Below are 115,343 nucleotides of genomic sequence, written 5' to 3' on the forward strand. Positions count from 1 at the left end.
TGAAAGTTGCAGGGGACCAAGCGCGGAGGTTCCGCCCTGAGCAGCTGCGTCAGCTTCTCTACGAATTGGGCGAGCTGGATTATCATATGAAAACAGGTGTCGTTGACAAGGTACTGGGACTGGAGCTATTTTTGATGAAAATGGGTGCGGGGGCTTCGATCTAATTCCACTCATGTGCTGCTAATAGAGTCAACTTATGTAGCGCAGAACGCTGATGCTGTAAACGAATAAAAGTTATAAACTAAAAAAACCTGATCAGCCAAGGCTGGTCAGGTTTTTTTCATTAACGTATGAAAGTAGCTCTTGCTTACGCTTGAGCTGTAAGAGCGTTAAGTTTTTTCGCCAAGCGAGATTTCTTGCGAGCAGCTGCATTTTTGTGGATCAGACCTTTAGTTACAGCCTTGTCCAGCTTTTGGGAAGCTACTTTGAAAGCAGCAGCAGCAGTTTCAGCTTCGTTACCTACCAACGCTGTATCGGCAGCTTTTACTGCTGTACGAAGCGCGGATTTTTGGGAAGCGTTCAACGCACGGCGTTTGTCGCTAGTTTTAACGCGTTTGATAGCGGATTTGATGTTTGGCATTACATTCACCTCCTGTAAAGGCATTACTTATGAACACAAACGTTTCACAACTTAAAATATTTTAGCATGCCACACCTCAAATTGCAATAAGAAAACATTCTGAGGCGATGCGAATTACAGGATGAAAATGGATATGCATAAAGCTGTTGGGTGTCTCGCACACTATAGTCAAAGATGGTATCCAAGGAGGCTTAAAAGATGGATCTAGATTTGCAGAAGTATGCGGTACGCACGGATTTGGCATTAGAGGCAAGAGAACTGGCTGAACGGGATCAGCCTGTACCCCTGGCGGGCATAAATGAGAATGTGGAGGAAGATAACGGAATCAAAATCACACGGTTGGATGTACTGAATGAAGAAGGAGCCAACCGTATTGGGCGGGTACAAGGGCATTACGTCACACTGGAAGTACCCGGCTTGCGTGAAGGCGATACGGGGCTCCAGCAACGTGTAGCTATTGCATTTGCAAAAGAAATGGAGCATTTTATACAAAAAATAGGGATTTCTAATACGGCAAAGGTACTGGTGGTAGGTCTGGGCAACTGGAACGTCACTCCCGATTCACTGGGTCCGCTTGTCGTTGAGAATTTGATGGTGACTCGTCAATTTTTTGAACTGACACCTGATCAAATCAACCCGGGCTATCGGGATGTGAGCGCAATTGCGCCGGGCGTCCTGGGTATTACGGGGATTGAGTCCAGTGAAATCGTTCAAGGCATCGTGGATCGCACAAAGCCAGAACTGATTATTGCCATTGACGCACTGGCGTCACGTTCACTGGAGCGTGTCAATACGACCATTCAGGTGGCCGATATCGGGATACATCCGGGTTCAGGTATTGGCAACAAGCGGCGCGGTATCACCAAGGATATTATGGGTGTTCCGTGTATCGCTATCGGCGTTCCAACGGTATGCTACGCTTCGACCATTGTCAATAACGTAATTGAACTGATGAAAACACATTTTACCAAAGAAAAGGCTTCTACAAAAGCAATCCTGGGGATGCTGGACGATATTTCAGAACCTGAGAGACTTGGGCTGGTGAGAGAGGTACTGCAACCGCTGGGACATGATCTGATTGTGACTCCTAAAGAAATCGATGAATTTATTGAAGATATCGCGAACATCATTGCTACTGGATTGAACGCTGCTCTGCACGAAGCTGTGGATCCTGGCAATGTTGCCGCATATACGCATTAATCAAGGGTTGATAAAATCGTATTTCACACAAAAGTCTCTATTTAACAGGAATCTAATCTCTTTCAAAAAGGGAGGTGATATACCTGTGGTAGAGATTTTTTGTGTTCTAGTAATTGTTCTCCGTTCATAGAGTTGAAATATAAGAGATTTCCGCAGCAGATAGGAACCCTATGTTCCAAATATAAAGCGGGTTTCGACGGGACGAAGGAGGACAAGGCTCACATGAAAAAAATTCAGACCTGGAACGTCGGAAGATGGAGAAGAAAAGGTATCGAAATTTTGGCGATGGGACATACGCTTGTGCTGCTGATCATGGGCTCGGCGCTTTTATTTGTCATTTTGGGGCTAGGGGGATTGGCAGAAAATCGTCTACAAACATCTCCTGTTTCTTCGATGAAAGGATTGGCAGGCTCGGTGTCCAGCGGTTTTTTTGCGGATATGCTAGGTATGGAAGTACCTCATTTGGCACAAAAGAAGCAGCAATCTTCGTTGTCGGGTGAACAATGGTCGCCTTTTGTATTTCAGATGCTTACAGGCATTAATCCGCAGGATCCCAAAAGTCTCATTTCTCGTGAGATTCCTGGCATGTCTGCAGGAGCACCTGTCTTGCTGCGCAAGGGTTCGGGGAACATCAAGGTAGAGGGTCCTACGGATTATCAGCCCGATCAGGGAACGACGGATGCTCCTGGTGGCTCAGATGCATCTGAGAACCCACCGACTAACACGCCGAATATTCCGACAACACCGGAAACAGATCCGGTACGTGAGGATCATCCAGGTGATACGGCCAAAGGGGACAAGCGCATATTAATCTACCATTCTCATCCCAGAGAAGCATATAACCCACTACTTAGCAAAACCAGTTCCAATCCCAATTCAGGTTCTAAATCAGCGAATGTGTCAAGGGTAGGGGACTTTGTAAAGAAGAGGCTGGAAAAGCAAGGGATATCCACACTGCATATAAACAAGGATTATGCTACTACAGTTCAAAATTACAATTGGAACTATTCCTATAAATATTCACGCGAAACGGTTAAGGAAGCTTTAGCTGGAAATAAAGGTTTAACTTATTTGCTTGATATCCATCGGGATTCACAACGTCATGGAAAAACAACAGCAACCATTAATGGACTTTCTTATGCCAAGGTGTATTTTATTATCGGACATGACAACAAAAATTGGCGCGAAAATGAAGCTTTTGCTGCTCGTATTCATGAAAAGCTGGAAAAATCGTATCATGGCGTATCACGTGGTGTATGGGGGAAAGATGGTGGCAAAGGCAACAACGGTGAATACAATCAAAGCTTGTCTTCGCATAGCATTTTAATTGAAATCGGGGGTATTGATAACACCGAGGAGGAGTTGAAACGGACCTCGGACGTTTTGGCGGACATGATCGGTGAAGTGTATTGGGAAGATCAGAAAGCTCAGAAAGCGGGCACTAATGTATCGGATACAAAAAAGAGCAACAGCGATAATTAAATGAGGTAGCAGTAAGGGGGGGAAGGTAATGTCTGGACATTTTCGTAAGAAAGCACTTGGATTTGTACTGCTTATGGGGGCAGGTATTCTTCTTGGTATGCAACTGGCAGGATCTGGTCTGCGTTCAGTGTATGGGCCGGAATGGAACGGAGGGAATACGATTCAATCGGTAAATCAACAGAAAGTTGGATATGAACAGACGATTATTGAGGACACACCCGCAGCTAACACTCGTGCATATAGCGGTACGTATAGCACAAGTGGAGAAGTTAAGGTTGAGCCGAAAACGGAAGCGGGTATAAATGAAGCTGGTGGAAGGGAAGAAAATGAGGAACAGACGCAGCTCGGAGCATCCAGATGGTATTCGACGACTGCGCAACATGTCAATACTCAGGGTCTGGAGACACCGCGTGAACTGCTAGCCGTCAAGGGACAGCAAGCCTCGGTGGATACTATGGCGGACAAAACAGCTGGGTTGCTTCAAAACCTGTCGAGACAGGGCATTCGATGGGTCGTATCTGTATTTGATGGAGTAACAGAATAGAAATATTGCTGACCCCCCTTACAACTGCTATAATAAGCTGATTGACACTAGGCATTGTGTGGGGGTAAGGCATGACTGACATTTTGGCAAGACAACGTAAAATTCGGAACTTTAGTATCATTGCACATATAGACCATGGTAAATCCACGCTGGCTGACCGGATTCTAGAATATACCGGTGCACTCACTTCCCGTGAAATGCAGGAGCAAGTGCTTGACCAGATGGAGCTGGAACGGGAGCGCGGAATTACGATCAAGCTCCAGGCAGTGCGACTCACTTATAAGGCCGATGACGGCGAAGAGTACATTTTGAATTTGATTGATACACCGGGACACGTCGATTTTACGTATGAGGTATCCCGTAGTTTGGCAGCCTGTGAAGGTGCTTTGCTGGTAGTAGACGCCGCGCAGGGAATCGAGGCACAGACGTTGGCTAACGTATATTTGGCGTTGGACAACAATCTGGAGATTTTGCCTGTGCTTAACAAGATTGATTTGCCAAGTGCTGATCCTGAGCGGGTAAAGCAGGAAATCGAGGATGTTATCGGCTTGGATACGAGCGAGACCGTACATGCCTCAGCCAAAGCTGGAATCGGCATCAAAGAAATTTTGGAACAGGTGGTCAGAAGTGTGCCTGCTCCGCAAGGTAATCCGGATAATCCGCTCAAGGCACTCATTTTCGATTCGCACTATGATCCTTATAAAGGCGTTATCGTATATGTTCGCGTTGTGGATGGTAGTATCCGAGCCGGTTCGAAAATTAAAATGATGGCGACTGACAAAACGTTTGAGGTTATTGAAGTTGGTGCTTTTATGCCGCGTATGAACATCGTGGACGAGCTGAACATCGGTGATGTTGGCTTTATCGTTGCCGGTATCAAGCATGTGGGTGATACGCGTGTCGGGGATACAGTGACAGATGCAAAAAATCCAACATTAGAACCGATGCCAGGTTATCGGAAAATTAATCCGATGGTATATTGTGGCTTGTATCCAATCGAAACATCGGAGTATAACGATCTACGTGAGGCGCTTGAAAAGCTACAACTGAACGATGCTTCGCTCAGTTTTGAGCCGGAAACATCAAGCGCGTTGGGTTTTGGCTTCCGTTGCGGCTTCCTTGGTCTGCTTCATATGGACGTTATCCAGGAACGGATTGAACGTGAATTTAACATTCCGCTGATTACAACGGCACCAAGTGTTATTTACCGCATAAAGTTGACGAATGGGGAAACGATCCAGATCGACAATCCATCGAATTATCCGGAAATCGGACGGATTGAACATGTGGAAGAGCCCTATGTAAAAGCAGGCATTATCGTCCCTAATGATTACGTAGGTACGGTGATGGAGCTTTGTCAAACCAAACGTGGTGAGTACGTAAATATGGAATACCTGGATACGACACGGGTAACCATTACGTATCAAATTCCACTGTCTGAAATCGTATATGATTTCTTCGATCAGCTTAAATCAAGTACCAAAGGTTATGCTTCCTTTGATTATGAGATTTCAGGCTATCGCCAGTCCAACCTGGTGAAAATGGATATTTTGTTGAATGGCGAGCAGGTCGATGCGCTGTCGTTCATCGTGCATAGAGATCGGGCTTATCATCGCGGACGTATTATCTGTGAGAAGCTGCGCGAGCTAATTCCGCGTCAAATGTTTGAGGTGCCGATCCAGGCATCTGTAGGAACAAAGGTTGTGGCGCGTGAAACCGTTAAGGCGATGCGTAAAAACGTCTTGGCCAAATGTTATGGCGGCGATATTTCTCGTAAACGGAAGCTGCTTGAAAAGCAAAAAGAGGGCAAGAAGCGTATGAAGCAGGTCGGTAACGTAGAAGTACCTCAGGAAGCATTTATGGCGGTACTGAAAATAGATGAGTAAAGTTGTTTGAAGTATTCGTCCATTCTTTCATGGGGCATTTGCCGTGCATGGAGAATGGACGTTATTTATTTGAGCAAGCTATCCAGAGATGGAGTGTTTGTTATTTCGGTTGCAAAAATAGTATAGCAACAGTATCTTAGCGTACTTCTATAGTTGCTTTACTCTTACTGCAACACCTATATCACAAAAAAATGATCGATGGTGGTAGGCAGCAGCGGAGTGGTCCATTTGAATCTGGAGTAACAGCGATCAGAAGATCAAATGGAACACGAAGCGGTTGTCGAGACCTCGGCGCATTTTTTCACTATTCCCTGAATTGACAAGGAGGATCGGCATGACCGCATCCATACAAAAACATGAACATTCATCCGCGCCTCAAGCGGTTTACCTGCATATACCTTTTTGCACGAATAAATGCTTTTACTGTGATTTCAACTCTTATGTGCTCAAGGATCAACCTGTTATGGAATATCTGTATGCACTGGAACGGGAGATGGAACATACAGTCAAGCTTCACCCACCAGGAGAGATTAAAACCATTTTTGTCGGGGGTGGAACACCAACTACCCTAAATCCGAAAGAAATGGAATATTTCCTGAAGAGCGTCCGAACCTACTTCCCGCATTGGGCGGAAGATATTGAGTTCTCCATGGAAGCCAACCCAGGCACCACTGATTTTGAAAAACTCTCTGTGATGAAAGAAGGCGGCGTCAATCGACTCAGCTTTGGAGTACAGGCTTTTCAGAATGAGCTACTTACAGGCATAGGTCGTATTCACAGTACAGATGACGTATATCGTAGTTTGGAAAACGCACGTAAGGTTGGCTTGGACAACCTGTCGATTGACCTGATGTTCGGTTTGCCGAATCAAACGGTGGAGATGCTGCATGAAAGCGTCAGTAGAGCGCTAGAGCTGGAGCTTCCTCATTACTCTATCTACAGTTTGAAGGTTGAAGAAAACACGCTTTTCCACACGCTGTACCAGAAAAATCAGCTACCGCTTCCACATGAGGATGACGAACTGGAAATGTACTTACTCCTCATGCGTCGCATGAAAGAAGCGGGCTATGAACAGTATGAGATTAGTAATTTCGCAAAACCAGGCTTGGGGAGCAAGCACAACATGACCTATTGGCGAAATGAGAACTATTACGGTCTCGGAGCTGGGGCACATGGATATGTTGGCAGAGAGCGCCATATGAACATTAAGGGCATTAACCCTTATGTGGAGGCTAGTCGTAATGGTTTGCCACGTCTGGATAGCTTTGAGGTGCCAGTAGCGGAAGCTATGGAGGATTTTCTTATGGTCGGTTTGAGAATGCTAGAGGGCGTTTCCAAGTCTCGCTTTGAAGCTCAATTCGGTCAGGCGTTGGAGGATACGTTTACTGCTCCTCTTGGAAAAATGCTCAATGCGGGGTTAATCGAATCGATTGAGGACGGTTATCGTTTGAGTGAACGTGGCATTTTATTCGGAAATGATGTATTTGCAGAGTTTATTGGTTCAATCACGGTAAATTCATAAGTCGTAGCTTCAATACAGCGCGTTTCAACTTCGTAAGCTGGGACCATCATTTTATTACACCATTCTGTCACAGCAGGGTAAATGGAGTATTGCGATTCTATGCGTGATGTTGTATATTTATTCATTATATGCGGCAAGCGGTAGGAGGAGAGCAAGATGGCTTCAGTGTGTAAAGATGTATTGTGCAGAAGTGCGGTTCCTGAGGATGTGGAGCCTTTATATCAAATGATTAGCGGCTATGCAGAGCGGGGGATTATGCTGCCACGTTCGAGGGAAGTGCTAACGCGCCAACTGGAGCTGTTTATTGTTGCAGAGGTGGACGGCGAAGTTGTTGGTTGTGGTTCTTTATGCAAATTGGGCGCTGACCTGGTAGAGATTCGCTCCCTTGGCATCTCTGAGGGACATAAAGGCATGGGTATTGGCTCCAAGCTCGTGGAGGGCCTTATGATAGAAGCACGGCGGCAACGTATTCCTAAAATTATGGCATTGACCTACGAGGTCTCCTTTTTTATAAAAAACGGTTTTGATGTAGTAAGCAAAGAGATTTTCCCTGAAAAGGTATGGACCGACTGCATTCACTGTAGTAAACAAAACAATTGTGATGAAATCGCAGTGTTGAAAGTACTGAACTGACCTGTCAATAATGAGGTCAGTTCTTTTTTCATCAGGACCTAATCATGCGTATATTATACAGCCTACATTGTTTAATCCGGGTTTATTTCTCATATGTTTTGAGCAACCACCAAATGAATTGATGATGAGGCTCTAGTTCGGAAGGTATTCCATTCAGGCTTCTTATGGGATGGTCCTTATGATAATCAGTATCATTATAAAAGTATGCAGTGCCGTCTAATGGAACTCGGTGTTTATATTTATACAAGGCGGCTAGGTTGCGGCGATTAGTTCTCAAATTTAATTCCTCCTCAAGGACAAAGAAGTTATAATGGTATGGAGACATAGTCTCGAATTTTTCTATTTTCTGTGTCACTATACATAAATACGGTTTTTATACGCTGGATATTGAGGTTTTTCGTGAAAAAGTGTAAACGTTCTGGATTCATTCCAGTAAACTAAACTGTTGTGATAAATCTTGTTTATTGAAAATACTGATCTGACTTGACAATGATCAGGTCGGTTTGGTATTTTTGTATTATCGGTTAGCACTCAACGCGAACGAGTGCTAATGATTCCATTTAACAATCATGCTATTATGGATAAACAACAAGGGGGGATTCGCTTGTTAACCGAACGTCAGAGACTCATTCTGAATGCGATTATTGATGACTACATTCGTTCGGCTGAGCCAGTGGGTTCCCGCAGCATATCCAAAAGGCAGGATGTCGGATTCAGCCCGGCCACGATCCGTAATGAAATGTCGGATTTGGAGGAACAGGGCTATCTGGAGCAACCCCATACTTCTGCGGGACGCATCCCGTCTCATAAAGGCTATCGTTATTATGTGGACCATCTGGTACCACTGAATACACTGAAGCCTATGGAAATGCGGGAACTGAAAGCCTTTTATGCCGAAAAGCTGAATGTAATGGAGCAAGTGATCCAGCATGCGTCAGGCATTTTGTCCCATATGACCAATTATACTTCCATCCTGCTTGGGCCGGAGGTTTTTCATACTTCATTGCGTCATTTTCAGCTACTGCCGCTCAACGAAACGACGGCTGTGGCGATAATCGTGACCAATACCGGTCAGGTGGAGAATAAAACGGTAGATATTCCACCGGGAATTTCGATTTCCGAGATGGAGAAGGTTGTGAATTTACTGAACAGCAAGCTGGTCGGTGTGCCGATTTATCAGCTTAAATCACGCCTTTACACCGCACTTGGTCAGGAGATGGAGAAGCATGTGTCTCATTTTGAGGACGCTATGAAGGTGCTGGATAAAGCACTGGATAATGAATCGGATCAGCGCTTGTATTTGAGCGGTGCGACAAACATGCTTAATCAACCTGAATTTAAAGATGTAGAAAAGGTTAAACATATTCTCGATCTGCTGGAGGAAACACCAACGCTGCTTAAACTAATGACACCTGTTGTCGGGGCACCTGAAATTCAAGTCCGCATCGGCACTGAAAATGATCATGAGGCGTTTGCCAATTGCAGCCTGATTACTGCTACGTATGCAGTAGACGGAGAAGCGTTGGGCACTATAGGCATACTGGGTCCGACACGGATGGAATATGCGAGAGTTATTAATATTTTGGGTATCCTGTCTAAGGATTTGACCGCAATGCTAACGCAGCGGTTTAAATAGAACAAAGCCGCATAGGTTGCGGTACTACATGTTCCGCGTCGGGATACGGCTCGTATCCTGCGCGGGTGCATTGTTGCGTGTTTTTGTAAAGGTAGTTATGACTTGAAGGAGGTGAAACATTTTGAAGGAAGAACAAGCGTTCCAAGAAGAAAAACAACAAAATGTAAGCACAGAGGAAGCCGCCGAAGCGAGCCAGCAGGAAGAGCCGGTTAATGAAGCGGCGGCACTGGAAGACCAAGAAAGCGAAACAGAGCTGAATAAGCTTCGCGCTCAGGCGGAAGAGCATCAGCAACGGTTTTTACGCGCTCAGGCGGATTTTGATAATTTTCGCCGTCGTACGCTGAAAGAAAAAGAAGACCTTGCCAAATATGCATCTATGAAGCTGGTTACCGAGTTAGTGCCTGTTTTGGATAACTTCGAGCGTGCGCTGGCAACAGCACCGCAAGGAGCGGAGTCTGAGTCATTCAGCAAAGGCGTGGAAATGATTTTCCGCCAGTTTGAGAGTGTGCTTCAGGCAGAGGGAGTAACGGCCATGAATTCGGTGGGACAACCGTTTAATCCTGACTTCCATCAGGCTATTATGCAGGTGGAGAGCGAAGAGCATGAGGAAGGCATTGTTGTTGAAGAGGTACAAAAAGGGTACATGCTGAAGGACAAGGTGCTTCGTCCAGCGATGGTAAAAGTGAGCATGTAGCTTTTTCAATATACATGAGGATTTTGCAAAAATCCCATAAGCGACTTTCAATGAACAATATTGCACTTTGGAGCGACTGGAATCGAATTTTGCAAAATTCTGACATTAGAAATACATCATTTTGATTCAACCATTCTGGCCTGCGGGCCTCGTATATACAGAAGGAGGAATTGTCCGATGAGCAAAGTAATCGGTATTGACTTAGGTACAACCAACTCTTGTGTGGCTGTTATGGAGGGCGGCGAAGCAGTCGTTATTCCAAATCCGGAAGGCGCACGCACAACCCCTTCCGTTGTTGGTTTCAAAAAAGATGGAGAACGTACTGTAGGGGAAACAGCAAAACGCCAAGCAATTACAAACCCGGATCGTACAATCATGTCCATCAAGCGTCACATGGGTACAAATCATAAAGAAAGCATCGACGGCAAAGAATATTCCGCACAGGAAATTTCCGCTATGATTTTGCAAAAGCTGAAATCCGATGCTGAAGCTTACCTGGGACAAACCGTTTCTCAAGCTGTTATCACTGTTCCAGCTTACTTCAATGACGGTCAACGTCAAGCAACCAAGGATGCAGGTAAAATTGCCGGTCTGGAAGTTCTGCGGATTGTCAATGAGCCAACAGCAGCTGCATTGGCATATGGTATGGAAAAATCCGAAGACCAAACGATCCTGGTATATGACCTGGGTGGCGGTACATTCGACGTATCCATTCTGGAACTGGGCGACGGTTTCTTCGAAGTTAAAGCAACAAGCGGCGATAACAAGCTGGGTGGCGATGACTTTGACCAAGTGATTATTGATTACCTCGTAAATGAGTTCAAAAAAGATCAAGGCATCGACCTGAGCAAAGATAAAGCTGCTGTACAACGTCTGAAAGACGCAGCGGAAAAAGCGAAAAAAGAACTGTCTGGCGTACTGACAACGACGATTTCTTTGCCGTTTATCACAGTAGCTGATGGCGTTCCACAGCATTTGGAGTTAAACCTGACTCGTGCGAAATTTGAAGAATTGTCTGAAGGTCTGGTAGAACGTACTTTGGGACCTACTCGTCAAGCGATGAAAGATGCAGGCATGAGTGCTAGCGACATCGACAAAATCGTTCTGGTCGGCGGTTCCACACGTATTCCGGCTGTACAAGAAGCAATCAAAAAGCTGACAGGTAAAGAGCCTCACAAAGGCGTAAACCCTGATGAAGTGGTAGCTTTGGGCGCGGCAGTTCAAGCGGGTGTACTGACTGGTGATGTGAAAGACGTTGTACTCCTTGACGTAACTCCACTGTCCCTCGGTATTGAAACTGCAGGCGGCGTATTTACTAAAATGATTGATCGTAACACGACGATCCCTACGAGCAAATCGCAGGTATTCTCGACATATGCCGACAATCAGCCTAGCGTAGAAATTCACGTGTTGCAAGGTGAACGTGAAATGGCAGCAGGCAACAAAACATTGGGTCGTTTCCAATTGGGAGATATCCCTCCAGCACCACGTGGTGTACCACAAATCGAAGTTACCTTTGATCTGGATGCGAACGGTATCGTGAACGTATCCGCTACAGATAAAGGCACAGGCAAAAGCCAAAAAATTACGATCACATCTTCCAGCGGCTTGAGCGACGAGGAAGTAGAACGTATGATGAAGGATGCCGAGTTGCATGCGGAAGAAGATAAAAAACGCAAAGATTTGGTAGAAGCGAAAAACGCTGCGGATCAACTGATCTACTCCGTAGACAAAACGATTAAAGATCTGGGCGAAAAAGCGGATGCAGGCGAAGTCGAAAAAGCAAATGCAGCTAAAGAAAATCTGCAAAAAACGCTGGAAACCGACAACCTGGAAGATATCAAAAAAGCTACTGAAGAACTGACTGAAATCGTTCAGCAATTGTCTGTAAAGCTGTATGAGCAAGCTGCTCAAGAAGCACAGGCTCAACAAGGCCAAGACGGCGCAGCAGACAGCAAAGGCCGTGACAATGTGGTTGACGCGGACTATGAAGTTGTTGACGAAGACCAGAAGAAAGACTAAGTTACGGATCGGGTAGTGGTAGCTTTACGGTACACCGATGCGTTATGATATACTGAATAGTAATTGCAGCGTAGCTGCCTTGATAAATAACAATTAGCCGAAGGGTAACAGTTATTTCCAAGATAAATAAGCATATTACGGGTTGTACTGCCTTGAAATGATGGGAAGGTCAAAGCCGGGTCATCCCGTGCCTTTGGCTTTCCTTTTATATGTAGTGCAGACACGTTGTAGGCATGGGGGTGGAACATTGGCTGATAAGCGTGATTATTATGAGGTGCTGGGCGTCGCGAAGGGCGCTTCGGATGATGAAGTCAAAAAGGCTTACCGTAAGCTTGCGCGTCAGTATCATCCGGACGTGAACAAGGCTGCGGACGCGGAAACTAAATTTAAAGAAGTCAAAGAAGCTTACGATGTTCTCAGCGATGGTCAGAAGCGGGCAAGATATGACCAGTACGGTCATGTAGACCCGAACCAGGGCATGGGAGGCGGCTTCGGTGGTGGTGCCGACTTCGGTGGCGGATTTGGCGATATTTTTGATATGTTCTTTGGTGGCGGCGGCAATGGTCGACGTGATCCGAATGCACCACAGCGTGGGAACGATCTTCAATATACGATGACGATTGAGTTCAAGGAAGCGGTGTTCGGTAAAGAAACCGACATTCATATTGAACGTACGGAAACATGTGATACGTGTCACGGTACGGGAGCCAAAGCGGGTACTCAACCACAAACCTGCTCCGTCTGCCACGGCAGCGGACAGGAAGAAGTGGTGCAGAATACACCGTTTGGTCGTATGGTTAATCGACGCGCCTGCTCTAATTGCGGCGGTTCCGGCAAAATCATTAAAGAAAAATGTACGACTTGTAGCGGTTCGGGTCGGGTACGCAAGCAACGTAAAATTCATATTCGCATTCCAGCGGGTGTGGATGACGGCGCACAAATGCGTATTAACGGTGAAGGCGAAGGCGGTGTCAACGGAGGACCGGCAGGTGACTTGTACGTCGTGTTCCGTGTGAAATCGCACGACTTCTTTGAGCGTGAGGGAGACGATATCTACTGCGAAATTCCGCTGACGTTCTCACAGGCAGCATTGGGAGATGAAGTCGAGATCCCGACGTTGACCGAGAAAGTGAAGTTGAAAGTTCCAGCAGGTACGCAAACAGGTACTTACTTCCGTCTTAAAGGAAAAGGTGTGCCAAAACTGCGTGGCGTTGGTCAGGGTGACCAGCATATTAAGGTAGTTGTGATAACGCCTAGCAAGCTGAGTGAGGAACAAAAGGATTTGCTGCGTCAGTTCTCTTCGCTTAGCGGAGAACAGACGCATGAGAATGAGCAGTCTTTTTTTGACCGTGTGAAGCGCGCCTTCCGAGGCGACTAAGCCCAATTAGAAATCGCGGAGCTTCAACCATGAATCAAAGGAAACTATTCCGCAATTGCGGGGTAGTTCCTTTTTTTATATTCAGGTAAACACATACATAACCATTTTTGTATAGGCATGTTGAACTATCGAGACTTAATATCAAGTAGAAAGGGGTGAGTTCCATCGGAAATGTACAGCTCAAGCTGCGTCGGGGTAAACCATTATTAAAGCTCAGAGGCCTAATTACACTGCTAGTATGTCTAGTTATGGCACTTGTGCTTCTGCCTGTAACCCTGTTATTTGCGGAGAGAGTGGAGCAGGAAACTGAGAAGGGACTGGAAGAAAAGGCAATGTCCATCGCGCGTACACTCGCCCATACGCCGCTTATTGTCGAGCAATTGCAAGGGACGGGTTCGTCTCTTTCCATGCAGGAGTATGTGAAGAGGGTCTCAGCAGCAAATCACATCCAGTTCATCGTGGCTATGGATATGAAGGGAATTCGTAAAACGCACCCGGATGCTAGGATGATCGGCAAAGCCTTTGTCGGCGGAGACGAGTATACTGCACTTCATGGCCATGAGAGCGTGTCCGTTGCGAAGGGTACATTGGGCTTGTCCATGAGAGCCTTTTCCCCCGTGTTCAGTCCAACGGGGAAGCAGGTAGGGGCGATTGTTGTTGGTATATCCATGCAAGATGTACAGATGGCTCAGGAAGGCAACAACCGTCTTATTGCTATCGCCCTTGGCATCGGAATATTGATCGGCACTGGAGGTGCGGTAGTGCTGGCTCGTAAAATCAAAAATATGCTAGTCGGTCTGGAGCCGCCGGAAATCGCACGCTTGCTGGAGGAACGCAGCGCTATGTTGCAATCCATCAAGGAAGGAGTTATTGCGGTAGATGAATTCGGTCACGTCATGCTGATGAATGCAGAAGCGATTCGTCTACTTAGACAAGCGGGGATTGAAGATTTCTCATTCTCCGGACAGGAAATTACCGTTTATCTATCCGCTTTTCGATTGCAAGAGGTCCTGGAAGCGAGTACTCCACAAATGGATGAGGAAATGGAGCTGGGTGGAATAACTTTGCTGACTACCAGTGTTCCGATACGGGTCAAAGGGGAAATTGTGGGAGCAATTGTAACCTTTCGAGATAAAACCGAAATGAACCAGCTGGCAGAACGTTTGACAGGAGTGTCCCTGTACACGGAAGCACTACGTGCGCAGGCTCATGAATTTATGAACAAGCTGCATGTCATTATGGGAATGGTGCACTTGCAAATGTATGATAAACTGGAGCATTACATTATGGATGCCGTCGAGCATCATCAAGTGGAAATTGGCTCTATCACCCGGCAGATTAGGGACCCGGTTATGGCAGGGTTTGTGTTGGGAAAATTAAGCCGGGCCAGAGAGGTAGCGGTAAGTTTTGAACTGACTCCAGGTAGTTACTTGCCCGAATCCAGTCAAACTCAAACGACGCATGAACTGATTACTATTCTTGGCAATCTGTTTGATAATGCGGTGGAGGCGATGGAATCTTTCGAGCACAAGCGGATTACCCTTTCACTTTATTATGAAGAAAGCCAGAAGAACGGTTATCTGACCTGTATCATGTGCGACAATGGTCCAGGTATACCGGAAGGGCTTGTGAAGGCTATATTTGAAAAAGGTTTTTCGACCAAGGGAGAGTCACGAGGGATGGGTCTTTATCTGGTGACGCAAAGCGTGAAAAGATTACAGGGAAGTATAAAGTTGATCCCAGCCGAGCAAGGGTGCTGTTTTCAGATTACGATTCCATACATTATAGCGGGGAATGATGAACATGATTAATGTCCTGATTGTAGAAGATGATCCGATGGTTGCGGAATTTAACCGCAAATATATGGAGCAGGTAGAAGGTTTCCGATGTGGGGGTTGGGCTTCTTCTGTGGAAGAGGCTAAGAAATATATAGCTGAACAAGCCATTGATCTGATATTGCTAGATGTGTATATGCAGGAAAGCAATGGCCTCGATTTACTGTCATTCATACGGGAGACAGGTGTAAATATAGATGTCATTGTCATCTCGGCTGCAAGTGACATGAACAGTGTCAAAAAAGCAATGAACTTCGGCGCGGTGGATTACTTAATTAAGCCGTTCCACTTTAACCGTTTTTTGGAGGCCCTCACGGGGTACCGAGAGCACATTAGCATCGTGCGTGAGCGCAGTCTACTTTCTCAGGAGGAGTTGGACCGACTGATTTATCATAAAAGCTTGACTAAAGACTTAGCACGATTGCCCAAAGGCATAACTAAATCCACGCTGGCTATGATATGGAATTGTATTCAGCGGCATAACAAGGTGCTATTTTCCACCGAGGATATTGCGGAGAGTGCAGGAATATCCAGGGTGTCTATGCGCAAGTACCTGGCTTTTATGACAGAGATTGAGGCTCTTTCCATGGAAACCATATACGGAACCATAGGACGCCCTGTTTACCAATACCGAATATTGCCACAGGCAGAAGACATCATGAATAGTTTTATTTAAGCCTTTTTTCCGATTACTTTAATTACAAAAGTGAATGATTAGTTTTAAAACCAAATAAAGCGTTTTCCAAGGTGTAGAATGGAAACATGATCATCATTCTTCACTTTATGGAGGGAGATTTATGGAAAATGCTACGAACCAGCCTGTCATTCAAAAGGGGCAAAGATGGAGCAAAAATCTTGTAGATGGCATTAGAATGCTGGGCAGGGTAAAGGTGGGGGTTATTCCTCTTCCGCTCTATGCCGTGATCGCGCTGATTGTTTATGCAGCTGCAATCACTGAAAGACTTCCGAACGATCTGTTAGGCGGGTTTGCCGTCATCATGATTTTAGGTATACTGCTCAGTGATTTAGGGGCCAAACTTCCTTTGCTTAAGCATATTGGCGGGCCGGCCATTTTATCTCTTATGGTTCCATCGTTAATGGTATTTTGGAATATGTTCAGTCCATCTGCGATGGGTGCTGTACACACGCTTATGAAAACCTCGAATTTTCTTTACTTCTACATCGCATGTCTAGTAACGGGTAGTATTCTTGGTATGGATCGGAAAATGCTGATGAACGGAATTGTCAAGATTTTCGCCCCCATTATTATAGGATCTATTGCAGCAGTTGCCGTGGGGATGATAGTGGGTATGGCTTTTGGCTATAGCGCCTATCATACATTTTTTTTCATCATCATTCCGATTATCTCCGGTGGGATTGGGGAAGGCATTTTACCGTTGTCCATTTCGTATGGATTGGTGCTGGGCAAGGATTCGGCAATATTCGTGTCTCAATTTATCCCCGCTGCAATTATCGGGAACATTGTTGCAATCATAGGTGCGGGTATTCTGAAGAGATTAGCGGAGAAAAATCCAAAAACTTCAGGTAACGGGAGGTTATTGAAACTAGAAAAACATGCAGAAAAGCTAGCCCCGGCAAGTCTGGAACAATCGATTTCTTTTCCATTGATGGGAGGAGGTCTGCTGTTAGCTTGCACTTTCTTTATTGTGGGTAAGTTGCTGGAGCCGTATCTCCATATTCCAGGTCCGATCCTCATGATTCTGGCGGCGGCGTTAATTAAGTGCATTCAGATTATGCCGAACACATTGGAGCAGGGAGCTTTTCACTTATACAAATGTATAACGGCAAGTCTGACATGGCCCTTGATGGTGGGATTGGGTATTTTGTATGTACCTTTGGATAGTGTGGTTGGGATCTTAACGGTTCCTTATGCCATCACCTGCGCATCTGTTGTAGTTGCATTGATTGTTACCGGATACTTCACAGGAAAATGGATTCACATGTATCCTGTAGAAGCTGCTTTGGTGACTAGCTGTCGCGGTGGATTAGGGGGCACGGGAGATGTAGCCATTCTGTCTGCGTCCAATCGGATGGAACTGATGCCTTTTGCGCAAATTGCAACACGTATTGGTGGGGCAGGCACGGTCATTTTAGCAACTTTGTTACTCCAATTATGGAGCTGATGAGTTTTATACACAGGACTGAGATTCATATCCAAAAAGAGACATGAAAGGACGGAGAAAAATATGAGCAGTTTAATAGATGAAATTAGAGAATTACACGCAGGTGGCAAAATGGAGACCTTACCAAAGAAGCCAATTGAAACGATGGAAGGGTTGTCCAAAGTGTATACGCCGGGTGTAGCTGAAATTTGTATGGAAATCGCCAATGACCCAGCCAAAGCGTATCAATTAACGATCAAAAAGAATACAGTAGCAGTCGTTTCAGACGGAACCGCGGTACTTGGATTAGGAGATATCGGACCGGAGGCCGCTATGCCTGTAATGGAGGGTAAAGCAGTGTTGTTCAAACAATTTGCAGGTGTCGACGCCTTTCCGATTTGTCTCAACACGAAGGACGCTGATGAAATTGTTCAAATTGTTAAAATGATTGCTCCTGCTTTTGGCGGCATTAATTTGGAGGATATATCTTCGCCACGCTGTTTTGAAATCGAGAGACGGTTGAAGCAGGAACTGGACATTCCAGTATTTCATGATGATCAACATGGTACGGCAGTCGTTGTGTTAGCGGGTCTGGTCAATGCATTAAAGGTATGTGGCAAAAAAATGGAGGATGTCAAAGTCGTATTTGCAGGAATCGGTGCAGCGGGTATGGCCTGCTCCCGTATGCTGCTTAAGGCAGGTGTGCGCAATCTGATTGGCGTTGATCGACAGGGAGCTATTCACCGTGATGTGGAGTACAGTAATCCGCATTGGACAGAGTATGCGAACATGACTAATCCGCACAATTTAAGTGGGAGTTTATCCGAGGTGATTGTGGGAGCTGATGTATTCATCGGTGTGTCAGGCCCGAACATACTGACTGTAGAGGATATACAGAGCATGGCAACTGATCCTATTGTGTTCGCCATGGCGAATCCGATTCCGGAAATCGATCCGGCTGTAGCTGCACCTTATGTACGTGTGCTCGCTACTGGCCGCTCCGATTTTCCAAATCAGATTAACAATGTGCTGTGCTTCCCGGGAATTTTCCGGGGTGCTCTAGATTGCCATGCTACGACGATTAATGAGGAAATGAAACTAGCTGCCGGACTTGCCATCGCTGATGCGATCTGTCCTGAGGAGCTAAGTGAAACTTATATCATACCGAATGTCTTTAATCCGAAGGTGGTTCAAAAGGTACGGGATGCAGTTATTCGCGCTGCTTGGGAGACAGGAGTAGCTAAGTCAGGTGAAGCTCCAGCAGCTGTTTTACACCCGTAAAAGTTATGCTCTTCACAAACTCTGGTTCACTGTCTTGGCCTACTGTTCTTGATATCGTCTGCATCCGTCGGAATATAAAATCGTGCCAATGAGCAGGATATAACAAAGCGTAACGCTCTATGCTCTTGAAGAGCAGTTGCGCTCAATACTACACAGGGAGATTTTGAGATGGGCGAAAAAAATATTTTGGCGTATTTCAAAAGTCCTGAGGAAGCACAGGGAGCTGCTAGAAAACTGGAAGCTCTCCGGGCAGCCGATGTGTCGATAGACCGATTTAGCCGGTATCCGCGGCAGTCTACTGGCAACGCCGGATTGCCTGTATTTTCAGGACAGATTAGCAGCTTGTCCTCATTGACACAGGGCGTGGACTTTACAGATGCAACTCCAGCAATACTGGCTGCGGCTGATCCGTCCGCCAGTGGCATGAGTGATGGAGGACAGGGCGGACCGACAGGCCGCGATATTTTGTTGACTGCTGTGGTGGATGAATCCATTCATCATCAGGCAATGTCCATCGTGGAACAAGCGGGTGGAATGCTGTGAAAAGTTTGGAAGGGGCAGTGACCGATGTCTAAAAACAAACGGTTTGATAAAGTGCTAACCAAAACAGAGAAAATCAAACGCATGCAATCTGCTAAAAATGAAGATGTTGAGTTCTCAGCAGATCAGGCAGATGCTGAGGATCTGGAAGCGATCCGACGTAGCGAAGTAGCTGACCGTCGTCAGCAGCGTATCATAAACGACAATGAGTAGAATTTAATAAGACGGGTTATCTCCATCAATAGGATGATTTGTGGGATAGCCCGTTTTATTTGTGTTCTTTCCTTTTTCTATTCATTATCCGCTGTATGCTGTTGCACTAAAAACAAGAGGACCGGCGACGAAAGCAGTAGTCGCAGGCGTTTGATTTTCAATAATTAGTTGGTAGTTTTGCACGCCCAGAGGCGCAACGTCTACCGTTTCGACATTAAGAATAATATTGTTATCGAAGACATTGGATTCCAGTCCGTAATAAATTTCCTTGCCGGCTCTCCATATACGTACAAGTACTCTAATGTTGCCGACACCGACGAAACGTAGTCCAATCGAGGCTTTTAACTCTACACGGTTGTTGACAGCACCAGAAATAGCAGGATCAATAAATACAGATGTCGTAGCAATTCCAAGTCCGGCTGGAGAAATCGGAAAAGGACGATTACCAGCTTTTTTGAACTCCTGTGCATGTATATAGTACAATGTAATGTATGCATGTGAAATGAGGAGGAAATGAAAACCATGTTGTGGAATGAAATTACAATACATACAACCGAAGAAGCCATCGAAATGATTTCGAATTTTCTGCACGAAGCAGGTGCAGGAGGGGTTTCCATTGAAGAATCCGGTTCGCTCAACAAGCCGCGGGATACGTCCTATGGACAGTGGTATGATCGACCTTTGAACGACATACCTGAAGGACAAGCGATCATCAAAGGCTATTTTGCCGAAGAAGTGGACATGGATAGTATTCGTTCGCAAATTGAGCCGCGCGTCAAAGAATTGAGAACTTTCGATATTGACCCTGGTGAGGTTCAGTATGAACTGAAAACAGTTGATGAGGATGACTGGGCAAATGCTTGGAAGCAATATTTCAAGCCTTTGCGTGTGTCGGACCGTCTGACGATTAAACCTACTTGGGAGGACTATGAGCCTGCGAGTGAAGAGGAAAAAATCATTGAGCTGGACCCTGGTATGGCCTTCGGGACTGGAACGCATCCTACGACATCCCTTTGTCTGAGAACGCTGGAATCTGTGATTAAGGGCGGGGAAGAAGTCATTGATGTCGGTACGGGTTCCGGTATTTTGGCCATTGGAGCTGTAAAGCTGGGGGCGAAGCATGTACTTGCCTTGGATCTGGATCCGGTGGCAGTATCCAGTGCGCGGGAAAATACGCGTCTGAACGGGCTGGAGGAACGCATTACCATTAAAGAAAGTGATTTGCTATCGGTGCTTAATGCAAGCGATCCAACGCTGGGTATCCAGTTACCGGTCAAGCTGGTGGTAGCTAATATTTTAGCAGAGATTATTTTGCTGTTCATTGACGATGTATATAAAGCCCTGGAACCAGGTGGTATTTATATTGCTTCAGGGATTTGGAAGAACAAAGAAGAGGTTGTCGAAACTGCGTTGAAGGCAGCTGGCTTTGAGATTGCCGAAATAAGCCGGGATGAAGATTGGCTGGCGTTTGTGGCGAGAAAGAGGTAAGTATGGATTTTTTACAAAATATTTTTCGTGTAAATTTAAATGTTCTTCCATTTTATTTGCTGGCCGTGATCATATCGTTCACGGTTCATGAGTTTGCACATGCATTTTATGCCAATAAATTTGGTGACCCTACAGCCAAGCTACTTGGGCGCGTGACTTTAAATCCGGCAGTGCATATTGACCTGCTGGGTACGCTACTGCTGCTGATCGGAGGCTTTGGCTGGGCCAAGCCAGTTCCGGTTAATCGTGATAACTTTAGTCGTCCGCGCCTCATGGGCATTATTGTATCGGCTGCGGGTCCGCTCAGCAATCTGCTGCTTGCATTTGTTACTACTTTAATCTATGCCGTGCTCCTTCATTTTCAAGTATTGCCGGGGATGGAGAACCAACGGGTAGCTCAAGCAATCTATTTGTTTATCAATGCTTTGATCAATTTAAATCTGTTTTTGTTTATCTTTAATTTGATCCCACTGCCTCCACTGGATGGATACCGGATTGTGGAAGATGTGGCCCCCACTCCTGTACGTCGCAAACTCCAGCAGTTTGAACAGTGGTCGATCTTTATTTTTCTGCTTATCCTGGTCATTCCGCATGTTCGAGCTGTAACGATTGAACCTCTTTACACGCTGGCCCAGATGATTTATATACAGTTTTTGCAGTTCTCTTTTTATATCACTGGATTATTCGGAGCCTAAGGGCTCCTTTTTTTACGAGAATGGTAGGTATACCTTGAATAGAAGAGTGAACAGACTGGTCATACAGGCGCAAAAGATGATATGATGTTGCTTGGTGATTTATTCGGATTTTGTACGGAACGTTAGTGGATAACTGTTATTTTTAGAATGAGGATTTTTGCAAAATCCAGGAATAGGTGTGAGAGAGAATGCAGCGTTATTTTATTCCGGCAGAGCAATTTCTAGAAGATCACGTGATTGTTGCGGGTGAGGACGCGCGGCATATCGCTAAAGTCATGCGGGGCCGTAGTGGTGACAAAATTATAGTCAGTGACGGGGTATCTAGGGAAGCACTGGCTGCATTGGATACGATAGAGCAGGATCATGTTACGGCGACGATTATTGAGCCGCTGAAGATGACCTCTGAACCGCATGTGCAGGTCACCATCGCTCAGAGTCTTCCTAAAGGAGACAAGATGGAGACGGTGATGCAAAAATGTACAGAAATCGGAGCAACCGGGTTTGTACCGTTTTTGTCCGAGCGTACGGTCGTGCAGTATGATGCCAAAAAAGAAGGCAAGCGACTGGAGCGTTGGCGCAAGATTGTGAAGGAAGCGGCTGAACAAAGCCACCGTAACCGGATTCCAGAAATTAGTGCGCCAATGACGTGGAAAGAACTTCTGGCTTCTTTTGCTGGGTATGATTTGATATGTTATTGTTATGAAAAAGAGCAGGGTCAGCAGCTACGGGATGTAATCCAGCCATTGGTAGGACAATGGGCGTCGACGGACATGCCGCGTGTTCTGCTGGTGGTAGGCCCGGAAGGCGGCTTTACTGAAGCGGAAAGCCTGGAGGCCGAGCAGGCTGGGGCCCAGTCTACAGGACTGGGAAGACGTATTTTGCGTGCTGAGACCGCAGGAATGGCTGCATTGGCTTGCATTTTATATGAGACAGGAGAAATGGGAGGGGTTTAATATGCCGTCAGTGGCATTTTACACATTGGGCTGTAAGGTAAACTTTTATGATACAGAAGCGATCTGGCAGCTGTTTAAAAATGAAGGTTATGAACAGGTGGACTTTGATGAGCAGACCGCGGATGTCTATCTTATTAATACATGTACCGTTACGAATACCGGTGATAAAAAGAGTCGTCAGATCATTCGCCGCGCGATTCGCCGGAATCCAGATGCCATTGTTGCAGTGACGGGCTGTTATGCCCAAACTTCTCCTGCCGAAATTATGGATATTCCTGGCGTTGATCTCGTTATCGGGACTCAAGATCGGGACAAAATCATTCCGTTTGTGCAGGAAATTCAAGGGACGCGTCAACCAGTGAACGCCGTGCGCAATATTATGAAAACGCGTGTATTTGAGGAAATGGATGTGCCTGATTTTGCTAATCATACTCGGGCCTTTTTGAAAATTCAGGATGGGTGCAATAACTTCTGTACCTTCTGCATCATTCCATGGTCGCGGGGGCTATCCCGCAGTCGTGACGCTGCGAGCATTATTGCACAGGCGCGTCAACTGGTACACGCAGGCTACAAGGAAATAGTACTCACTGGTATCCATACTGGCGGTTATGGTGACGACATGGATAATTATGACCTATCTGATCTGCTGTGGGATCTGGAGAAGGTGGAAGGGCTGGAGCGTATCCGCATCAGTTCGATTGAAGCCAGCCAGATTGATGAAAAAATGCTTGATGTACTGAACCGTTCCACCAAGCTGGTTCGTCATTTTCACATACCGCTTCAGGCGGGGGACGACACTGTATTGAAACGGATGCGTCGTAAGTACACCACAGAAGAGTTTTATAACAAAATGCTTATGATTCGCAAAGCAATGCCCGATGTTGCGATTACAACGGACGTAATTGTCGGCTTCCCTGGGGAGACGGATGAAATGTTCCGCAATGGCTATGAGCTGATGAAAAAAATCGGTTTTTCGGAAATGCATGTGTTTCCGTACTCCAAGCGTAGTGGAACTCCTGCGGCGCGTATGGAGGATCAGGTGGACGAAGACGTGAAAAATGCACGAGTGCATGAGCTGATACAACTGTCAGAGCAAATGCAACTGGCGTATGCTGAGAAGTTTGTAGGTCAGGTGCTGGAGGTCATTCCGGAAGTTGCGCCGAAAGGGACCGAAGATAGCGGCATACTCCATGGATATAGTGACAATTATATTCAACTGGCGTTTGAAGGTACTGAGGATCTGGTTGGCAAGGTATGCCGCGTGAAGCTAACGAAGGCAGGCATTAATGAAAGTGAAGGCCAATTGGTTCGCGTACTGGAGAATGGGCTGCAAACAGCTCTGTAAGAACAAAAAAAGCCTGAAAAGGCAATAGAGATGGCAAACAAGGATTTCGCCTTTCCTTACAGAGAGGACGGAATCCTTGTTGCGCAAGGAAGGGAGATTACAGGATGGCAGCAAAAAAGGAAATTTCCGCAGGCGGTGTTGTGTTTCGCAAACAGGAGGAGCAGCTTGAAATTCAGCTCATTACTGACCGATATGGCAAGGTATCCTTGGCTAAAGGAAAAATGGAGTTGGGAGAAACAATCGAACAGACGGCTTTACGTGAAATTCGCGAGGAAACAGGGTTGAACGGGCGGATTATCCAGCATGTAGATATGATTGCTTATACGTATCAGCATCCGGAATTTGGGGAAGTGGATAAAGAAGTACACTATTATCTTGTAGAGGCACTAGATGGGGATTTACAGGCACAAATCGAAGAAATTAAGGGAGTTGCATGGCATAAGCCTGAGGAAGCATGGCTTCTCCAGCGCCAGGGCGGATATGACAATAATGATGTCATTTTGAGCAAGGCGCTGTCCATGCTAGGAATTAACGTTTGATTCTGTGGGGAGATATACGATCCTCTAAACGAGTCCATCCAGGTAGGTAGCACAGAGGCAAGACCAGTAGAGAGCTAATGACGTTAAATAGGGTTTGGGCATGGGCTACCTTGGCTCCGGGCTCGGTAGATATCCAGACGGCGGCCATTTCTAGCCCAGGGATCAACGGCATAAAGAGCAAGGCTCCGCCTACGTTCAGCAGCACATGGGACCAGGCTACAAATTTGCCGGACACGCTGCCGCCAACAGCGGCAATCAGGGCGGTCACGCAGGTGCCTACATTGGAGCCGATGACGATGGCGATCCCTACATCGGCTGGCAAGGCACCCGCAGCGGCAAGGCTGATCGCCATGCCAATAACGGCTGCGCTACTGTGAACCAGTGCGGTCAGGCAGGCACCCGCAGCGAAGGCCCACCACATGTTGGCCGCAGCGTGATCAAGAAACCAGCGGAATAGTCCGGCCTGCTCAATCCATGGGCCGACCGTTTGCATTACGCGGATACCCGCCAGAATCAGCGAAAATCCAGCAAATACGAGGCTGATATATTGTGCAGCCTGCGGACGGCTAAGCCCATTGGAGCCGGGTGAAATTCCGGCAGACGCGTACTGGCGAACGGAGACGGATTCTCCCCACAGTACGGCGGCGCTCCAGCAGAGCAGTGAGCCGCAGAGCAGCGGAACAGCCAGCTTGCCAAGCTGGAGCCCCATCAGCTCGGTGGTGAGACAGGTACCGATATTGGTGCCGAGAATGATGCCGAGCGTGCGGCCATAGGTCAACAGCCCGGCGTTGACCAGTCCGATCGTCAGCACCGTTACAGCGGTGCTGCTTTGCAACAGGGCGGTAATGCCTGAACTGAACAGCATACCCCGCCAAGGGGAAACGGTGGCGCGGTTCAGCCAATGGGTGAGGAAGGGGCCGGCCAAATGCCGGAGGGCTGCTTCCATCAGCTTCATCCCGCCCAAAAAAATAAACAGTCCGCCGCACAGCGGGAGTATAACATGTATAAGCACGGGCATAGCCCCCTTTTCTAGGTGAAAATACTTATGTAACAGCCTATGATCTGTCGAGGACAGCCATGACAAGCATGGCTAAGCTCTTTTTAGGAAAACGATAATTTTTGTAGTATCTTCACAAGCTTTAAAAGCGTGACGCCGATATACAGGCGGGCAGTAGCGAAGCGGATCATTTGAATCTGGAGAAGCGAGAGCGTTCGCCTGAAAGCTTTCCAAAGGAAAGCTGCTTCGGAAGTATAAACCTAGGGGGATTCTTACCATTAAAATCATTTATAAAATCCAAAGAATCCCCGTGCAACAGCGATCGTAAGATCAAATGATCCGCGGAGCCGCGCCCCATCGAACACCGCACTTTTAAGGACTTTGAGTAACTTAAGAATAGGAGTGAAGGATTTTGCCTTCAGTAATATTAGAACGCAGCCGTAAAAAAAGGCTGGAGCACGCACACCCTTGGGTGTTTAAAAACGAAATAGCCAAGATCGAAGGGGAGCCAGAGGCAGGCGATTTGGTCAGTATCGTTAACCATCAGGGGCGTTATTTGGCGTCAGGCTACTATAATCCAGCTTCACAAATTACAGTGCGTGTGATGTCCTACGAGCCGCTAGAAGCAATGGATCAAAACTTTTTTGCCCAACGCTTTCGCAAATGCCTGGAGCACCGCGAACGTTTTGTGACCGGGGGAGACGCTTATCGGTTGGTGTACGGTGAGGCTGATTTTTTGCCTGGACTGATTGTAGACCGTTTTGGTGATGTGTTGGTTGTGCAGCTGTTAACGCTTGGCATGGATCGGCGCAGGGAAGAAATCAGGGATGCGCTCGTTGAAGTATTGGGTCCTGTTGGTATATATGAGCGCAGTGATGTATCCATCCGAGAGCTGGAAGGATTGAAACAAACGAAGGGTCCTTTGTACGGTGATTGCCCGCGTCATGTAGTGGTGACGGAAAATGGCCTGCACATCAAGGTTGATATCGTAGAGGGCCAGAAGACGGGTTATTTCTTTGACCAGCGTGAAAATCGTGCGGCCATAGCACCGTTGATGACAGGTTGGGGAGCACGTAGTGGAATTACGCTACAAGAAGTTGCTACAGACTCAGGGGACGCTACCACAACGGTCATGAAGCCAGTGAATAAAAGTGGTAAGGTTGTTGAATTCCCATTCTGGGACGGCGCAACCGTATTGGAATGTTTTTCACATACGGGAAGCTTTACGCTCAATGCCTGTAAATATGGTGCTAAAAAAGTAACTTGTCTTGATATTTCTGAGCATGCGATTGAAAGTGCGCGGGACAATGTCAAGCTGAACGGTTTTGAGGAACGCGTCGAGTTTGTCGTCGACGATGCTTTTCAATATTTGCGTAATCAGGTGAAAGGTGTAGAGGAACGCAATGCACGAGCCGGGGGCAAAGGAGATACGTCTAAGCCGCTGACAGCGGGTGGCGGACGCACCTTTGACGTGGTCATTCTTGATCCGCCAGCCTTTGCCAAAACGAAGAACGCTGTCAAAGGGGCTACACGTGGATATAAAGATATCAACCTGCACGGGATGAAGCTCGTTAATGAGGGCGGCTATCTGGTGACAGCGAGTTGCTCGTTCCACATGCGGCCGGAGTTGTTTTTGGACACCATTAAGGAAGCAGCGGCAGATGCCGGCAAAATCCTTCGTCTGGTAGACTGGAGAGCAGCTGGTAAGGACCATCCTCAAATTTTGGGTGTGGAGGAAGGCCATTACTTGAAATTCGCCATCTTTGAGGTGCGCAGCCGGACACAGTTGTAGTTTCATACAAAGTCAAAGTCAATCGCCCTTTTGGTGATTAAATAGGTAAAATAAACTCGTTTTAGGTATAAATCAGTCCTGTAGAGAAGGCGTGCACCAAGCCATTCTGCGGGACTGATTTATTTTTTAGAGGGAGAAAGAATTGCTACAACATGGCAAACGTACGTTCTTTTCTCTCTTGCCTGATATGCTATACTGTTTAATAGAATGTTGTTCGTTGGAAAGGAGGCGCATCATGTCGGTCCGTTTGTTGATTGGCCGCTCTGGGAGTGGTAAAAGTACGTTAATCCGCAATGAAATGACGTCTATGTTACGCGAGGAGCCGCTAGGTAAGCCTATGCTGTTACTTGTACCGGAGCAATCGTCATTTGCTTCTGAGCATGCGTTACTTACAGAAGCCGGAAACGGTATTCAGGGGTCGGTGCGCGCCCAAGTGATGGGATTTCACCGTCTTGCCTATTTAGTTATGCAGGAAACTGGGGGTTCAGCGCTGGTGCCTGTAACGGAAGAAGGCAAGAAGATGCTTTTATATAAAATTATTCGTCGTCGCAAGGATGAACTGAATTTGTTTAAGGATTCGGGAGACCAGCTCGGCTTTGTGGATCGGTTGAATACATTGTTTACGGAGCTAAAGCAGTATGGAAATGATACTCGGTCTGTACCCGAGCAACTGGAGCGAATGAACGCTGCAGGAGAGTCAACTCCGATTTTGCGCGGCAAGCTCAAAGATATCAGTCTAATCTATGAGGATTTTGAACGAGAGCTGACGCTTAAATATATCGATGGTGAAGATACGCTGCGCATGCTGGCAGAACAGATTGCTGAGTCTTCCCTTGTGCGTGGGGCAGATATTTGGATGGATGGCTACCGTAGGTTTACACCACATGAATATAAGGTTGTGGAGCAGCTTATGCTGCATGCCTCTTCATTGACGGTGGCGCTGACTTGCAACCGCAGCTACGAGAACGGACAGCTTCCGCATGAGCTGGATTTGTTTCATCCTTCGGCGGCTACGTATGTAAAGCTCAAAGGAATGGCAGACGAGCTGATGATAGAGACGCAGACACAATTACTTCGCCCTGATCCGCCGCCGAGATTTAAGGAGCGTCCGGCGTTGGCGTATTTGGAGGCTAACTTTGAATATCGTACAGGGTTACGGAATCAGGAACAACGGATGCGGCTGCAGCAGCTACGAGAGCAGTGGACAGAAGAACAGCCGGAAGGCATAAAACTGTATGCTGCGGCGAATCGCCGCGCTGAGTTGGAAGGTGCTGTACGCGAAATGCGTCGTTTAGCCCGAGATGAGGGCGCGCGTTATCGGGAGATGGCCCTGTTTGTGCGTCATATTGAAGATTATGAGTCATGGGTGGAACCGATATTCAAACAATATGAGGTTCCAGTATTTCTGGATCAGCGGAGAAGTGTATTGCATCATCCCTTAGTGGAATTGATTCTGGCTTCACTGGATATCGTGCAGCGACGCTGGCGATATGAGGATGTATTCCGTGCGGTCAAAACAGATCTTCTCCTGCCGCTGGATGGTCGGGTGAGCCGCGAGGAGATGGATCGTCTGGAAAACTATGTACTGGCCTGCGGAATACAAGGTAGCCGTTGGACAGACGGTCGCCCGTGGCAGGCTGTGCCCAGCTTGTCACTGGAGCTGGAGGAGCAGGAACGGAACCGTAGGCGGGATGAAACGTTGGATTTGATGGAGCTGTGTCGGGATGTAATCGTGACGCCTTTACGTGCGTTTGAGAAACGTGTGGGCAAGGCACGAACTGCACTTGAGAAGTGTGAAGCGGTATATCTGTTACTGGAGGATGCAGAAATTGGCCACAAGCTGGACGCCTTCATTCATCAGGCAGAGGAAGCAGGAAATCCTGAGCAGGCCAAGGAGCATCGTCAGGTATGGGATGCAGTGCTTGAACTACTGGATCAAATCGTCGAAATGATGGGTGACGAGAGGCTGGATACCTCTTTGTTTGCGGGTGTGCTGGAAACGGGATTGGCTGAATTCCGTATGGGACTTGTTCCGCCAGCTCTGGATCAGGTTCTAGTCGGAAACACGGATCGTACACGTGTGACCGGTATTCAACATGCTTTTGTGCTAGGTATGAACGAAGGTGTGATGCCGGCTGTGTTCCATGAGGACGGTGTGCTGAATGAGCAGGAGCGTACGGCATTAAACGAACGAGGCGTAGAGCTGGCGCCGGATATGACAAGACGTCTGCTGGACGAACGTTTTCTCGCTTATACGGCCCTTACTTCAGCCGGTAGAAGCCTGTGGATGAGCTATGCCGTGACTGATGAAGAAGGCAAGTCATTGTTGCCGTCTGAGTTAGTACGACATGTGCGGCAATTGTTTCCTAGTCTGGACGAACGCCCACTGGCTGGATACCCTTTGCCTGGGGATGCTTGGACGACGCAATGGGAGTATGCTTCTCATCCGTCCGAGGCTTTGCCGCAGCTTATTGCGCAATTACGACAATGGCGACGTGGCGGTGACATTTTATCTCCTTGGTGGGAGGTATATAACTGGTATGCCAGCCAGCAAGGGCGTGAGAAGGACAAGCTGCGTCAGCTGTTGACCTCACTTTTTTACGAGAACCATGCCGAAATGCAGAAGGAAACGAGCCGTCGTCTGTACGGCAGCAAGCTGCGTACCAGCGTATCTCGTATGGAACGTTTTGTGGCATGTCCATTTTCGCACTTTGCCTCTCATGGTCTTCGTTTGAAGGAACGTCAAATGTATCGCCTGAAGGCCCCGGATATCGGACAATTATTCCATGCAGCGCTTGGAGAGATGGCGATCAATCTGCGTAATCGCAATGTCAGCTGGGGCAGTCTCAGCACGGAGGAATGCCGCCAAGAGGCGGAAAGTACAGTGGAGCGTTTGGCTCCTCGTCTGCAAGGCGAGATTCTAATGAGCTCCAAGCGGTATGGGTACATTTTGCGCAAATTGAAAGATATCGTGAGCCGTGCTTCGTTGATTTTAGGTGAACATGCGCGAAGAGGTAGTTTTGAGCCGATTGGGCTGGAGTTGGACTTTGGGCCGGGTCAGCAGCTTCCTCCGTTAAGCTTCCGGTTAGATAACGGTGTTGTGATGGAAATTGTCGGACGGATCGACCGTGTAGATGTGGCAGAGGGAGAAAAAGGTTTACTTTTGCGTGTCATCGATTACAAGTCCAGCCAAAAGGATCTCAAGCTGCATGAAGTGTACTATGGCTTGTCCTTGCAAATGCTCACGTACCTGGATGTGCTGCTGAATGCGGCGGAGGAATGGTTGGGCGAGACTGCTTATCCGGCGGGTACGCTGTATTTTCACGTCCACAATCCGATGTTACAGTCGCCTAACGGTCTTAGCGAAGAACAGGCCCGTCAGGAGCTTTTGAAACGTTTTAAGATGAAAGGATTATTGCTTGCGGATCGGGATGTAGTTGGGCAGATGGATACATCATTGGACAAGGGATATTCTTCTATTTTACCTGTTGCGGTGAAAGCAGACGGTAGTTTTTATAGCAGTGCCTCGGTTGCTTCGCCGGAACAGTGGGACAGCCTGCTAGCTTCGGTGCGTAATAATATTCGGACGATTGGTACACGGATGACAGAGGGCGATGTGGCCATTGAACCGTATCGTATCCAGCAAGAGACGGCATGTACCTTCTGCTCTTTTAAGCCTGTTTGTCAATTTGACGACAGTCTGGAGGGCAGTGGCTACAATCAATGGGGTAAACCCGGTAAGGATCAGATTTGGAATCTGCTGGGTCATACACAGGAAGGGAAAGGAGGAATGGACCAATGATAGGCATGTCAAACATTAAGGGTTTACCGAAGCCGGAAGGCAGTATGTGGAGCGATGACCAGTGGCGTGCCATTTCGGAATCTGGTAACAACATGCTGGTTGCGGCAGCGGCGGGGTCTGGTAAAACAGCGGTGCTTGTAGAGCGTATTATTCGTAAAATTGTCGATCCACAGCTTGGCTTCAGTGTGGATCGGTTACTGGTAGCGACCTTTACGAAGGCAGCCGCCGCCGAAATGCGTCAACGGATACGCGAAGCGTTGGAACGTGTATTGGAGCAGGAACCGGAAAGTGAACATGTACGCCGTCAGCTATCGTTGCTGAATCAGGCCTCGATTACGACGCTTCACTCATTTTGTATGGAGGTCATCCGCAGGCATTATCAGGCCATTCCCCTTGATCCTGGTTTTCGGATTATGAATGAGCATGAGACAGAATTGCTGCGCCAGGAGCTTCTAGAAGAACTGTTTGAGGAGAAATATGAGGCTCATGATGAAGGCAGTACATTCCGCAGACTAGTCGACTGGTTTAGTGGAGAACGCACCGATGATGCGATGTATGTGCTTGTTCAGCGGCTGTATGATTTTTCTCAAAGTCATCCTTGGCCGGAGCATTGGCTGCGGGAGACAGCAACTGCATTTCGTGTGCAGGATGTAGCGGCTCTCGGAGAGACGCCTTGGGTTCGCAGCATTTTGGCGGATGCTGCACTTTCATTGCGCGGAGCAGCGAGCTTGCTGGAACAGGCGCATGAAACTGCTATGCAGCCCGGCGGTCCTGCACCTTATGCATTGACGCTGCAAGAGGATACGGCGATGGTGAAGGGATTGCTGCAGGAATTGGAGACGCAGCCGTGGGCATCTCTATATGATCATTTTCAGGCAGCTGCCTTCGGTAAGCTCAAGCCGGTCAAAAAAGATCAGACTGAGCCTGCATTGCAGGAACGGGTTAAGACGCTGCGCGAAGCAGCCAAAAAAATGATTACAGATATGAAGGCTTCCCTGTTTGGCAGGAGAGCAGAAGCCTATTGGGAGGAGCTACACGCCGCAGCTCCGTTGATGGACGAATTGGTAGAAACCGTGATTGTATTCGGGGAACGTTTTCAACAGCACAAGCAGTCAAAAGGGTTGGTGGATTTCGGGGATTTGGAACATTATTGTCTGAAAATATTACGACATCCCGATTCTACTCCGTACAAGCTACTACCTTCCGACGCTGCGCTCGAATACAAGGCGCAATTCGACGAGGTGCTGTTAGATGAGTATCAGGATACGAATACCGTACAGGAAGATATCGTTAGGCTGGTATCACGGGAGGAACCAGGTAACCGTTTTATGGTGGGCGACGTGAAACAGAGTATTTATCGGTTTCGGCTGGCGGAGCCGGGTCTGTTTTTGAATAAGTATCAACGGTACGGCATGCAGGAGCAGGAAGATGGATTTTTAATTGATTTGGCGCGTAATTTCCGCAGTCGGGAGGAAGTTGTCGATGCGGTCAATTTGGTGTTCCGCCAGATTATGAGTGTGGATGTGGCGGAAATTGAGTACGATGAACGAGCGTGGCTGGTACACGGCGCATCCTATCCCGACCCGTCGGATCAAGACACCGCATCTGTATACGCACCTGAGCTGCTGTTAGTAGATAAGGGTGGCCATGGTCTTTCCGAGGCTTCGGAGCTGTCCGAAACGGAGGACGAATCTGTTTTTCAGGAAAGTGAGCTGGCTGAGCTTGTGGAACTGGAAACGGCACAGTTAGAGGCTCGTGCGATTGCGCAACGGATTAAAGAACTGACCGGAGATACCGGACAACCACTGTTGATTTACGACAGAGGATTAAAAGCGATGCGCCCGGCAATCTACGGCGATATCGTCATTTTGCTTCGTTCGGCAAGCGTGTGGGCCCCCCTAATTGTAGAGGAACTGCGGCTTGAGGGCATTCCGGCCTCCGGGGAGCAGACGACAGGCTTTTTTAAAGCAACGGAAGTTGAGGTGATGTTGTCTCTGCTGCACATTATTGATAATCCGCAGCAGGACATCCCGCTTGCATCCGTGCTTCGTTCGCCGATTGTCGGCTTGACCGAAGATGAACTGGCACAAATTCGGTTGGAAAAGCCGGATGGATTGTTTTATGGCGCATTGCTGGCGGCGGCAGAGGCGGACCCACTGAAGGAGAGCGAAAAAGGGACCACTGCTGACATCATGGAGTTGGATCTTTTCCCTGAGGACTCTTTATCTTCATCTGACTTTGGTAATAGAAATAACGGGAATACGTTGTCTGCCCGACTACGTTCATTTTTGCATAATTTGGAAGCCTGGCGGCAGGAAGCCCGACAAGGTAGCTTAAGTGCATTGATTTGGAATGTGCTGGAGGAAACAGGGTATCTGGATTGGGTCGGTGGACTGCCTGGCGGCTCACAGCGTCAAAGCAATTTGCGGGCGCTATATGACCGAGCGAGACAGTATGAGACTTCAACGTCCAACCGAGGATTGTTCCGATTTCTGACCTTCATTTCCCGTCTACGGGAGCGAGGCGGTGATTTAGGATCCATTAGCGGGGGGACCGAACCCGATCAAGCTGTCCGCATTATGACCATTCATAAAAGTAAAGGACTTGAATTCCCTATCGTGTTTATAGCCGGGACGGCAAAAATGTTCAATCAACAGGATCTCAATGCGCCGTTTCTTATGCACAAGGAGTTGGGGTTTGGTCCTAAATATGTGGAGGAACAAAATCGTGTCAGCTACCCTACGCTGCCCAATTTAGCGATCCGCCGACGCTCACAGCTGGAGCTATTGGCTGAGGAAATGCGGGTGTTATACGTGGCGCTTACACGGCCGCGTGAAAAGCTGATTATGACCGGAACCGTGAAGGATCTAGCTTCACGCGCAGCGGGTTGGGCACGTGCCAAAGAGCATACGGAAACGGTCTTACCAGACTATATGCTGGCGGCAGGCCGCAGCTATCTAGACTGGGTAGGTCCCGCTTTGATTCGGCATCCTTCTGCTACTTTGTTGAGGGAAGCGGCAGGTGATCAAGATGGGTACTATCACAAATTGGAACATATGTCGGGAACAGACTGGTTATTTAAAATTGTGGCCTCGGAAACATTATCCGGCTCTCGTGTGAACTCAGATCATGAGGAAGAGGTGTCGGGCGAAGAGCGCCAAAAGAAGACAGAAGCACTGAGAAATGCGGAGCTAATTGACTTGAACGAAGAGAGTGAAACGGACATTGAAGCTGCTCTTTCCTGGACCTATCCATATGAGCGGGCCGGCAAGACGGCAGCCAATACATCAGTTACTGAGATGAAAAGATGGCTAGAAATGCAGGAGATGGGATCGGACGACTGGTTGAATCTATCTACCTCCGTACTAGCAGAGTTACCGGAGGATCGGGAGGATTCTCACACTGGGGGCAGTCAATTACACTTGCGCAGACCTAAGTTTATGGGGAATCAGCGACTGACTCCAACGGAACGAGGAACGGTCTATCATACGTTGATGCTGCATTTGCCACTAGATGGGGGGATGTGCGCCGAAGTTATTGAGGAAACAAAGGCTCGTTTGCTCAATCAGCGTATGTTACTGAATGTCCATGCAAAGGCGCTAGATACGAATAAAATATTACGCTTTTTCACTAGTGAGCTGGGTAGCAGAATGTTGGGGGCATCGCATGTTCAAAGAGAGCTTCCGTTTACTTATACCATGCGGGCAAACGATTACTGGAACCACAGCTTACCATCGATGTCACCAGGACAAGAAACAGATTCGGAAGGTGGACAGGACGGAGATAAAGTGCTGATGAACGGCATTATTGACTGTCTATTTGAAACTCCCGAAGGACTCGTGCTGGTGGATTATAAAACAGATCGGATATCTGAGTATCGTACACTGTTCCATTTAACAGACCAATATCGTTTTCAATTGGAGCTGTATGCCCGTGTGATCGAAGAAATTACAGGCAAAAAGGTTGCTGAGAAGTGGCTGTATTTTTTAGAAGCTGGAGAGAGTGTACAGCTGTAGTTATATAGCTAGGGAGAGGAGGAATAACATGCGGATTTTGCATACAGGTGATTGGCATTTGGGTCGCACGTTGGAAGGACGCAGCCGTTTGAAGGAGCAGGAGGCGTTTTTGGAAGAACTAGCGAAAATGGCTGACGATCAGCAGGCCGATTTGATAATGATGGCTGGAGACGTATACGACTCAGTCAATCCTTCGGCCGCAGCCGAGCAATTGTTTTATGAAACGTCTGCCCGTCTTACGGCTGGAGGAAGACCTCTAGTCGTCATTGCGGGCAATCATGATCAGCCGGAAAGGGTATCCTCGGTCACACCACTGGTGAGCGGGCGCGGAATTACATTGCTGGGATTGCCCCATGGGGAAGCGGTACGCGTTCGTACACCACGAACGGGTGAAATGGCATGCATTGCAGCCTTGCCATATCCCTCCGAGTCTCGTCTGAACGAGCTATTGTCTGAAGACGGAGATGAAACAGTCTTGCGCGAGGCATACAGTCGCCGTGTGGGCTTGCTGATGTCACAGCTGGGTACAGCATTTCGGCCTGACACCGTCAATTTGTCAATGAGCCATATTTATGTGCTCGGCGGGCTGGAGTCGGACTCGGAACGCCCGATTCAGGTCGGGGGGGCGTATACCGTAGATCCGTCTGCTTTGAGCATTGGGGCACAGTATACGGCTCTAGGACATTTGCATCGTCCCCAATATGTAAAAGGAGACGGGCTGATGCGTTACAGTGGCTCGCCGCTGGCTTATAGCTTTTCCGAAGCCGGACAAGCCAAATCGGTTACGTTAATTGACGTGGTTGCTGGCAAGCCTGCTCAGGTCGAGGAACTGTATATTACCAGTGGACGCCCATTAGTGAGGTGGCACGCACGGGGAGGTCTGGAGGAAGTATATCGCTGGCTGGACGAAGGACTAGATGCCGATGCCTTTATTGATCTGGAAATTACGCTGGATGAAGCAATGTCAATGGGAGATATTCAGCGGCTGCGCAAAAGCCGTGAAGGTATCATTCATATTCGCCCCATGTATCCAGAAATGGCTGCCGCACAGCTGGAGCACCAACGATCAGAACTGCCAGTGCATGAGCTGTTCCGGGCATTCTATCAGCGGCAGACAGGCGGAGCACAGCCAGATGACGGATTAGTGCAGTTGTTTCTGGAGCTGGTGGAACAGGATGATGCAAGAGATCACGCTGAGGAGGAGGACGCATGAAACCAATCCTTCTAAAACTGGCGGGGTTGCAAAGCTACCGGGAGTCGCAGGAAATTCGCTTTGACGATTTGACCGAAACTGGGTTGTTCGGAATTTTTGGCCCAACGGGTAGTGGAAAATCAACGCTGCTGGATGCCATTACGTTGGCTATGTACGGTAAAGTGGAGCGGGCAGTGAATGGTACACAAGGCATTATGAATCATGCCGAGGATACGTTGTCTGTTGCATTTACGTTTGAATTAATGTCAGCTCAAGGACCTCGTCGTTACCGTGTAGAACGACGTTTCAAACGTGCTGGAGGCGTATCGGTTAATAATACGCTTAGCCGTTTTATTGCGTTAACAGAGGATGGCGAGGAAGTGCTTGCCGATAAGGTGCAGGATGTGACGCGCTGTGTGGAGGAGTATATCGGCCTGAAAATGGACGATTTTACACGAGCTGTCGTATTGCCGCAGGGAAAGTTTGCGGAATTCTTGTCCTTAAAGGGCAGTGAACGCAGACAGATGCTACAGCGTTTGTTCCATCTGGAGAAGTACGGAGATCAACTTGCACAGAAGCTAAGCCGTCGTGTGAAAGATAACGATATCGCACTGAAAGCATTAGAGGCGGAGCAGCAAGGGCTGGGGGATGCGAGTGCTGAAGCACTTGAACATGTAGAGTTGCGTCTCAAAGAGGCGATTGCCAATGCAGAAGCTTCGCGTCACGAGCTAGAGCGTGTCTCACGTGAATCGGAGGCGCTAAACAAAACCCGTGAGCTGGTCATCGAGCTCAGCCAAAGATTGAACGAGCTGGAGCAGTTGGCAGCACAGGAGCCGGGCATTGCTTTACTGGAGCGTAAGCTTCGACAAGCAACTTCAGCCGAGGCATTGCTGCCTGCACTGACGGATTGGAAGGAAGCCATTGCTGAAGCGGAAAAACGGCATAAGACTGCCGAAGAAGTGGCAGTCCTGGCCGCTACCGCGCAGGAGGCTGCGCTTGTCTCTGCGCAAGCAGATGAGCAGGCCCGGCAAGCACTCAGTGCCGAAGAACCAAAGCTATTGCTTCGGATCGACCAACTAGAACAGGCGCTTCAACTGGAGCGTGATACGGAAGCGTTGCGGACCGAACGGGACCGTCTGGCGGCCGAGCTTGTGCATAGCGAACAAATCCTTACTGAACATGCAGAAGGACTCGCAAAGGAACAAGAGCTACAGACGCGAGGCTTGAAGCGACAGCAGGAGCTTCAACAAGAGCTAAAGCAAAATGAAGTGCGGGCAGATGAGCGGCGTATGCTGCAAGAGGCTGTGCAACGATTGCAACAGCTGGAAATCGCGAATGAGCAATTGCGTGAAGCTGAACTGGAGTACACCGCTCAGGAGAAACGGCTTGCGCAAGCTGACGAACGTCTAAAGCTGACGGACCAGGAGACACAGGAGACGGAGGCACGGCGTTCTGCCCTTGCTGCACAGGCAGCTGATGGCATTGAGGCATTGCTGACGTTGGAGGCAGAAATCACCGCCGATATGTCGTCACTGGCTGCCGAGGAGGAGCAGCTGCGCCACGAGCTCCGTGCCGAGGAGCTGGGGCGTCTCGCTCAGCATCTCGCTGCCGAGTTGCGCGAAGGCGAGCCGTGCGCAGTGTGCGGCTCGCTGCATCACCCCGCGCCTGCCGTTGCCGCGGCGCATAGCGCGGATGCCGCTGCGCCGGATGAGCTGCAACGCCTGCGTCTCGGTTTGCAGGAGCTGCGCCTCACACTGCGCCAGCAGTTGCACGAGCAACGCAGCTTTCTGGCGCAGCCCGCCACCGCAAACAGTGGCGCTGCCGCCACGGGCGAGCCTTTCACGCCTGCGGCAGCGCCAGCAGAGCCGCGTGGTGCCGCAGCATGGGCGGAGCGCTGCGCGGCGCTGGAACGTGCTGCAGCCGAGCTAGCCGCACGTGCGCATGCGCTGCCTGCCGAGGCACAGGCGCTGCGCGAAGCAGACGCCTCTGGACAGCAGCGGCGTATCCGTGCCGCCGCCGAGCAGGAGGCAGCAGCTGTAGCGCTGACGCAGGCACAGAGCAAGCGCGAGGCATGCACCACGCGCAGCGAGGGGCTGCGCGCCGAATGGGCGGCGCAGCTAACGGATGTCGCTCCGGACGAAGCCGCGGAGCGTTACCGCGCCATGCAGGAGCGCGATGGGCGCGCGGAAGAGCTGCGGTCCCGGCTGGAGACGAGTGTGACCTTCCTCGAAGAAAAGGCGGCGCGTGTTCAACAGATACAGCAGAGTATCATCGAGGAAGACAAAATCATTATTGCCCGTCGTACAGGGCTCCAAAGCAAAGATGATTCGCTTCGCGAAAAGCTGGCCCAGCTCCGAAAGTGGGTTGGAGATGGCCAAGCGGCTTCATTGCTGGAAGAAGCGACCTCGCGACTGTTGGGGCTGAAAAACGGAGCCGAAGTCGCGGCACGACAACGTACTGAAGCGGAAGAACGCAAGCAGCAAGCCGTTCATGCTTCACTGATTGCCCGGCAGGCCTCCGACTCGGCAGAAGAAAGACGTCAGATGGCAGAGTCCCGTTGGGGCAGTCGTCTGGAAGCCTCCTCTTTTGCTACGGAAGCAGAGGTTATGGAATGCTGCCTGGGACCGGAAGAAGCCGCACGCTATGAGCGTGAAGTGAGTTTACATCGAGAACGGGAAAAGGAGATGTCTTCCCGCTTAAAGCATGTCGAAGAGCAGCTGAATGGAGCAACGGTAACAGAGGAACAGTGGGAAGCGGCCACTGCACAGCTACGTGATTGCCGTGCACGCGATGAAGAGGCGCTTCAAAATCGCGCCAAGGCTGAGCGTGATTTAGAGGACTTGCAGCGTCGGCACGTCCGCTGGATGGAGCTGGAGTCCAATCGTGTACATTTGCGTAGTGAAGCGGAAAAAATGTCCAAGCTCCAGACTGTTTTTCGCGGCAATGCCTTTGTTGAATATATTGCTGAGGAGCAGCTCATGCAGGTCAGTCAATCGGCTTCACGCCGCCTGCGTTTTCTGACCAAGCAGCGATACGCGCTAGAGGTAGATTCCAGCGGTGGTTTTGTCATTAGTGACGATGCCAACGGTGGGGTCAAACGTCCGGTATCGACCTTGTCCGGTGGCGAAACGTTCCTGACCTCCTTGTCGCTTGCGCTTGCGCTGTCGGCTCAAATTCAATTGCGGGGCCAGTACCCTCTGCAATTTTTCTTTCTGGATGAAGGCTTTGGAACGTTGGACCCTGAGCTGCTTGACACGGTGATCACCTCACTGGAAAAGCTGCACCACGATCAATTGTCTGTTGGTGTGATTAGTCATGTGCCTGAACTACGGGCCCGTCTTCCGCGCAAGTTGGTTGTTCTTCCAGCAGAGCAGGCTGGAGGCGGATCACGTGTGGTTATGGAAACTTTTTGAAGTAATGTGATACAGGTCACAGATACAGTTTCAAACTATTGTTATAATACAGCCAAGCCGACAAGTTAATCATACAGCACCCCGGCGGACGTATGCTGCGGAAGAAATCTTCCCATCATACGTCCGTTCAGAGGGGCTCTGCCAAGAGCTCCCGGGGTGCTTCTTTTTTTTGCAAGCCGGAATTCGCCCAATTTGATGTAGCAAATGGCCCGTTTTTGAATAACATACGGTATACATGCAGAGCCTAGGAGGAAACAACCATGGAAAAAAGCATGACAACCGAAAAAGTTACAGCACCGGAACAGACGGATGCTAAAACACTATGTCAAAAGCATATGCATCGTTATGTATGCGTATGGGTGAAGGACGGGACAATGTATGATGGCATTGTAGAGCATGTGGATGATGAAAAGATATACTTAGCCGTTCCTATGGGTGGAGACGAGATGGAGAATGTCAATGTTAATCTCCCGTATCCGCCTAACAATTGTGGCTGCGGTTCCCGTGCTTATGGTGGCTATGCATCTTATCCTCCGTATCCGTATCCGTACCCGTATCCAGTACCTGCTTATGCATATGGGTTCCCCTACGGACGCCGTCGCTTTAATCGTTTGATTCTGCCACTTGCAGCGTTGACAGCGATCAGCTTGCTGCCTTATTACTAATCCTAATTTCTTAGTCGCCAGATATAGTGAATTCTCTGCTCTCTCCCGCCTACAGCTCTTGTACAGTACAAGTGACTTTAAGGCGCATCCATACATCATCACCATGCAAGGCTGTTTCTTCCTTTATGAAGAAACAGCCTCTTTTTCACGTAAACCATCCCAAATATGATCCAATAATTGAAACTGTATCAGTACAGTTCAATGAAATAAGGTATCCTGTTTATCCATAAACCATGGTAACATCTAGCGTGAAAGAAACATAAGACGGAATAAGCATGTAATGAAATGAGCATTTAATGAGTATGTAAAGAGCAGGTGGGTGGATATTGTGAAAAAATATGTATCAATTTTATTGGATATAGAGCTTAAAATTCGCGAGGGACAATATAAATCAGGTTACAAGCTGCCGTCGGTCCGTGAGGCTTCTGAATTATACAGGTGCAGCAAAAGCACGATTTTGCGGGCATACGCTGAACTTGAAAAGAAACACGCCATCTATTCCATACCGCAAAGTGGATACTATGTAGTGGAAAATTCGGGCGATTTACACCATAGCCATATGCAAGACTTCGTTGATTTTGCTTCGGCCTCCCCGGATTTAAATGTATTCCCTTATCTGGATTTCCAACATTGTTTGAATCAGGCTATTGACACCTACAAATATCATCTGTTCACTTATGGCGATTCGCAAGGACTGGAAACACTGCGTCATACGTTGGTTTCCCATTTAGCTGATACTCAGGTGTTTGCAAAAGTGGATCGGATTATCGTTACTTCGGGTGTTCAGCAGGCATTGGAGATACTCGCTAAAATGCCATTTCCCAATGGCAAAGAAAAGGTTTTGGTCGAGCAGCCAAGTTACGATATATATTTGCGTTTTCTGGAGGAAGAGAACATACCCGTCAGTACCATCGTCCGGACAGCGGAAGGTATGGATTTTCACGAATTGGAGAATCAATTTAAGAACGAGAGCATCAAGTTTTTTTATACCATGTCAAGATATCATAATCCATTAGGAGTCTCTTACAACACAGAGGAGCGAAAAGCGATAGCTGCCTTAGCCGCCAAATATGATGTGTACATCGTAGAAGATGACTATATGGCAGATTTGGGGGCCGATCATCTGTTTGATCCCATTTATGCATACGACCAGACGGACCAGGTTATTTATTTGAAAAGCTTCTCGAAAATCATTTTCCCCGGCTTGCGATTAGGAGTTGCGGTATTGCCAGAAGCCCTATTGAAGACGTTTAATACCTATAAAAGATATGTCGACACGTCTATTTTGTCTCAGGCGGCGCTTGATATTTATATTAAAAATGGAATGTATGAGCGCCACAAGCACACGATATGCAAACTGTATTCGGAGCGCGTTCGTGCTCTTAATAAGGCTGTGGAACGATACAATCAGGCCGGATACGTTCAGACTTCAGCTGTAACTTCAGGAGTTTATATGCAGTTTAAACTGCCTCGGACGGTGAATTTGGAACGCTTGGTACAGTGTCTTTCCGCGAGGAACATCCAGGTTGTAGCTGGCAAGGGCTTTTATTTATCAGGCTATAGGGAACAAGAGAAGTTTTTGCGCATAAGTATTTCGCGCGCGCAGCTGGATCAAATTGATGGAGGGGTGAAAGCCATTATAGAGGAAGTTAGTAAGGGAAACTGGTATTAAGACCCTTTTTCCGTTATGATACATATAGAAACATAAGTATAACCAAACATGGCTGTATATGTTTCTATTCAGTGTGGGAAATACATAACTTTGAATGCCGAGAGCAAGGGCTGTTTATGCCTATTTACTTATGATCGGCTCACTGCCAAAGGAGGGTTTTGAATGGACGATCTGTTTTTGAAAATTGTGGATGGAACCATCCCCAGCAAAAAGGTGTTGGAAACCGACAATGTGCTCGCATTTCATGACATCCAGCCTGCGGCGCCAGTACACGTGCTCATTATTCCCAAAAAATATATTCCTTCGATGAACGCTGTGACGGAGGAGGATCTTCCACTTATCGCGGAGATTCATCGTGTTGCGGTTGAGGTTGCGAAAAAGTTAGGAATCGCCGAGTCTGGTTATCGGTTGATTAACAACTGTGGCCCGGATAGTGGACAAGCGGTGGGGCATCTGCATTATCACTTACTGGGCGGCGCCAAATTGGGTGCCTTGACAGGTATTTCGGACTCACATTCTTAAAAAATGACAGAGCTTGTCTTTTCAGTAATACGGATGTGAATGGAGAAAAGTGGCCCTTTATGTATTCATTTTTTCTTATAGGTTGACACCTGGTTTCCGTTTCACCTATAATAAAATTTGATGAACCGTGTTATTGCTCTTGGACGGTCTGGTCGGAGGGAGGGAAAACTGGTGTCTGAAACTAAAGTTCGCAAAAACGAGACAATTGATGCTGCACTTCGTCGCTTTAAACGTTCCATTGCTAAGGATGGCGTATTGGCTGAGGTGAAGAAACGCAAGCATTATGAAAAGCCAAGCGTAAAGCGCAAGAAAAAGTCCGAGGCTGCTCGTAAGAGAAAGTTCTAGGAGGATCTAAGCAATCATGAATTTGAGCGAACGATTGAACGAAGATATGAAGCAAGCAATGAAGAGTAAGGACAAGTTCAAACTCTCCACCATTCGAATGGTTCGTTCTACGATTAAAAATCTTGAAATAGATTTGAAACGGGATTTGGACGACAACGAAGTGCTTGATATTCTGAGTCGTGAGATCAAACAGCGAAAAGATGCCCTCCATGAATTTGAAAAAGCCGGTCGTGATGAACTTGCGACAAGCACTAAAGCAGAAATAGAGATCATCGCTCAGTACCTTCCCGAACAACTTTCTGAGGAAGAAATTAAAGTTATTGTACAGCAGACCATCCAGGAAACCGGTGCTTCTTCGAAAGCCGAGATGGGGAAAGTAATGACGGCCTTGATGCCTAAGGTAAAAGGCCGCGCTGACGGTAAGCTCGTGAACCAAGCGGTTCAGCAATTTCTGCAATAAACCTGCGACAAACAGGAAAACACAACACCCTCTGTTTACAGAGGGTGTTATTTCTATATATGTGTTGCCTACCATAGAATGTAATGATGAGAAGATACTTTTATGTAAGCGCTATTGTTAATTGTGTGAAACGTGATGTTTGTTGGGTGCGTAAAGTATTTGGCAGCCGTCAGGATTAGCAATATACCCAATAATTTCACATTACATCCTGAAAACTGTATAGTTGTCTAACAAAGTTTGGTATGCTGTAACATAGAAAGATCGAAAGGGGGGAGAGAAATGCATAGAGAACATCACCACTCCTGTCGCAAATGGACCCTTTTAACGTTGTGGATTATGGTATCCGTTTTGCTGTTGCCCTTAGTTCATTCCGAATCAGCGGCGGCCCAAACGAAAGGTGGAGCTGTGTTTGTTATACCAGTCGATCAGGAAATTGAGCATGGCCTGGGCAAATTTATGGAACGTGGATTTGCAGAAGCAGCAGATTCCAAAGCAGGTCTGATTTTACTGGATATTAACACTCCCGGTGGACGGGTAGATACAGCGGAGAAGCTGGGCAAACTGATTAAAGACAGTCCAATTCCGACCGTAGCCTATATAAGGGGCGAAGCGGCCTCAGCGGGTAGCTATATTGCGTTGAGCGCAAACAAGATTGTTATGAAACCGGGGAGTATCATCGGAGCAGCAGCGTTAGTAGACGGCGGGGGGCAGGCTATCACAGATCCAAAAACGATAGCCTGGTGGAAGAGTAGCATGGCATCTGCCGCAGAAGCTGGCGGACGTAATCCGGATATTGCCAGAGGTATGGTTGACTCTAAAACGACCATATCTATTCCTGAGATGAACTTTAACAAGGAAAATGGTCAGATCATTTCTTTAACCAGTGAGGAAGCGCTAAAGTTGGGTTATGCGGATCACATCGCGTCTTCCGAACAAGAGGTTATCCAGTGGATGGGCTACAGCACGGATGATGTCATTCACGTGGAGCGAACATGGGCTGAAAAAGCAGCCGAGATATTGACCAACCCAATTGTACAGACGTTGCTTTTATTTATCGGTATCGCAGGTATTGTTATTGAGTTGATCGTACCCGGTTTTGGTGTACCGGGAATTTTGGGCATACTCGGATTTGGTTTGTATTTTTTCGGCAATTATATCGCTGGTTTTGCAGGTTCGGAGACGTGGTTGTTGTTTATTATCGGTCTGGCTCTGCTTATACTTGAAATGTTCATCCCGAGTTTTGGTATTTTGGGCATTTTGGGTTCCGTCAGCCTTGTCGCCGGAGTTGTTCGTGCAGCATACAACATGCAGCATGCGTTTATATCTTTGGGCATTGCCTTTGCAGCTGCGGTTGCCGTGGTAGCGATCATCGCGGTTGTATTCAAGGACCGAGGGATATGGAACCGTTTTATACTTAAAGAAAGTTTAACGGCTGAACAAGGTTTTTCTTCAGTTGTGAACCGGGAAATGCTATTAGGTCAAAGGGGTGTCAGTCTGACTCCACTTCGTCCAGCCGGAACGGTGCTGATCGCTGATGAGCGAGTCGATGTTGTAACGAACGGCGAGTTTATTGCTACAGATATGCCGATTATAGTATCCAAAGTAGAAGGCGGGCGAATTGTGGTCAAGGCAGACACTAGCGTCTAAACAAGCAAATAACAAAGAATTAGATTAATGGAGGATGATGCGAGTGTTCGAATCGGGTATTGTCAGCGTTTTGCTGATTGCCGTTGTAGTGATTATTGTATTGAGCGTATTTTTTAGTTTCTTCCCGGTGATGCTGTGGATTTCAGCATTGGCTTCGGGTGTGCGCATTGGCATCATTACGCTGGTAGCTATGCGCTTACGGCGCGTCACGCCAAGCCGAATTGTCAATCCGCTCATTAAGGCAACCAAGGCGGGTCTGGGCTTGAACATCAACCAGCTGGAAAGCCACTTTCTCGCAGGAGGGAATGTAGACCGAGTGATCAATGCGTTGATTGCTGCGCAGCGTGCTAACATTCCGCTTGAGTTTGAACGTGCGGCAGCGATTGATCTTGCTGGACGGGATGTTCTGCAAGCGGTCCAAATGAGCGTTAATCCGCGTGTTATTGAGACACCTATTGTTGCTGCGGTCGCCAAGGATGGTATTGAAGTGAAGGTTAAAGCTCGTGTTACGGTGCGTGCCAACATTGATCGACTTGTTGGGGGTGCTGGAGAAGAAACGATTATTGCACGGGTCGGTGAAGGTATTGTTACGACCGTAGGTTCCAGTAACTCGCATAAGGACGTGCTGGAGAACCCGGATTCAATTTCAAGAACCGTATTGTCCAAAGGTTTGGATGCCGGGACAGCATTTGAAATCCTGTCCATTGATATTGCGGACGTTGATGTAGGTAAAAATATTGGTGCTTTTCTGCAAACAGAGCAGGCGGAAGCCGACAAACGTATTGCGCAGGCAAAAGCGGAAGAGCGGCGTGCGATGGCTGTAGCGCAGGAGCAGGAAATGAAGGCACGTGTTGTAGAAATGAGAGCACGCGTGGTGGAATCCGAATCCGAAGTACCGCTGGCAATGGCTGAAGCGCTACGCGGCGGGAAGCTTGGTGTCATGGACTATATGAATTTGAAAAATATTGAGGCGGATACGCAAATGCGTGGCTCCTTAGGCAAACCGAATGAGAACTCGGGGAATGACAACAAAAACCGGGATTAATAACGGGACATAGCCGATGAATTACGGCAGCTAGGTGGTGAGTAATGAACTTTATCAGCTGGATCTTTGAACATTTGTATATCCTGATCGTGATTGGCTTTGCTTTGGTGTCCTTTTTGGGGAAAAGCATCCAAGGTACAGGGCGGAAATCACCGCCGCGAAAAGGTATGCCTACCTTTGGTGGTGATCATGGTTCTCGTGGACCCTCGACGTCATCCAGACCCTTCACAATGGAACATGGGCAAGAGCAACGTCAGCAGGATATTGCTGGAGAGTTGCAACGTCAATTTCCTAATGAACGACGGACGGTTATGGAAGCTCGTCGCATAGAAGAAATGGGCGATCGGTCGGAAACCGAAGAACGGATGGACCGGGATTTATTAGATAATGGTTCGACTCTAGAGGACCGGATCCGTGCTATGGAAGAAGAACGAAAAATGGTTTTAGCCCGTCTCGATCGTATATCCAATGCGAGGGAGTCAGGGGAAATTACAGATGCGCCAGAGATAGCTTCGCAAGACCGTAATACGGTGGATACGGCTGATCTGCGCAGAGGTGTGATTTGGGCAGAAATATTAGGTCCTCCACGTTCCAAGCGCTACATGGGTGGAGGAAGACGTTAAAATGATAGTGGATCCGTCACGGCTTTGGCTGTGGCGGATCTTTTTTTGTGATGCTTTAGGAATACATAACCATGCTCGGAATAAAAAGTGAATTAACGACAAATGCTCTAATTACCTGACAACGAATGTGATAATCCCTTGTGTGCTCTAGCTTTCTCACATTTGTTGTCATCTAAAATGGTGGCATTTTGTCTAATTTAGCGCCTCATTTATGAAAATATATTCCTGAAAAATGATCAAATGTAACAATATGAATGGAGCTTTCCGAAAGCAGTTTTCATTTTTTCTTTTTTATATATAATGTTCTCAATGATAGATACTTATGAAATTCACTCCAATTTTACCTAAAATTTTATTTATATCGAGGTGATACAACAAGGTTATAAAAATGGAAAAATTAATTTTTAGGAGGATGGGATCGATGGGAAATAGCTTGTTTAGAAAGAAAAGCATTGATCAGTTGATTGCCGCTACGCGAGGGGAAAAAGCACTCAAAAGGGAGCTGGGTGCGTTTGATTTAACGATGCTTGGAATTGGAGCCATTATCGGAACGGGAATTTTTGTGTTGACAGGTACAGGAGCAGTTACGGCTGGTCCAGGCTTGGTTCTTTCTTTTGTGATTGCGGGACTCGCGTGTTTATTCGCAGCATTGGCTTATGCGGAGTTTGCATCCACCGTTCCAGTATCCGGTTCTGTTTACACCTTTACATATGCTACGATGGGGGAGCTATTGGCCTTTATTATTGGATGGGATTTAATTTTGGAATACATGCTGGCAGCCAGCGCCGTTTCCGCAGGTTGGTCGGGTTACTTTGTATCATTTTTGAACGGAATTGGCCTTCACATTCCGCTTGAATTCACTGCCGCACCGGGGGCTTTGAAAGACCAAACTACTTATTTTAATCTCCCAGCTTTTTTAATTTTGATGGGTATCACGTTCTTGCTTTATTTAGGGATAAAAGAATCAAAACGGATAAACAACATCATGGTAATCATAAAAATTGTTGTTATTTTATTATTTATCATTGTTGCTTTTAGATATGTGAAGCCGGATAATTGGACACCGTTTATGCCGTTTGGGTTCAGTGGGGTGTTTGGAGCCGCAGCTCTTGTGTTTTTTTCTTTTATTGGTTTTGATGCTGTTTCATCAGCGGCTGAAGAAACTAAAAATCCCACTACTAATTTACCGCGAGGCATTATTTTCTCTCTCATTATTTGTACGTTTTTGTATGTCATTGTTAGCGCGATTATGACTGGTATAGTACCGTTTATGCAATTTGAAGGTATCTCTCACCCCGTGTCATTGGTATTGCAGGTTGCAGGCCAGAACTGGGTTGCAGGTATTGTAGATATAGGAGCCATCTTAGGGATGACAACGGTCATGCTGGTAATGCTCTATGGTCAAACTCGTATTATGTTTGCTATGTCACGTGACGGCTTAGTCCCCAAAGTATTATCCAAGGTTCATTCCAAATACAAAACGCCCTACATTAACACGTTGTTTTTCGGCACTTTATCTGCATTAATGGGTGGACTGATTCCGCTGGATGAGTTAGCAAGTTTGGTGAACATTGGAACCTTGTCAGCATTTATTCTGATTTCGGTCGCCGTTATCGTTATGAGAAAAACACAACCTGACTTGCCAAGGGCCTTCCGATGTCCTGGAGTTCCGTATATCCCGATCCTGGCTATCGTTTCATGTGGGGTGCTCATTCTTAATTTGAATGGCCAGACATTTATTCGCTTTATTATTTGGCTTGTCATTGGTATGGCTGTTTACTTCTTATACTCTAGAAAAAACTCTCTTTTAAATCGAGATAGCGAAAAATAACCGTGTCATTTAATGAAATTCAAAAGAAGACAACCTTTGTTTTCAATATGAAAATGAGGTTGTCTTTTTTGTTGTGAATTTTGAAAGGACACATCTTTTTCCTCTGCAATATAGTAGCTACTACGAATTGTAAGTTTAGCCTCATAAATGCCGCGACTGGATCATAAAATGTACAGTACAGATATCTGTGGCGCTGGTGTAATGGTGTTCACTGATAATAAGAATATAAGATGGAAAGCCAGCAGCGTAGCTGCCTTGAAACATCTATGGGTACCGGATGGCAATAACAGAAGATGAAAAAATAGCAGCGTGCTGTCATCAAAACAACTCTAAGCCGTTGGATAACAAATATTTTGATGACAGGAAGGGAGATTTCGCCGTATGAGCAGGATGAGCCGCAAACTGCGAAAGTGGGCCAGCGAGACGCTGGAGCTTCCGCAGGACATTCTATTTGACCTGCCGCGGTTAACCCTCATCGGCAGCCGTCAGCTTTATGTGGAGAATCACCGGGGCGTGGTGGATTTCACGCCGGATCAGCTCGTACTTGCACTTGCGCAAGGCAGGCTGAGGGTGTCCGGCCATGATCTAGTCATTACGTCTATTCTGCCAGAGCAGGTAAGTGTGGAGGGACATATAACGGATATCCAAATGGAAGGAACGGAGGAAGGCTCGTGAAACATCCTGCTTTAGCAAAGCTGCGTGGTACGGTTACCCTTGCTATCAAGGGCGAAAGTGTGGAAGCTTTCATTAATTTACTCACCGATCACCATTTACCTGTGTGGAACGTGCGGCCGATGGGTACTAGACATGCAGAAATGAACCTTCTACTGCCGCACGTCTTCCTCCTACGCCCGCTTTTGAGAAGGACAGGCTGTAAAATGCATGTTCTGAAGCGGCAAGGGCTTCCCTTTACTGCTGCACGACTTGCCAAACGTAAGTTTTTCCTGGCTGGATTGGCTTTGTTCTGGATAGGTCTCCTGCTGATGTCTTCACTTATCTGGGACATTGAAGTAAAGGGGAATGATAAACTATCGACGGAATCCGTTCTCAAAGCCGCTCGACAGGAGGGTCTGTATCCATTTCAATGGAGCTTTCGTCTATCCAGTCAAGACAAGCTTTCACGTGCGCTCATGCAGAAGCTTCCAGAAGCATCCTGGATCGGTGTGGAAAAGCAGGGTACTTTGGTGACGATTCAGGTTGTTGAAGCTTCACAGCCTACCCCTGCGCCGCTCTACAGCCCTCGTCATATCATTAGTAAGGCAGATGCGGTAGTTACTGAAATTTTTGCCGAGCAGGGTCGTCCTGTCGTGCATAAAAATACGCGTGTCAAAAAAGGAGCCATCCTCATCTCTGGAACGCTTGGAGATGAGGAGAACCAACAGCAGGTCGTAGCCAAAGGAGAGGTTAAGGGTCTTGTATGGCATGAATACGAAATTAGCAGTCCCATGGTGCAACGCAGCAGCACGTATACAGGTACCAGTCACGACCGCTTATATCTGGTATTAGGCAACCGTGCGATACAATTATGGGGATATGGGAAAATACCTTATTCTACACATAAAACAACAGTTGAACATGATCCGCTAACATGGCGTTCCTACAAACTTCCGGTGGGTTGGATGACCGAAAGTGTGAGAGAGACAAAGATACAGGAGCAGAAGCTTACGGAAACAGAAGCGAAAATGTCAGGTTTAGAAGGCGCGCGAGCTGATATTTTAGCTAAATACGGCAAAGGAACGAAAATAATGAGCCAAAAAATTTTGCATGAGAAGAGAGAGAATGGTAAAGTTTATATGAAAGTGCTTTTTGAAGTGGAGCAGGATATTGCGGAAGAACTTCCGTTAGTTCATAACCAAGGAGAATGAGGCTATTTGGCAGAACAACAACGCAGCATACAAATTGCATTGAACAATGCGGGAGAAGGACAGGCGTTATTTGGCCCGCAGGATTCCTTTTTGAAATTAATCGAAGCAGCTATTCCCGCAAAAATAGCATCTCGTGAGGCAGAAGTTAATGTTTTTGGTAATGCTCACGAGGTGGAAGTGCTCGAACAATTGTTCGACGTATTACTCCAGTTAATTCGCAATGGGTATATACTGACCGAAAGGGATGTCCATTATGCGATTGAACTGGCAAAAGATTTGCGCGCTGATCAGCTGCTCGATTTGTTCAAGGGTGAAATTACGACGACGTTCCGGGGTAAACCGATTCGCGTCAAAACGATTGGACAAAAGCACTATGTAACCACGATTAAGAAACGCGATATTGTATTTGGAATTGGCCCGGCGGGTACTGGTAAAACCTATCTGGCTGTAGTGCTGGCCGTAGCTGCCCTGAAGGAAGGTTCAGTCAAGCGCATTGTACTGACTCGTCCTGCGGTGGAAGCAGGTGAAAATTTAGGTTTTTTACCAGGGGATTTACAGGAAAAGGTTGATCCGTATTTACGCCCATTGTATGATGCCCTATACGATGTGATGGGCCCAGAGCAGACTGCAAAGGCACTGGAGCGCGGATTAATAGAAATTGCACCTTTGGCTTATATGCGGGGACGTACGCTGGATGACTCTTTTATTATTTTGGACGAAGCGCAAAACACTACACCCGAGCAAATGAAAATGTTTTTGACTCGACTTGGCTTCGGCTCCAAAATGGTCATTACCGGCGATGTCACGCAAATTGATTTGCCTCGTGGCAAAAAATCCGGTCTGATTGAAGCAAATGCGATTTTACAAGGGATTGAGGAAATAGGCTTTGTCCAGTTTGCAGAAGAGGATGTTGTCCGTCATTCCCTGGTTCAAAAAATTATTGTTGCTTATGACCGAGTTGCCGAAAATCAAGGATAGTCATTCAATCACGAGTATGTCGTGTACGACCAGAAAAAGTATAAAATGAGCAGTGTAGCTGCCTTGAAAAAGATGATGGAGAGGGATTGTTTTAGATGATCTCGAAGGAATTATCTAAAGGGAAAACGTTCCAGCATAGAATGAATGGATGGAAGTATAGCGTGGCGACACGCTATCTTCTGTTTTTATTTTTGGTGGTTCTTTTTTATGTAGGCTTTGCGTCCAAGCTGCTTCCCGAGCGTTATGATATTCGGGTAAATCAACCGAGTGAAAAGGAAATTGTCGCCCCGATGCAGCTTCCTAACAGTAAGGCGACTTTGAAGGCTCAAGAGGAATCAGCTGAACGTGTGCAGCCCATGTATACCATTGTGCCCGTTCGCAACGATAACCTGATTACTGGTATTTTGGATCGAATTGAACGGCTCAATCAGGATGACCAGGTCTCCAGAGCAGATAAGATTTCGATTTATAAGGATGAGATTCCGCAACGTGCACGGGAATTTGTACAAAATTTTGTGAATAACAGCCGTAATGCGGATGCCTACCCAGATAAGTTGCTGGATGAAGTGCTGGAAAAAACGAAAGAGCAAACGTACCGAATTCCAGAGGAGACATTCATTAAAATTCCGCGCCTTACATCTGAGGATATTGCTGAAATGCGGCCTGTTGCCCGTGAGATTGTGACAGGGTTGATGAATGATCAAATTACGGATGCTCAGACAGCCCGAGCGAAAGTAGCTGAGCGGGTTAGTACAAGCTCGCTTACTAAGCGTACTTCACGGGAGGTTGTTCAGGAACTTGCAAGGCTTGTGATTACCGCCAACAAGTTTTATGATGATACAGCTACGAAGGACGCAAAGGTACAGGCTCGTGAAGATACACCGACAGTTTACATTAAACAGGGTGAAGTACTCGTCAAGAAGGGTGAGATTATTACCCAGGAAATCTATACACTGCTTGATGAAAATGAATTGCTCAAGGATAAAATCAATTATTGGCCACAATTTGGACTGCTGATGTTGTCTATGATGCTGGCATTGGGCCTGTTTATGTATATTCGTCAATTTCAATCACGAACACGAAACTTCAAGTATAATAATGCGCAGTTGCTCATGCTAGTATTAATCTTTGTGATAACAGTTGGAGCAATGATGTTAATTTCCATACTGCAGAACAATGAACGTTCCTATCTCGGCTATCTGGCGCCTATCGCGCTTGGAGCTATGCTCGTAACGCTGTTGCTTGATATGTCGTTGGCTTTCGTATGTGCCGTTATATTCAGTATATTGGCAAGTGTTATTTTGAATGTCCGTCAGGGACAAATTTTCGACTTTAATTTTGGATTTTTTGCTATTGTGGTCTGTCTGGCAGCGATTTTCTCTACTCATCGAGCCAGCCAGCGTTCAACACTGTTCAAAGGGGCGATTATGGTATGCCTGTTCGGTGCCCTGTCTGTTTTTTCTCTGGCACTGATTGACCAAGGGAATTGGACTCAAACGACGACGCTCTATGGGGTAGCTTTTGCTTTTGCAGGTGGTCTGATAACAGCAATACTTGTTATTGGGCTAATGCCATTTTTTGAGTCTACCTTTGGTATCTTGTCGGCACTGAAGCTTGTTGAGCTGTCAAATCCCAATCATCCATTGCTCCGCAAGCTGCTTACGGAGACACCGGGAACGTATCATCATAGTGTAATGGTGGGTAATCTGTCAGAGGCCGCAGCGGAGGCTATAGGGGCAAACGGCTTGTTGTGCCGGGTTGGTTCGTATTATCATGATATTGGTAAAACCAAGAGGCCTTCGTACTTCATTGAAAATCAAAATGGGTTGGAAAATCCACATGATACAATAGAGCCCAAGCTGAGCAAATCCATCATTATCGCCCATGCTCGTGACGGCGTGGAAATGCAATTGGATTACAAGCTACCCAAGCCCATTCGCGACATTGCCGAGCAGCACCACGGAACGACATTCTTACACTATTTTTATCACAAGGCGTTGCGCGAAGCTGAAGAGCGGGGGGTGGAGCCTGACTTCACGGAGGATGATTTCCGTTATCCGGGACCGAAGGCTCAGTCTAAAGAGTCTGCTGTGGTGGGAATTGCTGATAGCGTGGAGGCAGCAGTTCGTTCCTTACGGAAGCCGACAGTGGAACAAGTGGAATCCATGATTGAGAAAATTATTAAGAGCCGTCTTGATGATCACCAATTCAACGACTGCGAGCTGACCATGCGGGAGCTTGATATCGTGGCTCAAACCCTCAAGGAAACAGTAATGGGGATTTTTCATTCCCGTATTGAGTATCCGGAGGAAAGGCCCAAGTCTGAAAACGGAAAAGCTTAATATAACTTGTGCATGAAGTACGGTTAGAGCACTAGAATTAAAAGGAGCGGTTGGCATGGGCCTTCAATTAGCTTGGAATAATGAACAAAACGATATGGTAATTAACGAATCCTTGATTACGCTGCTGAACACCTTATTAGAGGAGGCAGGCAAAGTGGAAGGAGTCACTGACGGTGAGGTAGCCCTTACCTTCGTTAATGATGAGCAAATTCATGAGTTGAACAGGGACTATCGGGGAATTGATCGTCCCACCGATGTGTTGTCTTTTGCTATGAAGGAAACACTGGATGAAGAGCTTGAAATTATTTACGAACCGAATGATGAAAATTCATTGAATGATGTACCTGATGTTTTGGGGGATATTATAATCTCTGTACAAACAGCGCAAGCTCAGAGTGAAGAATACGGACATTCGATTGAGCGTGAAATCGGTTTTTTGTTTGTTCACGGCTTTCTTCATCTGTTAGGCTATGATCATCAGGATGATGTGAGTGAAGCTGAAATGATGGGCAAACAGGAAGCTGTACTGGCTCAAGCGGGGTTGACAAGGTAATGAGACGTCAGCCTTGGAGAATGACTTTTCGCTATGCGGCAGAAGGCGTGATGTACGCTCTGCGTACGCAAGTAAATATGCGGATACATGTGGCCGTGGCGCTCCTTGTCATTGTAGCAGGCTTAACTCTGCACATCTCCCGGCTCGACTGGTTATTCGTCTGCGTGGCTATCGCTATAGTCATTGTAGCCGAACTGTTCAACACCGCTGTTGAAGCAGCGGTGGATCTCATCTCACCTGATATTCATCCGCTGGCCAAAGCGGCTAAAGACACCGCCGCCGGAGCCGTGCTCCTGGCAGCGGTTTTTGCTGTAATTATTGGTATATTTGTGTTTTATAGGCCTATGTTGACGTTAATTAGTTCGCTGTTTTAATGGAAAAACCCAAATAAAATAGGTGCTTAATCGCGCTGGAGGAAATGAAATGGCTAAGAAACACTTTAAATCAGGCTTTGTCGCAATTGTTGGCAGACCTAATGTCGGAAAATCAACACTGATGAACCACGTCATTGGGCAGAAGATCGCCATTATGTCAGACAAGCCACAAACTACACGCAACAAAATTCACGGCGTATTTACTACAGAGGACACGCAAATTGTATTTTTGGATACACCCGGGATTCATAAGCGTCAGTCAAAATTAGGCGATTACATGAATCAGACTGCTTTTAATACGTTGGGTGAAGTAGAAGCGGTACTTTTTCTTATTGACGCTGCTGAAGGTCTAGGCGGTGGCGACCGTTTTATTGCGGAACAGCTTAAACAAGTAAAAACGCCAGTTATTTTGGTGCTGAATAAAATTGATCGTATTGAGCCAGAAGCATTGTTACCCCTGATTGAGCAGTATCGCAAGTTGTACGACTTTGCAGAAATCGTACCCATCTCGGCCAAAATGGGCAACAATGTAAACACCCTGCTGGAGCAGGTGCAAAAATACTTACCAGAAGGTCCGCAATATTATCCGGATGATCAAATTACCGATCATCCAGAACAGTTTGTCATTGCCGAGCTGGTGCGTGAAAAAATTCTGCATATGACACGTGAGGAAGTACCCCATTCTATTGCGGTTATGATTGAAGATATGAAAGTGCAGGATAATGGTGTAGTGCATATTATGGCTGTTATTTTTGTAGAACGTGACTCCCAGAAGGGGATTATTATCGGCAAACAGGGAGCCATGCTCAAAGAAGTGGGCAAACAGGCACGCCAGGATATCCAAAACCTGTTAGGCTCCAAGATTTTTCTGGAACTTTGGGTTAAGGTCAAAAAAGACTGGCGCAACCAGGAACGCGTCCTTCGTGACCTTGGCTTTCATCGCGACGCTTAAAAACAGAACTCGATTCTACGTCACTTTAGTTCAAGGGTTTATTGAGGTTAAAAATTGATATTAAATAAATATGTATAGTTGTAGTAAGCATCATAAAAAAGCCGTCCCGATCTCTTGGCTGAGATAGTAATAGTCTCCTGATCATTTAAAGCGCCGCGTATGTGCGGCGCTTAACTTCTTGCTCTTTTTATCCTTTTCTTCCAGCGATGAAATAGGTGTGCTTTAAAAAAGGCCTTGTATGCACGATGTAGCGGAGCGAAGGATTTGAATCTGAAGAAGCGATAGCGTTCGCCTTTACCCCCGAATTTAACCCTTTGTATGTTTTACATTCAAATAAATTCGGGGGTAACAGCGATCGTAAGATCAAATCATTTGCGAAGCGTATTCCATTCTACATACAGCAGCCTTTTTTAACGCAATCCATTTATTTCATCGCATACTTCCCTTCTCTTCGCATCATCCTAATTTTGAGATGCAAACGTCATTTCCGAAGAGAGGATGAATACGATTGCGAGATTTTTCGTGGAAGTATTTTGCGATGACTGGAGATGTCGGTGCGTATCTGTTATACCGGGAGAGCGCCATGACAAGGGAGCAAGATACGGATGAAGGAGAGTCGGACGAGCATGAAGAAGCCCGTGAATAGTACAAGCCACTGGCTTCTTCGCGAATGTTTGGGGGAAGAGGCATGCTTTACAGGGTGGAAGGAATCGTCATCCGCAGCATGGATTACGGTGAGGGGAACAAAATTATTACGCTTTGCACCGAAAGCGGAGGTAAAGCAGGCGTGCTGGTCAGAGGTGCAAAAAAGTCCAAAAGCCGTCACGCTGCTTTAACGCAGCCGTTTACGTACGGTGAATTCGTTTTTTTTCGAAACACAGGCTTAGGCACGTTGAATGCCGGTGAAATCATCCAATCCCACCATACATTACGCGAGGATATTACTAAGGCTGCTTACGCTTCTTATGCTTGTGAATTACTCGATCGGGTGTTACAGGATGAGGAAACAGGTGCGTTCTGGTTTAAGCAGCTAAAAGCATGTTTGGAGGCGCTGGAGAGTGGCAAAGATCCGCTGATCGTCATGAGTATTTATGAATTTAAAATATTGCAGGCGGCCGGATATGCTCCTCAGCTTGATGCATGTATTTCAAGTGGTCAACAATGTGCTGATGAGGATATGTTCGTCAGTCCGAGGCTGGGCGGAGTTTTGTGTCGGAGCTACAAGCATTTTGATCCAGCTGCATTAAGCGTGACTCCACGTACACTGAAGTTGCTGCGCTTGTTCGCCAGAATGGATTTGAATCGGCTCGGCAACATTGACGTGAAGGACTCCACTAAGCTGGAGATCAAACATGTCATGCGTCAGTTCATGGATATGCAGTTGGAGGTCAAGCTAAAATCCCGCAATTTTTTGGATCAGCTCGACAAGTACGATATGTGAAACGCCCTATTCTCTTGACTGTATTGCTGAAACCGTGTAATATCCTACTATATATCTCCTTCGGGAGCAGATGCATTGAACGAGAAAGTAGCGGGATGTATTCTCTGTTATTAGCGAGTTGGGGACGGTGTAAGCCCAGCGGGAATTCTTCGTGAACAAGGCACTCGGGAGCGTCTGATTGGACACGGAAAAGAGGATTACGATCTGATTGGTGATATAGGATCGCAATCAAGTAGGGTGGAACCGCGGGAGTCAGCTCTCGTCCCTACGTCTGTACAGGCGTAGAGGCGGGGGCTTTTTGCTGTCTCTAACAAGGCTCTTGAGATAAAATAGCCCTGTACATACGAGCTTAAATGAGAAGAAATCACCAACATTTGAGGGAATTGGAAAGGGAGCGTGTACCAATGAATTTTCAGCAGATGATTTTAACACTGCAACAATTTTGGGCTGAACACAACTGTATTATTGTACAGCCGTATGACACGGAAAAAGGGGCAGGCACGATGAACCCGATGACGTATTTACGTTCGATCGGACCTGAGCCGTGGAATGTAGCTTATGTTGAGCCTTCTCGTCGTCCGTCAGACGGACGTTATGGTGAGAACCCAAATCGCCTGTATCAGCATCATCAGTTCCAAGTAGTTTTGAAGCCTTCGCCGGATAACATTCAGGAATTGTATTTGGAGAGTTTGAGCCGTTTAGGCATTAACCCTCTGGAGCATGATATTCGTTTCGTTGAAGACAACTGGGAAGCACCGACGTTGGGAGCGTGGGGCTTAGGTTGGGAAGTATGGCTGGACGGTATGGAAATTACCCAGTTTACCTATTTCCAGCAAGTGGGCGGTATTGATGCCAGTCCGGTTGCCGTAGAAATCACGTACGGTATGGAGCGTCTTGCTTCCTACATCCAGGACAAGGAGAATGTGTTCGATTTGGAGTGGGTCAACGGAATCACGTACGGTGATGTCTTCCACCAGCCTGAATTTGAGCATTCCAAGTATACGTTCGAAGTATCTGACGTCAAAATGCTCTTTACTCTTTTCAATATGTACGAAGAAGAGGCAAATAAAGCGATGGCGCAGCATCTTGTATTTCCAGCCTATGATTATGTGCTGAAATGTTCTCATGCGTTCAACTTGCTGGACGCTCGCGGAGCGATCAGTGTGACGGAACGGACTGGGTTTATTATACGAGTGCGTAATTTGGCGCGTCAGGTGGCTGCGACCTATCTGGAGGAGCGCGAGAAGCTGGGCTTCCCGCTGTTGAAGAAAGGAGGTGCGGCAAATGTCTAAGGATTTATTGTTTGAGATCGGATTGGAAGAAGTCCCTGCACGTTTTATCCCGAATGCGATTCAGCAGTTGAAGCAGCGTATGACGGCGTGGCTTGACAGCTCGCGTATTGCTTATGGTGCTGTAGAGGCTTATGCTACACCTCGCCGTTTGGCGGTACTTGTGAAGGAAGTAGCGGAGAAGCAAGAAGATATTAACGAAGAGGTTAAAGGTCCTTCCCGCAAAATCGCACTAGACGAAGCTGGTAACTGGAGCAAGGCTGCACTGGGCTTTGCTCGCAGCCAAGGTGTTGATCCTGAACAGTTCACGTTCAAGGAGCTTGGAGGCGTGGAATATATTTACGCAACTAAGAGCAGCATAGGTGTTCCAACGGCGGATGTACTGTCCGAAGGTTTATTGCACATTTTACATGCCATGACATTCCCAAAATTTATGCGCTGGGCGAGTTATGACTTTAAATTTGTTCGTCCGATCCGCTGGTTGATTGCCTTGTTTGGTAACGATATTGTTAATTTGGAGATTGCCGGCGTGCAGTCAGGAAATGTGACAAGAGGGCATCGTTTCCTGGGACAGGATGCCGTAGTAGAAAGTCCAGCCGACTATGTTGAAGTGCTTCGCAAGCAGCATGTCATTGTGGACATTGAGGAACGTCAATCGCTTATCGTGAAGCAGATTGAAGCGCTGGCTGCCGAAAAAGATTGGACGATTGCGGTAAAAGATGATTTGCTGGAAGAAGTGCTGTATTTGGTGGAAACCCCAACAGTACTGTTCGGAGGTTTTGATCCTGCGTTCCTGAACATTCCGAAGGATGTACTCATTACTTCCATGCGTGAACATCAACGCTATTTTCCAGTGCTGGATCGCACAGGAGAGCTACTGCCATATTTTGTTACGGTACGTAACGGAGGAAGTCAATCGCTGGAAGTCATTGCTAAAGGGAATGAAAAAGTATTGCGTGCGCGGCTGTCTGATGCCAAATTCTTTTATGAAGAAGATCAGAAGCTGGAAATTAAGGATGCACTCTCCAAACTGGAAAGTATCATCTTCCACGAAGAGCTGGGAACGGTTGGAGACAAAGTGCGCCGGATCCGCCGTATTGCTGATGCTCTGGCAGAGAAGCTTCGCGTTTCTCCAGATACACAGGAATCGGTTAGTCGAGCAGCGGATATTTGTAAATTTGACCTGGTAACACAAATGGTATATGAGTTCCCGGAACTGCAAGGTGTGATGGGTGAGGATTATGCTCGTAAGGCTGGAGAGAAGGAAGAAGTGGCAAGAGCGGTGTTTGAGCATTACCAGCCGCGTTATGCAGGAGAAACGGTTCCTTCAACGAATGCTGGAGCGATTGTAAGTATCGCAGACAAGATAGATACTATTACAGGCTGCTTCTCCATCGGTATTATTCCAACAGGTTCACAGGACCCTTACGCGCTTCGTCGCCAGGCAGCAGGTATTGTGCAGATTTTGTTGGATCGTAAGCTTTCAGCTACGTTGTCTGATGTGTTCAATATCGCGCTCGATGTGCACGGCAATCTTGGAAATATGAAACGTTCCGCGGATGAAATACGTAAAGAATTACATGAGTTTTTTGGATTACGCGTGAAGAAACTATTGTCTGAGACACTTCGTTATGACGTTGTGGATGCTGTGCTTGCAGCTGGATATGACGACGTTGCTTCCGTTGTTAACCGTGGAGCTGCGTTAATGACTGCCGTACAAACAGGTGAGGTATTCAAAGCAACAGTTGAGTCCTTTAATCGTGTAGGTAATCTGGCTGCTAAAGCAGTGCATAAATCAGTTAATACGGGTGAGTTTACGGAACAAGGCGAAAAAACGCTTTACGAAGCATGGTATAGCGCTTATGAATCTTACAGCGTAGCTTTACAGGAAGGTGATGCGACACGGGCGTTAGCGCTAGCTTCATCCATTACCCCTGCGGTAACGGCGTTCTTTGATTCCGTTATGGTTATGGCTGAGGATGACGCTGTTCGTAATAATCGTTTGGCATTGCTGGCTGTTATTGACTCAGAACTGAAGTGTTTTGCCGATTTTTCCAAGCTTGTAGTTTAAACGTCAGTTGTGGTAGTATGAACAACTTGAAAAAATGGGTATAAATATACGGAACGGTGTAAGAGTAATCTTGCAGCCGTTCCGTATTTTACTCGAATGCGGATGGGGGATGCTTATGGGGGGAACCGGAACTTTACTGGGTGTGAGGATCGTTGTTGACGGGGACGCTTGTCCTGTTAAAAGTGAAATTGCGGAGATAGCTTCCCGTTTTCATATTGAGGTTATTATGGTATCTTCATATGATCATCTCATTCAGGGCAGCAAAGGTGTAAGCGTCGTTAAAGTAGACCGAAGCGACCAAAGTGCCGATCTCTATATTGCCAATCATATCCGCCGCGGAGATATTGTAACCACCAATGATTATGGTCTTGCTGCACTTGCCTTGGCAAAAGGTTGTGAAGTGATGTCTTTTCGCGGAGCTATGTATCGAAACGATTCGATAGATTTCATGCTTGACCGACGTCATACTTCTGCCAAAGAACGGAAAAAAGGACGTTATGGAAAAGGCCCTAAACCGTTTTCATTAGAGGATCGTGAAGTTTTTCAACATAAACTGACAAAACTTTTACTTCGCTTGCAGGAGAATGAGTAACGGTATCGAATTATATTTACGTGCTAAAGAGATGAAGGTGGTTAATATGAGTGCCGGACAAGGTAACATACCGGACGATATCATTGAGTCAGTTTTACAACATCATGATATTGTAGATACGGTAAGCAAGTACGTGCATTTGACCAAGCAGGGGAAATATATGAAAGGCCTCTGTCCTTTTCATTCCGAAAAAACCCCTTCATTCACCGTGACACCGGATCGTCAGATTTTTTACTGCTACGGCTGCGGCGCGGGAGGCAATGCCATCAAGTTTATGATGGAAATCGAAGGACTATCCTTTCCCGAAGCTGTCAGGACAATGGCAGAAGAAAGTCATATCCCGCTCGGCGAATGGCAGGGACGTGATTCATCGCATCAGCATCCTGAGTTGGACAGGCTGTTGCAAGCGTATGAGTTAACTTCTAAGATGTACCATTTTTTGCTTAAAAATACGGAGCACGGCAAACCAGCTATGGAATACTTGCGCTCACGAGGATTCAGTGACAAGATCATTGATCAATTTCAAATTGGCTATGCACCCAACCGATGGGATACGATCGTTCAGTTTCTGGATAAGCGTTCTTTTGATCCCGTGGAGATGGAAAAGGGAGGGCTTATTTCTCCCCGGCATGAGGGTGATGGATATGTGGATCGATTCAGAGATCGTATCATGTTTCCCATTTGGAATCGCAACGGAAAAGTTATTGCCTTTGCAGGCCGTATACTTGGTGAGGGACAGCCGAAGTATTTGAATTCACCGGAGACCAAGCTATTCAATAAGAGCCGAACGCTGTACAATCTCCATCATGCTAAAACCTCAATTCGCAAGCTTCGCCAAAGTGTTCTTTTTGAAGGCTACGGTGATGTCATCTCGGCATGGGAAGCTGGCGTACAAAATGGGGTGGCCGCCATGGGCACTGCTCTAACAGAGCACCATGCTACGATGTTAAAAGGACTGTGCGACGAGGTCATTATTTGTTATGATGGTGACCGGGCAGGACAAGCTGCTGCGCTTAAAAATTTTCCGCTGTTGGAAAATGCGGGGCTTCACGTGAAAGTAGCGCTGGTCAGTGACGGTATGGACCCGGATGATTTTATCCGGCAATACGGCGGCGAACGATTCCAGCGCCAAATTATCGAAAGTGCTGTTTCAACGGTGAAATTTAAGCTTATATATCTGAAAAAAAACCATATACTGCAAGAGGAAGAAGGAAGAATCGCGTATTCCCGCGAAGCATTAAATGTCATTGCACCTCTGTCATCCCCGACCGAGCGGGAAGTGTATCTGCGCGAAGTGTCAGCCGAAGTCAAGGTGGATTTTGAAACCTTGAAGCAAGAATGCAATTTACTGCGTCAATCCCTGCAAAAAAAACAGAACTTTGGGGATAATAACGAAAATGGGTGGAATAATGGTAGGCATAAAAAAGGGCAGGTCTCCACACCTAATCTGTTGCCGGCTTACCATGTGGCTGAACGCAGACTGCTTCACTGGATGATGCAGGATTTAGAAGCTGCAGAGTATGTAGAAAAGCATCTGGGCGACGCCTTTAATATTGAGGATCATGCAGCAATTGCTGCTTATCTATATGCCTATTACGCGCAAGGGAAGTTACCGGATACAAGCCGTTTTATTTCATCTTTGCAAGACGACCGACTGGAGAAGAACGTAAGTTCGATCATGATGATGGATGCTCCAGGCGTATGGGCACCGCACATTTTGGATGATTATATTCATCAAGTGCGAAAATTTCCATTGCAGGAGCAACTGGATTTGAAGAGGGAAGAAATGAGAGCCGCTGAGCGCTTAGGTGACTTTCTGCGCGCAGCACAAATTGCAAGTGAGATTATAGCCCTAGAGAGACAATGAACACACAGAGGTCGGATGTTTCTAGGGAGGAGGGAGTCGAAAGATGGCGAATGATCAGCATACTGAACTGGAGACGGAACTAACACTGGATCAGGTTAAAGATCAACTGATTGAGTTGGGTAAAAAAAGTTCTTCTCTGAACTACAAAGATATCATGGAAAAACTATCGCCGTTTGATCAGGACCCCGAGCAAATGGATGAGTTTTATGAGCAGCTGGGTGACTTGGGGATTGAGGTTGTGAATGACAACGACGAAGAAGTTACCAGATTGCGTCAAAATGACGACCCGGAAAACAATGATGGGGATGATTTTAATTTCGATGACGATCTGAGCCTGCCTCCCGGTATTAAAATTAATGACCCAGTCCGGATGTACTTGAAAGAAATCGGTCGTGTACCGTTGCTTTCTGCTGATGATGAGGTGGAGCTTGCCAAACGGATCAATAACGGCGATGAAGAAGCTAAGCGCCGGTTGGCAGAAGCGAACTTGCGTCTGGTTGTAAGTATTGCCAAACGTTATGTTGGTCGCGGAATGCTTTTCCTGGATCTGATTCAGGAAGGTAATATGGGTTTGATTAAGGCAGTAGAAAAATTTGATTACGAAAAAGGCTTTAAATTCAGTACCTATGCAACCTGGTGGATTCGTCAGGCCATTACGCGCGCGATAGCCGATCAGGCGAGAACGATCCGTATTCCGGTGCATATGGTGGAAACGATCAACAAGCTGATTCGCGTATCGCGTCAACTGTTGCAAGAGCTGGGGCGCGAACCTACGCCCGAGGAAGTGGCTGCCGAAATGGAGCTGAGCGTGGAAAAAGTACGGGAAATTATGAAAATTGCCCAAGAACCGGTTTCATTGGAAACACCAATTGGTGAAGAGGATGACTCACATCTGGGGGATTTCATTGAGGATCAAGAAGCGTTGGCGCCTGCAGATGCGGCTGCCTATGAACTTCTAAAGGAACAGCTCGAGGATGTACTGGATACGTTAACCGAACGGGAAGAGAATGTTTTGCGTCTCCGCTTTGGTTTGGACGACGGAAGAACCAGAACCCTTGAAGAAGTGGGTAAAGTGTTTGGTGTTACACGTGAACGTATTCGTCAGATTGAGGCCAAAGCGCTACGTAAGTTGCGCCATCCAAGCCGCAGTAAGCGACTGAAGGATTTCCTCGAATAGAAGCGTTACATTGCGGACCTTCTGCGGCTTGAAGCGCGCAGGAGGTCTTTTTTTATCTCATGGCAGTCTTGGTGGAGGGGAAGAAGCTTGGACCAGGAGAAAAAGCGGGCAATACTGTTACATGAAATTGAGCATTGGCGGCGAAGTCGGCTGCTCCCTGAGCAATATTGCGATTTTTTGTCTAACCTGTATCGGGAGGACGAAGATCCGTCGCAGAGCCAGAACCGTAACAACACCGGGCTGCTTACATATCTTAGACACGGGCATGGGATCGCCTGGCTTCTTGGTTTTGTCATTATTTCCTGCATTTGTTTGATCGGTTTTTATTTTACCGCTTTTCCGTTGGCAATGCAAATATTCTCGGCGAGTGCAGTTACTACGATTTGCTATGGAGTGGCCGCATTTTGGCGGTCTTCTGAAAAGAGTATGAGCGCGATGTTGAGCACTTTAGGCAGTGCGATTATGTTGGGTTCGGGTGTATGGATCATTCAGCTCCATCAAGGTGAAGCTAAGGTTTGGTTTCTTTTGCTCGTAGGCCTATGCGGTGTGGTATGGTGTCTTGTGGGATTAACTTTGCGCAACAGCTTACTTCATTACTGTGGCATTGCTGGGCTACTTTTAGTGTACGCGATCCTTATAGGCCGCTTCTGGCCTACAGCAACTTTAGTGATGCTTGAGGCATTTTGGATTTTGCACGCAGTATTGTTGATCTGGTTAAGCTGGTGGGTACATCGCCGCTTTCCGCGTCTCGCTTTGGTTTATTTCGCTATAGGCATGACACTAGCATTCATGGCTGAAGCAGACACGTTTATCCTGCGCCATCAAGCGGCGGGAGATGTGGTGTTTTACAGCATACTGAAGTTGGCATTTGTTGTTGGAATTTTATTTTGGACTCGAAAAAAATGGATTACGTGGGTGACGTTATGAAACTTTCTCAACGATTACAATATATTATGGAACAAATACCTGCCGGGAGCAGACTTGCGGATATTGGCTCGGATCATGGACTACTCCCCGTGGCCGCAGTGCGTAGTGGCAGAGTACCGCAAGCTGTGGCGGGTGAAGTCAATGATGGACCGTTGCGTGCGGCTCAAAAGCAGGTGGCCGAAGCAGGTCTCACGGATCGCATTGCGGTTAGAAAGGGAGATGGCTTGGCTGTAATTAAGGTCGATGAAGTTGATGTTATTACGATAGCCGGGATGGGTGGTGCCTTGATCGCTACCATTTTAGAGCAAGGGAAAGACAAGCTTGTTTCAGTGAAACAACTTGTTCTACAGCCTAACGTAGGAGAGGATATCTTACGCCGTTGGCTCATCGAACATCAATGGGTACTAACAAGTGAACATATTATGGAAGAAGACGGGAAAATATATGAGATTCTGACGGCAGTACCTGATTCGGTAAGCCCACTGAAACAGGATGCGCTGTATCAACCATGGAAAATTCCCGATAGTTCGCTGGTACTGACACCGGATTTGTTGATGCAACTCGGACCACTATTGGTCAAAGCACCGAATGAAATCTTTTTTTATAAATGGAAATTGGAGATTCGCAAGCTTGAGGATGTGCTGGCACAAGTGGCACGATCAGATCAGGAATCCGCACAGCATAAGCGGGAGCAATTGCGCAAGCAAATTGAACAGCTAGAGGAGGTACTTGCATGTTTGCCAAAGGACAGACAGTAATTAGCTATATGGAGCAGCTGGCTCCGAAATACTTGGCAGTTCCGGACGATAGAATCGGGCTTCAGCTGGGTAGTCTGCAAAAGGAAATCAAAAGCATATTAGTAGCCCTAGATGTTAATGATGAGGTTGTCGAAGAGGCACTCCGCATAAAAGCTGACCTCATTATTGCGCATCATGCGATTATATTCCGCCCACTTAAAGCTTTGAACACAGATCAGCCTGCGGGTAGATTGTATGAAAAACTGATCAAGAATGATATTGCTGTCTACATCAGTCATACGAATCTGGATACAGCTGAGGACGGCATGAATGACTGGATGGCAGAAGCACTGGGTATTCAAAGTGAAGGTACGCTTGAGGATGTTCACACCGAGCAATTATTCAAGCTTGTTGTTTTCGTACCCAAAACACATCATCAACGGGTACTGGATGCCATACTGGGGGCGGGAGCTGGACATATCGGCAACTACAGCCATTGCAGCTTTAACATTGACGGCTATGGAACTTTTGTGCCGGGTGAAGGCACACAGCCGTTTTTGGGTGAGCAGGGTAAAATGGAACGTAGTGAAGAGGTTCGTATTGAGACCATTGTACCGCAGGGTGTACGCAATAAAGTTGTTCAAGCGATGCTGAAGGCTCATCCTTATGAAGAGGTGGCTTATGACCTGTATCACATGGATTTGCAGGGCCGTTCCTTTGGTTTGGGACGGGTGGGCAAGCTTAAGGAAACTCGCACGCTACGGGAGTTTGTCGATGTTGTGAAAAATGGCCTCAACGTGGAGCATGTACGTGTGGTGGGCGACTTGGACCGTATGATCAAAAAGGCAGCCGTGCTTGGGGGCTCAGGCAGCCGCTATGTGAATAAGTCGCTTTTCAAAGGTGCTGATGTATTGGTCACAGGGGATATTGACTATCACACGGCTCACGATGCCCTGATGGCGGGGATTGCTATTATTGACCCTGGACATAATGCTGAAAAGATTATGAAGCCTAAAACCGCAGAATGGATGCGCAAACGCTTGGTAGAAGGTCGTTATTCAACGGAAGTACATGTATCTCAGGTAGAAACCGAACCTTTTCAATTTTTGTAAAATATCAACATCTATGAGAAAATGAAGATGCTCTATTATTTTTTTCGTAGGGAGAGGTTCTATGCGGACGCTGATAGCTGATTCTGCAATTCATGCCTATCCAGGCATGGTCGCTGTTGTTACTTCCCGCTATGAGGGGGAAAATAATGTAATGGCCTCAGGCTGGCATACCTATATCGGATCATCACCGGGCATGTATGGCATTTCACTGAGGAAGGAAACATATTCTCACGGACTGATCGAGAAAAGCGGAGGCTTTGGTATTCAGTTTCTGCCTGCGCACAGATCGGAATGGATTCAGGCTGTAGGTACCTTTAGTGGTAAAGATGTAGATAAGTTTCAGCAGTTTGGCATTGCATATGAGGATGGAATTTCAGTCAATGTGCCTATATTGCTGGAGGCTTATCTTGCTTATGAGTGTAAAGTCGTGGATATTCATACCTATGGAGATCATGATTGGATCGTCGGTGAAATACAGCAGACCTACCGAGATGATGAACTGTTCCTAGATGAGGACGTTCCTGATTTTAGTAAGCTTTCTATCCCGCTATACGTGGGAAGGTCTGCTTATTATGTGGCGGATGATTCATTGCAGAGAAAGGTACATCCGTTTTATTTGGGCAAGTAAACAGAGATCTATACGTTTTACAATATTTTCAGGGTTGTATCATGCGCGCGTTCCCTGTATACTATGTAATGTTGTTCGGAAAGTTTGACAGACAATCGCTGGTGGCGTAAGCCGCGAGAGGAAAGTCCGGGCTCCATAGGGCAGGATGCTGGATAACGTCCAGTCAGCGCGAGTTGAAGGATAGTGCCACAGAAATGGACCGCCGATGGCCGCTTGCGGCACAGGCAAGGATGGAACCGAGGTGTAAGAGACCCCGAGGAACGCTGGTGACTTCGTTCCTGGTAAACCCCATCTGGAGCAAGACCTAATGGGACACAGCTTCTTCGCGAAGCAGCCTTAGCCCGAGGCGTGTCTAGGTTGGTCGCTGGAGCTGGATAGCAATGTTCGGCCTAGATAGATGATTGTCGCTTGTAGTGGGAGGGTAGTTCCCGTCTGTACCACGAATAGCACAGAACCCGGCTTACGGAAAACTTTCCCCACTGCAACACCTTAAAAAGTATGAATTTAACTTTTGTAAATGACCTGTTTGCATGAAAGCCTTTAATCCAAATGTATTTATTGAATTAAAAAGGGTGTGTCATATTCCTGTGGGAATGATGGCACACCCTTTTTAACATACCGTATTTATGCAGAAATAGTGCATTTTTATAGTGCTAAATTTACTTTTGTTTGTTCTTTGCCAAAGCAGAATGAAGCCCCCAATATCATGTTGGGAGCTTCATTCGTTTTTCCATCTACTCATTCCCTTTACCATAAAAACGTGTGGGGATGAGGCACGCAGTTAGCGCAGCGGAGCATTTGAATCTGGAGAAGCGAAGCGTTCGCCTTTGCCCCCGGATTCCGACCTTTGTCGGAACTTATATAATTAGGAATCCGGGGGCAACAGCGATCGTAAGATCAAATGATTCGCGAAGCGGCCTCACTGTGTCAACTCCATCAGCGCACGCTTTTTACCACACTTTCCTCTGTGTACATCTTCAGTGCCCGATCCAATCGGTCAACTGCTTTTGGAAGCAAGGAAGGATCCGTATGCGTGAAGTTGATTCGCATATGGTTGCTGCCACTTAGGTCAGCATAGAAGACTTGTCCAGGCACAAATGCCACTCCTTCCTGAATTGCGAGTTGCAACAACCGATCAGAACGGAATCCCTCGGGTAAAGTAACCCACATAAACATACCGCCAAGTGCATCATTCCAGGTGATTCCTTCCCATTGGCGTTCTTTCATCAGCGACGTGAGACGTAGCATACGAGTATGGTACTCAGCAGACACAGTACGAATATGTCCGTCCAAGTCAAAAAAGTCCAATAACTCATTCAAAGCACGTTGATCAATACTGCTGGAGTGCAGATCGGCAGATTGTTTGGCATTGGCGACTTTAACGACAATCGCTTGATTAGCTACCAGCCAACCAGATCGAACACCAGGAGCGACGGTTTTGGAGAATGTAGAAGTGTACATCACATGACCGTCTCCACCTAGCTGTTGATCGATTGAGAAAAGGGATGGAAAGTTAAGGTTTTCGTCAAATTTAAGACGTCCGTAAGGATCATCTTCAAAAATCAAAGTGCCGTATTTACGGCATATTTCAACAACGCCTGTTCTTCGTTCCATACTCCAAACACTTCCTGCCGGGTTGGAGAAGGTTGGGATGACATACACGAATTTAGGCTGATGTTTTTTGATCTTGGCTTCAAGATCTTCTAATCGCATACCGTTAGAGTCTGTATCTACACTTACAATGTTGGCACCATAGGAATTAAATACCTGAAGAGCTGCCAAATAAGTAGGGGACTCCACCAATACAGTATCCTGCGGATCGAGCAATACACGCGAAACCAGATCAATGGTCTGCTGTGAGCCCGTCGTCATGATGATGTTATCTCTGGTGACGGAGATGCCTTGGGATGACATGATTGCTGCAAGACGTTCCCGTAGAGGAATGTAGCCCTCGGTTAGGCCGTATTGAAGAGCGGTAGTACCGCCGAGGCGAAATACCTGCTCATAGGCTTTAGCAACAGCTTCGATGGGGAAAAAGGCATCGGCAGGAAGGCCGCCTGCCAGAGATAACACATCTGTTCCCTGTGTCAGCTTTAAAATGTCCCTTACCATGGACGAGCCCTGAGTACGAGCCATACCCGAAAATTTGTGTTCCAATCCAATCATCTCCTGTGTTCTATACTGTACTATGAAATTTGTTGTATTATATCGATAATGAAGTATAACAGTAAACGTCTAAATGTAACAGTTGATTTTTGGAGGGGACGGTTCCGATGCATATTGATCTCAGCCGCAATAGCAGTGTTAAATTATATTCACAGATTGCCAAAACATTAGCAGATCGCATCCAGTCTGGACTGTTGCCTCAGGGCACAAAGCTTCCCTCTGTCCGTCATTTGTCCAGTTTGCTTGCGGTAAGTCCCGTAACTGTAAGCAAGGCGTATGCTGAGCTGGAGTCTATTAATCTGGTTACCTGTACACAGGGAAAAGGTTGCTATGTAGCAGAGCCTTCGGTAGCTGTTCAACGTGAGGGAGCGCAGGATTTGTCATGGCAAATGTCGCTGATCGATTATTTGCCACGCGCACAGTTATGGAGAAACTTTAACCATAGCAGACAGGTTCCCTATTCTTTTCATATAGCAGCAATTCAACCGGAGCTTCTTCCTACACGCGAAATCATCGCTGATACTCAACGTCTATCCTCTGGAAATCCTGATGCAATGGCAGCATACGGTACTTTTGAAGGTGATTTAGCGCTGAGGGAAGTGTTTGTAGATCACCTGAACGAACGTGGCCTATGCACTGTTGCAGAACAGCTGCTCGTGACCAGTGGTGCCCAACAGGGCATTGACCTGGTGGCACGTACTTTTGTTGGTTCTGGAGATGTTGTCTACATGGAGGCTCCTACATATACGGGGGCCATTGATGTATTTACCAGTCGTGGTGCCAAAGTAATTATGATTCCGATGGATGAGCAGGGCATGCGGATCGATATCCTCACGCGTCTTTGTGATACTCATCCCCCAAAACTGATCTACACGATACCCACCTTTCATAATCCTACCGGAGTAACTTTAACGACGGCCAGACGCACACAATTATTGGATCTAGCTCAAAGTTATCATTGCCTCATTGTTGAGGATGATCCATTTTCTGACCTCTACTATAAAACAAAGCCGCCACTCTCTATCAAGGCACATGATCAATCCGGACATGTGATATATATCAAAAGCTTTAGCAAAACCGTTGCTCCCGGCTGCCGTATAGCTTGTGTAGCGGCCACTGGCAGTGTAATGGATCGTTTGGTGGCTGCCAAGTCTACTACGGATTTGGGGAGCCCTCTATTAACGCAAAAAGCGCTATTGCCCTTTATCAGGAACCGTCTTGATCGACATCTTGTCTGGTTGCGGGAACAAATGCGGGATCGGTTGACAGTCGCATTGTATACGCTCCAGCGCTATGCTCCGCCAGAGGTTAGCTGGTATGCTCCCGAAGGCGGCTTAAATGTGTGGATTAAGCTTCCTCCTAATGTTGATATTCCAGAATTGGAGCGGCTGGCTGACCGAGAAGGCGTTTCCTTTTTACCTGGTGCAGTGTGCTATGCAGGTGGTATGGACAGTAATCATATCCGTATTTCTTTTTCGTATGCGGACAAGGAAACACTTAAAACAGGTCTTCACAAACTGTGCCGTTTGTTGGGCGAACTGCTTGATCATTCGGTCATTGTTGAACGGAAGCCTATTTTATAAGGGATATTTGTATTAGGGGGTAAACATCCAAGCACAGCACATGCCTTCTTAATATGCTGTACTAATTCACCGAAAGGAGTTGCACATTATGAGTCATTGCCCTTACGAACCGATCGTGTGCCCGCCGATCCAATTTGTAAATCATCAATTTTTCCCACAAGTCGTGCCTGTGGTTCATCCAATTGAAATTGTTAATCAGCCGCACATTGTACCTGTACCACATCACGTATTTCCGGTGAGTATAAAGGATCCTGGAGAACCTTGCTGTCATACTCGCAGTCATAGCAAGCGTCCTGTTCGCAGCAGTTCCAAGCGTTAATAAAGCCCAAAAAAGCAGCCATGGAGCAACATGGCTGCTTTTTTCCAATAAGGAATCTTACGTTTCCAGTTTCTTTAAAATAGATTTTAACTTGTCACTTAAATGCTGTGGATAGAATTGCAAAGGAACATATGGACGTTGTGCTGCTTTCAACGCTTTATACACATCAATTTGACCATACCCGAAATATTTGTCATGCCCTGGTGTGCCCAAGTCAATTACGCTGCTTCTCATTAAATCCATAACCTCTTTGTTGGTCAGATCGGGGTTAACGGATCGAATCAGGGCAGCAAGTGCTGATACATGGGGACTGGCCATTGAAGTGCCCGACAGTGCAGCATATTGATTCCCTGGGTACGTACTGGCAATACTTGCACCTGGAGCCATGACGTCTACATAATCTCCATAGTTAGAAAAGGATGCACGGTGCATAGAAGAATCTGTAGCGGAAACGGCAAATACTTCAGGATATGCTGCTGGATAGCCAGGCCGTTCCGTATTGTCATTGCCTGTGGCTGCAATTAATACGACATCTTTATCATAGGCGTATTTGATCGCATCATGCAAAAATTCAGCTTGTGCGTAATTGCCCAGACTTAAATTGATAACCTGGGCACCGTGATCAGCTGCCCAGATAATACCTTCTGCAACCGAGTAAGTCGTGCCGGAGCCGGATTGGTCAAGTACCTTGATCGGCATGACTTTGTTGTACCATGTCATGCCAGCGACCCCCTCACCATTATTCACGAGGGCAGAAATGATGCCGGCGACGTGCGTTCCATGACCGACGTCATCATAAGGCTTTTCAGACGGGTTTACCACGTTATGACCTGAAAGGATTTGACCTTTTAGGTCGGGGTGATCCAAATCTACTCCCGTATCTACGACAGCGACAATTACGTCCTTGCTGCCTTTGCTTAATTTCCAACCTCGGTTGGTTTCAGTTGCCGGCAGATTCCATTGATAGCGGGAAAAGAGCAAATCATTGGGAATAGAGCTGTCCGCTTTGATAGGTGTGCTCTCATTGGTTAGATACATATAGTGAGGTTCCGTATAAAGCGGGTTCCACTTTCTTGAAAAATATTGCTTTAGCTCCTTAAAGTTCATCTTATCCGAATGAAATACATAGGTATAACCAAGCTTGCGGCCTGGCGCACAGTGTAAATCTGCTGCAATTTCCTGCAGTTGATGTGAATCAGGATTATGACGGAAGCGAACGACAATTTCATTTTCAAAATAATGGCTTGCATTTTCGTTGTCGTGGCCCGTCTTGACAGTAATATCGTGCAATGTGTCGGGATGTACGGATTCGATTTTGTAGCTGCCTTCTTTTGGGTAGGGAATCAAACGCAAATTTTTCCGCTGATGCTTCTCCACGTCACGCAATACTTGCTGACTGACCAAAGCAGCAACGCCGCATGTTCCGTCAGCCGATGGTTCTGCCATGACAAAATATTTACCGCCTTCAGCCTGAAATGCAGCAGATTCGTAGGATTTATTTTGCATGACGGAACGGCGAGCCGCAGCCAAGCTGCTTTTAATTTGGGGATGACTGAGCAGACGAGTTTGTGCTTTGCTGCCCGTATAGGTGTTCGTATTCCCGTCGCTTGTGTGAATCCACTGTAACGTATGAAGATGACTGTGCGATTGCTGTAGCGTGCGGGTAAATTGCCTTTTCTGATCAGCAGTTTTACCATCAAGTTCCCGCATCACGTACTGAATATCCTGCCTTGCATCCATGCGTGTGAGGGTATCCGTAGCGGACAGGTCCAAAGCCAACATTCCTTTTTTGAGCTGCTTCTCTTGCTGTGGCACCATCTTGGCCGTATATTCGGGCTGCGGTGTATGGCGGTGATCACGGGAAGGCAGCATCAGTGTGATGAGAAGCACCCCGGCAGCTGCTCCTAGCAGGGGTTTTAACCATTTTCGCCGAGACATGGGACCGTCCTCCTTGAGTATTCATAAATTTATGGTTTAGCGTGAGGAGGTTGGCATGTTTTTATACCTTTCAATGCTTATTTGTGGTAGGATAAATACTGAAAATTACAGCTCTTTCGGTTAGAAGGGACTATTTTCGGGTAACCAAATTGATGAACAAGCAACAAATAAGGGGGAGCTGCCTTGATGTCAGCAGTCAACGTACAAAAATTATGTGAGTCGGCGCAGGAGAGACTGAAAACTGCCGTGAAACGGGTGGAAACATTCCTCAATGAGCATGCTCTGCCGCAACTGGCTGCAGATGGCAATGAGGAGTCCGTGCTCTTTTACAAAGGCTTTTTGTCGGATCTCCGTCATGTCCTTGTTTTTTCCGAAGTATCTTATGAAAAGTTGGGTGTGGCTTTACGCCGTGCCAATTTTGACGTCGATTTTGCGGAAAAGGCATTGTATAACGTTTACCATGACTGCGTGAACAGCTTTTTTTATCCCAAAAATGAATCTTACGCAGAGGATGGACGTTATGCGTATACGGGGCAAGATGCTATCCGCTTCCGTAAAACGCCAGTGCCAGCCGCTCGCGAAGTGATCATGGACATTACGAAAAATTTTGAAGAATTGCGTGATGATCTGACTTATTATGAAAGTGACTATTTGACTCAGCGCCGGATGCAGACTCGCCGTACTCATGCATAAAGCATTCAACGGGGAAGATCATTTCTAATCAAAAACTAAAACAAGACAAGCAAGCCGTTTTCTACTTGCTTCCTGCCATTTTGGAGGAGGTGAAGGAAGCGGCTTTTTTCGTATGTCACCAACTGCCATATACCATAAACGCATAGGTGCGGGATAGCGGGGGGACAATGAATCCGAGGTGATGATCATGAGCCAAGAGGCCAAGCCAATCGTTAAGTGTAGCGTAGCCAATTGTCATTATTGGGGAGAAAACAACTTGTGCAAGGCAGATTTGATCATGATTGAAGTTGATGGTCATGCCGGAAAGAAATTTAAAGAAGAATATGCGGGGGAAAGCTTCAGTTCAGAAGAACGTGATAAGGCCGACACGTCAGCCGCAACCTGTTGCCACACTTTTAAACCGAAGTCCGTGTAAATTTTATTACGCGATTCATTTTGCATTTGGAGGTGCAGTTTATTATGGAAGATCATGAAAACGACAAGCATCAGAATGAAGAGCATGTTAGCCGCAAACGTGTAGATTACCCCCGTCACATTCATGAACGATCTGCCAAGCGCCGTAATGATCGTGAGGAATATGCAGCAGAGGTTGCTCCCGGCTCAGTTGTGACTCGACATGAGGTCAAGGGTGAAGAGCAAGTTATAAACAATAGTGGTCGTATTTCTGGCTATGTTGGTCTGGCTGCGGGAATTGCCTCATTGTTTATGTGGTCCATTGTACTGGGGCCTATTGCTGCAGTTTTAGGCTTTTTTGCTTATGTGAATGGCAGCAAAACGACCGGCATTTGGTCGATTGGTCTTGGGGCGCTGGCGACATTGAGTTATTTTGCTTTTATCCCGTTCGTTCGCTGACCTTGCTGGAGGAAAAAGTACAGTTTTCTTTTGTATATCCGAGAAAAATCATCTTAGTTATATAATTACATTTAAGCTGATCTATAAAGCTCCGCTGTCTTTTCGACAGAAACGGAGCTTTTTTTCATTAAAAGGTATGGAAGTACATAGTAAAAAGTTGTATCATAGCAGTAACGACAAGCTATTTGGGATATAACAACTATAGAAAGTTGGGAACACCACATGCAAATTGATCCGCGCGTGTCCAAGTCCATGTTAGACATGCAGCTGTTAAATAATATGAGTGTTACAACCCAGACGGGAACAACGGACGCTTTTTCCGGATTACTGGAACAAGTAGGTCAGTTGGAAACAGATGGTGCTGTGACTCGAGAAAATTCAAGTGATGTTACCAGAGACGAAAATGGTTTGCTTTGGCTTCAATTGGGACCTTCGAGGGGAACGGCTTCGTCATTGTATCCCGCTCCTTCCAGCACAGCAACAGACGGACCTACAACACCTACGGCATATGATGATTTGATTAACGAGGCTAGTCAGAAATACGGCGTTCCAGTAGCGTTGATTAAAGCAGTTATTGATACGGAATCTTCATTCAATCCGTCGGTCACTTCTTCGGCCGGGGCCAAAGGGCTTATGCAACTTATGGATGCTACGGCTCAAGGTCTGGGAGTCAGTGACCCGTATGATCCTGGACAAAATATTGATGCTGGAGTTCGTTATTTGTCTTATCAGATTAAACGTTTTAACGGACAAGAAAATATGGCGCTGGCTGCATATAATGCAGGTCCCGGACGGGTGCAGCGGCTTGGTGTAAGTAGTGATGAACAGTTAATGTCTGTACTGGATAAGCTTCCGCTGGAAACGCAAAGATATATTAACAAGATTCAAAATGCACGTGAAAAATATACGATCTAAGCCCTATAGCTTATAACGAAAAAAGTGCGTAATTTCAATTAGATTAGGTCCGCAGAACAGGGTCAATATGGGGAAAGGGTGTCGCTATAATGTAGCGGCCTTTCCCTGTTTTGGTCTTTTTTTGTTGCAGCAGTTGTAGGGCAGAAAGGGGAGTTTAATGAAATATTTTGATTATGCCGCGACAACTCCGCCTTTTGAAGAGGTGATTACAACCGTTGCCGAGATCATGAGACGACACTATGGCAATCCATCTTCGATGCATCGGTATGGAGAGGATGCGGATAAGTTGCTTAAGCGTTCGCGCGAAGTATGTGCTGCGGCTTTGGGAGTGTATCCATCAGAGATTGTCTTCACATCTGGGGCAACGGAAAGCAACAATCTTGCTATTAAGGGAGTAGCTTTGCAGTATCAGACCAGAGGCAAGCATATTGTTACTGTATCGACAGAACACCCGTCTGTGTATGAAGCTTGCAGACAACTGACAAATCTGGGTTTTGAGGTTACATTTTTACCTGTCGATGCAGAAGGGCATGTGAGCGCCGAACAGGTTTGTGCCGCTGTCCGTAAAGATACGATTTTAGTCAGTATTATGCATGTCAATAATGAGACGGGAAGGGTGCAACCGGTGCATGATATCGGAGCTGCGCTGAAGAAACAGTTCCCCCGTATTCTATTTCATATTGACGGTGTACAAGGGTTTGGAAAGCTGCCGGTTGATATCCGGGGCTGGCAGGCTGATCTGTACAGCCTCTCTGCGCATAAGCTGCGTGGACCTAAAGGTGCTGGACTACTATTCGTTCGGGAAGGTGTAGAGGTTTTCCCACTGCATAGTGGCGGCTCTCAGGAGCAGGGTTTTCGTGCAGGTACGGAAAATGTGCCACTGCTTGTTGGTATGTCCAAAGCGGTACGACTAGCGGGCGAACGACAAGCAGAAACAGCACGACGTATGACCGAGTGGAGAGAACGGGTGGTCGCAGAAGTGCAGACAATCCCTCAACTGCGGCTAAACAGCGGGGAGGAAGCACCGCATATTGTCCACTTTTCGTATCCGGGTATGAAGGCCGAGGTGCTGCTGCATACGCTGGAGCAACTAGGTGTGGCCGTATCCACCAAATCGGCTTGTTCTTCGAAGTTGGCCGAGCCCAGCCGGGTGCTGCAGGCGATGGGCCGCAATGAGGCAGAAGCATCTGGCGGCATTCGTATCAGCTTCGGTGACGAGCATACGGAACAGGATATTGACGAGCTTATACTTGCACTGCAACAGGCTGTAGCCAAGCTGGAATCCCTTGAAAGGTGGAAACGTTAAAATGCACTATGATATGCTGTTACTTCGCTTCGGTGAATTTACATTAAAAGGGAAGAATCGGACTCGTTTTGAAAAGGCAGTATTGAATCACGTGAAGCTGCTGCTCAAGCCGTTTCCCGGCGCTTCTTTGCGGAAGGAATTTGGACGGATTTATGTGGTACTCGGAGGAGAGCCTTATGAACAGATCATTCAAGTGTTACAAAAAGTGTTTGGCATCACGACAATAAGTCCTGTCAAAATGGCTCCTGTCGAGCTGGGTGCTATAATTGAGACCGCTGTAGCTTTGATGCGTGAGCTGAATGTGGCCGAGGGAACGACTTTCAAGGTAAATGCCCGCAGAGTGTGGAAGGAGTTTGCTCATTCCTCACAAGAGATGAACCATTTAATTGGTTCTCCTATTTTGCGAGAGTTTCAAGCGTTGAGGGTCGATGTGCATCAACCAGATATTGAGTTGCGTGTGGAAGTCAGAGAGCAGGCGGCCTATATATTCAGCGATGTTATTATGGCTGTAGGGGGCTTTCCGTTAGGAACGAACGGTAAAGCTATGCTGCTGCTGTCTGGTGGAATCGACAGCCCGGTAGCAGGATGGTCTTCCATGCGTAGGGGACTGGAAATTGAATGTGTACATTTTTATAGCTATCCGTTTACAAGTGAGCGTGCGAAAGAAAAGGTCATTGAATTGGCAAGGGTATTAGCAGGCTATGCAGGGCGGATCAAAATCCACCTTGTACCGTTTACAGAGGTGCAGACGGCCTTTACGCGCACTGGACAGGACAATCTGATTATAACGCTAATGAGACGGTCTATGCTGCGAATTGCAACGATGCTGGCTGAGCGTGAAGGAGCGCTGGCACTCGTGACGGGTGACAGTCTGGGTCAAGTTGCTAGTCAAACGTTATCCAGCATGAATGTGATTGGCCGTTCAACAGAATTACCATTGCTGCGACCTCTCGTCATGATGGATAAGCAGGAGATCACGGAAATCGCTAAGCAAATTGGCACCTACGATTTATCCATCCTTCCATATGAGGATTGCTGCACATTGTTTGTTCCTAAATCCCCAACGACCAATCCAAATTTGTGGGTTGTTCAAAAGATTGAAGCCTCTATTCGGGATTTAAATGCCTTGATTGAACAGGCTGTGGCTGCAACGGAAACGCTTGTCCTGGAGGCAGGCGGAGCTATAGAGGGGCGTAATGAGGAAGTTATACAGGAAGATTGGTTTTAAACAAAAAGGCAGACCCACTGTTATTATGGGGTCTGCCTTTTTTGATTTTAGTTAAAACAGTTTTTGAATCATTTTAAACCGCTTTTTCTCGACTGGATACTGTTTTGCGATTTTGAAGATATCCCGTGAGCAAAATACCAGCCATAACTGTAGCAATAAACAAGATACGCAGCGCAGGGTGCTCGGTAAAGTAAGGTTCCAGCTTACGTTCTTCAGTAATCATATTAGAGGCCGTATAACCAAGTACAGCCGATCCCAAATAGATAATCCAGGGGAATTTATTGATCAGTTTGATAAAAAGAGTGCTTCCCCATACCACGATTGGCACGCTGATTAACAGGCCCAGCACTACAAGTAGCAAATGCTGCTGGGCAGCGCCAGCAACAGCAATCACATTGTCCAGACCCATAGCCGCATCGGCTACAACAATCGTGCGGATAGCACCCCATAATGTTGTTCCCGCTTTGACTTCGGTATGGTCCTCCTGGTCTACGAGCAACTTATACGCAATCCAGACTAACATAATCCCCCCGATGAGTAACAACCACGGTACTTGAAGCAGCCAGAGTACCACAATGGTGGCTGCTATGCGAATAAGCAGGGCACCACCGGTGCCGTACAGAATCGCTTTTTTTTGCGTTGCAAGAGGCAGCTTTCTGGCGGCAAGTCCAATTACAATCGCATTATCCCCTGCGAGCAGAAGATCAATAAATATCACATTAAGCAGTAGCCAAAAGAACTGAAGTCCGGACATATCAATCGTTCTCATCTCCCTGATTAAACATCCTAAAATCGTTGTATGTGTTTATTTTAATACCCGTTTTCCGGAAATACGATTCATTATATGGCTGTTTGTTATTGATTTCAAGGTCTTTACTCAACGAATTTGACATCATTTTTTAATAAATGATGACTTATTTGACAAAGCTTATAAGCATAGCCTCGTCCTATTTCGCATACAAGTAGGATGGGGGTGTTTGTACACATGGAGCATATCATTTTGCTGTTGAAAATATTAATGATTAATTTGGTGTTAAGCGGTGATAATGCGGTTGTTATAGCCATGGCGAGCAAAAATTTGCCTGCAAGGCAGCGGAGTCAAGCTATATGGTGGGGGGCAGTCGGTGCAGTCCTCCTGCGCTGTGTTTTGACTTTTGTAGCTGTCATTTTGCTGGGCATACCCTTTATTCAGGCGGCAGGCGGTCTACTTCTGTTATGGATTGCGTTTAAGCTGCTTTATGAGAGTGAGGATCATGTAGGAGTCAGAGCAGAAACAACCATATGGAAGGCTATACAGGTGATTCTGGTAGCGGACTTTGTGATGAGTCTAGATAACGTATTAGCTATTGCAGCACTAGCAGATGGGGATATCGCCATTATTGTCATTGGTATTGCAATTAGCATTCCGATAGTTGTCTGGGGCAGCAACGTAATTGCGATCTGGCTTCACCGGTTCCCTGTACTTGTTTTGCTCGGATCTGCAATCCTGGCTTTTACGGCAGGAGAAATGCTACTGCGTGATCCCCGATTGGGTGTATGGTTAGCAGGTACGGGAGAGCTTATACATGCATGGTTACCAGGACTCTTAGCCTCAGCAGTTGTGATTGCAGGAATATATCGTCAGCTACGTGCTCATCATATTTGAACGTAGTTTTTTTGGAAAACATCGGCTAAAATATACTTAAAAACAATCACATTAAGCGACCTAAAAACAAATTCAGCAAACAAAGGAGACCACGATGAATTCCGGAAAAGAGCGTATGATCGGAGTGGGCATTGTTGCCGTAGGACTGATTATTTTGTTGGGGAAACTGGGGACGTTCTCCTTCTTGGGACGAAACTTTTGGCCTTTGCTGTTTTTAATACCTGGAATCGTACTGCATGCAATGTACATGAAGCGTAAAGTTTCACCCTTTATGTTGCTGCCAGCAGGGATTTTATCGGTTTATGGCTTCTTATTTTTGCTCTGCAATATTTGGGGCTGGAATTTAATGGCCTATTTATGGCCTTTGTTACTTCTAGGTGTGGCGGTTGGATTATGGGAGTACGCCATTAATGATATTTCGCTTTCTCGTAATGTATATACGGGGGGCGTGATATTGGGCTTGGTATCGGTGTTTTTATTGGTCATTACCCTGTTAAGAACGGGTATCATATATGTTATTGCAGTTTTACTGATCGGCGCTGGAATCTGGTTGGTCGTAAACAACCGTGGCAAACGCAAATGGTAAACGACAAGCAATGAGATTTTATGGCGGTAAATTACGGAACAGGCAATAATGTCTTGCTTTATGACATATTTCAACTATAATATAATGGATATGATAAGAGCGTCGGAATGATTTCTGACGCTTATTTTAAGGTTTTCACGCGAATCGGAGAGAGAAGCTGTCTGTACAAAGCCTGAAACATATAGAAGGCTGGCAGGGAGTGGGCCTAAAGAACGATTGTTAGCCTTGAATCAGCACTGCTTCAGGATAGAGACACTATTTTGATATACGGAAAGGATATGGATACAAACCATGCATGCTAGAGAAAACATTCGCAATATTGCGATTATTGCCCACGTCGACCACGGAAAAACGACGCTTGTCGACAAGCTGCTTCAACAGTCCGGAACATTTAGAGAACACGAGGCTGTTCAGGAGCGCGCCATGGACTCCAACGATCTGGAGCGTGAACGCGGTATTACGATTTTGGCTAAAAATACAGCTATCACTTACAAAGATTATCTGATTAACATTGTAGATACACCAGGACACGCCGACTTTGGTGGCGAAGTGGAACGGATTATGAAAATGGTTGACGGTGTTTTGCTTGTCGTAGATGCTTACGAAGGTTGCATGCCGCAAACGAAATTCGTACTGCGTAAAGCGCTGGAACAAAATCTGACGCCTATCGTTGTAGTGAACAAAATTGACCGTCCGGCGGCTCGTCCGGCAGAAGTTATTGACGAAGTACTGGATCTGTTCATCGAGCTGGGTGCGAATGATGAGCAACTGGAATTCCCTGTTGTGTACGCTTCGGCGCTGAACGGAACATCCAGCATGGATGCTGAAAAGCAAGACGATAACATGCAAGCATTGTACGAAACAGTTGTAGAGCATATTCCGGCTCCAACTGAGAATGTAGATGAGCCTCTTCAATTCCTCGTAACACTGATGGATTATAACGAATACCTTGGCCGAATTGCAGTAGGTCGTGTAAACCGCGGTATCATCAAGCAGGGGCAAGCAGTCACAGTTATGCAACGTGATGGTAGTAGTAAATCGGCGCGTATTGAGAAGCTGTTCGGCTTCCAAGGCCTGAAACGTATTGAAACGGATCAAGCGGGCGCTGGTGACATTGTAGCGATTGCGGGAATTAAAGATATCAACATTGGTGAAACCATTGCTGATCCAAACCATCCTGAAGCGCTGCCTGTACTGAAGATTGATGAGCCGACACTGCAAATGACCTTCTTGGTTAACAACAGCCCATTCGCAGGTCGCGATGGTAAGTGGGTAACATCCCGTAAATTGCGTGAGCGTCTTCTGAAAGAACTCGAAACGGACGTCAGCTTACGTGTTGATGAAACGGATAGCCCGGACGCCTTTATTGTATCCGGACGTGGTGAGTTGCATCTGGGTATCTTGATTGAAAACATGCGTCGTGAAGGTTACGAACTGCAAGTGTCCAAACCGGAAGTTATCGTCAAGGAAATTGATGGTAAGAAAATGGAGCCAATCGAACGTCTCCTTATTGATATTCCGGAAGAAAGCATGGGCGCAGTTATGGAAAGTTTGGGCTCCCGTAAAGCCGAAATGGTTAACATGATTAATAACGGCACCGGACAAGTTCGCTTGGAATTCCTGATCCCTGCACGTGGTCTGATCGGCTACACTACAAACTTCCTGACTTTGACTCGTGGTTATGGCGTAATGAACCATGCGTTTGACAGCTATGGACCATTTGTTGGCGGTCAAGTAGGTGGACGTCATCAGGGTGTACTCGTGTCAACAGAAAACGGCAGCTCTACATTTTATGGTATGCTGGGCGTAGAAGATCGCGGTATTTTGTTCCTAGAGCCAGGTACTGAAATCTATGAGGGTATGATCGTTGGAGAGCACACACGTGATAACGACATCGTCGTTAACATTTGTAAAGAAAAACAACTGACAAACGTTCGTTCAGCAACAAAAGACGATACAGTTAAACTGAAAACACCTGTAATCTTCTCTTTGGAGCAAGCGCTCGAATACCTGAATGATGACGAGTATTGCGAAATTACACCTAATGCCATCCGTTTGCGTAAAAAGATTTTGAACAAAGGTGAACGCGAGCGTGCAGAGAAGCAACGTAAAACAGCACAAGCAAATATGTAATTGATTGGATTGGTCTTTGGCCACAGCGGCGACGCCCGGGAACGGGATGCGCCGCTGTGTGTGTTTTAGGATTGTAAACTTGGAGAAAGCTATATTTCTCAAAACGCAGGAAAAGGTGTTGAAGCATGAGTAATCTTTCGAACGGATTGCCTCCCCGGACACAAACTGGGAAAAAATCCGCCAAACCGAAAAAAACGAAAAAGAAAAAAAGCTTTTTCAGATCGTTTATGAAGTTTGTCTTGTTTCTGCTCATTATAGGTATTTTAGCAGCAGGTGGTTATACCTACTATCTTTACAATCAGGTAGAGGAAGTTTTGGATACGGGGATCAACAAGGAAGTACCCAAAACACAATTGGCAGAAACTAAGCCTTTGACTATCTTATTGCTAGGAACCGATTACCGCCCTGATCATCCGACTTATTTGTCCGACGTTATTATGGTAGCTACATTGAACCCCAATACTAAATCGTCTACCATCGTGTCCCTACCGCGCGATACGCGTCTAGAAATGGATGGATATAAACCTCGCAAGTTGAATGAGTATTATCCGGTGTTTAAGGCTAGAGAAAAAGAATCTGGTGAAGTTGCTGAAGAACAGATGAAGAAGATGATCGGCAAATATTTAAACATTGATATCGATTATGTGACGGTTATTAACTTCCAGGGCTTTAGAGATGTAGTAGATAATTTGGGTGGCGTAGATGTGACGGTTGATAAAAACATGTGTTATCGTGACCGTGCAGATGGTACCGATATTAATCTGACAGCTGGAGCCAAGCATTTGAACGGTGACCAGGCTCTTGATTTTGTTCGCTACCGCAAATCGAATTGTCGTCCGAGAACAGCTGAATCTGACGATTTTGATCGCAATCGTCGACAAAATCAGGTGCTTCATTCTCTAATTGACCAAATGCAATCCTTTAACGCTTTGACCAAGTTTAGTGCAATTATTAAATCGGTTGATAAGAATATGATGACAGATATTGAGTCACAGCAAATGAAGAATATCGTACAAACCTATTGGAATATTTCCAAGCAAAATGTGAAATACAATCCGGTAGCGGGAACATGGCGTAGCCCGTATGTGTACATTGATGAGCAACAGCTCGATTTGGCCAAACAAGCGCTACAAGAGGAGTTAGCTAAAAAAGTAAGCGACAATACCGCAGCTTCTTCCAATTCCTGAGTATGTATATTTCTTCCCGCTTATGTTATACTCGCAGCGAGTAAAGCTCTTATATAACATAAGGGGGTTGAGGTATGTCTAAAGTTATAGTGAACCAAGTCTAGGTCCAGTGAGCAATCACTGGGCCTTTTGTGTCTAAATTCAAAAATGGACAGGCTCAGAGGCTATCTTCACTTACAACTTTTCGTTGTTTTATGCTGCTTTGGGGTTCTTTTTTCAGGGAATCAGCAAGTATTAGGTACCCGGTGAATAGGTATAGGTATGAAACACGAGATTGTCCACGCCGCTTTGGAGGGGATTTAATGAAGAAAATTTTTGTGCTGGATACGAATGTGCTGCTGCATGATCCGAAAGCCATTTTTACCTTCAAAGAACATGAAGTTGTTATTCCAGCTGTAGTTCTGGAAGAAATCGACTCCAAAAAACGCAACGCGGATGAGATTGGACGGAATGCCCGCAATGTATCGCGATTGTTGGACGGGTTGAGAGAAGTGGGCCATCTGCATAGTGGCGTTCCACTTCCCCAAGGTGGAAGGCTTAAGGTTGAGTTGAACCACCGAAGTTTTTTGAAAGTTCAGGAGATGTTCGGGGAGGTTTCGAACGATAACCGGATTTTGGCGGTCGCCTTGAATTATCATCTGGAAGAGCAGGAGCAGCCTGAGCCGCGTTCGGTCGTTTTGGTCAGTAAAGACGTGCTGGTCAGGATCAAAGCAGATGTATTGGGACTGCTGACTGAAGACTACCTCTCCGATAGAACAGGCGATTTAAGTGAGCTATACCCCGGATACTCGGCAATACAGGTGCACCCGTCCATCATAGATGAATTTTACTCTAACCGGTTTTTACTAATCAAGTCACTGGAACTACCTTATACACTGTATCCACATGAATTTGTCATTCTGAAAGATGAAATGGGAACTGGAAAATCAGCATTACTGAAAGTTAACCAGGAGGCAGAGCGATTAGAGCCGCTGTACTTAAGTAACGAATCAGTATGGGGAATCAGCGCGCGCAATGCTCAACAGAGGATGGCATTGGAGCTTTTGCTTAATGATGATATCCCTCTCGTGACCATTACAGGAAAAGCGGGTACGGGCAAAACGTTGCTGGCGCTGGCGGCAGGTTTGCTTAAAGTAGAGGATGAGCATCGCTTCAAGAAACTGCTGATTGCTCGACCTGTTGTTCCTATGGGCAAGGATATTGGTTATTTACCAGGAGAAAAGGATGAAAAGCTTCGTCCATGGATGCAACCAATCTACGACAATCTGGAATATCTGTTTGATGCCAAAAAATCAGGTGATATCGACAAAATTTTGATGGGCTTGGGCAGTATTCAGGTGGAGGCACTTACTTATATTCGCGGACGTTCGATACCTGGGCAATTTATTATAGTCGATGAGGCGCAGAATTTATCCCGACATGAGATTAAAACGATTGTGTCTCGGGTGGGTGAGGGAAGCAAGATCATTTTGATGGGAGACCCGGAGCAGATTGATCACCCTTATCTGGATGCAGCCAGCAACGGTTTAACCTATGTGGTGGAGCGGTTTAAGCAAGAAGGGATTAGCGGGCATATTATGTTGGAAAAAGGAGAACGCTCCAAGCTCGCGCAGTTGGCAGCTGATTTGCTATAAAGTCCTATCGTTATTACAATAATAAAGACCTCGGGAATATCCCGGGGTCTCTTGTTTTGTACACGTAAAAGTTCAGAACAATGAAAGTGGGCAAAAGCTTATTTAAAGTTTAATTCGAGCTTAACTTCAAGCATTCCTGCTAAAGTGCGTACTTCTGTGGCTTTGACATAGGAAATAAGCTGCTGTGGGTAGAAACCCAGATCAAAATCCCTTTCCAGCTTGTTGCGGGTCGTATCAGGTAGTTCCAGACCATTAAATACTAATCGATCCACATGAAATAAAATTGCATTTTTCGGTTCATTCTCTACCGTGTAGTGACCTTCTACCCTTAATTTCATCGTTCCTTGTTGGCCTTCTACCATAATTTGATCCTGCGCAAATGTAAAGTTGAAGTGATTAAACAATTCATTTTCTGACTTTAAAAAACGGTTAAAGTCCTCTTCACGAATGCTTATCGTAATGACTTTTCCATTTGTAACCATGGCACCTTGTTGTTGTTGAATGAATTGCGGTAAATCCTGCATAGCTTGAGCTAATGCTTTAAAGTGTTTATTTACCTCGTAGACACCTACATTTTCCCAATAAGCTGTCATTTCGCCAATTAGCTTGCGTAGGGTATCCGGGTCATTACTGGCGCTAACGCCGTCATTTACACGCGACTGAAGCAGGACAATGCGTTTGCGTTGAGCCAGTAAGTTTGTTTTGACTGTCTCCAATTCCATTGACGCTTGGATGACTTGTTGTTCTGTTTTTCGCATAGATTGATAATTGGATTCGTATTCTTGAAGCACATCCTGATCGTGACTAATCAATAACAAGTAGTAATCGTACAGAGAGAGAAGTTGCCTTATACTTTTTGCCCCTAGCACCACACTTAACAGCTTGTCCCTTTCCCCCATATAATAAGATCGCAGCACAGAGCCTGCACGCTTCCGTTGTATGGTCATTTGCTCTTGCTGAACGGTGAGGTTACTTCGCAGTTCCTGCTGGCGCTGCAAAAGAGTCTGTTGCTCCTGACTGATTCGCTCAATTTCATGGTCTATCTCTACAATCGACAGACTATCTTGTAAAATCTGACTTTCTTCTTGGGAGGGAGCGGCTAGAGTAGGACGTACATATATGAAAGTTAGCAACATAATGGTGCTCAGCAGGGTGCTGATTGTGATTTTTATTCGTTTGTTCATTTGGTTTCCCCTTTTATGTATTCCCGAAAAAAACTCATGGTAATGTATATGATCCTTTCTGTTTCTTTAACCATTCATTTTATTGTACAGCAGTCTGAGCATGCTTGAAACCCGAAACTGTTTACGTTCACGTATGAGTTCTTGCAGAAATGGAAATACAATTTAGTATCAAATAGATTCTATGAACTCTACGAGAGGCATAGGAATGAATAAACAGCTTTTATACCCTATTCAAATACCGGCAGGATCGGTTCATGAAGACGGTTATTTCAGGATGTTGTTAGGAGGGCTAGAGGCATGACTGCAATAAGACAAGATGCATGGAGTGTGGAAGATGACTTGATATTGGCGGAGGTGACATTGCGGCATATCCGTGAAGGTGGAACGCAGCTTGCTGCGTTTGAGGAGGTTGGACAAAAGATAGGAAGAACCTCTGCAGCATGCGGCTTTCGTTGGAACAGTTGCGTGCGCAAACGTTACGATGAAGCAATTAGCATTGCCAAAGCACAGCGCCAGAAGCGCAGTTATATCCGCAAGCAGAACCCGGTAGGTGTATCACAGGTTGCGGCTTTTGCCTCGCTTGATACAGTCGAAGGTGGGTACAGAACGGATGGTACGAGTGAGGATACATTATCTATTGATGCAGTAATTCGTTTCTTGCGTCAATGGAAGGGATCCGTCCAGGAAACGAATCGGCAGATTAAGATGCTGGAGAAAGATTTACGGGAAAAGGAAGAAGAATTGAGTCAGCTTCGCTCCATTAATGACCGGCTGTCCAAAGAAGTGAATGAGGTGCAAACCGACTATCGTGTTGTGAATGATGATTATAAAGCTCTGATTCAGATTATGGACCGGGCTCGGCGCTTGGCTCTAATTACTGAAGATGAGGAAGAGCTTAAATCCAGATTCAAAATGGATGCCAATGGGAATCTGGAGCGCATTGAGTAACAAGATTACTTCTGCAATTCTGAAATAAAACGTCAACTAGCGCTTTGCCGTAGTTGGCGTTTTTTGTATTTCTTTAGAGTGCATATGATATAGTAGAAAAAAAGATGGAAGCGAGACGATACAAAGGTGATTGATATTATTGGAGCGGGTTCGCTGGGATTGTTGTTTGCCGGGAGGTTATCTGCCTCGGGTACAAAAGTAAGGCTGTGGACACGTACACTTGAGCAGGCACGCGTCATTACTCATGAAGGAATCACTGTGTTTGATAAGGAGGGGCAGGTGGCAGTACATATGTCTGGAGATAAATTGAAGGTAGCGCCATTGGCGGATTGGCAACGGTTAAATTCACAGGCTCCGGCACGATGGATAATGCTTATGACCAAACAGGGGGCGATTGAGGAAGTATTAGAACAGATCCAGCCTGCAGCTCAAATGGACAGAGATATAGGAATCGTTTGCTTGCAGAATGGAATCGGTCATATAGAACGCATTAGAAAGGCTTGGCCTAAAGCTGTGGTATACCCTGCTGTGACGACTGAAGGAGCCAAGAGGCAGGGAGTCGCATCTATTATACATGCAGGATCGGGTGTTACTGAAATAGGTTGTTCGGAGGAAGGGGAGGAGTCGAAGAACAATAATTTTAACCAATGTGTGCTAAATCGGCTGCTTGCAGCAGGATTTGACGCTTGCTTGTCGAAAGAAATCGAGAACGGTATGTATCGCAAGTTGTTGATCAATGCTGTAATCAATCCGCTGACGGCGGTATGGCGAGTTCGTAATGGCGAGCTGCTTTCGCCCCCTATTCGAATACATATGATGCGCAGGTTGTACGATGAAGGCATTCAAGTGTATGAAGCTCATGGTATCCACTGGGAAAACGCATGGTGGGAGCAAATTATAAATGTATGCCGGTCAACGGCAGAAAATCACTCGTCCATGCTAGCTGATGTACTTGCACAGTCCATGACAGAAGTTGCTTCAATTAACGGACAACTGGTGCAGATGGCAGATCAGGCTGGGGTTACTGCACCAACTCATGAGGTATTGTGGCAATTAATTGAAGGTATGCGGCTAAAAGAGGGGTGATCAGTTGAGTCTTATACAAGGTACCATTATCACTTTCAGTATTCTTCCCTTTTTTCCGTTTTTGATCGTGTTTGCGGTTTGTCGCTACATTCTTAAAATGGAAAAAAAGAAATCGTTACTTACTTCTATGGATATTACCACGTTTTTTCTGATATTTTCCGTCGCAGCACTCTTTAACGTCATTTTTACATCTCGATTCGGTTTTTATTTGATTCTACTGCTCCTATTACTGGCCTTGGGTTTAATTGGAGGAGCTCAAAATCGAATAAAAGGAAAGGTTGATGGTAAAAGATTATGTAGAGCGGTCTGGAGATTAACTTTTATAGCAATGACATTGGCGTATATTTTGTTGACTGTTGTTGGTATATTTAAGAATATATTCAACATCATGTGATATAACATGACATGAAACGGTGAGAAAATATGAATTAATCATGTTTTTTTGAAAAAAAAGCTCAATTTGAAGAAATGTAATGTAGATTTTTTTGACCGCTGGTTGTATAATCTATAAACATATACCACTTTAGAACTAGGGGGAAAACGCTAGATGAAAAGGAAAAGCTTTTTAGTCCTTTTGACACTCATTCTTGCAGTTGGCGCATTGCTCGCAGGTTGCGGCTCCAGCAAGAACGATACCAATGGTAAGGGCGCACAAGAAAACACCTCGACTACGCCGGCTCCGGCCGACAAGCAAATTTTGCGCATTAACCTTGCATCCGAGCCGCCAACGTTCGATCCGGCACAGGCTCAAGATACTCAAGCAAACACTGTTTTAAAAACAATGTATGAAGGTCTTGTTCGCATGGGCCCTGATGGTAAAGAAATTCCTGGCGTAGCTGAATCTTGGAAAATTTCCGATGACGGCAAAACCTATACGTTTAAGCTTCGCGATACTGCAAAATGGAGTAATGGCGACCCAGTCAAAGCAAGCGACTTCGTATTTGCTTGGCAACGGGTATTGGATCCTTCCACGGCTCCTGCACCTCCATATGCTTACCAATTGTACTATATCAAAAATGCTGAGGGTTACAACCTGAGCACTTCCAAATCTTTTAAAGGTACTAAAGTTACGGACTTCAAAGATGTAGGTGTCAAAGCAGTTGACGACCATACATTACAGGTAGAACTGGAACATGCAACACCTTACTTCCTGGGATTGACTTCTTTCTACACCTATTATCCGGTGCATCCGTCTGTTAAAGGTAATGATAAATGGGCGACTAAAAAAGAAAGCATGATCACTAACGGGCCTTTCACATTGTCGACTTGGGAGACAGGTCAAAAGATTGAGGTTTCCAAAAGCGAGAATTATTGGGGTAAGGACGAAATTAAACTGAAGAAAATTACAATGTCCCTTGTAAACAGCGGTGCAACAGAACTCGCTTCTTACAGAAGTGGACAACTTGATTATGCAGGTAAACCAAATGGTGAAATTCCTGCAGACCAAATGATGGCTGTGAAAAATGAAATGCCTAATGAATTCCAGGCTAAAGGTATAGCAAGCACCTATTACTATTTGTTTAACGTCACCGAAAAACCGTTCAATAATCTTAAAATTCGTAAAGCATTTGCAATGTCGATTCAACGTCAGCCGATTGTTGATAGAGTAACGATGGGTGGAGAGATTCCTGCTTACGGCTTTGTACCTCCGGGTATTAAAGGTTTATCTCAGGAATACCGTAATGAGCATAAAGATGATTATTTCAAAGAAGATGTAGCTGAAGCGAAGAAATTGCTTCAAGAAGGTATGAAGGAAGAAGGAGTAACTTCACTCCCTCCAATCACTCTACTCTACAATTCTACTGAAGGACACCAAAAAATTGCTTTGGCAGTTGCAGATATGTGGAAGAAAAGCCTGGGAATCGATGTGAAAACGCAAAACCAGGAGTGGGGCGTATTTATCCAAACACGTAACAAGTTGAATTTCCAAATTGCTCGTGGTGGATGGTCTGCTGACTTTAATGATCCGATGACATTCTTGGATATCTGGACAACTGGTAATGGCAACAATAATTCTGGATATTCTAATCCTGAATATGATGGTTTGATTAAAGCGGCTAAAACAGAAACTGATCCAGGAAAACGCATGGAAATATTTGCGAAAGCAGAGAAGCTTCTTGTTCAGGATGATATGGTTTTACTGCCGATTTATTACTACTCTAATACTTCTTTGACGAAACCAAATGTAAAAGGCGTTGCCTTGGATTTTAGTGGTGCAATTGATTTTACAAGAGCTTATATAACACAGTAAGTAGCTGATACTTGATTCTGAAGTTGAAGAGTTACTTCGGGATATATATGTGGGTACTGCCATATATATCCCGTTTTTTTTGTGTGTGAGGGTTCTTCTTAATATGATTAAATTAACCATGCATATAAGTAGATTGGACAACCCAACTCTATTTCTATAGAATCGAATGGTGTCGAAAAAATATGGGGGGTGTAAACGGGCGATGGCGCGTTATTTGATCAGTAAATTTATATTTATGCTTATTTCTTTGCTCATTCTGATCTCTGCGACGTTCTTTCTGATGAAGGCAATTCCAGGTAACCCTTTTATGAGCGAAAGAGCGACGTCTCCTGAGATTCAAGCCCGATTAATGGAACAGTATGGGTTGGATAAGCCTGTATATGTACAATATTTTAAATACTTAGGTGATATTGTTACGGGTGATTTTGGTATTTCTATGAAAAAATTGAATCAAGATGTGAGCGACATTATTGGACAGACCTTTATGGTATCATTAAAATTAGGTCTGGTAGCAATTATTGTCTCCATTATTGTCGGTATTTTACTAGGCATGCTGGCGGCTTTGTACCATCGTAGACTCATTGATACCGTAGCGATGATATTGGCAATTCTAGGTATTGCGGTTCCCAGCTTCGTTTTGGCATCATTAATCCAGTTCTTTTTTGCCCAAAAGTTGGAATTGTTTAATGTTATGGGTTTTGAGGGCCCAATGGACTACGTTCTGCCTGTTGCGGCTTTGTCCGCTCAACCAATTGCGTTTATTGCACGATTGACGCGTTCCAGTATGATAGAAGTACTGCATGCAGATTATATCAAAACGGCCAAAGCTAAAGGCTTGAAATCCATTACGATCATGTTCAAGCACGTTGTGCGGAATGCTATTTTGCCAGTTGTTACCTACGTAGGTCCAATGACAGCGAATATTATTACCGGATCTGTGGTTATTGAACGGATTTTCGGGATTGGCGGTATTGGTAAAGTGTTTGTGGAAAGTATCACAAGCCGTGATTACACTATGATTATGGGGATAACGATTTTTTACGGTGTTTTGCTTATGTTAGCGCGTTTTATTACAGATGTCGCGTATGGGTTTATTGATCCTCGGATTAAGCTGTCCGGCGGGAAGGAGGGGTAACTTTATGTCTGTGAAAGACAATGCTGTGAATTTGGATAAACTTCAGGTGAAACCGGAAGATTTCCAAAAAATAGGTGTCGATGAAAAGCAGTCTGAAGTTATTCAGCGAGAAAGCTTATCTGCTTGGCGCGATGCCTGGGAACGACTTCGTAAAAACAAGGTTGCAATGACTAGCTTGATTGTTTTAGTTCTGATTGTGCTTTTTTCTTTAATCGGCCCGATATTGTCACCCTATAATTATTACTCTAATGATTTACTCAGCACGAATCTGCCACCTTCCGCGGAGCATTGGTTCGGTACGGATGATCTTGGACGTGATATGTTTGTCCGTACATGGATGGGAGCACGGATTTCCTTGACGATAGGTCTGGCTGCAGCTTTGATTGATTTGCTGATTGGTGTTATTTATGGTGGAATTATGGGTTACTTTGGTGGCCGCGTTGATGAAATCATGAATAAATTTTCTGAAATCTTGTACTCCATTCCTTACTTGCTTGTTACGATCCTGTTGCTGGTTGTACTGGAGCCAAGTATCACTACAATCATTATTGCGCTTTGTGTGACCGGGTGGATTAACATGTCGTGGATTGTACGTGGTGAAATGATGCAACTCAAAAACAGAGAGTTTGTACTTGCTTCCCGTTCCATGGGTGCTGGAGCAGGTCGTTTGCTTTTCCGCCACCTCTTGCCTAATGCAGTAGGTCCGATCATCGTTACATTGACGTTGAGCGTTCCGACCGCTATTTTTTCCGAAGCTTTCCTGAGCTTCCTCGGGTTAGGGGTACCGAATCCGGAGGCATCGCTGGGTTCAATGATTGAATCAGCTCTGACCGGGTGGATGTATTACCCGTGGCGGATGCTTTTCCCGGCAGGTTTGATCAGTTTGATTATGCTTGCGTTCAACCTTTTTGGCGACGGCTTGCGTGATGCGCTTGATCCGAAGTTGAAGAAATAGGAGGTGAGATCATGGTGAGTAGCAACAATTTAATTGAGGTTGAAGGTCTTAAAAAGTATTTTAATGTTGGCAAAAACCGTGTGCTCAAAGCGGTGGACAACCTGAATTTCTATATTCGTGAGGGTGAAACGCTGGGTATGGTTGGCGAATCCGGCTGTGGTAAGTCTACAGCGGGTCGTACGATTTTGCGCTTGTATGAACCTACAGCAGGAAGCGTACGTTTTAACGGGACGGATATTTACAAATTATCACCGAGTAAAATGAAAGCCATGCGCCGTGATATGCAGATGATCTTTCAAGATCCGTATGCATCATTGAACCCGCGTTTTACTGTTTCTGATATTATTGGTGAGGCGCTGGATATTCACAATATGGCGGGTAGCCGTGCAGAACGTAAGAAACGGATTGAAGAGTTACTTGATCTGGTTGGTTTGAACCCTGACCATGCAACACGCTATCCGCATGAGTTTTCTGGTGGTCAACGTCAGCGGATCGGTATTGCACGCGCACTAGCGGTTAATCCTAAATTCATCATTTGTGATGAGCCGATTTCAGCTCTTGACGTATCTATCCAGGCTCAGGTTGTCAACCTGCTAAAAGAGCTTCAAGAACGTTTGGGTCTGACATATCTGTTCATTGCGCATGATCTGTCGATGGTTAAGCACATCAGTGATCGGGTAGCTGTAATGTATATGGGTAGAATGGTCGAGCTTGCAGAAAGCGCTGAGTTGTATGCAAATCCGATCCATCCTTATACGAAAATGCTTTTGTCGGCGATCCCACTTCCTGATCCAGAAGTAGAAGCTAACAAAAAACGGATTATTATGCCAGGCGACCAAGCAGGCCCGATTCATGATGCATCTGGCAATAAGACAGGGGCTTATAACCTGGAAAATGCCACGCTTATCGAAGTGTCTAAAGGACATTTTGTAGCTGAGCCTTACGCCTGATCTTGTTTTATGCAACAACCGCCGAGTTATTCGGCGGTTTTTTTTGTAGGAAGCTTTGACGTGGACATGGGCTTTCGGTACAATCAAGCAGTAAGGTTTTGGTGGAGACAGGAGGCAGACCCATGAAAATAATTCCGGAAACGCTTCGCGGAGGGTCGGCTTTGGCAGAAGATTATATACAGGGTACGGGACGCGCAAGCGATTTGTATGAGTATAATGTGCTGCACGCCGATGCTTATGCCCAACGGGCGAAGTGGCTGGATAAGACGGGGCATCTGCGATTAAACCGTAAGGATGTCGTAGCATGTCTTCGTATATACAATGAGAAATACAATTCGCATGAGGCGGTTCGTGCTTCATTGGACCGTCTGGATAGTCCAGATGCCTTAGTAGTAGCTGGCGGACAGCAAAGCGGACTGTTCACAGGTCCGATGCTGGTCATTTACAAAGCCGCTACAATTATTAAGGCAGCGAGAGAAGCTGAGGAACGGCTTGGACGTCCGGTTATCCCCGTCTTCTGGATTGCTGGCGAAGATCATGACTGGGATGAGGTCAATCATACATACGTAATGGCAAATGACCCACAAGCCGTCAAAATCAAGCTGAATAAGCAACTAGAACGCCGTTCTTCGGTTAGTGCGATTAAAGTTGATACTGTTGAGTGGAAGCAAGCGATAGCGGATATAGAGCAAAGCTTGCCAGATTCAGAACATAAGGCTGATATAATGCGCATGATTGAGAACGGATTAACGGACTCATATGGACTGAGTGAAGCCTTTGCCAAGTTGCTGGGCCTTTTGTTCGGCAGCTATGGATTAGTACTTTTGGATTCAGCAGATCCTTCGCTACGCAAGCTGGAAGCATCCGTTTTTAAGCGGCTGGTTCAGCACAATGATGAGTTGGAGCAGGCTTACCGGACGACTGCCACGCGGATCGTAGATTATGGCTATCATTTACAAGCGGATGTGCATGAAGGCGGCGCGAATCTCTTTTATATCCATGAAGATGAACGTTTGCTGCTTTTCAAAAAAGCTGGGCTATTCACAGATCGACACGGTCTGGTGGTGTTTACTGTGGATGAACTGCTTGAAGAGATAGATAGACATCCCGAACGTTTTAGTAATAATGTGCTAACTCGTCCTCTAATGCAGGATTCAATGTTTCCGGTGCTGGCATCTGTGCTGGGTCTAGGAGAGATTGCTTACTGGGCGATTACACGGGATGCTTTCGGGGTGTTGGAGATGCAGATGCCGATACTGCTGCCACGGATGTCTTTTACGTTGGTAGAGTCAGGTGTGGAGAAGCATATGCTTAAGTATGAATTAAGTTTTGGTCAAGTTCGAGACGGACTTGAGGAACGGAAAAAGCAATGGATTGCCACTCAAGACCAGCTTGGAATGCAGGATCAGTTTTCCGGGGCAAAGGAAGCTTTTGTCCGCATGTACGAACCGCTTGTGCAGCAGACAGGTTTGATTGAAAAAGGTTTGCTACGGCTTGGAGAAACCAACCGCGATAAGATTCTGTCACAGATCGCCTATCTGGAGGCAAAAGTTCAGGAAGCGTTGCTTCGACAAAATGAAACAGCACTTCGCCAGTGGGATCGTATTGAATGGTCGCTTTTCCCATTTGGACAGCCGCAGGAGCGGGCGTATACGATCTATCATTTTCTGAATCGTTATGGTCTCAGTCTGATGGATACGATTATGAATGTACCATTGGATTTGACGGGGACGCATCGTGTTATTTATGTATAATTTGTTGTTTTATATAGGATTTATCATGGAATAAAATTTAACCAATTTGAAGGAGGAAACAAAGTATGACTTCCCATTCTCTGCAAAATAGCATAGTTCACGATCTTAAATTGGCTCCTGAAGGTCATTTGAAAATTGATTGGGTAGAAGCACATATGCCGGTATTGAACCGTATACGTCAACAATTCGAGCAAGAACAGCCTTTTGCTGGTTTGAAGGTAACCATCTGTCTACATCTGGAGGCCAAAACGGCTTATTTGGCTAAAGTGGTACAAGCAGGTGGAGCGCAGGTAACTATTACGGGTAGTAATCCATTGTCCACACAAGATGATGTTTGCGCCGCATTAGTTGAAGATGGCGTTACAGTATTAGCTAAATACAATCCGGACCCAGAAGAATTCAAAAATTTGCAAATCAAGGCACTGGAAACAAAGCCGGATCTCATTATAGATGATGGTGGTGACTTGGTTACTCTGTTGCAATCCGAACGGCCTGATCTGATTTCTACGATCCGTGGGGGAGCAGAGGAGACAACTACTGGCATTATTCGTTTGAAGGCATTGGAAAAAGAAGGGCAACTTCACTTTCCGATGGTGGCTGTTAATGATGCTTACTGCAAATATTTGTTTGACAACCGCTATGGTACAGGACAGTCAGCTTTCGACGGCATTATTCGTACGACTAATCTGGTTGTAGCCGGAAGTACAGTGGTTGTGGTAGGTTATGGCTGGTGTGGCAAAGGGGTTGCAATGCGTGCGAAAGGGTTGGGAGCCAACGTTGTTGTAACCGAGGTTGATCCAATCAAGGCTGTAGAAGCCCATATGGATGGTTTCCATGTGTTACCAATGGTAGAGGCTGCCAAACTGGGTGATTTCTTTATTACAGTAACTGGTAACAAGGCTGTAATTACAGGGGAACACTTTGATGTGATGAAGGATGGGGCTGTGCTGTGTAACGCAGGGCATTTTGATGTGGAGGTTAGTAAGCCTGAGCTTGCTAAACGTTCCGAATCCATTCGTACGGTGCGTCGTAATATTGAGGAATATCGCTTTAAAGATGGACGTAAAATGTATTTGCTGGCAGAAGGACGCCTTGTGAATCTAGCTGCCGCCGATGGTCATCCAGCAGAAATTATGGATACGACATTTGCGCTTCAGGCGCTTGGCTTGAAATACGTGAATGATCGTTATAATGAGCTTGGTAAGGCCGTTATCAATGTACCTTATGAAATTGATGAGCAGGTAGCTCGATTCAAGCTTGATAGTCTGGGAATTCAAATTGACACGTTAACTGAAGACCAAAAGATCTATTTGGACAGCTGGAACGCGTAAGCGGATTTTTCGTCACGATTTTCGCTGCAAAAGTGTTGTGTTTTTAATGCAAGTGTTTGTTTAGGTTGACATAATGGACAGAGAGTAAGCCCTTTATTCCGTGTGGTTTCGAAACCTGATGCATATTGTCGGGTGCCGGCTTCATAGGATAAGGGGCTTTTTTGTATCTTATGACGCAGGGCTACAATAACAGACATAATGCTATGGATCCAGCTTCTATCACTTTTTGGTAATGAAAAAGAGGTCTTTGATTTTTTAAAGCGAATCTATTATGCTTAGGTGGTGGAAAGTGGGCCAAAGTGGGAGAATGGGGTAAGGGGTGACGAAACCAATGTTTATGGGGGAGTTCCAACATAGCATTGATGAGAAGGGTCGGCTTACTGTACCGGCCAAGTTTCGTGAACTTCTCGGTGCCTCGTTCGTGGTTACCCGCGGGCTGGACCAATGCCTCTTCGTGTATCCTATGGATGAGTGGGCTGTCATGGAGAAAAAACTTAAAGCACTGCCTCTGATGAAGGCCGATGCGCGGGCGTTTACCCGTTTTTTTTTCTCGGGGGCGACTGAATGCGAATTGGACAAACAGGGCAGGGTAAATTTACCGGGGAATTTGTGCGAATACGCCAAGCTTACTAAAGAGTGCGTCGTATTGGGAGTGTCCACCCGTGTAGAGATTTGGAGTAAGCACACTTGGGAGCAATATTTCAACCAATCAGAGGAAGCATTTAATGACATTGCTGAGAAATTGGTTGATTTCAACTTTGAATTGTAATTTAGGAGGTCAGCCGTTTGTTTCACCACATTACCGTACTCAAAGAAGAAGCAACACAGGCACTAAACATCAGGCAGGACGGGATTTATGTGGACTGCACGTTGGGAGGGGCAGGACACAGTTCCGTCATTGCATCACAGCTTGGCCCTGAGGGAAGGCTTATTGCCTTTGATCAGGACGACTGGGCATTGAACAATGCGCGAGAGAAGCTGTCAGCCTATGAAGGAAAGATTTCATTAGTGAAATCTAACTTCCGCCACTTGCAGGACAAGCTGACTGAATTGGGATTGCCCGAAAAAGACGGCGTCCCGCAGGTCCAGGGTATTTTGTTCGATCTGGGTGTGTCCTCGCCCCAGTTCGATGAGGGGGAACGGGGATTTAGTTACAATCATGATGCGCCGCTTGATATGCGGATGGATCAGAGTAGCTCGCTTACGGCTTACGAAATTGTCAATGAATGGTCGGAAGCAGAGATTGCGCGTATTTTGTTTCATTACGGAGAAGAGAAGTTTTCACGGCGGATCGCAAAGATCATGATTGAACGTCGATTGAACAAGCCTATTCACACAACAGGGGAACTTGTCGATATTATCAAAGAAGGAATTCCGGCTGCGGCACGCAGAACCGGGGGACATCCGGCTAAACGCAGTTTCCAGGCTTTGCGGATTGCTGTAAATGATGAGTTGGGTGCACTGGAAGATACTTTGCATCAGGCAATAAGATGTCTGGCTCCAGGAGGTAGAATTTCGGTCATTACATTCCATTCTCTGGAGGATCGGATATGCAAGCATATTTTCAAGGAGTATTTGGCGAAAAGCATCTATCCATCTGATCTGCCTATTTTGGAGGACAAAATGATAGGCGATCTGAAGCTGGTGAACCGTAAGCCGATTGTGGCGTCAGAGCAGGAATTGGAGCTTAATCCACGGTCCCGGTCAGCGAAGCTGAGAGTTGCCGAAAAATTGTAAATTTAATGGAGAAGGAGAGGCGACATGGCTTATACACGCGGTAATTTGGCTGTAAAAGAAAGAGCCCGTCAGGAACAGGTTCAGCAACAACGGTATCGTGAGACCACCAAAGTCGTTACACGCCGCAGAGAGCTGCCGATTCGAGAAAAGCTGCTGTATCTATTGACACTTGTAGCGTGCATTGTCATTGCTGGTATGTTGATTGGCAGGTACGCTCACATTTATCAAATCAATTATTCGATTAATACGGCAAGCAAGGACATTTCCAAATTACAGACCAATATCGCCCAACTGAAGATTCAAAAGGAGCGTCTGGAAAATCAGATCGTGCCGACTGCAAAGGAACAGGGATATATCGAACCAACAAGAGAGCCCATTCGTGTGGAAAAGCAGGCTGCCAAATAGTTAAGGGCATAGCATCAAGCTATGCTCTGACGTACATTTTTTTGCAGAGAGGTTTGAGCTATGGTCAAAAGAATAAAGCTTCGTACACTGCTGATAGGGGGATGTATTACCCTCTTTTTTCTTGTTCTGCTACTTAAGGTATTTTGGATTCAAGTTGTGAGCGGGGAGTACTGGCATAACCTGGTAGTTACTCAAGTGGAAAAAGATCAGGTGATTCAGCCCAAGCGTGGAACCATTACGGACCGTAAAGGAAACGTATTGGCTACGGATGCACCGGCTTATACGGTAGTTGTCAATCCTACCATCATTCAGGAGTATGATTTGGAGAATGAGGTTGTAGCTAAGCTACACCAATTACTCAAAACACCTGAGGATGAGCTGAGAAGGCATCTTTCTGCAAAGGATAAAGCGGGGAACTACTTAAAAAACCGCGAGATCCGCAATGGAGGCTGGAAGGTAGATCCTGAGGTCAAGGCACAAGTGGATACGTTCAAAGAGTATTTGAAGGATAAGTATCAAGTAATTGGAGCTGTGGACACTGTTCAAGGATCCAAACGCTATTATCCAGAAAATAAGCTGGCTTCCCATGTTCTTGGCTATCAAAGAAAAGATGGCACAGCAGGTATGGGGTTGGAAGCTTATTATAATAAAGAGCTCTCGGGGACGGCTGGAAAGCTTCTGTATCAGCGGGATCGGAAGGGAGTTCCTCTTCAAGGATCGGGAAGTGTCTATAAGCCGGCACAAAATGGTAAAAATTTAAAGCTGACGATTGACGATACGATTCAGTATTATATAGAGGATGCCATGCAGGAAGCTATTGCAAAATACAATCCGAAAACGATGACTGTGGTAGCGGCTGATCCCAAAACGATGGATGTTCTCGGTATGGCGACCTACCCGAATTTTAATCCCAATACATATGGGAGTACACCTTTGGAAAATTTCCGTAATAATGCTACTCAGTCCATCTACGAGCCGGGCTCCACGTTTAAGATTGTGACCTTGGCTGCCGCGGTTCAAGAAAAGGTATTCAATCCGAATGAATCCTACCAATCTGGTATGATTCGGGTCGGAGGTTGGGATATTCGTGACGTAAGCCGTAACTGGGGAACGTTAACTTATCTTCAGGGAGTCAAGCGTTCAAGTAACGTCGGCTTTGTCCATCTGGGGCTGGATAAGTTGGGTGGCGAAAGGCTGAAGAAATATATTAATAACTTTGGTTTCGGGGTGAAAACGGGTATTGATCTTCCGAGTGAGTCTACCGGAGCTATCACATTCCATACCCAGTACAAATCCGAGGTCGCAACAGCTTCATATGGACACGGACGTGTCCAGGTGACGCCAATCCAGCAGGTAGCTGCCATCTCGGCAATTGCTAACGGGGGGAAGCTGATGCAGCCTCATCTGGTAAAGGAAATTATAAACCCAGATACAGGCGAAGTGCAGACGATTCAGCCAAAGGAAATCCGCCAAGTGATTACTCAGGAATCTGCAGCTCAGACAAGTAGCTATCTGGAGCAGGTTGTGTCTGACCAGGAAATTGGTACGGGACGCCTTGCTTATATCGACGGATATCGTGTAGCTGGTAAAACAGGTACAGCGACGAAGGTCGTTGGAAAAGTATATGACCATTCGAAGGATGTCGTGTCCTTTATAGGTTTTGCACCGGTAAATGATCCGAAAATGGCTGTTTTGGTTGTTATGGACGAACCTAACAAATCGGTAGGCGGCGGTACAGCAGCAGCGCCTGTATTTAAAAAAATCGTATCCCAATCGTTGCAATATATGGGTGTTCCAAAAACGGGAACTAAAACGAATAAATCAGGTGGCGCTGTTGTAAAAACATTGAATTTGCCAACGGTACCACAATTAACGGGTCAGGTGAAGAAGGATGCGCAAAACGCATTGCTCAAACAGGGGATTGCCTATGAAACGGTAGGCAAAGGCTCCAAAATTGTTCGCCAGTATCCTGAAGCAGGCGTCAAAATGAAACCCGGACAACGCATTTACTTGCTGACTGAGGATAGTGCCAACATGACTATTCCTGATTTTACAGGTGTTTCGTTGCGTGACACACTTCAAGTTCTAACCCTTATGAGGGTTGGTGTGCAGGTAAGCGGCGAAGGTTATGTCGTCTCTCAAAAGGCGCAAATGGTAAATGGAAAGCGAATCGTCAGTGTGATGCTTCAGCCGGCCAAAGAAACGGTGACCGGAGTGAAACCGGAGGATACACAGGACTCGACCAATGGGGTTGCAGCTAACCAGATTGGGAGCGCAACAAAAACGGAGGCCGATAATAAAAACGAATCCGGTACTACTGCCGAAGCTGGAACAGATGCGGGAGCTCCTAAGAGAGGAATATCGGCTGTTGCAGATGAGAAAAGTGCTGCTGAGATTAAAGGCGAGGATAACTGATAGCTTGTTCTTAATGTTCGTTCTTTTGAATATTCATGAGGTAAGACATGTCATGAGTATTTGAGGAACGGAGGGAGCGCGTTTGAAAAAATCTAACGTGACCATGCGGCGAAGGCTGGTATGGGGGCTAATGGGATTATTTGTACTGTTTGCGGCCTTGTCGATCCGGCTCGCCTATGTTCAATTGGGTAAAGGAGGCGAGCTCTCGGCCAAGGCTGAGGATTCGTGGCGCCGCAATATTCCATTTGCCGCCAAGCGTGGTGAAATTTTGGATCGGCAGGGTACGGCGCTGACCTACAATGTCAGTTCGCCCACAGTCATGGCGATACCAGTACAGATTAAGAAGCCGGAAGAAACGGCACGCAGGCTGGCGCCCTTGCTGGATATGAGTGAGGATAAAGTGCTCAAGCTGATTACCAAACGAACAGCAAGCCAAAAACTTCAGCCCGGCGGACGAAAAATTACGATGGAGAAAGCGCAGCAAATTCGTGATTTGAAGCTGCCGGGTATCGTTGTTGCTGAAGACAACAAACGTTATTATCCTTATGGTGATCTAGCCGCTCATATTCTTGGGTTTACAGGAATTGATAATCAAGGGCTGACAGGCGTAGAGAAGCAGCAAAACAGTAAGCTTCGGGGAATTGACGGAAGTATTGCATATTTATCAGATGCAGGTGGTCGTCTGATGCCAGGTTCTTCCGAAAAATACATTGAACCGAAGGATGGACTGAATTTACAATTAACCATTGATAAGTCTGTGCAGTCCATTATGGAGCGGGAGCTTGACCAAGCCATGGTCAAATTTCAGGCGAAGTCCGCGTTGTCTATAGCTATGAACCCCAAGACGGGTGAAATATTAGGCATGGCTGGACGACCAAGCTATGAGCCAGCGCTATACAAGCAATATGCGCCTGAAATCTACAATCGAAATCTGCCTATCTGGATGACATATGAACCTGGGTCTACTTTTAAAATTATTACATTGGCGGCTGCCTTGGAAGAAAAGAAGGTCAATCTCAAAAATGACCGTTTTTTTGATCCGGGATATATTGAAGTCGGTGGAGCACGCCTGCGTTGCTGGAAGAAAGGCGGACATGGGAGCCAAACTTTCCTTCAAGTGGTGGAGAATTCTTGCAACCCTGGTTTTGTAACATTGGGGCAGCGGTTAGGCAAAGAAACACTGTTCAAGTACATTCGCAATTTCGGCTTCGGCAGCAAAACGGGGATCGACATGATTGGTGAGGGCAATGGCATTTTGTTCAAGCTACCTCAGGTCGGTCCTGTAGAACTGGCGACGACCGCTTTTGGTCAAGGGGTGTCTGTCACCCCGATCCAGCAGGTTACGGCTGTATCAGCGGCAATCAATGGCGGTAATCTTTACAAGCCTCACATTACAAAAGGTTGGGTTCAGCCGGGAACCGGAAAAGTGCTGGAAAAAGTAGAACCAGAACTGGTACGTAGGGTCATTTCAGAGGACACCTCCCGACAGGTAAGGGAAGCGCTGGAAAGTGTCGTTGCTAAAGGTACAGGTCGTCCTGCTTTTATTGAAGGCTACCGGGTGGGAGGTAAAACGGGGACAGCACAAAAGGTGATTAACGGGCGTTATTCTTCCTCGGAGCATATTGTATCCTTTATTGGTTTTGCACCGGCAGATGATCCGCAAATCGTCGTCTATACCGCTGTCGATAACCCGAAGGGCATTCAATTCGGCGGGGTTGTTGCTGCGCCAATCGTGCAAAATATTTTAAAGGACGCGCTGATTGCCTTAAAAATACCACCTCGCACCAATCAAATTGCCAAAGAGTACAAGTATGGAGAAAATCCGATCGAAACGGTACCTGATCTGGTAGGTGCTACTGCAGCTGATTTGTACGAAGATATGAATATGAACTTTATGCTCGTAAAATCCGGGTCAGGCAAGACGGTCGTGAGTCAGGCGCCGAAGCCGGGCTCCAGATTGGAGCGGGGATCAACGATCCGTATTTACATGGGGGATTGATAGGTTCATTTTATACCATACTATGAATAACGAGAGAGCAATGGAGGAATGAAAGATGCAGCTTCAACAATTGGCTTCACTGCTGGCCGTCTCCCGTGTCGTGGGTGACGGTACAGTGGATTGCCGAGGAATCGGGGCGGATTCACGTCGAGTGCAACCGGGAGATTTATTTCTGTGTCTGCCAGGTTTTACAGTGGACGGACATGACTATGCTGAGCAGGCAATTGCGTCCGGAGCGGCAGCTTTGGTCGTTGAACGCGAACTGGATGTACCTGTTCCGCAGCTTGTAGTTAAGGATGCACGACATGCCATGGCGGTTTTGGCGGATTATATGTTTGATTCACCGAGCCGACGCATGCGCATGATCGGCATAACCGGAACCAACGGTAAAACAACGATAACTTATCTGATTGAAAAGATCATGAAGGACGCCGGGGTGAACACCGGACTGATTGGTACGATTCAAATGCGTTACGGTGGTCAGTCTTATCCAATGTCTGGCACTACGCCCGAAGCGGTGGAACTTCAACGTTATCTGGGAAATATGGCAGAGCAGGGGGTTCAATGCTGTGTCATGGAAGTATCCTCACATGCGTTGGAGCAGGGTCGCGTCAAGGGAACTGATTTTCGCACAGCTATATTTACAAACCTGACGCAGGACCACCTGGACTACCACAACACAATGGAGGAGTACCGTGCTGCAAAAGGACTTTTGTTCTCTAGGTTGGGAAATGCTTTCTCGCGCGATGCATCAGATAGCAAATATGCTGTTCTGAATGCAGACGATCCGGCTTCTTCCTATTTGCAGGCTCAAACTGCGGCCCAAGTGATTACATACGGCGTGGAAAAGGAATCTGATGTGCAGGCATCTCGTATCACTATTGGTGCCAAGGGAACCTTCTTCCATGTGTCCACTTTTAAAGGAGATACCGATATTGAGCTTCGAATGGTGGGCAAGTTCAATGTGTACAACGCACTGGCGGCCATTACCGCAGCTCTGCTGGAGGGGATTTCGCTGGCGGATATCAAGAGGAGTCTAGAGTCTATCGCAGGCGTAGATGGGCGGGTAGAGCCTGTAGATGCGGGTCAGCCCTTTGCTGTTATTGTAGACTATGCCCATACACCGGACGGATTGGAAAATGTCCTCCGCACCGTAAAGGAATTTGCGGTCGGTAAAGTATGGTGTGTATTTGGATGCGGGGGTGACCGGGATCGTACGAAACGTCCGTTGATGGGGAAAATTGCTGCGCGTTACAGTGATCATTCGTTTATTACTTCCGACAATCCGCGGACAGAGGACCCGAAAGTGATTTTGAAAGACATCGAACAAGGGCTGATTGACGAAGGTATACCCGCAGAACGATACGAATTGATCGTGGATCGCAGAACTGCAATTCATAAAGCTGTTGAAATGGCAAGCCCTGACGATGTAGTATTGATTGCGGGAAAAGGTCATGAGACTTACCAGTTGATCGGAAAAACGGTGCATGAATTCGATGACCGCATCGTAGCCAAAGAAGCGATAAGGGGTTTATCCAAGTGATGAAAAGAACAATCGGTCAGATTGCATCTATGTGTGAAGGAACACTTCACGGAGAAGCGGACGCCGAACAGATAGTCGAAGGCGTTTTTACAGATTCTCGCAGGCCGCAGGGCCAAGGGTTGTTTGTTCCACTCGTGGGCGAACGATTTGATGGGCATAATTATGTGCAGCAGATCGTAAGTGAGGCAGGTGCAGCTGCATTTTTATGGCAAAAGGATCATGGCGTACCTCCGGCTGAGAACGCTATTGAGGTAGAGGATACGTTAGAAGCCCTTCAGCATCTAGCAGCTGCATACTTACGCGAAACTGGCGTTTCTGTCGTTGGGATCACGGGAAGCAACGGCAAGACGACAACGAAAGACATCGTAAACGCTCTGCTGGGCACGACTTTTAAAGTACACAAAACCGAAGGAAATTATAACAATCATATCGGTTTGCCTTTAACGGTACTGTCCATGCCGCAGGATACAGATATTCTCATTCTGGAGATGGGCATGAGTGGACGTGGAGAGATTCGTCTGCTGGCTAATATTGCCCAACCAGATGTAGCTATCATAACGAACATAGGCGAATCGCACTTGCTGCAGCTTGGTTCTCGTGCGGAAATCGCTCGTGCAAAGTTGGAAATCACAAGTGGCCTTAAGCCCGGTGGTTTGCTGATCTACAACGGGGATGAACCACTGCTTTCACAAGTGTTGGCGGAGTCTGAAACGGTCAAGCCTGAAGGTTTAAAATTATTTACGTTCGGGCTAGCTGCAGGCAACGATGACTATCCAACGGAAATCACTTCGGATGGAGAAGGTAGCTTATTCATAACAGACCAATCTGGGAAAGAGGCTTTCCGACTTCCCTTGCTTGGACAGCACAATGTTGTAAATGGTTTGGCAGCACTGGCGGTAGCGCGTCATTTCAATGTCGATGCAGACCATATACGTAAAGGGTTGTCGTCTTTAAAACTGACGGGCATGCGTATTGAGGTCGTGAACTGTCCTAATGGACTTACTGTGCTAAACGACGCTTATAATGCCAGTCCGGCTTCAATGAAGGCTGCAATTCAGACGTTGTCTGCGTATAAAACGGATGGACGTAAAGTCGCCGTACTTGGTGACATGCTGGAGCTGGGACCTGAGGAAAAGCAATTCCATGAGGAAATTGGAATTTTCGCGGCAAAGCACGACGTAGAGGTACTGTTTACCTACGGTGCGTTAGGCACTTCGATTGCACATGGCGCGCAAGGGTTGATGCCAGCTGTTAACGTGCACGCTTATACAGATAAGCAAGAGTTGATCCAGCATTTGCGGGTTCATCTCCATGCCAATGATATTGTGCTGGTTAAGGCATCCAGAGGGATGCGACTAGAAGAAATTGTGGATGCGCTGAAAAACGGTCCGCTACAGAACTGATGTTGACGAGAGGGAGACTCCCATGGATATTCAATTATTACTGCTGACGATCGTCGTATCGTTTATACTGGCGGTCATTGCCGCTCCACTGCTCATTCCGCTGCTGCGGCGAATGAAATTTGGCCAGCAGGTCCGGGATGACGGGCCACAAAGCCATCTTAAAAAGATAGGTACGCCTACAATGGGCGGTATCGTGATTCTGGTGGCTTTTACGCTGACCTTTCTTAAGTTTTCAGCTATCAAAAATACGGACTTTTACGTTCTGCTGGTTGCTACACTCGGTTTTGGGCTGATCGGCTTTTTGGATGACTATATCAAAATTGTATTCAAACGCTCGTTAGGCCTGACGGCGCGTCAAAAGCTGTTTGGACAATTATTGTTTGGCGCGATCATGTGCTGGCTTCTGCTTAGCAATGATCATAGTACTGCGATCGGCATCCCTGGAACGTCATGGTCATTTGATTGGGGCGGCTGGTTCTATTATCCGTTCATTATTATCATGATGCTGGCAATTAGCAACGCTGTCAATTTCACGGATGGGCTGGACGGGCTGCTGTCCGGTACAAGTGCCATTGCCTTTGCTGCTTATGCCATTGTCGCGATTCAGGCAACCTCGCTTCCGGCAGCAGTATGCTCAGCAGCTATGATCGGCGCTGTACTAGGATTTCTTGTATATAATGCTCATCCTGCCAAGGTGTTTATGGGTGACACAGGCTCGCTGGGAATCGGCGGCGCCATAGGTGCCATTGCCATCGTTACGAAAAGCGAAATTTTGTTTCTCATTATCGGCGGTGTATTCGTAATTGAAATGCTGTCCGTGGTCTTGCAGGTAGCTTCCTTTAAAACACGTGGCAAGCGTATTTTCAAAATGAGCCCTATTCATCATCATTTCGAGCTGTCCGGCTGGTCCGAATGGCGCGTAGTTATTACATTCTGGGCTGTAGGACTGCTGTTGGCAGGACTCGGACTTTATCTCAACAAGGGGTTGTAGACTAATGAATCATCCAGACGCATACAGAGATCAGGAAGTCGTCATTATCGGTCTGGCCAAAAGCGGTGTGCAAGTTGCCAAGGTGCTGCACCAGGCCGGAGCGAAGCTGACAGTCAATGATAAAAAAGATAGGGAACAATGTCCCGAAGCTTCTGAATTAGAGGCTTTGGGAATTTCCGTTTTATGCGGGGGTCACCCAGAGGGGTTGATTCATCCTGGAGTGAAGCTGGTTGTCAAAAATCCAGGCATTCCTTATACGGCCCTTCCCGTACAGAAAGCTGTCGAGCTCGGCATTGAGGTTGTGACCGAGGTTGAGGTCGCCTACCATCTATGTAAAGCTCCGATCATCGGAATTACTGGCTCCAACGGAAAGACGACCACGACCACTTGGGTAGGCAAGCTGTTGGAGGCATCCGGCATGAATCCAATCGTGGCTGGTAATATCGGTACGCCCTTATGTGAGGCGGCTGTGGACGCCAAGTCGGATGAGTGGATGGTTGTGGAGCTGAGCAGCTTTCAGTTAAAAGGAACAAAGGATTTCAAGCCCGCTGTGGCCTGCCTGCTCAATGTAGCAGAGACCCATTTGGACTACCACGGAGGCATGGAGGACTACGTTGCATCCAAGGCGCGTCTATTTGCCAATCAAACGGCGGCGGATACTGCGGTGGTGAACTGGGACGACCCCGTCTGCCGGGAGCTGGTACCCTATATAAAAGCGAAGCTGCTTCCGTTCTCTACGACAGAACGTTTGCAGGAAGGGTTGTTCGCTGATCCGCCATACATACCGGATGTGACGGACGATATTGAACGTTGTATCGTATACCGCGATGGAAATGGTGTGCTGCATCCCATTATAGGCATAGCTGAGATTGGACTTCCGGGTCGTTTTAACGTAGAAAATGCTCTTGCTGCCTGCGCAATCGCCATTGCTGCAGGCGCAGAACCAGCAAATTTGGCGGAACCATTAAGTACTTTTCGCGGCGTAGAACATCGGCTTGAATATGTTTTAGAACACGCTGGTGTAGCTTATTACAATAATTCCAAAGCAACCAATTCGAAAGCAACGATGATGGCCTTATCTTCCTTTAAGCAGCCTATTGTACTCATAGCCGGAGGGTTGGATCGTGGCTCTGATTATACAGAGCTCGTACCTTCTTTACAGGAAGGTGTGAAAGCCGTTGTGCTCCTGGGTGAGACACGGCATAAGCTGGCTGAGCGGGCCAAGCAGGCCGGAATAGAGCATGTCAAGGTCGTCGATAATGGGGAGGGTGCCGCCGCTACGCTCGTGGAGGCTGTGAACAAGGCTGCTGAATTTGCTGAGACGGGAGATGTGGTATTACTCTCACCCGCCTGTGCAAGCTGGGATATGTTCCGATCCTATGAAGAGCGTGGACGTATTTTTAAAGAGGCGGCGCATAAATTGTAAGTAGGGGGGTTGGATAAGCCCCTACTTTTATGCAAGGGGTGGCCTCCTGATGAAGCAGTCTCGTCCAGCGCCGGATCTATGGCTTTTCGTTTGTATTGTAAGCTTATTAGCCATCGGCATGGTTATGGTATATAGTGCGGGCGCCGTCCTCGCTTTTCACGAGTACGGGGACTCCTACTATTTTGTTAAGCGACAATTGCTGTTTGCGGGGCTCGGCCTAGTAGCGATGTACTTTACTGCCAGAACGGACTACCGGGTCTGGCAGAAATATGCCAAGGTCGTATTGTTGATCTGTCTAGCGCTGCTGGTTGCCGTATTAATTCCCGGCATTGGTGTAGTAAGAGGCGGGGCACGAAGCTGGCTCGGTATTAGCTCTTTCGGCATTCAGCCTTCCGAGTTTATGAAGCTGGGTATGATTCTTTTTCTCGCTCGTTGGCTCAGTCGTCCTGATTATGATATTAGCTCTTTTACGCGTGGCCTGTTGCCGCCGCTTGGACTCATGGGACTGGCTTTTGGGCTTATTATGCTCCAGCCCGATTTGGGCACAGGTACGGTAATGATGGGAGCGTCCATGCTCATCGTATTTACGGCAGGCGCGCGTATGAAGCATCTCGGTCTGCTGGCTCTGTCGGGAGCAGCGGGGTTTGCTGCACTGATTGCAGCTGCGCCTTATCGACTCCAGCGCATCACAGCTTTTCTGGACCCTTGGTCCGATCCGCTTGGCGCAGGCTATCAAATTATTCAATCGCTATATGCGATTGGTCCTGGCGGGCTGGCGGGCTTGGGACTCGGCATGAGTCGACAAAAATATAGCTACGTTCCTGAGCCGCAGACTGATTTTATTTTTTCCATTTTGGCGGAGGAGCTTGGCTTTATCGGTGGAATGACAGTGCTGGGGCTCTTTTTGGTTCTCGTGTGGAGAGGAATGCGTGTCGCTATAACCATTCCGGATACCTATGGTAGTTTGCTTGCGGTGGGTATTGTCGCAATGGTCGCCGTACAGGTCGTCATTAATATTGGTGTCGTTATCGGTTTAATGCCGGTGACAGGAATAACACTGCCCTTAATCAGCTATGGAGGTTCTTCTCTGACCTTAATGCTAACTGCTCTGGGCATTTTACTAAATTTATCACGTTATGCGAGGTGAACGTTTATGCGCGTCGTGTTGAGCGGCGGCGGCACCGGAGGGCATATTTATCCGGCGTTGGCCGTAGCCAGACAGTGCGAAGAGATTGATCCAGACGCTGAATTTTTATACATTGGCGGTCAACGAGGACTCGAAAGTAAGTTGGTTCCTCAGGAAAAAATTCCATTTGAGGCTATTGATATCACAGGATTTCGTCGCAGCTTGTCTGTGGAAAATATAAAAACGATCATGCGTTTTTTCAAAGGGGTTCGCAGATCCAAAGCATTATTAAAGAAATTTAAGCCAGATGTCGTTATTGGAACTGGGGGATATGTATGTGGCCCCGTCGTTTATGCAGCTTCCAAGTTGGGAATTCCCAGCATTATTCATGAGCAAAATGCAATTCCAGGGCTGACTAATACATTTCTGAGTCGCTATGTGGATACAGTGGCTGTTAGCTTTGAAGGCTCAGAAGGAGCTTTTCCCAAAGCTAAAAATGTACTTTACACCGGGAACCCGCGTGCTACAACAGTTCGTTTGGCTAACCGGGATCGGGGATTTGCTACGATTGGGGTTCCGATGGACAGCTCAGTTGTCCTTGTGGTCGGTGGCAGCAGGGGAGCGAAGGCCATTAATGACGCCATGATTGCAATGGCTCCGCAACTTTCGCAACTGAAAGACGTCCATTTTGTATATGTAACCGGTGAATCTTATTACGAGCAAACGCTGGATAGCATACGGAATCAGATCGGCTCATTGCCCAATCATCTACATGTACTTCCCTATATTCACAATATGCCAGAGGTGCTGGCCTGTACTTCTTTAATTGTTAATCGCGCAGGTGCGTCCTTCTTGGCAGAGATTACATCGCTCGGCATTCCGTCCATTCTGATCCCATCACCTAATGTGACGAATAACCATCAGGAGGCTAATGCTCGTACCCTTGAAAAGGCAGGCGCATCCGTCATGATTGTAGAAAAAGAACTGAGTGGCCCTGCCCTGTTTCAATCTATAGCGGGAATTATGAAGGATACGGCATGGCGGAGTCGCATGGCGGAGTCGGCGTCTGCGCTTGGCAAGCCTGACTCAGCGGATATTTTAGTAAAAGAAATGGAACGTCTTGCCCGTAAAAGGTAGTTTGCAGCGTAGAATTGGGCGGTTGTCACACACCGGATGGTATTTACATAGGATACCCTATAGATTGTGACCATCACTCAGGCTGCCGGTTGTCAGGTGAGAGCCTTATAACCATGCGGGGCAAGCAACAAGGAGGTTTCAGTACAATGCAGCAATGGATGCCATTATTAGCGGAGCATGATATCGGAAAAGTGCTGGAGCATGAGCCGCTGTCCAAATATACGACATGGAAGATTGGAGGCCCTGCGGATGCACTTGTCATCCCGGATACCAAAGAGCAGCTGGCAAGAGTTTTGAAGCTGGCTAGCGAGCACGGAATTCCCTGGATGCAGTTGGGGCGGGGCTCCAACATGCTCGTCTCTGACAAAGGGATACGGGGACTTGTGATCAAGCTGGGACCAGGATTTGATTATGTTCATTTTGAAGATGAACAGATCGTTGCTGGAGGAGGCGTTTCACTGGTCAAACTGTGCGTTATGGCCAGCAAACAGGGCCTATCCGGTCTTGAATTTGCTGGTGGTATCCCAGGATCGGTCGGTGGGGCTGTCTACATGAACGCCGGCGCCCATGGGTCTGATGTGTCACAAATATTCCAGTCCGCTGAGATTGTGCTGGATACAGGGGAATTGGCTGTGTATGATGCCGAGAATATGCATTTCAGCTATCGTCACTCCGTGTTGCATGAGCAACGTGGAATGGTGACAGAGGCAGTGTTTCGGATGAAGCGGGGCGACCGCGAGGAAATTTCAGCAGCGCTTGCGGCTTTTAAAGACCGCCGTCGGCTGACTCAGCCGCTACAGTTAGCTTGTGCAGGAAGCGTGTTCCGCAATCCTCCAGGAGACTATGCTGCCCGTCTTATTGAGAGCGCAGGTCTCAAGGGCTTGAAGGCGGGAGGCGCAGAGGTATCTGTACAGCATGCCAATTTCATTGTAAATACCGGTCAAGCGACAGCAGAGGACGTGCTTACCCTAATGAAGCATATTCAAAGTACAATATCATCTCAAACCGGCATCAAGCTAGTTCCGGAGGTTTTCGTAGTGGGTGAGCGGTAAACTCGGAGGTGATACATTGGACAAATTGGTGATTGAGGGAGGCCGTCCCCTGTCAGGCACCATACGTATCCATGGGGCAAAAAATGCGGCACTACCTATTCTTGCAGCGAGCTTACTTGCACAAGGTAAGGTAGAAATTCGGAATGTGCCCCATCTTTTAGACATTAAGGTCATGCTGCACATCCTTGAAAGACTCGGCTGTACATGCCGACATGAAGAGGAAACGGTATACGTGGATACGTCGTCCGTCCGAACGTTCCAAATTCCGGAAGATTTGATGAAGCAAATGCGCTCATCTATCTTTCTGATGGGACCGCTGCTCGCCAGATATGGAGAAGTTTCTATTTACCAGCCCGGAGGCTGTGCCATAGGCGAGCGCAAAATTGATCTTCACCTAGAGGGCTTAAAAGCTCTTGGCGCAGAGATAGAGGAAAAAGACGAGCAAATTACGTTTCGAGCCCACAAGCTGATCGGCTCGGACATCCACATGGATTTCCCGAGTGTAGGTGCAACGGAAAATATTATGATGGCCGCTGTGTTGGCTGAAGGACGAACAACGATCACCAATGCAGCGAGGGAACCGGAGATTCAGGATTTACAAAACTTCTTGAATGCCATGGGAGCCCGCATTATCGGTGCTGGAACCGACACGATTACAATTACGGGGGTCAGTTGCCTCAATCCGTGTACGTATGAGGTCATTCCTGACCGCATAGTTGCTGGAACGGTTATGATCGCAGCTGCAGCTACACGAGGAAGTGTGTCGTTGACACACTGCAATCCATCCCACTTGTCTGCTCTGATTCATGTCCTCAGGCGGGCTGGTGTTCAAGTCGGCATCTTGAATGATATAATGACCGTAAGTTGTATGAGTCGTCCCAAAGCAGTGGAGAGGATCGTTACCTCCCCTTACCCGTCTTTTCCGACGGATTTGCAATCTCAGGTCATGGTTCTGCTTTCTTTGGCGGACGGATTCAGTGTCATGAAAGAGACCGTCTTCGAAAGCCGATTCAAACATGTGGATGAACTAAATGTAATGGGTGCTGATATTACGGTTGATGCAAATGCTGCCTTTATAAGAGGAGTTTCACGTCTGTACGGGGCTACGGTAGAGGCTACCGATCTGCGGGCAGGGGCTGCGCTGGTCATAGCGGGTCTAGCGGCTCAAGGACGTACCGTTGTCGAGCAGGTTCATCATATTGACAGAGGGTATGACCGGATCGAGCGTCTTTTTCAGGGACTGGGTGCCCGAATGAGCCGTCAGTCTCCGGTGCCGGAGCAACTGGATTTCGTAAATTAATGCCTGTAATGTCCCTCCATTAACGGGGGGACAAGAGGCTTTTGTGGAGAGAAGCTATGCCAAATGCTCAAATACCTGTTCTTAAAAAGAACAGAACGAAAAAAAGAACAAGCCGAAAGATTGCTATTCTTCTCATTTTGTTGTTTATCGTATTGCTCGCTGTTCTCTTTTTCCGTTCTTCGTTGAGTCGGGTTTCTGAAATTCGTTTTGATGGTAATGTATTTTCGACCCGAGACCAGCTTCTTAACCGAAGCGGTCTGGCTGTTGGAGATCAGTATTTCGGAGTCAGTTCATCTGACATCTCTGAGAAGTTGCGGGAAATTCAATCGATACAGCAAGTCACAGTGGACAAGCAGTTTCCGGGTATTATTGCTATTCACATTAAAGAGTTTGCTACGGTCGCTTACGAGTTGCAGAGTGACGGGAGCCTTCGTGCTATTCTAGCGAATGGGACAAGCGTGAGCGTGGGGAGTAGCGGAATAGCCGTTGAGAAGCCTATTTTGACCAAATGGAAATCTGATGATCCGTACAAAGCGAAGCTGTGTGATGCTTTATCACGCATTCCGGGGGAATGGACTGCCGATATTTCGGAAATCATTCCTGCGCCGATTCCTTCTTTTCCGGACCGCATCAAAATGTATACACGTTCCCAGTTTGAGGTTATAACAACCGTTTCTCTACTGAATTCTAAAATCAGCTATTTGAATCAGGTGCTAGAAACAGAAGATCCAGGTTTGATCACCATGTTGGAGGCGGATTCCTACGTTCCGTTCAAACCAGATACGAGTGAAGAGAGCCAAGAAAAAGATACTACTCAGTGATGTGAAAAAATGCTAGAATTGATTTTATGGGTAATAGACTTGCCTCCTTCTTTTTTCTTCAAATTTTTATGTGACTGCAACCATAAATTGGCTTCTAAAAAATTTGTAGAAAAAAGAGGGAAAGCATGGAGTTTGTTGAATATGTACAGAGTGTGTTTAAAGAACGAAATTCATTTTGGAGTCAGGAGGTGCCACAGACTTGAGCAACAATGACATCATTGTTAGTTTGGACATCGGTACATCCAAAGTTCGGGCTATTATTGGGGAAATGAATAATGGAACCTTTAATATTATTGGAGTTGGATCTGCCGACTCGGAAGGGATTCGCAAAGGTGCAATTGTAGACATTGATCAAACCGTGCAATCAATCCGTAACGCCGTGGATCACGCAGAACGCATGGTTGGTATTCAAATAACAGAAGTGTATGTGGGGATTTCAGGCAATCATATTGGCCTGCAAAATAGTCATGGCGTAGTAGCCGTGTCCAACGAGGACCGTGAAATCGGTGAGGAGGACATTGAGCGTGTACTGAAGGCAGCTGAAGTTATTGCCGTACCACCGGAGAGAGAAATTATTGACGTGGTAGCCAAGCAGTACGTCGTTGATGGCCTTGAAGGCATTCAGGACCCTCGCGGTATGATTGGAGTTCGTCTCGAAGTAGAGGCTACGATTGTTACTGGAGGCAAGACCCC

At 46.6% G+C, this 115,343-nt stretch carries 98 protein-coding genes and 1 other RNA gene (2 of these 99 cut by a window edge); 92 read left to right on the plus strand and 7 right to left on the minus strand.

Going from position 1 to position 115,343, the window contains the following annotated elements:
• Positions 1-164: the end of a DNA polymerase III subunit delta gene (gene holA / locus G9G53_RS15940; RefSeq protein WP_029515366.1), read on the plus strand. Its footprint begins 868 nt before the window's first position; only the last 164 of its 1,032 coding nucleotides appear in the window; its start codon lies off the left edge, out of view; it ends in the stop codon at positions 162-164.
• Between the two features lie 143 nt (positions 165-307).
• Here holA and rpsT read toward each other — a convergent pair whose 3' ends face one another.
• A complete protein-coding gene (rpsT, locus tag G9G53_RS15945; RefSeq protein ID WP_013311181.1) occupies positions 308-580 on the minus strand; it encodes a 30S ribosomal protein S20 in 273 nt (90 codons plus the stop codon).
• A 198-nt stretch (positions 581-778) separates the two neighbouring features.
• Here rpsT and gpr point away from each other — a divergent pair, with 198 nt between their 5' ends.
• The 16 genes from gpr to G9G53_RS16025 all read left to right on the plus strand — a co-directional run bounded on the left by gpr (position 779) and on the right by G9G53_RS16025 (position 19,569).
• On the plus strand, positions 779-1,780 hold the full coding sequence (gene gpr, locus G9G53_RS15950) for a GPR endopeptidase (protein ID WP_165148982.1): 1,002 nt from the start codon (positions 779-781) through the stop codon (positions 1,778-1,780).
• A 222-nt stretch (positions 1,781-2,002) separates the two neighbouring features.
• Positions 2,003-3,262 carry a stage II sporulation protein P gene (locus G9G53_RS15955; protein WP_069010456.1) on the plus strand — a complete coding sequence of 420 codons (1,260 nt, stop codon included), beginning with the start codon at positions 2,003-2,005 and terminating at the stop codon, positions 3,260-3,262.
• Positions 3,263-3,290: 28 nt separating this feature from the next.
• Positions 3,291-3,806, plus strand: a complete 516-nt coding sequence (locus G9G53_RS15960; RefSeq protein ID WP_029515363.1) for a hypothetical protein — start codon at positions 3,291-3,293, stop codon at positions 3,804-3,806.
• Positions 3,807-3,877: 71 nt separating this feature from the next.
• Positions 3,878-5,692 carry a translation elongation factor 4 gene (gene lepA, locus G9G53_RS15965; protein ID WP_029515362.1) on the plus strand — a complete coding sequence of 605 codons (1,815 nt, stop codon included), beginning with the start codon at positions 3,878-3,880 and terminating at the stop codon, positions 5,690-5,692.
• 334 nt (positions 5,693-6,026) lie between these two features.
• On the plus strand, positions 6,027-7,214 hold the full coding sequence (gene hemW / locus G9G53_RS15970; RefSeq protein WP_165148985.1) for a radical SAM family heme chaperone HemW: 1,188 nt from the start codon (positions 6,027-6,029) through the stop codon (positions 7,212-7,214).
• Positions 7,215-7,370: 156 nt separating this feature from the next.
• The gene (locus G9G53_RS15975) at positions 7,371-7,847 is read left to right on the plus strand and encodes an N-acetyltransferase (RefSeq protein WP_029515360.1); all 477 of its coding nucleotides are present in this window, start codon (positions 7,371-7,373) and stop codon (positions 7,845-7,847) included.
• 604 nt (positions 7,848-8,451) lie between these two features.
• The gene (hrcA, locus tag G9G53_RS15980) at positions 8,452-9,483 is read left to right on the plus strand and encodes a heat-inducible transcriptional repressor HrcA (protein WP_029515358.1); all 1,032 of its coding nucleotides are present in this window, start codon (positions 8,452-8,454) and stop codon (positions 9,481-9,483) included.
• 121 nt (positions 9,484-9,604) lie between these two features.
• On the plus strand, positions 9,605-10,177 hold the full coding sequence (gene grpE, locus G9G53_RS15985; protein WP_029515357.1) for a nucleotide exchange factor GrpE: 573 nt from the start codon (positions 9,605-9,607) through the stop codon (positions 10,175-10,177).
• Between the two features lie 177 nt (positions 10,178-10,354).
• A complete protein-coding gene (gene dnaK, locus G9G53_RS15990; RefSeq protein ID WP_029515356.1) occupies positions 10,355-12,199 on the plus strand; it encodes a molecular chaperone DnaK in 1,845 nt (614 codons plus the stop codon).
• A 247-nt stretch (positions 12,200-12,446) separates the two neighbouring features.
• Positions 12,447-13,577 carry a molecular chaperone DnaJ gene (gene dnaJ, locus G9G53_RS15995; RefSeq protein ID WP_029515355.1) on the plus strand — a complete coding sequence of 377 codons (1,131 nt, stop codon included), beginning with the start codon at positions 12,447-12,449 and terminating at the stop codon, positions 13,575-13,577.
• Between the two features lie 155 nt (positions 13,578-13,732).
• Entirely contained in the window at positions 13,733-15,388 is a 1,656-nt protein-coding gene (dcuS, locus tag G9G53_RS16000) for a DcuS/MalK family sensor histidine kinase (protein ID WP_165148988.1), read from the plus strand.
• Positions 15,381-16,088, plus strand: coding sequence for a two-component system response regulator DcuR (gene dcuR, locus G9G53_RS16005; RefSeq protein WP_165148991.1), 708 nt, complete (start codon positions 15,381-15,383; stop codon positions 16,086-16,088). Before dcuS ends, dcuR begins: the two co-directional genes overlap by 8 nt.
• 121 nt (positions 16,089-16,209) lie before the next feature.
• Complete coding sequence (locus G9G53_RS16010; RefSeq protein ID WP_165148994.1) at positions 16,210-17,556, plus strand: 2-hydroxycarboxylate transporter family protein; 1,347 nt, start codon at positions 16,210-16,212, stop codon at positions 17,554-17,556.
• Positions 17,557-17,619: 63 nt separating this feature from the next.
• Positions 17,620-18,816 (plus strand): NAD(P)-dependent malic enzyme, encoded by a 1,197-nt coding sequence (locus G9G53_RS16015; RefSeq protein WP_029515351.1) that lies wholly within the window; start codon positions 17,620-17,622, stop codon positions 18,814-18,816.
• Between the two features lie 168 nt (positions 18,817-18,984).
• Positions 18,985-19,359 (plus strand): hypothetical protein, encoded by a 375-nt coding sequence (locus G9G53_RS16020; RefSeq protein ID WP_069012560.1) that lies wholly within the window; start codon positions 18,985-18,987, stop codon positions 19,357-19,359.
• A 24-nt stretch (positions 19,360-19,383) separates the two neighbouring features.
• Positions 19,384-19,569: a YfhD family protein gene (locus tag G9G53_RS16025; RefSeq protein ID WP_069290020.1), complete on the plus strand. Its 186-nt coding sequence runs from the start codon at positions 19,384-19,386 to the stop codon at positions 19,567-19,569.
• An 84-nt stretch (positions 19,570-19,653) separates the two neighbouring features.
• On the opposite strand, the gene G9G53_RS16030 is transcribed toward G9G53_RS16025, so the two are convergent.
• The gene (locus tag G9G53_RS16030) at positions 19,654-20,052 is read right to left on the minus strand and encodes a hypothetical protein (RefSeq protein WP_141695525.1); all 399 of its coding nucleotides are present in this window, start codon (positions 20,050-20,052) and stop codon (positions 19,654-19,656) included.
• Positions 20,053-20,091: 39 nt separating this feature from the next.
• Between G9G53_RS16030 and prmA the strand changes: the two genes are divergently transcribed.
• The 5 genes from prmA (at position 20,092) to G9G53_RS16055 (ending at position 24,589) form a co-directional block, all read left to right on the plus strand.
• Complete coding sequence (prmA, locus tag G9G53_RS16035) at positions 20,092-21,057, plus strand: 50S ribosomal protein L11 methyltransferase (RefSeq protein ID WP_165148997.1); 966 nt, start codon at positions 20,092-20,094, stop codon at positions 21,055-21,057.
• Between the two features lie 2 nt (positions 21,058-21,059).
• Positions 21,060-21,752 (plus strand): site-2 protease family protein, encoded by a 693-nt coding sequence (locus tag G9G53_RS16040; RefSeq protein ID WP_165149000.1) that lies wholly within the window; start codon positions 21,060-21,062, stop codon positions 21,750-21,752.
• Positions 21,753-21,940: 188 nt separating this feature from the next.
• Positions 21,941-22,705, plus strand: coding sequence for a 16S rRNA (uracil(1498)-N(3))-methyltransferase (locus tag G9G53_RS16045; RefSeq protein WP_029515345.1), 765 nt, complete (start codon positions 21,941-21,943; stop codon positions 22,703-22,705).
• A gap of 1 nt (position 22,706) precedes the next feature.
• Complete coding sequence (gene mtaB, locus G9G53_RS16050; RefSeq protein ID WP_103049601.1) at positions 22,707-24,050, plus strand: tRNA (N(6)-L-threonylcarbamoyladenosine(37)-C(2))-methylthiotransferase MtaB; 1,344 nt, start codon at positions 22,707-22,709, stop codon at positions 24,048-24,050.
• Positions 24,051-24,154: 104 nt separating this feature from the next.
• Positions 24,155-24,589, plus strand: coding sequence for an NUDIX hydrolase (locus G9G53_RS16055; protein ID WP_165149003.1), 435 nt, complete (start codon positions 24,155-24,157; stop codon positions 24,587-24,589).
• On the opposite strand, the gene G9G53_RS16060 is transcribed toward G9G53_RS16055, so the two are convergent.
• Entirely contained in the window at positions 24,579-25,601 is a 1,023-nt protein-coding gene (locus tag G9G53_RS16060) for a Na/Pi cotransporter family protein (protein WP_165149151.1), read from the minus strand. The genes G9G53_RS16055 and G9G53_RS16060 overlap by 11 nt on opposite strands.
• 397 nt (positions 25,602-25,998) lie before the next feature.
• On the opposite strand from G9G53_RS16060, the gene G9G53_RS16065 reads away from it, so the two are divergent.
• The 33 genes from G9G53_RS16065 (at position 25,999) to rnpB (ending at position 67,994) form a co-directional block, all read left to right on the plus strand.
• Entirely contained in the window at positions 25,999-27,378 is a 1,380-nt protein-coding gene (locus G9G53_RS16065) for a class I SAM-dependent rRNA methyltransferase (protein ID WP_165149006.1), read from the plus strand.
• Between the two features lie 235 nt (positions 27,379-27,613).
• Complete coding sequence (gene addB / locus G9G53_RS16070) at positions 27,614-31,180, plus strand: helicase-exonuclease AddAB subunit AddB (RefSeq protein WP_165149009.1); 3,567 nt, start codon at positions 27,614-27,616, stop codon at positions 31,178-31,180.
• Positions 31,177-35,196, plus strand: a complete 4,020-nt coding sequence (addA, locus tag G9G53_RS16075) for a helicase-exonuclease AddAB subunit AddA (protein WP_165149012.1) — start codon at positions 31,177-31,179, stop codon at positions 35,194-35,196. The genes addB and addA overlap by 4 nt, the downstream gene beginning before the upstream one ends.
• A gap of 28 nt (positions 35,197-35,224) precedes the next feature.
• Positions 35,225-36,409: an exonuclease SbcCD subunit D gene (locus tag G9G53_RS16080; RefSeq protein WP_165149015.1), complete on the plus strand. Its 1,185-nt coding sequence runs from the start codon at positions 35,225-35,227 to the stop codon at positions 36,407-36,409.
• Positions 36,406-39,801, plus strand: a complete 3,396-nt coding sequence (locus tag G9G53_RS16085; RefSeq protein ID WP_165149018.1) for an AAA family ATPase — start codon at positions 36,406-36,408, stop codon at positions 39,799-39,801. Before G9G53_RS16080 ends, G9G53_RS16085 begins: the two co-directional genes overlap by 4 nt.
• A 260-nt stretch (positions 39,802-40,061) precedes the next feature.
• Positions 40,062-40,466: a hypothetical protein gene (locus G9G53_RS16090; RefSeq protein ID WP_029517802.1), complete on the plus strand. Its 405-nt coding sequence runs from the start codon at positions 40,062-40,064 to the stop codon at positions 40,464-40,466.
• Between the two features lie 328 nt (positions 40,467-40,794).
• Entirely contained in the window at positions 40,795-42,138 is a 1,344-nt protein-coding gene (locus tag G9G53_RS16095) for an aminotransferase-like domain-containing protein (RefSeq protein ID WP_165149021.1), read from the plus strand.
• Positions 42,139-42,300: 162 nt separating this feature from the next.
• Positions 42,301-42,660: a histidine triad nucleotide-binding protein gene (locus G9G53_RS16100; RefSeq protein WP_025722131.1), complete on the plus strand. Its 360-nt coding sequence runs from the start codon at positions 42,301-42,303 to the stop codon at positions 42,658-42,660.
• A gap of 171 nt (positions 42,661-42,831) precedes the next feature.
• Entirely contained in the window at positions 42,832-43,005 is a 174-nt protein-coding gene (gene rpsU, locus G9G53_RS16105; protein ID WP_005547957.1) for a 30S ribosomal protein S21, read from the plus strand.
• 16 nt (positions 43,006-43,021) lie between these two features.
• Positions 43,022-43,465 carry a GatB/YqeY domain-containing protein gene (locus G9G53_RS16110; protein WP_013311146.1) on the plus strand — a complete coding sequence of 148 codons (444 nt, stop codon included), beginning with the start codon at positions 43,022-43,024 and terminating at the stop codon, positions 43,463-43,465.
• Positions 43,466-43,744: 279 nt separating this feature from the next.
• Complete coding sequence (locus tag G9G53_RS16115) at positions 43,745-45,112, plus strand: NfeD family protein (RefSeq protein ID WP_165149024.1); 1,368 nt, start codon at positions 43,745-43,747, stop codon at positions 45,110-45,112.
• A gap of 43 nt (positions 45,113-45,155) precedes the next feature.
• Positions 45,156-46,157 carry a flotillin-like protein FloA gene (gene floA / locus G9G53_RS16120; protein ID WP_029517799.1) on the plus strand — a complete coding sequence of 334 codons (1,002 nt, stop codon included), beginning with the start codon at positions 45,156-45,158 and terminating at the stop codon, positions 46,155-46,157.
• 44 nt (positions 46,158-46,201) lie between these two features.
• A complete protein-coding gene (locus tag G9G53_RS16125) occupies positions 46,202-46,780 on the plus strand; it encodes a hypothetical protein (RefSeq protein ID WP_069010261.1) in 579 nt (192 codons plus the stop codon).
• 421 nt (positions 46,781-47,201) lie between these two features.
• On the plus strand, positions 47,202-48,611 hold the full coding sequence (locus G9G53_RS16130; protein ID WP_165149027.1) for an amino acid permease: 1,410 nt from the start codon (positions 47,202-47,204) through the stop codon (positions 48,609-48,611).
• A gap of 381 nt (positions 48,612-48,992) precedes the next feature.
• Positions 48,993-49,286, plus strand: a complete 294-nt coding sequence (yqfC, locus tag G9G53_RS16135) for a sporulation protein YqfC (protein WP_029517796.1) — start codon at positions 48,993-48,995, stop codon at positions 49,284-49,286.
• Positions 49,283-50,476 carry a sporulation protein YqfD gene (gene yqfD / locus G9G53_RS16140; protein WP_165149030.1) on the plus strand — a complete coding sequence of 398 codons (1,194 nt, stop codon included), beginning with the start codon at positions 49,283-49,285 and terminating at the stop codon, positions 50,474-50,476. The genes yqfC and yqfD overlap by 4 nt, the downstream gene beginning before the upstream one ends.
• A gap of 6 nt (positions 50,477-50,482) precedes the next feature.
• Complete coding sequence (locus G9G53_RS16145; RefSeq protein WP_029517794.1) at positions 50,483-51,454, plus strand: PhoH family protein; 972 nt, start codon at positions 50,483-50,485, stop codon at positions 51,452-51,454.
• Between the two features lie 95 nt (positions 51,455-51,549).
• Positions 51,550-53,796: an HD family phosphohydrolase gene (locus G9G53_RS16150; protein WP_165149033.1), complete on the plus strand. Its 2,247-nt coding sequence runs from the start codon at positions 51,550-51,552 to the stop codon at positions 53,794-53,796.
• Positions 53,797-53,851: 55 nt separating this feature from the next.
• Entirely contained in the window at positions 53,852-54,349 is a 498-nt protein-coding gene (gene ybeY, locus G9G53_RS16155) for an rRNA maturation RNase YbeY (RefSeq protein ID WP_029517792.1), read from the plus strand.
• On the plus strand, positions 54,349-54,723 hold the full coding sequence (locus G9G53_RS16160; RefSeq protein WP_025722122.1) for a diacylglycerol kinase family protein: 375 nt from the start codon (positions 54,349-54,351) through the stop codon (positions 54,721-54,723). The genes ybeY and G9G53_RS16160 overlap by 1 nt, the downstream gene beginning before the upstream one ends.
• 49 nt (positions 54,724-54,772) lie before the next feature.
• Positions 54,773-55,675, plus strand: coding sequence for a GTPase Era (gene era, locus G9G53_RS16165; RefSeq protein ID WP_029517791.1), 903 nt, complete (start codon positions 54,773-54,775; stop codon positions 55,673-55,675).
• A gap of 508 nt (positions 55,676-56,183) precedes the next feature.
• Positions 56,184-56,321: a YqzL family protein gene (locus G9G53_RS16170; protein ID WP_080658633.1), complete on the plus strand. Its 138-nt coding sequence runs from the start codon at positions 56,184-56,186 to the stop codon at positions 56,319-56,321.
• Between the two features lie 42 nt (positions 56,322-56,363).
• Positions 56,364-57,116: a DNA repair protein RecO gene (gene recO, locus G9G53_RS16175; RefSeq protein ID WP_013311133.1), complete on the plus strand. Its 753-nt coding sequence runs from the start codon at positions 56,364-56,366 to the stop codon at positions 57,114-57,116.
• 404 nt (positions 57,117-57,520) lie between these two features.
• Entirely contained in the window at positions 57,521-58,408 is an 888-nt protein-coding gene (glyQ, locus tag G9G53_RS16180) for a glycine--tRNA ligase subunit alpha (protein WP_023989480.1), read from the plus strand.
• Positions 58,401-60,476, plus strand: coding sequence for a glycine--tRNA ligase subunit beta (gene glyS / locus G9G53_RS16185; RefSeq protein ID WP_165149036.1), 2,076 nt, complete (start codon positions 58,401-58,403; stop codon positions 60,474-60,476). Before glyQ ends, glyS begins: the two co-directional genes overlap by 8 nt.
• Before the next feature lie 115 nt (positions 60,477-60,591).
• Positions 60,592-61,068 carry a YaiI/YqxD family protein gene (locus G9G53_RS16190; RefSeq protein WP_029517787.1) on the plus strand — a complete coding sequence of 159 codons (477 nt, stop codon included), beginning with the start codon at positions 60,592-60,594 and terminating at the stop codon, positions 61,066-61,068.
• Complete coding sequence (gene dnaG, locus G9G53_RS16195) at positions 61,061-62,935, plus strand: DNA primase (RefSeq protein WP_029517786.1); 1,875 nt, start codon at positions 61,061-61,063, stop codon at positions 62,933-62,935. The genes G9G53_RS16190 and dnaG overlap by 8 nt, the downstream gene beginning before the upstream one ends.
• A gap of 43 nt (positions 62,936-62,978) precedes the next feature.
• Positions 62,979-64,112, plus strand: a complete 1,134-nt coding sequence (gene rpoD / locus G9G53_RS16200; RefSeq protein WP_007431230.1) for an RNA polymerase sigma factor RpoD — start codon at positions 62,979-62,981, stop codon at positions 64,110-64,112.
• Positions 64,113-64,199: 87 nt separating this feature from the next.
• Positions 64,200-65,039 (plus strand): hypothetical protein, encoded by an 840-nt coding sequence (locus tag G9G53_RS16205; protein WP_165149039.1) that lies wholly within the window; start codon positions 64,200-64,202, stop codon positions 65,037-65,039.
• Complete coding sequence (locus tag G9G53_RS16210; protein ID WP_029517784.1) at positions 65,036-65,797, plus strand: tRNA (adenine(22)-N(1))-methyltransferase; 762 nt, start codon at positions 65,036-65,038, stop codon at positions 65,795-65,797. The genes G9G53_RS16205 and G9G53_RS16210 overlap by 4 nt, the downstream gene beginning before the upstream one ends.
• On the plus strand, positions 65,773-66,888 hold the full coding sequence (locus G9G53_RS16215; protein ID WP_165149059.1) for a Nif3-like dinuclear metal center hexameric protein: 1,116 nt from the start codon (positions 65,773-65,775) through the stop codon (positions 66,886-66,888). Before G9G53_RS16210 ends, G9G53_RS16215 begins: the two co-directional genes overlap by 25 nt.
• A 61-nt stretch (positions 66,889-66,949) precedes the next feature.
• Positions 66,950-67,516, plus strand: coding sequence for a flavin reductase family protein (locus G9G53_RS16220; RefSeq protein ID WP_029517782.1), 567 nt, complete (start codon positions 66,950-66,952; stop codon positions 67,514-67,516).
• 79 nt (positions 67,517-67,595) lie between these two features.
• Positions 67,596-67,994: RNase P RNA component class A (gene rnpB / locus G9G53_RS16225), an RNA gene on the plus strand.
• A gap of 458 nt (positions 67,995-68,452) precedes the next feature.
• Here rnpB and G9G53_RS16230 read toward each other — a convergent pair.
• Positions 68,453-69,673 carry an aminotransferase-like domain-containing protein gene (locus G9G53_RS16230; protein ID WP_165149062.1) on the minus strand — a complete coding sequence of 407 codons (1,221 nt, stop codon included), beginning with the start codon at positions 69,671-69,673 and terminating at the stop codon, positions 68,453-68,455.
• Between the two features lie 116 nt (positions 69,674-69,789).
• Between G9G53_RS16230 and pdxR the strand changes: the two genes are divergently transcribed.
• Positions 69,790-71,265 carry a MocR-like pyridoxine biosynthesis transcription factor PdxR gene (pdxR, locus tag G9G53_RS16235; protein WP_165149065.1) on the plus strand — a complete coding sequence of 492 codons (1,476 nt, stop codon included), beginning with the start codon at positions 69,790-69,792 and terminating at the stop codon, positions 71,263-71,265.
• Between the two features lie 88 nt (positions 71,266-71,353).
• A complete protein-coding gene (locus G9G53_RS16240; RefSeq protein WP_165149068.1) occupies positions 71,354-71,584 on the plus strand; it encodes a hypothetical protein in 231 nt (76 codons plus the stop codon).
• A gap of 57 nt (positions 71,585-71,641) precedes the next feature.
• On the opposite strand, the gene G9G53_RS16245 is transcribed toward G9G53_RS16240, so the two are convergent.
• Positions 71,642-73,522: a S8 family peptidase gene (locus G9G53_RS16245; RefSeq protein ID WP_165149071.1), complete on the minus strand. Its 1,881-nt coding sequence runs from the start codon at positions 73,520-73,522 to the stop codon at positions 71,642-71,644.
• A gap of 186 nt (positions 73,523-73,708) precedes the next feature.
• On the opposite strand from G9G53_RS16245, the gene G9G53_RS16250 reads away from it, so the two are divergent.
• The 6 genes from G9G53_RS16250 (at position 73,709) to thiI (ending at position 78,516) form a co-directional block, all read left to right on the plus strand.
• Positions 73,709-74,215, plus strand: a complete 507-nt coding sequence (locus tag G9G53_RS16250; protein ID WP_029517778.1) for a YpuI family protein — start codon at positions 73,709-73,711, stop codon at positions 74,213-74,215.
• Between the two features lie 187 nt (positions 74,216-74,402).
• Complete coding sequence (locus G9G53_RS16255) at positions 74,403-74,630, plus strand: DUF1540 domain-containing protein (protein WP_029517777.1); 228 nt, start codon at positions 74,403-74,405, stop codon at positions 74,628-74,630.
• Between the two features lie 44 nt (positions 74,631-74,674).
• On the plus strand, positions 74,675-75,067 hold the full coding sequence (locus tag G9G53_RS16260; RefSeq protein ID WP_029517776.1) for a hypothetical protein: 393 nt from the start codon (positions 74,675-74,677) through the stop codon (positions 75,065-75,067).
• A 222-nt stretch (positions 75,068-75,289) separates the two neighbouring features.
• Positions 75,290-75,982: a lytic transglycosylase domain-containing protein gene (locus G9G53_RS16265; RefSeq protein WP_165149074.1), complete on the plus strand. Its 693-nt coding sequence runs from the start codon at positions 75,290-75,292 to the stop codon at positions 75,980-75,982.
• A gap of 157 nt (positions 75,983-76,139) precedes the next feature.
• On the plus strand, positions 76,140-77,288 hold the full coding sequence (locus G9G53_RS16270; RefSeq protein ID WP_165149077.1) for a cysteine desulfurase family protein: 1,149 nt from the start codon (positions 76,140-76,142) through the stop codon (positions 77,286-77,288).
• A 1-nt stretch (position 77,289) separates the two neighbouring features.
• Complete coding sequence (gene thiI / locus G9G53_RS16275) at positions 77,290-78,516, plus strand: tRNA uracil 4-sulfurtransferase ThiI (RefSeq protein ID WP_069010273.1); 1,227 nt, start codon at positions 77,290-77,292, stop codon at positions 78,514-78,516.
• A gap of 73 nt (positions 78,517-78,589) precedes the next feature.
• Here thiI and G9G53_RS16280 read toward each other — a convergent pair whose 3' ends face one another.
• Positions 78,590-79,285, minus strand: coding sequence for a TerC family protein (locus tag G9G53_RS16280; protein WP_165149080.1), 696 nt, complete (start codon positions 79,283-79,285; stop codon positions 78,590-78,592).
• A gap of 216 nt (positions 79,286-79,501) precedes the next feature.
• Here G9G53_RS16280 and G9G53_RS16285 point away from each other — a divergent pair, with 216 nt between their 5' ends.
• The 5 genes from G9G53_RS16285 to G9G53_RS16305 all read left to right on the plus strand — a co-directional run bounded on the left by G9G53_RS16285 (position 79,502) and on the right by G9G53_RS16305 (position 85,701).
• The gene (locus G9G53_RS16285; RefSeq protein ID WP_029517771.1) at positions 79,502-80,161 is read left to right on the plus strand and encodes a TerC family protein; all 660 of its coding nucleotides are present in this window, start codon (positions 79,502-79,504) and stop codon (positions 80,159-80,161) included.
• A gap of 94 nt (positions 80,162-80,255) precedes the next feature.
• Positions 80,256-80,747 (plus strand): LiaF transmembrane domain-containing protein, encoded by a 492-nt coding sequence (locus G9G53_RS16290; protein WP_029517770.1) that lies wholly within the window; start codon positions 80,256-80,258, stop codon positions 80,745-80,747.
• 291 nt (positions 80,748-81,038) lie between these two features.
• Positions 81,039-82,880: a translational GTPase TypA gene (gene typA, locus G9G53_RS16295; protein WP_029517769.1), complete on the plus strand. Its 1,842-nt coding sequence runs from the start codon at positions 81,039-81,041 to the stop codon at positions 82,878-82,880.
• Between the two features lie 125 nt (positions 82,881-83,005).
• Positions 83,006-84,067, plus strand: coding sequence for an LCP family protein (locus tag G9G53_RS16300; RefSeq protein WP_029517768.1), 1,062 nt, complete (start codon positions 83,006-83,008; stop codon positions 84,065-84,067).
• 302 nt (positions 84,068-84,369) lie between these two features.
• Complete coding sequence (locus G9G53_RS16305; RefSeq protein ID WP_029517767.1) at positions 84,370-85,701, plus strand: PhoH family protein; 1,332 nt, start codon at positions 84,370-84,372, stop codon at positions 85,699-85,701.
• 98 nt (positions 85,702-85,799) lie between these two features.
• Here G9G53_RS16305 and G9G53_RS16310 read toward each other — a convergent pair whose 3' ends face one another.
• Complete coding sequence (locus tag G9G53_RS16310; RefSeq protein ID WP_029517766.1) at positions 85,800-86,885, minus strand: coiled-coil domain-containing protein; 1,086 nt, start codon at positions 86,883-86,885, stop codon at positions 85,800-85,802.
• A 297-nt stretch (positions 86,886-87,182) separates the two neighbouring features.
• On the opposite strand from G9G53_RS16310, the gene G9G53_RS16315 reads away from it, so the two are divergent.
• From G9G53_RS16315 to ftsA, 24 genes are all read left to right on the plus strand, one after another.
• On the plus strand, positions 87,183-87,833 hold the full coding sequence (locus G9G53_RS16315) for an RsfA family transcriptional regulator (protein WP_029517765.1): 651 nt from the start codon (positions 87,183-87,185) through the stop codon (positions 87,831-87,833).
• Between the two features lie 126 nt (positions 87,834-87,959).
• Positions 87,960-88,919: a ketopantoate reductase family protein gene (locus G9G53_RS16320; protein WP_049817000.1), complete on the plus strand. Its 960-nt coding sequence runs from the start codon at positions 87,960-87,962 to the stop codon at positions 88,917-88,919.
• A gap of 4 nt (positions 88,920-88,923) precedes the next feature.
• A complete protein-coding gene (locus G9G53_RS16325) occupies positions 88,924-89,313 on the plus strand; it encodes a DUF3397 domain-containing protein (RefSeq protein WP_013311106.1) in 390 nt (129 codons plus the stop codon).
• Between the two features lie 153 nt (positions 89,314-89,466).
• Positions 89,467-91,170 carry a peptide ABC transporter substrate-binding protein gene (locus tag G9G53_RS16330; RefSeq protein ID WP_029517764.1) on the plus strand — a complete coding sequence of 568 codons (1,704 nt, stop codon included), beginning with the start codon at positions 89,467-89,469 and terminating at the stop codon, positions 91,168-91,170.
• Positions 91,171-91,372: 202 nt separating this feature from the next.
• Positions 91,373-92,305, plus strand: coding sequence for an ABC transporter permease (locus G9G53_RS16335; protein WP_029517763.1), 933 nt, complete (start codon positions 91,373-91,375; stop codon positions 92,303-92,305).
• A gap of 4 nt (positions 92,306-92,309) precedes the next feature.
• Positions 92,310-93,260 carry an ABC transporter permease gene (locus tag G9G53_RS16340; RefSeq protein WP_029517762.1) on the plus strand — a complete coding sequence of 317 codons (951 nt, stop codon included), beginning with the start codon at positions 92,310-92,312 and terminating at the stop codon, positions 93,258-93,260.
• Positions 93,261-93,271: 11 nt separating this feature from the next.
• Positions 93,272-94,210 carry an ABC transporter ATP-binding protein gene (locus tag G9G53_RS16345; protein WP_029517761.1) on the plus strand — a complete coding sequence of 313 codons (939 nt, stop codon included), beginning with the start codon at positions 93,272-93,274 and terminating at the stop codon, positions 94,208-94,210.
• A 122-nt stretch (positions 94,211-94,332) separates the two neighbouring features.
• Positions 94,333-95,964 (plus strand): bacillithiol biosynthesis cysteine-adding enzyme BshC, encoded by a 1,632-nt coding sequence (gene bshC / locus G9G53_RS16350; protein ID WP_029517760.1) that lies wholly within the window; start codon positions 94,333-94,335, stop codon positions 95,962-95,964.
• Between the two features lie 65 nt (positions 95,965-96,029).
• Positions 96,030-97,295: an adenosylhomocysteinase gene (locus tag G9G53_RS16355; RefSeq protein ID WP_013311100.1), complete on the plus strand. Its 1,266-nt coding sequence runs from the start codon at positions 96,030-96,032 to the stop codon at positions 97,293-97,295.
• 331 nt (positions 97,296-97,626) lie between these two features.
• Positions 97,627-98,064, plus strand: a complete 438-nt coding sequence (gene mraZ, locus G9G53_RS16360) for a division/cell wall cluster transcriptional repressor MraZ (protein ID WP_013311099.1) — start codon at positions 97,627-97,629, stop codon at positions 98,062-98,064.
• 17 nt (positions 98,065-98,081) lie between these two features.
• Positions 98,082-99,032, plus strand: a complete 951-nt coding sequence (rsmH, locus tag G9G53_RS16365; protein WP_023989455.1) for a 16S rRNA (cytosine(1402)-N(4))-methyltransferase RsmH — start codon at positions 98,082-98,084, stop codon at positions 99,030-99,032.
• Between the two features lie 24 nt (positions 99,033-99,056).
• Positions 99,057-99,437 carry a hypothetical protein gene (locus G9G53_RS16370; RefSeq protein ID WP_029517759.1) on the plus strand — a complete coding sequence of 127 codons (381 nt, stop codon included), beginning with the start codon at positions 99,057-99,059 and terminating at the stop codon, positions 99,435-99,437.
• Between the two features lie 60 nt (positions 99,438-99,497).
• Complete coding sequence (locus G9G53_RS16375; protein ID WP_165149083.1) at positions 99,498-101,852, plus strand: penicillin-binding transpeptidase domain-containing protein; 2,355 nt, start codon at positions 99,498-99,500, stop codon at positions 101,850-101,852.
• A gap of 82 nt (positions 101,853-101,934) precedes the next feature.
• A complete protein-coding gene (locus tag G9G53_RS16380) occupies positions 101,935-103,851 on the plus strand; it encodes a stage V sporulation protein D (RefSeq protein ID WP_025721601.1) in 1,917 nt (638 codons plus the stop codon).
• A gap of 55 nt (positions 103,852-103,906) precedes the next feature.
• Entirely contained in the window at positions 103,907-105,394 is a 1,488-nt protein-coding gene (locus G9G53_RS16385; RefSeq protein WP_029517757.1) for a UDP-N-acetylmuramoyl-L-alanyl-D-glutamate--2,6-diaminopimelate ligase, read from the plus strand.
• Positions 105,394-106,797, plus strand: a complete 1,404-nt coding sequence (locus G9G53_RS16390) for a UDP-N-acetylmuramoyl-tripeptide--D-alanyl-D-alanine ligase (RefSeq protein ID WP_165149153.1) — start codon at positions 105,394-105,396, stop codon at positions 106,795-106,797. Before G9G53_RS16385 ends, G9G53_RS16390 begins: the two co-directional genes overlap by 1 nt.
• Before the next feature lie 22 nt (positions 106,798-106,819).
• Positions 106,820-107,788, plus strand: a complete 969-nt coding sequence (gene mraY, locus G9G53_RS16395; protein ID WP_013311092.1) for a phospho-N-acetylmuramoyl-pentapeptide-transferase — start codon at positions 106,820-106,822, stop codon at positions 107,786-107,788.
• 4 nt (positions 107,789-107,792) lie between these two features.
• Positions 107,793-109,214, plus strand: coding sequence for a UDP-N-acetylmuramoyl-L-alanine--D-glutamate ligase (murD, locus tag G9G53_RS16400; protein WP_165149086.1), 1,422 nt, complete (start codon positions 107,793-107,795; stop codon positions 109,212-109,214).
• 49 nt (positions 109,215-109,263) lie between these two features.
• A complete protein-coding gene (gene spoVE / locus G9G53_RS16405; RefSeq protein WP_029517754.1) occupies positions 109,264-110,361 on the plus strand; it encodes a stage V sporulation protein E in 1,098 nt (365 codons plus the stop codon).
• Between the two features lie 6 nt (positions 110,362-110,367).
• Positions 110,368-111,477 carry an undecaprenyldiphospho-muramoylpentapeptide beta-N-acetylglucosaminyltransferase gene (murG, locus tag G9G53_RS16410; RefSeq protein ID WP_165149089.1) on the plus strand — a complete coding sequence of 370 codons (1,110 nt, stop codon included), beginning with the start codon at positions 110,368-110,370 and terminating at the stop codon, positions 111,475-111,477.
• 146 nt (positions 111,478-111,623) lie between these two features.
• Positions 111,624-112,529 carry a UDP-N-acetylmuramate dehydrogenase gene (gene murB / locus G9G53_RS16415; protein WP_029517752.1) on the plus strand — a complete coding sequence of 302 codons (906 nt, stop codon included), beginning with the start codon at positions 111,624-111,626 and terminating at the stop codon, positions 112,527-112,529.
• Positions 112,519-113,829: a UDP-N-acetylglucosamine 1-carboxyvinyltransferase gene (gene murA, locus G9G53_RS16420; RefSeq protein WP_185156366.1), complete on the plus strand. Its 1,311-nt coding sequence runs from the start codon at positions 112,519-112,521 to the stop codon at positions 113,827-113,829. Before murB ends, murA begins: the two co-directional genes overlap by 11 nt.
• A 56-nt stretch (positions 113,830-113,885) precedes the next feature.
• A complete protein-coding gene (locus G9G53_RS16425) occupies positions 113,886-114,650 on the plus strand; it encodes a cell division protein FtsQ/DivIB (protein ID WP_165149095.1) in 765 nt (254 codons plus the stop codon).
• A gap of 199 nt (positions 114,651-114,849) precedes the next feature.
• On the plus strand, positions 114,850-115,343 hold the start of the coding sequence (gene ftsA, locus G9G53_RS16430) for a cell division protein FtsA (RefSeq protein WP_039272246.1). The gene runs 778 nt beyond the window's last position; 494 of the gene's 1,272 nt are visible here — the first part of the coding sequence; the start codon lies at positions 114,850-114,852; the stop codon falls past the right edge of the window.

The organism is Paenibacillus sp. EKM206P (genome assembly GCF_011066155.1).
Taxonomy (GTDB): Bacteria; Bacillota; Bacilli; order Paenibacillales; family Paenibacillaceae; genus Paenibacillus; species Paenibacillus polymyxa_D.

Coding starts and splice junctions, on each gene's coding strand:
- rpsT (WP_013311181.1), bottom strand. CDS start 580: ATGCCAAACATCAAATCCGCTATCAAACGCGTTAAAACTAGCGACAAA.
- gpr (WP_165148982.1), top strand. CDS start 779: ATGGATCTAGATTTGCAGAAGTATGCGGTACGCACGGATTTGGCATTA.
- G9G53_RS15955 (WP_069010456.1), top strand. CDS start 2,003: ATGAAAAAAATTCAGACCTGGAACGTCGGAAGATGGAGAAGAAAAGGT.
- G9G53_RS15960 (WP_029515363.1), top strand. CDS start 3,291: ATGTCTGGACATTTTCGTAAGAAAGCACTTGGATTTGTACTGCTTATG.
- lepA (WP_029515362.1), top strand. CDS start 3,878: ATGACTGACATTTTGGCAAGACAACGTAAAATTCGGAACTTTAGTATC.
- hemW (WP_165148985.1), top strand. CDS start 6,027: ATGACCGCATCCATACAAAAACATGAACATTCATCCGCGCCTCAAGCG.
- G9G53_RS15975 (WP_029515360.1), top strand. CDS start 7,371: ATGGCTTCAGTGTGTAAAGATGTATTGTGCAGAAGTGCGGTTCCTGAG.
- dnaK (WP_029515356.1), top strand. CDS start 10,355: ATGAGCAAAGTAATCGGTATTGACTTAGGTACAACCAACTCTTGTGTG.
- dcuR (WP_165148991.1), top strand. CDS start 15,381: ATGATTAATGTCCTGATTGTAGAAGATGATCCGATGGTTGCGGAATTT.
- G9G53_RS16010 (WP_165148994.1), top strand. CDS start 16,210: ATGGAAAATGCTACGAACCAGCCTGTCATTCAAAAGGGGCAAAGATGG.
- G9G53_RS16015 (WP_029515351.1), top strand. CDS start 17,620: ATGAGCAGTTTAATAGATGAAATTAGAGAATTACACGCAGGTGGCAAA.
- G9G53_RS16020 (WP_069012560.1), top strand. CDS start 18,985: ATGGGCGAAAAAAATATTTTGGCGTATTTCAAAAGTCCTGAGGAAGCA.
- G9G53_RS16025 (WP_069290020.1), top strand. CDS start 19,384: ATGTCTAAAAACAAACGGTTTGATAAAGTGCTAACCAAAACAGAGAAA.
- prmA (WP_165148997.1), top strand. CDS start 20,092: ATGTTGTGGAATGAAATTACAATACATACAACCGAAGAAGCCATCGAA.
- G9G53_RS16040 (WP_165149000.1), top strand. CDS start 21,060: ATGGATTTTTTACAAAATATTTTTCGTGTAAATTTAAATGTTCTTCCA.
- G9G53_RS16045 (WP_029515345.1), top strand. CDS start 21,941: ATGCAGCGTTATTTTATTCCGGCAGAGCAATTTCTAGAAGATCACGTG.
- mtaB (WP_103049601.1), top strand. CDS start 22,707: ATGCCGTCAGTGGCATTTTACACATTGGGCTGTAAGGTAAACTTTTAT.
- G9G53_RS16055 (WP_165149003.1), top strand. CDS start 24,155: ATGGCAGCAAAAAAGGAAATTTCCGCAGGCGGTGTTGTGTTTCGCAAA.
- addB (WP_165149009.1), top strand. CDS start 27,614: ATGTCGGTCCGTTTGTTGATTGGCCGCTCTGGGAGTGGTAAAAGTACG.
- addA (WP_165149012.1), top strand. CDS start 31,177: ATGATAGGCATGTCAAACATTAAGGGTTTACCGAAGCCGGAAGGCAGT.
- G9G53_RS16080 (WP_165149015.1), top strand. CDS start 35,225: ATGCGGATTTTGCATACAGGTGATTGGCATTTGGGTCGCACGTTGGAA.
- G9G53_RS16085 (WP_165149018.1), top strand. CDS start 36,406: ATGAAACCAATCCTTCTAAAACTGGCGGGGTTGCAAAGCTACCGGGAG.
- G9G53_RS16090 (WP_029517802.1), top strand. CDS start 40,062: ATGGAAAAAAGCATGACAACCGAAAAAGTTACAGCACCGGAACAGACG.
- G9G53_RS16100 (WP_025722131.1), top strand. CDS start 42,301: ATGGACGATCTGTTTTTGAAAATTGTGGATGGAACCATCCCCAGCAAA.
- G9G53_RS16110 (WP_013311146.1), top strand. CDS start 43,022: ATGAATTTGAGCGAACGATTGAACGAAGATATGAAGCAAGCAATGAAG.
- G9G53_RS16115 (WP_165149024.1), top strand. CDS start 43,745: ATGCATAGAGAACATCACCACTCCTGTCGCAAATGGACCCTTTTAACG.
- G9G53_RS16125 (WP_069010261.1), top strand. CDS start 46,202: ATGAACTTTATCAGCTGGATCTTTGAACATTTGTATATCCTGATCGTG.
- G9G53_RS16130 (WP_165149027.1), top strand. CDS start 47,202: ATGGGAAATAGCTTGTTTAGAAAGAAAAGCATTGATCAGTTGATTGCC.
- yqfC (WP_029517796.1), top strand. CDS start 48,993: ATGAGCAGGATGAGCCGCAAACTGCGAAAGTGGGCCAGCGAGACGCTG.
- G9G53_RS16150 (WP_165149033.1), top strand. CDS start 51,550: ATGATCTCGAAGGAATTATCTAAAGGGAAAACGTTCCAGCATAGAATG.
- ybeY (WP_029517792.1), top strand. CDS start 53,852: ATGGGCCTTCAATTAGCTTGGAATAATGAACAAAACGATATGGTAATT.
- G9G53_RS16160 (WP_025722122.1), top strand. CDS start 54,349: ATGAGACGTCAGCCTTGGAGAATGACTTTTCGCTATGCGGCAGAAGGC.
- era (WP_029517791.1), top strand. CDS start 54,773: ATGGCTAAGAAACACTTTAAATCAGGCTTTGTCGCAATTGTTGGCAGA.
- recO (WP_013311133.1), top strand. CDS start 56,364: ATGCTTTACAGGGTGGAAGGAATCGTCATCCGCAGCATGGATTACGGT.
- glyQ (WP_023989480.1), top strand. CDS start 57,521: ATGAATTTTCAGCAGATGATTTTAACACTGCAACAATTTTGGGCTGAA.
- glyS (WP_165149036.1), top strand. CDS start 58,401: ATGTCTAAGGATTTATTGTTTGAGATCGGATTGGAAGAAGTCCCTGCA.
- G9G53_RS16190 (WP_029517787.1), top strand. CDS start 60,592: ATGGGGGGAACCGGAACTTTACTGGGTGTGAGGATCGTTGTTGACGGG.
- dnaG (WP_029517786.1), top strand. CDS start 61,061: ATGAGTAACGGTATCGAATTATATTTACGTGCTAAAGAGATGAAGGTG.
- rpoD (WP_007431230.1), top strand. CDS start 62,979: ATGGCGAATGATCAGCATACTGAACTGGAGACGGAACTAACACTGGAT.
- G9G53_RS16210 (WP_029517784.1), top strand. CDS start 65,036: ATGAAACTTTCTCAACGATTACAATATATTATGGAACAAATACCTGCC.
- G9G53_RS16215 (WP_165149059.1), top strand. CDS start 65,773: ATGTTTGCCAAAGGACAGACAGTAATTAGCTATATGGAGCAGCTGGCT.
- G9G53_RS16220 (WP_029517782.1), top strand. CDS start 66,950: ATGCGGACGCTGATAGCTGATTCTGCAATTCATGCCTATCCAGGCATG.
- pdxR (WP_165149065.1), top strand. CDS start 69,790: ATGCATATTGATCTCAGCCGCAATAGCAGTGTTAAATTATATTCACAG.
- G9G53_RS16240 (WP_165149068.1), top strand. CDS start 71,354: ATGAGTCATTGCCCTTACGAACCGATCGTGTGCCCGCCGATCCAATTT.
- G9G53_RS16245 (WP_165149071.1), bottom strand. CDS start 73,522: ATGTCTCGGCGAAAATGGTTAAAACCCCTGCTAGGAGCAGCTGCCGGG.
- G9G53_RS16250 (WP_029517778.1), top strand. CDS start 73,709: ATGTCAGCAGTCAACGTACAAAAATTATGTGAGTCGGCGCAGGAGAGA.
- G9G53_RS16255 (WP_029517777.1), top strand. CDS start 74,403: ATGAGCCAAGAGGCCAAGCCAATCGTTAAGTGTAGCGTAGCCAATTGT.
- G9G53_RS16260 (WP_029517776.1), top strand. CDS start 74,675: ATGGAAGATCATGAAAACGACAAGCATCAGAATGAAGAGCATGTTAGC.
- G9G53_RS16265 (WP_165149074.1), top strand. CDS start 75,290: ATGCAAATTGATCCGCGCGTGTCCAAGTCCATGTTAGACATGCAGCTG.
- G9G53_RS16270 (WP_165149077.1), top strand. CDS start 76,140: ATGAAATATTTTGATTATGCCGCGACAACTCCGCCTTTTGAAGAGGTG.
- thiI (WP_069010273.1), top strand. CDS start 77,290: ATGCACTATGATATGCTGTTACTTCGCTTCGGTGAATTTACATTAAAA.
- G9G53_RS16280 (WP_165149080.1), bottom strand. CDS start 79,285: ATGAGAACGATTGATATGTCCGGACTTCAGTTCTTTTGGCTACTGCTT.
- G9G53_RS16285 (WP_029517771.1), top strand. CDS start 79,502: ATGGAGCATATCATTTTGCTGTTGAAAATATTAATGATTAATTTGGTG.
- G9G53_RS16290 (WP_029517770.1), top strand. CDS start 80,256: ATGAATTCCGGAAAAGAGCGTATGATCGGAGTGGGCATTGTTGCCGTA.
- typA (WP_029517769.1), top strand. CDS start 81,039: ATGCATGCTAGAGAAAACATTCGCAATATTGCGATTATTGCCCACGTC.
- G9G53_RS16300 (WP_029517768.1), top strand. CDS start 83,006: ATGAGTAATCTTTCGAACGGATTGCCTCCCCGGACACAAACTGGGAAA.
- G9G53_RS16305 (WP_029517767.1), top strand. CDS start 84,370: ATGAAGAAAATTTTTGTGCTGGATACGAATGTGCTGCTGCATGATCCG.
- G9G53_RS16310 (WP_029517766.1), bottom strand. CDS start 86,885: ATGAACAAACGAATAAAAATCACAATCAGCACCCTGCTGAGCACCATT.
- G9G53_RS16315 (WP_029517765.1), top strand. CDS start 87,183: ATGACTGCAATAAGACAAGATGCATGGAGTGTGGAAGATGACTTGATA.
- G9G53_RS16330 (WP_029517764.1), top strand. CDS start 89,467: ATGAAAAGGAAAAGCTTTTTAGTCCTTTTGACACTCATTCTTGCAGTT.
- G9G53_RS16335 (WP_029517763.1), top strand. CDS start 91,373: ATGGCGCGTTATTTGATCAGTAAATTTATATTTATGCTTATTTCTTTG.
- G9G53_RS16340 (WP_029517762.1), top strand. CDS start 92,310: ATGTCTGTGAAAGACAATGCTGTGAATTTGGATAAACTTCAGGTGAAA.
- G9G53_RS16345 (WP_029517761.1), top strand. CDS start 93,272: ATGGTGAGTAGCAACAATTTAATTGAGGTTGAAGGTCTTAAAAAGTAT.
- bshC (WP_029517760.1), top strand. CDS start 94,333: ATGAAAATAATTCCGGAAACGCTTCGCGGAGGGTCGGCTTTGGCAGAA.
- G9G53_RS16355 (WP_013311100.1), top strand. CDS start 96,030: ATGACTTCCCATTCTCTGCAAAATAGCATAGTTCACGATCTTAAATTG.
- mraZ (WP_013311099.1), top strand. CDS start 97,627: ATGTTTATGGGGGAGTTCCAACATAGCATTGATGAGAAGGGTCGGCTT.
- G9G53_RS16370 (WP_029517759.1), top strand. CDS start 99,057: ATGGCTTATACACGCGGTAATTTGGCTGTAAAAGAAAGAGCCCGTCAG.
- G9G53_RS16375 (WP_165149083.1), top strand. CDS start 99,498: ATGGTCAAAAGAATAAAGCTTCGTACACTGCTGATAGGGGGATGTATT.
- G9G53_RS16385 (WP_029517757.1), top strand. CDS start 103,907: ATGCAGCTTCAACAATTGGCTTCACTGCTGGCCGTCTCCCGTGTCGTG.
- G9G53_RS16390 (WP_165149153.1), top strand. CDS start 105,394: ATGAAAAGAACAATCGGTCAGATTGCATCTATGTGTGAAGGAACACTT.
- mraY (WP_013311092.1), top strand. CDS start 106,820: ATGGATATTCAATTATTACTGCTGACGATCGTCGTATCGTTTATACTG.
- murD (WP_165149086.1), top strand. CDS start 107,793: ATGAATCATCCAGACGCATACAGAGATCAGGAAGTCGTCATTATCGGT.
- spoVE (WP_029517754.1), top strand. CDS start 109,264: ATGAAGCAGTCTCGTCCAGCGCCGGATCTATGGCTTTTCGTTTGTATT.
- murG (WP_165149089.1), top strand. CDS start 110,368: ATGCGCGTCGTGTTGAGCGGCGGCGGCACCGGAGGGCATATTTATCCG.
- murB (WP_029517752.1), top strand. CDS start 111,624: ATGCAGCAATGGATGCCATTATTAGCGGAGCATGATATCGGAAAAGTG.
- G9G53_RS16425 (WP_165149095.1), top strand. CDS start 113,886: ATGCCAAATGCTCAAATACCTGTTCTTAAAAAGAACAGAACGAAAAAA.